General features: G+C 47.9%; 95 protein-coding genes and 1 riboswitch. Of the genes, 35 read left to right on the top strand and 60 right to left on the bottom strand.

From position 1 onward, the window contains the following. Positions 1–481: 481 nt before the first annotated feature. The 5 genes from CRN95_RS12650 (at position 482) to CRN95_RS12630 (ending at position 5287) form a co-directional block, all read left to right on the top strand. Positions 482–1228, top strand: a complete 747-nt coding sequence (locus CRN95_RS12650; RefSeq protein WP_235003037.1) for a hypothetical protein — start codon at positions 482–484, stop codon at positions 1226–1228. Between the two features lie 199 nt (positions 1229–1427). Further along, the gene (gene dinD / locus CRN95_RS12645; RefSeq protein WP_097021129.1) at positions 1428–2264 is read left to right on the top strand and encodes a DNA damage-inducible protein D; all 837 of its coding nucleotides are present in this window, start codon (positions 1428–1430) and stop codon (positions 2262–2264) included. A gap of 263 nt (positions 2265–2527) precedes the next feature. Then, the gene (locus CRN95_RS12640; protein WP_235003036.1) at positions 2528–3301 is read left to right on the top strand and encodes a hypothetical protein; all 774 of its coding nucleotides are present in this window, start codon (positions 2528–2530) and stop codon (positions 3299–3301) included. Between the two features lie 10 nt (positions 3302–3311). After that, entirely contained in the window at positions 3312–4085 is a 774-nt protein-coding gene (locus tag CRN95_RS12635; RefSeq protein WP_097021127.1) for a hypothetical protein, read from the top strand. A 218-nt stretch (positions 4086–4303) separates the two neighbouring features. Continuing rightward, positions 4304–5287 (top strand): MoxR family ATPase, encoded by a 984-nt coding sequence (locus tag CRN95_RS12630; protein WP_097021126.1) that lies wholly within the window; start codon positions 4304–4306, stop codon positions 5285–5287. A 195-nt stretch (positions 5288–5482) separates the two neighbouring features. Here the strand turns inward: CRN95_RS12630 and CRN95_RS12625 are convergent, their stop codons facing one another. Beyond that, positions 5483–7912: a histidine phosphatase family protein gene (locus CRN95_RS12625; protein WP_097021125.1), complete on the bottom strand. Its 2430-nt coding sequence runs from the start codon at positions 7910–7912 to the stop codon at positions 5483–5485. A gap of 125 nt (positions 7913–8037) precedes the next feature. Between CRN95_RS12625 and CRN95_RS12620 the strand changes: the two genes are divergently transcribed. Then, a complete protein-coding gene (locus CRN95_RS12620; RefSeq protein ID WP_097021124.1) occupies positions 8038–8307 on the top strand; it encodes a hypothetical protein in 270 nt (89 codons plus the stop codon). A 174-nt stretch (positions 8308–8481) separates the two neighbouring features. Then, positions 8482–10356, top strand: a complete 1875-nt coding sequence (locus CRN95_RS12615) for a GGDEF domain-containing phosphodiesterase (protein ID WP_235003035.1) — start codon at positions 8482–8484, stop codon at positions 10354–10356. Positions 10357–10625: 269 nt separating this feature from the next. Here the strand turns inward: CRN95_RS12615 and CRN95_RS12605 are convergent, their stop codons facing one another. From CRN95_RS12605 to pgi, 3 genes are all read right to left on the bottom strand, one after another. Further along, a complete protein-coding gene (locus CRN95_RS12605; RefSeq protein ID WP_097021121.1) occupies positions 10626–11651 on the bottom strand; it encodes a hypothetical protein in 1026 nt (341 codons plus the stop codon). A gap of 27 nt (positions 11652–11678) precedes the next feature. Continuing rightward, positions 11679–13310, bottom strand: coding sequence for a hypothetical protein (locus CRN95_RS12600; RefSeq protein ID WP_200816210.1), 1632 nt, complete (start codon positions 13308–13310; stop codon positions 11679–11681). A gap of 147 nt (positions 13311–13457) precedes the next feature. Further along, a complete protein-coding gene (pgi, locus tag CRN95_RS12595; RefSeq protein ID WP_088630139.1) occupies positions 13458–15122 on the bottom strand; it encodes a glucose-6-phosphate isomerase in 1665 nt (554 codons plus the stop codon). A 128-nt stretch (positions 15123–15250) separates the two neighbouring features. On the opposite strand from pgi, the gene CRN95_RS12590 reads away from it, so the two are divergent. The 5 genes from CRN95_RS12590 to CRN95_RS12570 are packed head-to-tail and all read left to right on the top strand — an operon-like array spanning position 15251 to position 20076. Further along, positions 15251–15949, top strand: a complete 699-nt coding sequence (locus tag CRN95_RS12590; protein ID WP_097021120.1) for an SIMPL domain-containing protein — start codon at positions 15251–15253, stop codon at positions 15947–15949. Positions 15950–15951: 2 nt separating this feature from the next. Beyond that, positions 15952–16521, top strand: a complete 570-nt coding sequence (locus CRN95_RS12585; RefSeq protein WP_097021119.1) for an HD domain-containing protein — start codon at positions 15952–15954, stop codon at positions 16519–16521. After that, positions 16521–17630, top strand: coding sequence for a GTP pyrophosphokinase family protein (locus CRN95_RS12580; protein ID WP_097021118.1), 1110 nt, complete (start codon positions 16521–16523; stop codon positions 17628–17630). Before CRN95_RS12585 ends, CRN95_RS12580 begins: the two co-directional genes overlap by 1 nt. Positions 17631–17648: 18 nt before the next feature. Then, positions 17649–19649 (top strand): GTP-binding protein, encoded by a 2001-nt coding sequence (locus CRN95_RS12575; RefSeq protein ID WP_097021117.1) that lies wholly within the window; start codon positions 17649–17651, stop codon positions 19647–19649. Between the two features lie 16 nt (positions 19650–19665). Then, positions 19666–20076, top strand: coding sequence for a hypothetical protein (locus CRN95_RS12570; RefSeq protein WP_097021116.1), 411 nt, complete (start codon positions 19666–19668; stop codon positions 20074–20076). A 67-nt stretch (positions 20077–20143) separates the two neighbouring features. Here the strand turns inward: CRN95_RS12570 and CRN95_RS12565 are convergent, their stop codons facing one another. The 8 genes from CRN95_RS12565 to CRN95_RS12530 all read right to left on the bottom strand — a co-directional run bounded on the left by CRN95_RS12565 (position 20144) and on the right by CRN95_RS12530 (position 27680). Next, positions 20144–21049: a DUF58 domain-containing protein gene (locus tag CRN95_RS12565; protein ID WP_097021115.1), complete on the bottom strand. Its 906-nt coding sequence runs from the start codon at positions 21047–21049 to the stop codon at positions 20144–20146. A gap of 75 nt (positions 21050–21124) precedes the next feature. Then, a complete protein-coding gene (locus CRN95_RS12560; protein ID WP_097021167.1) occupies positions 21125–23101 on the bottom strand; it encodes a TonB-dependent receptor in 1977 nt (658 codons plus the stop codon). Then, entirely contained in the window at positions 23091–23591 is a 501-nt protein-coding gene (locus tag CRN95_RS12555) for a hypothetical protein (protein ID WP_235003034.1), read from the bottom strand. Before CRN95_RS12555 ends, CRN95_RS12560 begins: the two co-directional genes overlap by 11 nt. 25 nt (positions 23592–23616) lie before the next feature. Beyond that, positions 23617–24036, bottom strand: a complete 420-nt coding sequence (locus CRN95_RS12550; RefSeq protein WP_097021113.1) for a hypothetical protein — start codon at positions 24034–24036, stop codon at positions 23617–23619. A 72-nt stretch (positions 24037–24108) separates the two neighbouring features. Then, positions 24109–24963 (bottom strand): metal ABC transporter permease, encoded by an 855-nt coding sequence (locus tag CRN95_RS12545; protein WP_097021112.1) that lies wholly within the window; start codon positions 24961–24963, stop codon positions 24109–24111. A 64-nt stretch (positions 24964–25027) separates the two neighbouring features. Then, positions 25028–25666: a metal ABC transporter ATP-binding protein gene (locus CRN95_RS12540; RefSeq protein WP_097021111.1), complete on the bottom strand. Its 639-nt coding sequence runs from the start codon at positions 25664–25666 to the stop codon at positions 25028–25030. Position 25667: 1 nt separating this feature from the next. Beyond that, the gene (locus tag CRN95_RS12535) at positions 25668–26729 is read right to left on the bottom strand and encodes a metal ABC transporter substrate-binding protein (RefSeq protein WP_097021110.1); all 1062 of its coding nucleotides are present in this window, start codon (positions 26727–26729) and stop codon (positions 25668–25670) included. 573 nt (positions 26730–27302) lie between these two features. Next, on the bottom strand, positions 27303–27680 hold the full coding sequence (locus tag CRN95_RS12530) for an Hsp20/alpha crystallin family protein (RefSeq protein WP_088630153.1): 378 nt from the start codon (positions 27678–27680) through the stop codon (positions 27303–27305). Positions 27681–27808: 128 nt separating this feature from the next. Here CRN95_RS12530 and CRN95_RS12525 point away from each other — a divergent pair, with 128 nt between their 5' ends. Continuing rightward, the gene (locus CRN95_RS12525; protein ID WP_145993995.1) at positions 27809–28144 is read left to right on the top strand and encodes a hypothetical protein; all 336 of its coding nucleotides are present in this window, start codon (positions 27809–27811) and stop codon (positions 28142–28144) included. Positions 28145–28187: 43 nt separating this feature from the next. Here CRN95_RS12525 and CRN95_RS12520 read toward each other — a convergent pair whose 3' ends face one another. The 4 genes from CRN95_RS12520 to CRN95_RS12505 all read right to left on the bottom strand — a co-directional run bounded on the left by CRN95_RS12520 (position 28188) and on the right by CRN95_RS12505 (position 38560). Continuing rightward, positions 28188–28889, bottom strand: coding sequence for a hypothetical protein (locus CRN95_RS12520; RefSeq protein WP_097021108.1), 702 nt, complete (start codon positions 28887–28889; stop codon positions 28188–28190). Between the two features lie 71 nt (positions 28890–28960). After that, positions 28961–31081, bottom strand: a complete 2121-nt coding sequence (locus tag CRN95_RS12515) for an ATP-dependent RecD-like DNA helicase (protein WP_097021107.1) — start codon at positions 31079–31081, stop codon at positions 28961–28963. A 1-nt stretch (position 31082) separates the two neighbouring features. Continuing rightward, positions 31083–34877 (bottom strand): UvrD-helicase domain-containing protein, encoded by a 3795-nt coding sequence (locus CRN95_RS12510; RefSeq protein WP_097021106.1) that lies wholly within the window; start codon positions 34875–34877, stop codon positions 31083–31085. A gap of 2 nt (positions 34878–34879) precedes the next feature. Continuing rightward, positions 34880–38560: an exodeoxyribonuclease V subunit gamma gene (locus CRN95_RS12505; RefSeq protein ID WP_097021105.1), complete on the bottom strand. Its 3681-nt coding sequence runs from the start codon at positions 38558–38560 to the stop codon at positions 34880–34882. A gap of 98 nt (positions 38561–38658) precedes the next feature. Between CRN95_RS12505 and CRN95_RS12500 the strand changes: the two genes are divergently transcribed. Then, positions 38659–43170, top strand: a complete 4512-nt coding sequence (locus tag CRN95_RS12500; RefSeq protein ID WP_097021104.1) for a response regulator — start codon at positions 38659–38661, stop codon at positions 43168–43170. Here the strand turns inward: CRN95_RS12500 and CRN95_RS12495 are convergent. Further along, a complete protein-coding gene (locus CRN95_RS12495; protein WP_097021103.1) occupies positions 43163–43558 on the bottom strand; it encodes a hypothetical protein in 396 nt (131 codons plus the stop codon). The genes CRN95_RS12500 and CRN95_RS12495 overlap by 8 nt on opposite strands. Before the next feature lie 71 nt (positions 43559–43629). On the opposite strand from CRN95_RS12495, the gene CRN95_RS12490 reads away from it, so the two are divergent. Then, positions 43630–45276, top strand: coding sequence for a hypothetical protein (locus tag CRN95_RS12490; RefSeq protein WP_097021102.1), 1647 nt, complete (start codon positions 43630–43632; stop codon positions 45274–45276). A gap of 45 nt (positions 45277–45321) precedes the next feature. Here CRN95_RS12490 and CRN95_RS12485 read toward each other — a convergent pair whose 3' ends face one another. The 13 genes from CRN95_RS12485 to hisE all read right to left on the bottom strand — a co-directional run bounded on the left by CRN95_RS12485 (position 45322) and on the right by hisE (position 57971). Further along, on the bottom strand, positions 45322–46368 hold the full coding sequence (locus CRN95_RS12485; RefSeq protein WP_200816209.1) for a nucleotidyl transferase AbiEii/AbiGii toxin family protein: 1047 nt from the start codon (positions 46366–46368) through the stop codon (positions 45322–45324). A gap of 8 nt (positions 46369–46376) precedes the next feature. After that, complete coding sequence (locus CRN95_RS12480) at positions 46377–47120, bottom strand: DUF6577 family protein (RefSeq protein ID WP_097021101.1); 744 nt, start codon at positions 47118–47120, stop codon at positions 46377–46379. 285 nt (positions 47121–47405) lie between these two features. Further along, on the bottom strand, positions 47406–47879 hold the full coding sequence (locus CRN95_RS12475; RefSeq protein ID WP_097021100.1) for a hypothetical protein: 474 nt from the start codon (positions 47877–47879) through the stop codon (positions 47406–47408). 129 nt (positions 47880–48008) lie between these two features. Continuing rightward, positions 48009–50921: a DNA methyltransferase gene (locus tag CRN95_RS12470; protein ID WP_097021099.1), complete on the bottom strand. Its 2913-nt coding sequence runs from the start codon at positions 50919–50921 to the stop codon at positions 48009–48011. Between the two features lie 366 nt (positions 50922–51287). After that, positions 51288–51896 (bottom strand): OmpA family protein, encoded by a 609-nt coding sequence (locus tag CRN95_RS12465; protein WP_088630166.1) that lies wholly within the window; start codon positions 51894–51896, stop codon positions 51288–51290. Between the two features lie 168 nt (positions 51897–52064). Continuing rightward, a complete protein-coding gene (pyrC, locus tag CRN95_RS12460; protein WP_097021098.1) occupies positions 52065–53066 on the bottom strand; it encodes a dihydroorotase in 1002 nt (333 codons plus the stop codon). A gap of 8 nt (positions 53067–53074) precedes the next feature. Then, positions 53075–53908 carry an ABC transporter ATP-binding protein gene (locus CRN95_RS12455; protein WP_088630168.1) on the bottom strand — a complete coding sequence of 278 codons (834 nt, stop codon included), beginning with the start codon at positions 53906–53908 and terminating at the stop codon, positions 53075–53077. Between the two features lies 1 nt (position 53909). Continuing rightward, a complete protein-coding gene (locus tag CRN95_RS12450) occupies positions 53910–54788 on the bottom strand; it encodes an ABC transporter permease (RefSeq protein WP_088630169.1) in 879 nt (292 codons plus the stop codon). Continuing rightward, entirely contained in the window at positions 54769–55422 is a 654-nt protein-coding gene (gene yihA / locus CRN95_RS12445) for a ribosome biogenesis GTP-binding protein YihA/YsxC (RefSeq protein WP_073424799.1), read from the bottom strand. The genes CRN95_RS12450 and yihA overlap by 20 nt, the downstream gene beginning before the upstream one ends. Beyond that, on the bottom strand, positions 55419–56057 hold the full coding sequence (gene recR / locus CRN95_RS12440; RefSeq protein ID WP_235003033.1) for a recombination mediator RecR: 639 nt from the start codon (positions 56055–56057) through the stop codon (positions 55419–55421). Before recR ends, yihA begins: the two co-directional genes overlap by 4 nt. Next, complete coding sequence (locus CRN95_RS12435; protein WP_235003032.1) at positions 56012–56857, bottom strand: EAL and HDOD domain-containing protein; 846 nt, start codon at positions 56855–56857, stop codon at positions 56012–56014. Before CRN95_RS12435 ends, recR begins: the two co-directional genes overlap by 46 nt. A 17-nt stretch (positions 56858–56874) precedes the next feature. Beyond that, complete coding sequence (hisG, locus tag CRN95_RS12430) at positions 56875–57714, bottom strand: ATP phosphoribosyltransferase (protein ID WP_088630171.1); 840 nt, start codon at positions 57712–57714, stop codon at positions 56875–56877. Continuing rightward, a complete protein-coding gene (gene hisE, locus CRN95_RS12425; protein WP_014545870.1) occupies positions 57711–57971 on the bottom strand; it encodes a phosphoribosyl-ATP diphosphatase in 261 nt (86 codons plus the stop codon). The genes hisG and hisE overlap by 4 nt, the downstream gene beginning before the upstream one ends. Positions 57972–58223: 252 nt before the next feature. On the opposite strand from hisE, the gene CRN95_RS12420 reads away from it, so the two are divergent. Together CRN95_RS12420 and CRN95_RS12415 are read left to right on the top strand one after the other, a co-directional pair. Beyond that, positions 58224–59912 (top strand): hypothetical protein, encoded by a 1689-nt coding sequence (locus tag CRN95_RS12420; RefSeq protein ID WP_097021096.1) that lies wholly within the window; start codon positions 58224–58226, stop codon positions 59910–59912. Positions 59913–59973: 61 nt separating this feature from the next. Then, entirely contained in the window at positions 59974–61188 is a 1215-nt protein-coding gene (locus CRN95_RS12415) for a hypothetical protein (RefSeq protein ID WP_097021095.1), read from the top strand. 71 nt (positions 61189–61259) lie between these two features. Here CRN95_RS12415 and CRN95_RS12410 read toward each other — a convergent pair whose 3' ends face one another. From CRN95_RS12410 to CRN95_RS12390, 5 genes are all read right to left on the bottom strand, one after another. Then, positions 61260–62090 carry a hypothetical protein gene (locus CRN95_RS12410; protein ID WP_159462317.1) on the bottom strand — a complete coding sequence of 277 codons (831 nt, stop codon included), beginning with the start codon at positions 62088–62090 and terminating at the stop codon, positions 61260–61262. A gap of 89 nt (positions 62091–62179) precedes the next feature. After that, entirely contained in the window at positions 62180–63499 is a 1320-nt protein-coding gene (locus CRN95_RS12405) for a carboxypeptidase-like regulatory domain-containing protein (protein WP_097021093.1), read from the bottom strand. Further along, complete coding sequence (locus CRN95_RS12400) at positions 63496–64362, bottom strand: TIGR02147 family protein (protein ID WP_097021092.1); 867 nt, start codon at positions 64360–64362, stop codon at positions 63496–63498. The genes CRN95_RS12405 and CRN95_RS12400 overlap by 4 nt, the downstream gene beginning before the upstream one ends. 162 nt (positions 64363–64524) lie before the next feature. Continuing rightward, complete coding sequence (locus CRN95_RS12395; RefSeq protein WP_097021091.1) at positions 64525–65391, bottom strand: patatin family protein; 867 nt, start codon at positions 65389–65391, stop codon at positions 64525–64527. 88 nt (positions 65392–65479) lie between these two features. Then, positions 65480–66028, bottom strand: coding sequence for an NUDIX domain-containing protein (locus CRN95_RS12390; protein WP_097021090.1), 549 nt, complete (start codon positions 66026–66028; stop codon positions 65480–65482). Between the two features lie 196 nt (positions 66029–66224). Between CRN95_RS12390 and CRN95_RS14695 the strand changes: the two genes are divergently transcribed. The 3 genes from CRN95_RS14695 to CRN95_RS12380 all read left to right on the top strand — a co-directional run bounded on the left by CRN95_RS14695 (position 66225) and on the right by CRN95_RS12380 (position 69339). Then, complete coding sequence (locus CRN95_RS14695; protein ID WP_235003031.1) at positions 66225–66371, top strand: MerR family transcriptional regulator; 147 nt, start codon at positions 66225–66227, stop codon at positions 66369–66371. A 32-nt stretch (positions 66372–66403) separates the two neighbouring features. Further along, complete coding sequence (locus tag CRN95_RS12385; protein WP_097021166.1) at positions 66404–67468, top strand: MBL fold metallo-hydrolase; 1065 nt, start codon at positions 66404–66406, stop codon at positions 67466–67468. A gap of 206 nt (positions 67469–67674) precedes the next feature. Then, a complete protein-coding gene (locus tag CRN95_RS12380; protein WP_097021089.1) occupies positions 67675–69339 on the top strand; it encodes a putative transporter in 1665 nt (554 codons plus the stop codon). A 125-nt stretch (positions 69340–69464) separates the two neighbouring features. Here the strand turns inward: CRN95_RS12380 and CRN95_RS12375 are convergent, their stop codons facing one another. Together CRN95_RS12375 and CRN95_RS12370 are read right to left on the bottom strand one after the other, a co-directional pair. Next, positions 69465–70463 carry a bile acid:sodium symporter family protein gene (locus tag CRN95_RS12375; protein ID WP_097021088.1) on the bottom strand — a complete coding sequence of 333 codons (999 nt, stop codon included), beginning with the start codon at positions 70461–70463 and terminating at the stop codon, positions 69465–69467. Between the two features lie 187 nt (positions 70464–70650). Continuing rightward, positions 70651–71928: an O-acetylhomoserine aminocarboxypropyltransferase/cysteine synthase family protein gene (locus CRN95_RS12370; protein WP_014545857.1), complete on the bottom strand. Its 1278-nt coding sequence runs from the start codon at positions 71926–71928 to the stop codon at positions 70651–70653. A gap of 249 nt (positions 71929–72177) precedes the next feature. Here CRN95_RS12370 and CRN95_RS12365 point away from each other — a divergent pair, with 249 nt between their 5' ends. From CRN95_RS12365 to CRN95_RS12345, 5 genes are all read left to right on the top strand, one after another. Continuing rightward, positions 72178–73290, top strand: a complete 1113-nt coding sequence (locus CRN95_RS12365) for a radical SAM protein (protein ID WP_088630181.1) — start codon at positions 72178–72180, stop codon at positions 73288–73290. Between the two features lie 28 nt (positions 73291–73318). Beyond that, entirely contained in the window at positions 73319–73627 is a 309-nt protein-coding gene (locus CRN95_RS12360; protein WP_097021086.1) for a hypothetical protein, read from the top strand. A gap of 69 nt (positions 73628–73696) precedes the next feature. Next, positions 73697–74626, top strand: coding sequence for a DMT family transporter (locus tag CRN95_RS12355; protein ID WP_097021085.1), 930 nt, complete (start codon positions 73697–73699; stop codon positions 74624–74626). A 76-nt stretch (positions 74627–74702) separates the two neighbouring features. Next, positions 74703–74913, top strand: a riboswitch (cobalamin riboswitch). Between the two features lie 65 nt (positions 74914–74978). Next, positions 74979–77018 (top strand): TonB-dependent receptor, encoded by a 2040-nt coding sequence (locus tag CRN95_RS12350; RefSeq protein ID WP_159462316.1) that lies wholly within the window; start codon positions 74979–74981, stop codon positions 77016–77018. Positions 77019–77089: 71 nt separating this feature from the next. Continuing rightward, positions 77090–78337 carry a hypothetical protein gene (locus CRN95_RS12345; RefSeq protein ID WP_176421776.1) on the top strand — a complete coding sequence of 416 codons (1248 nt, stop codon included), beginning with the start codon at positions 77090–77092 and terminating at the stop codon, positions 78335–78337. A gap of 42 nt (positions 78338–78379) precedes the next feature. On the opposite strand, the gene CRN95_RS12340 is transcribed toward CRN95_RS12345, so the two are convergent. Beyond that, positions 78380–79519, bottom strand: coding sequence for a sigma-54-dependent Fis family transcriptional regulator (locus tag CRN95_RS12340; protein ID WP_088630185.1), 1140 nt, complete (start codon positions 79517–79519; stop codon positions 78380–78382). A 358-nt stretch (positions 79520–79877) separates the two neighbouring features. On the opposite strand from CRN95_RS12340, the gene CRN95_RS12335 reads away from it, so the two are divergent. Then, complete coding sequence (locus CRN95_RS12335; RefSeq protein WP_176421778.1) at positions 79878–81935, top strand: glutamine synthetase III; 2058 nt, start codon at positions 79878–79880, stop codon at positions 81933–81935. Between the two features lie 247 nt (positions 81936–82182). Here CRN95_RS12335 and CRN95_RS12330 read toward each other — a convergent pair whose 3' ends face one another. The 15 genes from CRN95_RS12330 to CRN95_RS12260 all read right to left on the bottom strand — a co-directional run bounded on the left by CRN95_RS12330 (position 82183) and on the right by CRN95_RS12260 (position 96715). After that, on the bottom strand, positions 82183–83577 hold the full coding sequence (locus tag CRN95_RS12330; RefSeq protein WP_097021083.1) for a sodium:solute symporter: 1395 nt from the start codon (positions 83575–83577) through the stop codon (positions 82183–82185). Between the two features lie 70 nt (positions 83578–83647). Next, on the bottom strand, positions 83648–84331 hold the full coding sequence (locus tag CRN95_RS12325) for an ABC transporter ATP-binding protein (RefSeq protein WP_097021082.1): 684 nt from the start codon (positions 84329–84331) through the stop codon (positions 83648–83650). Continuing rightward, positions 84331–85521: an ABC transporter permease gene (locus CRN95_RS12320; RefSeq protein ID WP_097021081.1), complete on the bottom strand. Its 1191-nt coding sequence runs from the start codon at positions 85519–85521 to the stop codon at positions 84331–84333. The genes CRN95_RS12325 and CRN95_RS12320 overlap by 1 nt, the downstream gene beginning before the upstream one ends. After that, positions 85502–85930, bottom strand: coding sequence for a DUF4418 family protein (locus tag CRN95_RS12315; protein WP_073423787.1), 429 nt, complete (start codon positions 85928–85930; stop codon positions 85502–85504). The genes CRN95_RS12320 and CRN95_RS12315 overlap by 20 nt, the downstream gene beginning before the upstream one ends. 249 nt (positions 85931–86179) lie before the next feature. Continuing rightward, positions 86180–87124, bottom strand: coding sequence for a LysR family transcriptional regulator (locus tag CRN95_RS12310; RefSeq protein WP_014545834.1), 945 nt, complete (start codon positions 87122–87124; stop codon positions 86180–86182). Positions 87125–87267: 143 nt separating this feature from the next. Beyond that, positions 87268–88479, bottom strand: coding sequence for a MalY/PatB family protein (locus tag CRN95_RS12305; protein ID WP_097021080.1), 1212 nt, complete (start codon positions 88477–88479; stop codon positions 87268–87270). 122 nt (positions 88480–88601) lie between these two features. After that, positions 88602–89405 (bottom strand): ABC transporter ATP-binding protein, encoded by an 804-nt coding sequence (locus CRN95_RS12300; protein WP_014545832.1) that lies wholly within the window; start codon positions 89403–89405, stop codon positions 88602–88604. Continuing rightward, entirely contained in the window at positions 89399–90361 is a 963-nt protein-coding gene (locus CRN95_RS12295; protein WP_014545831.1) for an ABC transporter permease, read from the bottom strand. The genes CRN95_RS12300 and CRN95_RS12295 overlap by 7 nt, the downstream gene beginning before the upstream one ends. Positions 90362–90430: 69 nt before the next feature. Next, on the bottom strand, positions 90431–91417 hold the full coding sequence (locus tag CRN95_RS12290; RefSeq protein ID WP_085491313.1) for a PLP-dependent cysteine synthase family protein: 987 nt from the start codon (positions 91415–91417) through the stop codon (positions 90431–90433). Positions 91418–91432: 15 nt separating this feature from the next. Then, positions 91433–92521, bottom strand: coding sequence for an ABC transporter substrate-binding protein (locus tag CRN95_RS12285; RefSeq protein ID WP_014545829.1), 1089 nt, complete (start codon positions 92519–92521; stop codon positions 91433–91435). 168 nt (positions 92522–92689) lie between these two features. Next, on the bottom strand, positions 92690–93787 hold the full coding sequence (locus CRN95_RS12280) for an ABC transporter substrate-binding protein (protein ID WP_097021079.1): 1098 nt from the start codon (positions 93785–93787) through the stop codon (positions 92690–92692). A 16-nt stretch (positions 93788–93803) separates the two neighbouring features. Next, a complete protein-coding gene (locus CRN95_RS12275; protein WP_097021078.1) occupies positions 93804–94556 on the bottom strand; it encodes a hypothetical protein in 753 nt (250 codons plus the stop codon). A gap of 244 nt (positions 94557–94800) precedes the next feature. Next, complete coding sequence (locus tag CRN95_RS12270; protein ID WP_097021077.1) at positions 94801–95787, bottom strand: PLP-dependent cysteine synthase family protein; 987 nt, start codon at positions 95785–95787, stop codon at positions 94801–94803. A gap of 15 nt (positions 95788–95802) precedes the next feature. Beyond that, complete coding sequence (locus CRN95_RS12265; RefSeq protein WP_097021076.1) at positions 95803–96303, bottom strand: GNAT family N-acetyltransferase; 501 nt, start codon at positions 96301–96303, stop codon at positions 95803–95805. A gap of 1 nt (position 96304) precedes the next feature. After that, positions 96305–96715 (bottom strand): NifB/NifX family molybdenum-iron cluster-binding protein, encoded by a 411-nt coding sequence (locus CRN95_RS12260; RefSeq protein ID WP_014545824.1) that lies wholly within the window; start codon positions 96713–96715, stop codon positions 96305–96307. A 402-nt stretch (positions 96716–97117) separates the two neighbouring features. On the opposite strand from CRN95_RS12260, the gene nifH (CRN95_RS12255) reads away from it, so the two are divergent. The 7 genes from nifH (CRN95_RS12255) (at position 97118) to CRN95_RS12225 (ending at position 105250) form a co-directional block, all read left to right on the top strand. Beyond that, positions 97118–97963 carry a nitrogenase iron protein gene (nifH, locus tag CRN95_RS12255; RefSeq protein ID WP_014545823.1) on the top strand — a complete coding sequence of 282 codons (846 nt, stop codon included), beginning with the start codon at positions 97118–97120 and terminating at the stop codon, positions 97961–97963. Positions 97964–97989: 26 nt separating this feature from the next. Further along, complete coding sequence (locus tag CRN95_RS12250; protein ID WP_097021075.1) at positions 97990–99594, top strand: nitrogenase component 1; 1605 nt, start codon at positions 97990–97992, stop codon at positions 99592–99594. A gap of 17 nt (positions 99595–99611) precedes the next feature. Then, on the top strand, positions 99612–100964 hold the full coding sequence (locus CRN95_RS12245; RefSeq protein ID WP_085491306.1) for a nitrogenase component 1: 1353 nt from the start codon (positions 99612–99614) through the stop codon (positions 100962–100964). A gap of 442 nt (positions 100965–101406) precedes the next feature. Then, positions 101407–102618, top strand: a complete 1212-nt coding sequence (locus CRN95_RS12240; RefSeq protein WP_088631109.1) for a hypothetical protein — start codon at positions 101407–101409, stop codon at positions 102616–102618. A gap of 17 nt (positions 102619–102635) precedes the next feature. Next, positions 102636–103664: an ABC transporter substrate-binding protein gene (locus CRN95_RS12235; protein WP_088631110.1), complete on the top strand. Its 1029-nt coding sequence runs from the start codon at positions 102636–102638 to the stop codon at positions 103662–103664. A 9-nt stretch (positions 103665–103673) separates the two neighbouring features. Next, positions 103674–104489, top strand: a complete 816-nt coding sequence (locus CRN95_RS12230; RefSeq protein WP_088631111.1) for an ABC transporter ATP-binding protein — start codon at positions 103674–103676, stop codon at positions 104487–104489. After that, positions 104486–105250: an ABC transporter permease gene (locus CRN95_RS12225; protein ID WP_073423776.1), complete on the top strand. Its 765-nt coding sequence runs from the start codon at positions 104486–104488 to the stop codon at positions 105248–105250. Before CRN95_RS12230 ends, CRN95_RS12225 begins: the two co-directional genes overlap by 4 nt. An 11-nt stretch (positions 105251–105261) precedes the next feature. Here the strand turns inward: CRN95_RS12225 and CRN95_RS12220 are convergent, their stop codons facing one another. The 7 genes from CRN95_RS12220 to CRN95_RS12190 all read right to left on the bottom strand — a co-directional run bounded on the left by CRN95_RS12220 (position 105262) and on the right by CRN95_RS12190 (position 113460). Then, complete coding sequence (locus CRN95_RS12220; protein ID WP_073423775.1) at positions 105262–106266, bottom strand: DsrE/DsrF/DrsH-like family protein; 1005 nt, start codon at positions 106264–106266, stop codon at positions 105262–105264. A 137-nt stretch (positions 106267–106403) separates the two neighbouring features. After that, complete coding sequence (locus CRN95_RS12215) at positions 106404–107273, bottom strand: class I SAM-dependent methyltransferase (RefSeq protein ID WP_097021074.1); 870 nt, start codon at positions 107271–107273, stop codon at positions 106404–106406. 36 nt (positions 107274–107309) lie between these two features. Next, positions 107310–108221: a PLP-dependent cysteine synthase family protein gene (locus CRN95_RS12210; RefSeq protein ID WP_097021073.1), complete on the bottom strand. Its 912-nt coding sequence runs from the start codon at positions 108219–108221 to the stop codon at positions 107310–107312. Between the two features lie 14 nt (positions 108222–108235). Then, positions 108236–109396 carry a PLP-dependent aspartate aminotransferase family protein gene (locus CRN95_RS12205; protein WP_097021072.1) on the bottom strand — a complete coding sequence of 387 codons (1161 nt, stop codon included), beginning with the start codon at positions 109394–109396 and terminating at the stop codon, positions 108236–108238. 408 nt (positions 109397–109804) lie between these two features. Beyond that, on the bottom strand, positions 109805–111274 hold the full coding sequence (locus CRN95_RS12200) for a nitrogenase component 1 (RefSeq protein ID WP_014545813.1): 1470 nt from the start codon (positions 111272–111274) through the stop codon (positions 109805–109807). A gap of 10 nt (positions 111275–111284) precedes the next feature. Beyond that, complete coding sequence (locus CRN95_RS12195; protein WP_097021071.1) at positions 111285–112595, bottom strand: nitrogenase component 1; 1311 nt, start codon at positions 112593–112595, stop codon at positions 111285–111287. After that, positions 112588–113460 carry a radical SAM protein gene (locus tag CRN95_RS12190; RefSeq protein ID WP_014545811.1) on the bottom strand — a complete coding sequence of 291 codons (873 nt, stop codon included), beginning with the start codon at positions 113458–113460 and terminating at the stop codon, positions 112588–112590. Before CRN95_RS12190 ends, CRN95_RS12195 begins: the two co-directional genes overlap by 8 nt. 411 nt (positions 113461–113871) lie before the next feature. Here CRN95_RS12190 and nifH (CRN95_RS12185) point away from each other — a divergent pair, with 411 nt between their 5' ends. Both nifH (CRN95_RS12185) and CRN95_RS12180 read left to right on the top strand, forming a co-directional pair. After that, entirely contained in the window at positions 113872–114717 is an 846-nt protein-coding gene (nifH, locus tag CRN95_RS12185; protein WP_014545810.1) for a nitrogenase iron protein, read from the top strand. A gap of 312 nt (positions 114718–115029) precedes the next feature. Further along, on the top strand, positions 115030–115343 hold a 314-nt coding region (locus tag CRN95_RS12180), incomplete at its 3' end, for an Rpn family recombination-promoting nuclease/putative transposase (protein ID WP_200816208.1).

Genomic DNA, 115343 nt, shown 5'->3' with positions numbered 1-115343 from the left:
ATGCATGTAGTGCGCAGAACACCGGTTCACAAACCTGTTAATGACAGATTGATGATCCCACAAAATATGGGGGTGCTCTACGTTGATAGCCATGGGGCCGGTTCCCCACAGGGCAACTGTCTTTATTCGCGATGTTGTCGATTTCGCGAAGGAAGACGACCTCAAGCAGATAGTTGAACTTCCCGCCCTGAATAGTGCTGAGTCGAGAGTCATAGTTTCAAGCATGCTTGAAACTATGACCGAGACTATGATACGGACGCCAACGGCGTCAATTTCTCGGTGTCAGCGGGATTAATTGCTGCTACTATGTAAGAATATACAAAAAAATATGACCATTCTCAAATGTCGTTCCGGCTGGAGCCTGTGCTGAGCGTAGTCGAAGTATGCGGAATCGCCTTCTTGTATGAATCGTCTGATGGGTGGTTGAAATTTGCTGATAGATTACGTTGAAACTTTTTGAATTAAAGCTATTTTATACGTGATGAATCGGTTGGCTCATTTACTTGTTTTGCTTGTGGCGGTGATGCTTGCGGGGTGTAATACAATGCTTGTTCATCCACCTTCTGCTTCGGCGTTTATGGAAAATGATAGAGATGGCTTTGTGCGCGATGCTTCAATTTCTGCTACAGTAGGGGGTGTGGCTTATGATTTTATTCCTAAAAAGTATGTGAAAAAAGAAGTAAATGAAGAATACAGCTATAGAGAAGAGGAATCTCCTGTAGAAGTTGCTGTTTCGTTTCAGCGACGCTATGGATATTTTAAATACGGTTTTGGATTTGATTTATTATCACCTTATATACAGGTGGGGTTTGTTTCGGATTATTTTGGCGTGATGGGTTGGAGCAATCTTTGCTTGTGGCAATTTGAAAAAGTAGAACACAAGTATTTTCAGTGGGCGGGCGGTGTGTCTGTTATTGAACAGTTGCCGATAGGGAATGGCGTTCGCATTGGTTTGACGCAACATTTATCAAGAAATGGTCGTGAAAATATAGCTCATGGTATATATGACTTGAGCTTCAGCATTCCTACACCCACGCCTATATTCTACGATGAAATTGGTGGAGGTGCATATGTTTCATTTGGTGTTGGAACAGGAACAAATGTTGGTATTGAATTTCGGCTCGGAAGAGATCTAACGTATTATCGTTTTGATGAAAAAGAAATTGACGGTAACATTATAAGCGATTTCAACCGGTATACGTTTATGATTGATTTTCAAGGGTGGTAGTTTTTTGTTGGGCTATGTAAAATTTTTATGAACCCCTTGCCAACTTTTTAATATATAGATACATTAATGACTGCGCATCTCGCTATACAAAGGCGAGGTGCGTTTTTGCTTTAGTCATAATTTGATTTTGCAGGAACGCCTCTAATCATAAACTTGCCGCAAAAACGGCGTCGTATAATACGATTACATGGAGGCTATAATGAAGTCCGAAGAAATCAAGACTCTGTTCGAAAAGTTCCAAGCTATTGCTTGCGAATACCAAGGGGTGGAATGTTGGAGTGCTCGTGACTTGAGTATGTTACTTGGATATACTAAATGGGAGCGTTTTAGTAATGCTATTGAAAAGGCGAAGGAAGCCTGTAAAAATGCAGGCGAAATTGTAGATGATCATTTTCCCGGCGCCGGGAAAATGATCCATCTTGCAAAGGGGGCAGTACGTGAAGTTGATGACTATATGCTTACTCGCTACGCTTGTTATTTGATTGCTCAAAATGGTGATTCTCGCAAGCCGGAAATTTCTTTTGCGCAGAATTACTTTGCTGTGCAGACTCGTGTGGCAGAAATTGTTGAAGACCGTATTCATGAATTGGAACGTGTGCAGGCGAGGGAGAAACTTGCGCATACCGAAAAGGTCCTATCGGGAGTATTGTTTGAACGAGGCATAGATAGCAAGGGTTTTGCCGTTATCCGTTCCAAGGGCGATCAGGCGTTGTTCAACATTGATACGAATCTTTTAAAGCGTAAGTATAATGTTCCTGCGAGTCGCCCGCTGGCAGATTTTTTGCCTACGGTAAGTTTCAAGGCTAAGGATCTTGCTGCGGAAATGACTTCTGTCAAAACACAAACAAAAAATCTTTTTGGACAAAAGAAAATTGAGAAGGAACATGTGGATAACAATCGCGCTGTCCGCAAAATGCTTCTTGATTGTGGTATTGTTCCCGAAAATTTGCCTGCAAGTGAAGATGTTAAGAAGGTGGCGCGTCGTTTGAAAAGGACTGATGGGTCTCTTTTGAAATTTCAAAAAAAGAAAAAGTAATATCATTTTCCCGGCGCTGGGAAAATGATATTTTTCAGATTGGGCAATCACTGCTTGCCCAATTTGGCAATCACCGCTTGCCAAATTCGTTTCTCCAGAGGGCGTTTTGTCATGCCCTTCTCAAATGTCGTTCCGGCTGGAACCTGTGCTGAGCGTAGTCGAAGTATGCGGAATCGCCTTCTTGTTTAATTCGCCTGATGGGAGGTTGAAATTTGACGATGGATTACGTTGAAACTTTTTGAATTAAAGCTATTTTATACGTGATGAATCGGTTGGCTTGTTTACTTGTTTTGATTGTGGTGGCGGTGCTTACGGGGTGCAGCGTTGCCATTATTCATCCGCCATCTGCTGCGGCGTTTATGGAAAAGAGCGAAGATGCTTTTCTTACGAATGTTTCGTTTTCTGCATATTGGGGAGAAAATTTAAATAAGAAGAATGGGCTATATGTTGCTGAAGGAGTGAAAGAAGTCGAGCGTTCGGAAAGGTGGAAAGAAGATTGGTATTACGTAGATATGGAGTGGTTGGTCCAATTTCAAGGTTCCCTTCAAAGAAATATTGGATATTTCAAGTATGGTTTTGGAATTGATTTTGCGACTCCTTATGTTCAAGCAGGTTTTGTTTCGGATTATTTGGGCGTGATGGGATGGAGTAATTTGTGTTTATGGCAATTGGAAAAAGTGGAGCACGCATATTTTCAGTGGGGTGGAGGAATTTCGCTGATAGAACTGTTGCCGATTGGGGATAATTTTCGAATCGGCTTGACTCAACATTTATCGCGAAATGCCCGAGAAGGTATCATTACTCAATATAGTGGTGCATGGCCACGTGATTTTGATAGGGCTGCACCAGTTTTTTATGACGAAATCGGAGGTGGGGCGTATGTATCTTTTATTCCTTTTGGAAAGACTAGGGTGGGAATAGAATTTCGATACGGAAGAGATTTGACGTATAAATATGTAGAATCGAAGTCTGGCGATGGAGATGTTGTACGCGATATTAATAGGTATTCTTTAATAGTCAGTTTTATTAGCAGGTGATTTTTTTAGTATGAATAGGTTGGCTCATTTACTTGTTTTGCTTGTGGCGGTGATGCTTGCGGGGTGTAGCGTTGCTATTATTCATCCGCCATCAGCAGCGACGTTTATGGAAAAGAGTGAAGATTCTTTTGTGAAAGATTTTTCGGTTTCTGCAATTTGGGGAGATTTGGCTCTTGTTGGTGAGCACGTTGCAGATAATATTAAAAAGTTAGAACATTCTAAAGAATGGTATGATAAATATCATTACTATACTGGTGAAGAATGGCCGGTTGATTTTCAATTTTCGCTACAAAAGAATATAGGGCATTTTAAGTATGGATTTGGACTTGATTATGTGACTCCCTATGTGCAAGCAGGTTTTGTATCAGATTATTTCGGTGTAATGGGTTGGAGTAATTTGTGGTTGTGGCAATTGGAAAAGGTGGAACACAAGTATTTTCAGTGGGGTGGAGGTGTGTCCATTATTGAACAGTTGCCTATGGGAGACAATTTCCGATTTGGCTTGACGCAACATTTATCCAGAAATGGCCGTGAAGCGATGGTTGTGGAAGAATCCTCATCGATGCTTAATGTAGGTCTGTCGGCTCCTATTTTTTATGATGAAATTGGATGTGGTGCGTATATCTCTTTTATTCCATATTATGTCACAAGGGTGAGTCTTGAATTCCGCTATGGGAGAGATTTGACATATAAGCGCAAAGATTATAGAGGCAATCCTCAAAAGCATGAAAAAATTTCCGATGTAGATCGATATTCTTTGTCCTTAAGTTTCTTTGGATGGTAGATGATGGGGGTGTTAGGGGGCAGTGCCCCTTAGGCGAAGGGGTGATGGAAAACTTGCCCTAGAAGGAGGTGCCCGCTCGGTGGCGGGCATGACAATAGGGCAAGGCTGCAATCAGGGGGAGGCTTCCCCCTTCTTACTCCCTACGGTTTACTAGAATCATTTGTTTTTTTTGAAAGATTTTAGTATCTTAATGCGTGGAAAACTTAGAGGTAAAATAAATGGATATTCAGGAACTTTCGGAAAAGGTGAAGCAGCAGAGTTCTTTTTGCATGAACTTGCTGCGTGAAGTTGAAGATACGGTGATTGGTCAGAAGGCAATGGTTGAAAGCATTCTGACGGGTATTTTGGCAGATGGCCACGTGCTTTTGGAAGGCCTCCCGGGCCTTGCCAAGACGACTGCGGTGAAGGCTTTTGCCGATGCTGTTTCGCTCGACTTCAAGCGCATCCAGTTTACTCCTGATTTGCTGCCGGCAGACTTGCTCGGTACGACGATTTATAACGCCCGAGAAGCAAAGTTCGAAACGCGCAAGGGTCCGCTCTTCACGAACCTTGTGCTTGCTGATGAAATTAACCGTGCTCCGTCAAAGGTGCAGAGCGCTTTGCTCGAAGCCATGCAGGAACGCCACATCACGATTGGCGACGAAACGTTCAAGCTTGACGAACCATTCTTGGTGCTTGCCACGCAGAACCCGATTGAACAGGAAGGTACGTATCCGCTGCCGGAAGCTCAGGTAGACCGTTTCCTCTTGAAGGTGAAGGTGAGCTACCCGAACAAGGCTGACGAAATGAAGATTCTCGATGCTGTCTCGGGTGCAGGGCTGCGTCAGCCGAATGCGGTCGCGACGAAGGAAGATATCTTGAAGGCTCGCGAGCTTGTGAAGCAGGTTTATGTGGACGAACGCGTGCGCGAATACATCGTGAACCTGGTCTTGGCAACGCGTGATCCGGGTAGCATCAAGCGTAGCGACTTGGTGGGCTTTGTGGAAGTGGGCGCTTCTCCGCGTGCTTCTATCGGTCTTGCCCAAGCTTCGAAGGCTCATGCGTTTATCCAGGGCCGCGCTTATGTGACGCCGGAAGATGTGAAGGCTGTCGCGATGGAAGTGCTGCGTCACCGCGTGATCCTGAGCTACGAAGCTGAAGCGGAAGAAGTCACTGCCGAAACTGTCGTGCAGAAGATTTTGGATTCTGTGGAAGTGCCGTAAAGGCGAGCGTCGCGGGCGTCGAGCTTGCTCGAAAGCCCATGACCGAGCCGCCGGGCAGTGCGCTTGAAAAGCGCAACTGCCGTAAAGGCGAAAATCTCCTTTTTTGACATTGAAAAACAACGCCTTGTGGGGCGTTGTTTTTTGTTTTTGTACTTACGAAAAAAGCCCCCGGGCGGGGGCTTTGAAACTTATGTGTTATGGATTTTCGTATTTGCGCAGGAATCCGTCGTCTAGTGCTTTGACGGGGAGCTTTATAACGCTGTTGTCGGCGTCTATGATGAGTACTACGCCGGTGAGGTAGTTAATCCAGTAGTTAAAATCTGGATTCCAGTTAATGTCGCGATCGTGCTTGTGGAAGCGGAGATCGTATTTGGAATTTTTAACGTCGTCGTGGATTTTTTTGTTGCTGATTGTAACGACGAATGGCACGAGGTATTGGTCGTGCGAAATGGCTAAAGTGTACTTGTGCATTTGTTCGTATGTAAAGTAGTTTTCGATGAATGCTTCAATTCTTGTGTCGATGGGGTAGAATGCGTTTTCGCAGTTTTGACGGTTGTTGTCGTCGTCGTATTCTTGATAGGCGATTTTGGAGTAAGAACTCCAGCCCCAGCTCGCGCCACCTTTGCAGTTGCCTGCGCTCTGGCCCGGCTTGACATACCAAGATTCCTTCAGGTTCTGGTTGATTTCGGTAAGGTTTGCGATGCTATGCTTGTGCCAGTCGTTGATGTCTGTCGAAACGTTTTCGCCTTTGTTAATGGCGATGATTTGTGCGGTTTCTGCGGTGCGCTTGACGTTCGTGTACATATAATAGAAATCGTCGAGGTTGAGATCCTTTAGTTTCTCGCCGACTTGTTTTGCTTGCTGTCTGCCGACTTCGATGAGGCCGTCGTCATCGCCGTATTTGTGAATGTCGCGTTGGGCGTGGCGCAGGATGATGGCGACTTTTTCGTCGGAGCGGGTGCAGCCGAGAACGTCGTAGAGTGAGTTGAATACATCTGTTGTGGCGCGGAGAGTTTTACACTTTTCACTGAGTTGTTCGACGCTGGAGCTGGACGGGGTTTCGCTACTAGAGGAAATTTCACTGCTGCTAGAAATGGCTTCGCTGCTGGAGGATGCTACGCTACTGCTAGAAGGTGTTGCGCTGCTAGAGGAAACCTTGCTGCTGCTAGAAGGTGCTGCACTGCTTGAAGAAGCGATGCTGCTGGAGGAAGGAAGGACTGCGTCCTTACCGTTGCGGAGTTCACCGACCTTCTTGCCCGCACAGATGACATCGTAACCATCGATGTCATCGTTTACTTCGACCGTGCAAGAAGTTCCATCCTTACCGTCCTTGCCATCAGCGCCATCCTTTCCGTTCATGAGGTATCCTATGAATTCGGTACCGCAGTAAACTTCGTATCCATTGACCTTTTCGTTCTTTACGACAGAGCAGGATGTACCGTCGTTACCGTCTTTACCATCTTTGCCGTCTTTGCCGTCTTTACCGTTGTGGAGTTCGCCGACCTTTTCGTCGCCGCAGAATACTTCGTAACCGTCGATATCCTTGTTCTCTTTGACCGTGCAAGATGTTCCGTCCTTACCGTCCTTACCATTGGTGCCGTTCGTACCGTCAGCGCCCTTTTCACCATCCTTGCCGTTGCGGAGTTCACCGACCTTCTTGCCCGCGCAGATGACATCGTAACCATGGATGTCATCGTTTACTTCGACCGTGCAAGAAGTTCCATCCTTGCCGTTGGTGCCGTTCGTACCGTCAGCGCCCTTTTCTCCGTCCTTACCGTTTCGGAGTTCGCCGACCTTCTTGCCTGCGCAAACGACGTCGAAACCGTTGATGTCATCGTTTACTTCGACGGTGCAGGAAGAACCATCGTTACCGTCCTTACCGTCGATACCGTTCGTACCGTCTGCACCTTTTTCTCCGTCCTTACCGTTGCGGAGTTCGCCAACCTTCTTGCCTGCGCAAACGACGTCGTAGCCGTTGATGTCATCGTTTACTTCGACCGTGCAGGAAGTTCCATCCTTACCGTCCTTGCCGTTGGTGCCATTCGTTCCGTCAGCGCCCTTTTCACCATCTTTGCCGTTGCGGAGTTCGCCGACCTTCTTGCCTGCGCAAACGACGTCGTAGCCGTTGATGTCATCGTTTACTTCGACCGTGCAGGAAGTTCCATCCTTACCATCCTTGCCGTCCTTACCATCGTCACCCTTGTCGCCATCCTTACCGTTGGCGCCGTTTTCACCATTTTTACCGTCGGCACCATCCTTGCCGTTCACGATTGAACCGATTTTTTCATCGCCGCAGAACACGTCGTAGCCGTTGATTTCTGAGTTTTCGGTGACGTAGCAGGATAATCCGTCTTTGCCGTTTGTTCCGTCTTTACCGTTTTTACCATCGGCGCCGGATTTTCCGTCTTCGCCATCTTTCCCGTCCTTACCGTCTTTGCCGTTCAAAACGACACCTACGGAATCACCGCCGCAGATAACCTTGAGACCGCTGTCATCGTCTAGCGGTTCTGTTTTGCAGGCGAGTTCGGACAAGTCCGGGGCGCTTGCTTCGCTTACCTCGTCAAGGCAGCCGTAGAGCATGGAAAGTGTGAAGATTGATGTTGCTAAGAGTAATTTGGATTTCATACATTGCTCCCAAATAAAATATTTTCGCGCCAAATTTAAAAATTTTGTCCTTACTGCCTAGCTTGTTATGCTCGATTTTCGTTGACTAATTGTCTATTTGCGGCTTCTTTTATATATTAAAGGTTATGAAATTTGTTTTAATTGCCTTTTCTTTATTTGTTTTAGGTTGTGCGTGCGATAATCCGAGGGGTTGCCCTGCTGTAATCGGCGTTGGTAACAATCCGGATGAAATGCAGCTGAGAAAGAATGGCCGTGATGATCAGACTGTTCAAATGACGACAATGCCTGCTCCGCCGACGGACCTTGGAACGCCCGCGCCGGTTGATGTCAATGTCCAAAATACAAATGAACCGATTCCGGTTGATGACAGGCTTGACTTTAGTAAAGTGAAGTAAATCCTAGTATTTATTCCAATGTATAGCGCCTAAAATGTGCGTTTTTTCACCATCTGCTTGCACGGGATGGGGTTATACATTATATTTATGATACTCTAGGGTATAGCAATGATAAATTTTCTGGATTACGCAAATCATGTGTTTTTTTTTCCGTCGCTGTTGGCGAGCGGTTTTTTGCTTTTTACGCTGGCTGCGCTTGTTGAAAAACAGAACTTGAAGAATGTACTTTTTTGGGGTGCCGTTTTTTCGCTGACCCCCTACATGATTTATTCGGACTGGATTTATCACGGGATGATGCATTTGCTTACGTGCATGATGGGCGAGGTTCCGTTATTGCTCGACGTGATAGTGGACTACATGAGCCGCGTCATTTTGATTCCTGTGGCCATTTTTGTTTTTGGGAGGGTGCTTTCGATTCACTGGTCTGCGTCGTTGTTCATGCTTTCGGCCTCCGTCGGCGTGGGCTACCTCGGCATGGTGGTGGGCAAGACGCAGGTTGGCGCAGCCCTGGTAAACTTGGTTGCAATTTTCATTTGGTGGAAACTCCTTTGGAATGAACTTTTATTTGTCCGTAACACGCAAATCTTTGCGCGCTTTGGGTTCTTGGGTTTTGTCACGTTATTTAGTATGCTAGTGAACCTCGCCATGTATGTGTGCGTGCGCATGATCGAGGTAACTCCTGAATTTTTGAATTACCTTGTCTTTGTATCGTGGTTCTTCTGGCTTACGCTTACGATTGCGGTGAAGCTTATTTTTAGGACGGTGCGCTTGACGCAACAGGCGGAAATTGCGCGTAACCATGACAAGTTGACGGGGCTCCCGAATGCGCTTCTGTTCTCGAACTACGTGCAGGACTTGCTCTTTAGGAACCCGAGGAAACGCTATGCGTTTGTCGCCTTTGATTTGGAGAATTTCAAGGCCTTTAACGAGAGGTTTGGCTTTGAAGAAGGTGACGGTGCGCTGAAGTTCATGGCGGATACGTTTAAGACGCTGTTCGGGGAGCGCTATGTGACGCATGTGTCGTGCGATACGTTCCGCGTTGTAGGTGATGCCGCCGGGATGAAGGCAAAAATCAAGGAAGCGCATGACAAGATTCGTAGCTTCTCGACTCAAGGTGTGCTAGAGCTCAAGGCGGGCGTGTATGTGCAGCGTGTTGAAAATGAAAACGTAGAACGTTGCTTTATGCGGGCTCGCCTTGCCGAAGCGACGACCAAGGGCGTCTACGATGAATATGTCGCCGTTTATGCCGATGAAATGGGCGCCCGTGAACGCTTGAAAATGTACTTGATTGCACACATTGACGAGGCTGTAGAAAAGGAATACATCAAGGTCTTTTATCAGCCCGTCGTGGATATCAATACGAACAAGCTTTGTGGCTTTGAAGCGCTTGCCCGTTGGGATGACCCGGAGCACGGCTTTTTGCCGCCGCTTGATTTTGTCGGCGTTTTAGAAGACGCTCACTTGATCCAGAAGCTGGACTTGTTCGTGCTCAAGAAAATTTGCGAAAAATACCGTGTGGAAACGAATTTGGGGAACAAGTGTGTCCCAATTTCGTTTAACCTCTCGCGCCTGGACTTTAAGCTGAGCGACATTTATAAGGAACTTTCGAGGCTGACCAAAGAATACAATGTGCCGCATGAGATGATCCATATCGAGATTACGGAATCGGTGCTGGATGGAGACGAGGACGGCTATATCCGTGAGCAGGTGACGCGTTTCCAGAAAGACGGTTTTGAAGTCTGGATGGATGACTTTGGCTCGGGCTTCTCGTCGTTGAACGTGTTGAAAGATTATGACTTTGACTTTTTGAAAATCGACATGATGTTCTTGCGGAATTTCACGGAAAAGTCCAAGGTAATTATCCGCGCCATTGTGGAAATGGCTAAACTATTGCATATTGGAACGCTTTCGGAAGGCGTGGAAATAAAGGAACATCTGGATTTCTTGAAGGAAATTGGATGCGACCGCGTGCAGGGCTATTATTATTCGAAACCGCTCCCGTATGATGAGGTGATGGCTGTGCTCAAAGAAAAGGGCATTTCGATATAGAAAAAGCTGGTTTAAAACCAGCTTTTAATTTTTTCACATTGCTTTTCGTTTAGCTTGTAGTATTCTTCTTTTGTGTAAATTGAAGAATAGTACTTTTCGTACATTAAGTCTACGTTGCAGATTTCGGGACGATGTTCGTATATGGAACAAAGATTGTCGTCTCTTAAGTGAATGCAAACGCCGTCCCCCCTGTCAAAGTTCGCCAGGGCGGGAACCTTTTTCAGGGAACGGCAGCATAGACCACAACAGTCACATTTGAAAGTCATTCTTTAGAGCGAATTTATTAATTCGTTAGCCTTGGTTTTCTTTTCCCAGACTTCAGAATTATTAACCGTGCCAATATCATCGTTGGAATTGCCTGGAATGACGAGTTTGACTTTGCACATTTCATACAGGAGACCGACAAGCAAAATAGTGTTTTTTAACAAGAGTTTTTCATCGCTTGTGTAAAGTTTGTAATCGCATTTTTGATTGTCGATGACAAGCAATTTTAGACGTCTCAGGTGCTCTTCGTAATTTGCGTCTACGTGAAGTAGTGTTTGTCGGTATTCTATGGCGGTACCCTTTAGGTCCTGCAAGAAATAGATGATTTTATTTATTTGCTTTTCGGCTTCATCAACTTGCTTGATGACGTTATTTGCTTTTTCTTCAAGCTTAGAACCGGTTACGCTAAATGCAATCCCCGCTGCAAGAAGGCCGATGCCCGCAGTTGCTCCTGTTAAGAGCGCTGTTCCTAAGGCCATGCCGCCGCCTCCAGCAGCTAAACTGCCTCCGCCAATCCAAGCTAAGGTTGCGTTTGTTGCTGCGGCTCCAGATAGCCCTGCAATTGCAGTTCCGCCTGCTGTTGTGCCTCCTGCAGCTGCGATGAGTGCGAATATTCCGGTTGAGGTGGCAGCTCCGCTAGCAATGCCGGCACCAATTCCGCTTGCACTTCCGATAAATGCTTCCGCAGCAACTGAAGTGTCTTTTAACTTGGACAGGTCACATTCTGGAAATTTGAAATTTTCCTTTTTAATTTCATTGAATTCGGGCGGGTTCTTGATTTTTTCAAAAACGTTTACGAATTCGCCGAAACTTCTTTCAATTTCTTTTTCTGAACGTCCTAGACTTTCCAACGATTGTTGTGTTGCTTCCTGACGTTGCTTTAGCAGATCGATATTCCTTTGGTTTCTAGCTTCGGCAGCCTTTATTGAATCGCTGGCTTCTTTCATTTTCATTCCGCCTTTGACTCCGGCTCCAATTCCTGCTGCTGCTGCTACTGCGGCTCCGATTCCAAAAATAAGAGGTATAGGCATGATAATCTCCTTCTTGTATAGAGGTGTTTAATTGAAAATTAATTTAGCGTCCATGTCGTCCATGAAATCGTCAAGAGAGTTGAAACCCGCTTTTTCCCATGGCTTTTGGAATCCCATCTTTTTATAGGCGTTTTCCAAAATGTTATTTAGCGCGAGTTCGTTTGGGGCAGAACTGATCTCTTCTGAAATGGAAGAGAAAGCCTTGACTTCTTTTTTGAAAGAGTCCAGGTCAATTTCCATCAATTTTGCCGCGTATTCTTCAAGAAGTGCAACTTCTTCTCTTAAACGCTCCATGTAAATGTCGTATGTCGATTTAAACGAATTCAACATGGTGACAAGTTTTTTTACGAGTGGGTTTGTGTCCAAAATATAGAGTAAAGTACAACTCATTATACCGGTTACAAATGCGCCACAGAATACGGAAACAACTTCGCCGACAACGGGAATCTGGCCCAATGCTGTTGAGGCTACCGCTTCGTTGATCAGAACGCCAATGACAACGCTTGCTCCTGTTGCAATGACTTTGGTAAAGGCGAGCATGCGATCGCCAAAGGGAAGCTGATCTGGATTAATAAAGAGTATTTTAAGTGCTTCGACAATAGAGGTCCAAGCCTGTCGAATGATGCGAACGATGTTCTTGCCTGTCGTGAAGAATATGTTGCACAATGTGGTTGTTAAACTTGATAATATGCCGGCTAAAGCTCCGTCCTTGAATGATTCAAGAAGCTGCTTGTATTTTTTCTTGCAGTTCTCAATGCCTCTTTTGACGGCGTTGCCCAATGAATTGAAAAATTCGCTGGCATCCATACTTAAGACAGAGTTTACTTTTTCGAATTCCTCTTTGATGGCAAACCATATTTCGACAAAGACAAATCCGAGAGCTTGTCTTAAACCCATTTTCAAACCGACTTTGCCGGCTGCAATAGCTGAATCTTGCCAAAATGCGGGGCTTGTATAATAAGCTTTGTTAATCTTTGCTTCTATGGAAGATCTTGCCTTTTTGTCGGTTTCTCTCATCCGGGCTTTTTCTTTATCGGTGTATTCGTCACCATGCTTTTCAAGGTAATCTTCCATTGTGTCCGCTTTCTTTTGGCGGTTTGTATGCGGATTTGTTGGCTTGAGATTTTCGGGACTGTTGGCTAGTTCTACTCCGGAGAGGCCTGATAACACGCGGCCTGGATCGTCATGGATTTCCTTGGCGGAAACAACGTGGTCCAAGTCCATTTTTTCATTGGGGGCAATCTTTTTGTTTGTGTAGGAGTCGTAGAGATTGCTGTTTTTCTTTTGATTGCTATAATATCTGTTAGTTTCTATGTATTGAGAATTTCCGTGGTATTCGTTGGAATTGTATGCCCCGCGGTTCTCATAGTTTTGCTTGTTGCGTTCGCTTTTGTAATCGTTGGGATTGTTGCGGATATTGTGTATGGTATCGACGTCTCCGCCGTTCCTGTCGGAAATCAAAAAATCTAGACCAAAAGAAGTGATAATGCTTTTTACGATGACTCTTTCGTATTGTTTAAATAAACCTTCTTTCATGTCCTCGTTTGGAGAAAGCATGAAATTTGCACCGTCTAGTTGACCCACAAACGTGTTTGACATCCCTACAACCTTTTTTTGAAGTTTAATGTGTTCTTGAAAAATAATATAAGAAAAGGACAAATGTGTAAAAAAAGTTACGTTAATTCATTTTTTTTAGAATTGATGGAGGTTTTGGGGATATACAAAAAAGCCGCAGCGGAGTGCTGCGACTTTTTTAATTGCGTTTGGCAATGGCGATCCCGGAACGGAGTCCGGGATGACAAGCGATTAAGCCTGGTGGGCCTTATACCACTTGATCAGTCCGTTAGTGGAGCTGTCGTGGTGAAGTTCGGCATCGGCCTTTGCAAGTTCCGGGAGGATCTTCTTGGCGAGCTGCTTGCCGAGTTCAACACCCCACTGGTCGTAGCTGTTGATGTTCCAGATAACGCCCTGCGTGAAGATCTTGTGTTCGTACATGGCGATGAGAGCGCCAAGGCGTTCCGGGCTCACGTAGTCCATCATGATGGAGTTCGTCGGCTTGTTGCCTTCGAATACCTTGTGCGGAGCGAGGAATGCGATTTCTTCTTCGGACTTGCCGGCGGCGCGGAGTTCTTCCTGGGCCTGGGCGAGAGTCTTGCCGTTCATCAAAGCTTCCGGCTGAGCGAAGAAGTTGGAGAGCAACTTCTGGTGGTGATCGCCAATCTTGTTGTGGCTGTTTGCCGGGGCGATGAAGTCGCACGGAATCATCTTGGTGCCCTGGTGGATGAGCTGGTAGAAGGCGTGCTGGCCGTTCGTACCTGGTTCGCCCCAGAGGATCGGACCCGTCTGGTAGTTCACGCGCTTGGAATCGCGGTCAACGGTCTTGCCGTTGGATTCCATGTCGGCCTGCTGGAAGTAGGCAGCGAGGCGGTGGAGGTACTGGTCGTATGGGAGCATGGCGTAGCTGGATGCGCCAAAGAAGTTGTTGTACCAAACGCCGATGAGGGCGAGGATGACCGGGAGGTTCTTGTCGGCCGGAGCGGTCTTGAAATGCTGATCCATTTCGTATGCGCCCTGGTGGAGCTTCATGTAGTTTTCGAAGCCGATGCGGAGAGCGATGGAGAGACCGATTGCAGACCACAGAGAATAGCGGCCGCCAACCCAGTTCCAGAATTCGAACATGTTTGCAGTGTCGATGCCGAATTCAGAAACAGCTTCGGTGTTGGTGGAGAGTGCGACGAAGTGCTTTGCGATAGCGGACTTGTCGCCGTTGAATGCCTTGAGGACGGCAGCCTTTGCGGTTTCGGCGTTCGTCATGGTTTCAAGAGTCGTGAACGTCTTGGAAGCAACGATGAAGAGCGTTTCTTCGATGTTCACCTTCTTGAGGGTTTCGGCCATGTGGGTGCCGTCGATGTTAGAAACAAAGTAGACTTCCGGAGAAGTTTCGCCTGCGATCGGCTTTTCTGCATACGGCTTGAGAGCTTCGGTGACCATCACCGGACCGAGGTCGGAACCGCCGATACCGATGTTCACAACGTACTTGATGGACTTGCCGCTCTGGCCTTTCCACTTGCCGCTACGGACGAGGTGAGTGAAGTCTTCCATGTGCTTGAGCACGGCGCGAACTTCAGGCATGACATCCTTGCCATCGACGCAAATCGGATCGTTGCCCTTGTAGCGGAGTGCGGTGTGGAGCACGGCGCGCTTTTCGGTGGTGTTAATCTTTTCGCCAGCAAAGTACTTGGCGCGCATGTCTTCGAAATTGGCAGACTTCAGGAGGTCCTGGAGCTTTGCCATGGTTTCGTCGGTGATGATGTTCTTGGAGTAGTCGAGGAAGAGTCCGCAGGCTTCGGCGCTGAACTTGTCGGCGCGAGTCGGGTCCTTCGCGAAGAGTTCCTTCATCTGCCAAGTCTTGGCGACTTCGGCATGGGCCTCGAGGGCCTTCCATTCCTTAGAATCAGTCAGTTTAGACATAGATTATCCTTTCCGCACACGCGGGTTTTTGTTACGGGGGAAAATATAGAAAAAGCGGGAAGTCACGGCGCTTAAAGATTGTATATTAAACTTATAGCCGTGGGTGTTTTGCGGCGAAGGAGAAATATATGTCTAGAGTTAAAGAAGCTTTGTTGTTGGCTATTGCTATTCTCGGACTTGGCGCGTTCCTCTATTGCGCTATGATTCATACGAAAGATCGCGACCGTGTTGTGTCAGTCCGTGGGCTCTCGGAACGCGAGGTCAAGGCGGATTTTGTGATTTGGCCGATTGTGTACAAAGAAGTCGGTAATGACCTTTCGTTGATTCACGATGCTGTGCAGACGAAGAATGCGACGCTTGCGAAGTTCTTGCGCGAAAACGGTGTGGACGCTGCAGAAATCAGCTGGTCTGCTCCGGAAATCGAAGATGCTCAGGGTGAACGCTATGGCGATAACCGCCGTCCGTTCCGTTACATTGCAACCGTGGTAACGACCGTTGCATCGAAGAATGTGGACCGCGTCCGTGAAATCATGGGCAAGCAAGGCGACCTTTTAAAACAAGGTATTGCTTTTGCTGGTGATGATTACCGCTACCGTAAAATTTACAGTTTCAATGGCTTGAACGAGATCAAGCCCACGATGATTGACGAAGCGAACAAGAATGCCCGTGCCGCTGCTGAAAAGTTTGCGACGGATTCCGAAAGCAAGCTCGGTAAAATCAAGACGGCTACGCAGGGCCAGTTCTCCATTAGCGACCGTGATGAGAATACGCCGTTTATCAAGAACGTGCGCGTAGTGACCAATGTCCAGTATTTCTTGGAGGACTAAAAATGGATACTTCTGTTCTCGACAAGGCGATTGTTTTTGCGGTCAAGGCGCATGCCGGTACGGGGCGCCGCGGGAAAGGTTTCCCGTACATTGTCCACCCGATGGAGGCTGTGGAAATTGTAGCGACCATGACTGATGACCAGGATTTGATGGCGGCTGCCGCATTGCACGATACCGTTGAAGATACGTCTGTTACGTTGGATGATATCAGTCGCGAGTTTGGGTCGCGCGTGGCGAAACTTGTGGAAGAAGAATCGGATGTGTTCATGGAAGGCGTGAGCGAATCGGATTCTTGGCATTCTCGTAAGCAGGCGGCGATTGATCGCTTGGCAGGGGCCAGTCGCGATGCAAAGATTGTGGCGATGGGTGATAAGCTCAGCAATGCAAGAATCATTTATCGTGATTTTGTCCAAAAAGGCGATGAACTCTGGAAGATTTTCCACGTGACCGATATTAAGGAACACGAATGGCATTATCGCGGTTTGGCTGCATCGTTGAAAGAACTTGAAGGAACTTTCGCGTATGCAGAATTTACGGATTTGATTGAAAAGATATTTGGCGGTAGAAAATAATGAGCGAAGACTCTGTTGAAAAATATGGGTTGAATCCTGCTGAAACGATGATCCTTGAGGATTATCGCGAAAAGATGCCGATTTATGAACGGTTGAGAGATTTTGTTTGCGACTTGCTCAAGAAAAAAGTGGCAGAGAATAACATTTATGTGACTGCTGTTGAAGCGCGAATCAAGGCCGAAGCAAGCCTTGCCGAAAAACTTGAACGTAAAAATGGCAAGTACAAATCTCTGACTGATTTGACCGATATTTTGGGTGCCCGCGTGATTGCGTTCTACAATGATGATGTGGATAAAATTGCGGCACTCGTAGAGAGTTTATTTGAAATTGACTGGAAGAACAGCGTTGACAAGCGTAAAATGCACGAGCTCGATAGCTTTGGCTATAACTCGTTGCATTTTATATGCACTATCCCGAAAACGCTATTTGAAGATCCGGAATGCCCTGAGCTCAATGAAATTCGTTTTGAAATCCAGATGCGCACAGCATTACAGCATGTGTGGGCTACGCTGGATCACGATACGGGTTACAAGTCGGGCTTTGAAATTCCGCATGAATACTTGCGCAATTTGAATCGCCTTGCGGGCATGCTTGAACTTGTCGATGAACAGTTCTGCAAAATTCGAACGGAAATTAACAATTACAGATATCATGTGCAGTCGCTTGTGCATTCGGGACGCTTTGATGAAGTGGCGTTGAATGGCGACTCATTTACGAATTATCTGAAATTGCGACCGTTTGATAAGCTGAACCAGCGCATTGCGGCAATCAACCAAGCTGAAATTCACGAGTCTTCGATGATGCCTTTCTTGAAGGCGCTAAAATTCTTGCGCTTCAATACGCTTGCGGATGTGGATAAACTCATCAAGGAAAATTCCGATGATGCGTACCACTTGGCCGCATTCCAGCTTGCGAATACGGATTTGGATATTATCAACTCGTCGCTTGGCGTGATTAGCCTGCTTGTGGTGTACATCTTGAAAAAAGGTGGCGGCGTGGCTGGGATCCGGACGATTCTGGATGACCTTTATGGTGAATCTGCAAGTCACGAAGCTTGGGCAAATCGACTCTACAAGAATGCGCTGAAACTCTCGTTCATGAACCGGTAAAAATGTATCTTTGGGCTTATGAAACAGCCGATTCGAAATATTGCCATTCTCGCCCACGTTGATGCGGGCAAGACGACACTTTCTGAGAGAATCCTTTTTGCGGCGGGCGAAATTCACCGCCCGGGGCGCGTGGAAGATGGCTTAGCCACGATGGACTACATGCCCGAAGAAAAGGAACGCGGCATCACGATTGAAAGTGGCGTGGCGCATTTCGAATGGAAAAATACATGGTTCAATTTTATCGATACGCCGGGGCATGTCGACTTTGGTGCCGAAGTCGATATGGCGCTTACGGCTGTGGAAGGCGCTGTGCTTGTGGTGAGTGCCGCAAGTGGCGTTGAGACGCAGACGCTTGCATCGTTTCGCAAGTTGCGCGAATCTCGCGTGCGTACGATTTTGTTCGTAAATAAGCTCGATAATCCCGATTACTCGCTGGATGAAACGCTCATCAACATTGAAGAAACGCTTGGCGTGCGCCCGGTGCTCATGTCTGTGCCGCAATTTAAAAATGGCAAGATGTGCGCGATGCTCGATGTGCTGAGCCAGAGCCGTTTGGTGCATTCGGAATCGGGTGCGGAAGTTCTCGATGACGGTTGGGAATCAGATGCGGGTGCGGCAGAAGAACGTGCGCTTTTGAAAAAGTATTACGATGAGGCGGTGGAATTTGCAAGCAACTTTGACGATGAAATTTTGTCGCTTGCGCTTGAAAATAAGCCGGTGCCGCCGAAGATGCTTTTGCGCGGGCTCAAGGCTCTTGCGGCTAGCGATGAGTACGTGATTTGTTATGCGGGTTCTGCGCTGGAAGGGTTTGGCATTCGCAGCCTTGTGACTGCGCTTTCGTTCTTTTTGCCGGAAGTCCCGACGTTTGATGAAAATGAGCTTGGGCAAGTTGTGCGCCTGAGGCATTTCCGTGGCGTGGGCGAGATTTCGCTGTTCCGCAGTCACGTGGATTTGTTGCGCCGTGATTGGCCTACGGGTTTTGAATTTTCGAGGCTCAAGGCGAATATGCTTTTGCCGGTGGATGAAATCCGTTCGGGCGATATTTATGCGATGGTCTCGCCGTTTGAAACGGAACTCGGGCAGGTGATTTGGTTAGATGGTTGTGGAATGTGCAGCGAGAGTGCGGAGCGAGATGCGGCGGGGAATGTTGTTGAAAATGCCGCGCTGAATGGGAATGCCGCGCCGTCGATCAGCGAAAATTATTTGCCACTTTTGCAGACTCGTGTGGAATGCGTACGCACGGAAGATTACGCCCACGTGGAACGCAGCCTTTCGGTGCTTGCGCGAATGGACCCGAGTTTCCGCGTGCAAAAGGACGATGGCGGATTCTGGTATTTGCATACCGTGGGCGAAGTGCAGCTTGATGTTTTGCTTGCTCGCCTCAAACGTGAATTTGGTTGCGAAGTGCGTGCAGGGAGTCCTGAAGTACGCTGGCAAGAACGCTTGTGCCGTGCTGTAGGACCTGCTGAAAATACGTTCCAGATTGGGCCGCATAAAATGTCCATCAGCATTTCGGCTTCTCCGCTAGAGGGTGATGCTCATGACATTCGCTTGTCTGCGGAGTTCATGGAAAAGGCTCCGCTTGAAATTTTGGCAGGCGTGCGCTCGGCGCTTTTGGAATCGACTGAAGTCGGTGTGCTCGGCAAGGGCCCGCTTGTAGGCGTACGTTTTGAAGTCCATCGCTTTGAATGGACAGAAGGGGCGCTCCCGCCGATGATCAAGAAGTGCTGTGCCGATGCGGTGGCAAAACTCGTGAAGCCTGCGGATGTGCAGTTGTACGAACCTGTGATGGAACTTTCGCTCGAATGCCCGGTGAATTTTGCGGGGCTTGTGACGGGCGATATTCAGGCGCGTGAAGGCAAGGTGAAAGAAATCGAAGGCGATGGCAAAACGCACTTCTTGAAAGCCGATGTTCCTCTTCGCAAAATTTTCGGTTATGCTACGGGCGTTCGTAGCATCAGCAAAGGCACTGCGCTTTATAGCATGAAGTTGCTCGGGTATAGGCCGGCAACAGTTTGATACGACAAAGGAAAAAATGTTGATTGAAAAAATGAGAGTGCTGGCGCTCGTCTTTATTCTAGTGTGCTCCATGGTGTTTGCAGGAAATTCCAAGAACGATCAAGATGTCAAGAATGATATCAAGAAGTTTTTTGGTGTGCGTGAATACGCCGAGTTGGTGGACGAAGAAAATGACGATGTGTATTTTCTTGGCGGAACCGATCTTTTTGTCTATCCCACATTAAGTTCCGGCCGGAGTTATGGGCATTACGTATTTGAAAAGGAGTATTCGTCGCTGGACGATATCCGCTTGGATGGCGAAATGGATTACCGTTCCTTTGTCGGTTCGCCGTACACGATTCTTAAAGCGGGAAAATCCTTGGTGCTGAGAAAAGCCGAAGGGAAGTATTTCTTGTACAGCTTCAAAGAGAACTTGTCTGCTAAATAATGTAAAAACGCCCTCGAATGGAGGGCGCTTTGCATGGTTATAAACCGACAAATGTTTAGAGCTGGATTTAGAGTCGTGCGGCTTTCGCGCGGCGGCGGAAGTGTTCGATGAGCGGGGCGACGGTTTCCTTGAAGTCGTCGTGAGTCTCGATGCGAACAAAGTCAATCGACATGCGCTGGAAGAGTTCCTTGGTTGCCTTGCCTTGACGTTTGGCTTCGCGGGCGAATGCTTCGCGGAAGGCGGCATCGCCGGTATCAATCAAAAGTGTCTCGCCGGTTTCGGGGTCTTCGAGTTCTACGAGGCCTGCGGGCGGGAGTTCCATTTCACGCGGGTCCACGACGGACACGGCGAGAACGTCATGGCGCTTGCGCAAAATCTTGAACGCGTTTTCGAAACCTTCATCCAAAAAGTCGCTCATCACGACGACCACGGCGCGGCGGTTCAGAATCTTGCCGGCGTATTCGAGGGCGACCTGCGTGTTGGTGCCGTGGTGCTGCGGCTTGAAGTAGAGAATTTCGCGGATGAGGCGCAACACGTGCTTGCGGCCTTTCTCGGGCGGGATGAAAAGTTCGACTTGGTCGGTGTAAATGAGGAGGCCGACCTTGTCGTTGTTCTTGATGGCGGCGAATGCGAGGAGAGCCGTGAGCGTTGCCATGACTTCACCTTTCATTTGCTTGCCAGAACCGAATTCGGAGCTGCTTGAAGCATCGACCATGAGGAGCATGGTCATTTCGCGTTCTTCGATGAACTTTTTGACGTAAGGCGTGCCGGTTCGGGCGGTCACGTTCCAGTCAATCGTGCGCACGTCATCGCCGGGCATGTATTCGCGAACTTCGCTGAATTCCATACCGTTCCCTTTGAAGGAACTGTGGTAAGCTCCGGTCATCACGGTGTCGAGCGTGCCGCGCACAGAAAGTTCAATGCGGCTAACGGTCTTTAAAACTTCTTTATCAAGCAATTCTTTATCGGCCATCGTAATTCTTCTTTTTTACGCTAAAGAATATACAAATATCGCGCGAGAAAGACCATAATCGCCACCGCTTTGCCACTAAATCTCGACTTTGGCGAGGATGTTTATATTACGTCCTTTTTCGGGCATGACGGATTTGAGGCGCGAAAGATGGTTGCGGACATCGGCATTGAACAAGTTATCGCCACGGAGGATGATGCTGTAATTGGTATGCGTAAGCGCCCAATGGAATTCCAGTAGCGCACCGAACGTGACGTAGCCGGGTGTGCGTTGTTCGTAGCGGTCTAGGCGGTTTTGCGCGAGTGCAAATTCCGTGTTGATGCCTGCGCGGACGTGTTGCCAAATGTAAGCCATTTCGGCGTGAAAATGGAACGGCGGAATTTGTGGCATATCGCTCCAGTTTTCGTTCTGGTAAAATCCGCAAACGTAACTCGCACCCGCTTGGGCGTAAAATCCCTGCTTTGCAGAAGTCTCGATGGATGCGCTTGCGCCCATGAGGAGGGCGTCATCTCCACTGACCTGGTAGATTGGCAAAAGTTGGGACCAGTTGGTGTCTCCAGTGGCGCGTGGTGCCAAGTGATTCAGGAACCAGGTGATGTGTGTTGAGGCTCGCCAGTTGAAGTGCTCGCCGTAATCTCGAAATTCGAGTTCTGCTCCGTAACCGCTTTCGGCATCGAGCTTGTGATAGCCGCGTTCGTAAGTGTAGGCGGCGAGATGTGGACCTTGGTTGTAGAGTTCTTCGATGGTCGGGGCGCGTGTGGTGCGGAAAACATCAAGTGTCAGGAATTTCCCGGGGGCGACGATTTGTGAAAATTCGGCAGCGAAAGCCCATAGTGCAAAATTGCGGTCTTCAATAGCGTCTTTGTCTGCAACGATGCTTTCGCGTGGCCTAAAAAATGCTCCGCCTAGTCGTGCTGACAAGGTAATTTCTAAACCATTCCACCATCCGTTTAAACTTACGATGGAAAATAGCGATGCAGCGTAAGAATTGGTGGGAGGCGTAAAGACGTAACCGCCCATTTCGACAGAGCGGCTGTTGAGTTCTGTGCCGAGGCGAATGCCGAAAAATGGACCGCTATTGGCGATGAATTTTTCAATGCGCAAGTTTGCTTGATTGACCGCGAATTCTGCGCCAACGTATTTCTTTGTCTCAAATTCCCTGTGGTGGTATTGATTGTAGCGGAAGATAACGTTGAGTGTGTCGGGGCGTGCTGTGGGAATGTACAGTCCTTGCAAAGTAAAATCGCGTTTGGATAGTTCAATGTCTACGCCGTTGGGGTGTCCGCCGATGAATCCGCCGGGGATGCCGTAATCGGAATTGAACGAGCGGAATGAGGCTCCAAACTTGAAACGGTCAAGGCTGTAGGCGGCACCGATGGCGATGCTCCTGTTTTCGATATCCGTATTTTTGAGCGTGCCTTTGGGCGTTTGCATGTCGCCCATGTTACGTGCAGAAACTTCGCCTTTGAGCGATAGTCTGTGGATGTTGCTGTTCACGCCTACGACGGTGGCGAATCCCGGTTGCCCTGTTTCGGCGTAGTCTGCGATGTAGCCGTGGAAAAGCGAATCATCGTAGGGAATGTCTTGGTGATTTACTTGAATGACGCCGCCTGCGGTGGCGAAAGATTGTGCGAGAATTTGCGGTCCGCGCGTGATGCGCAATTTGTGTGCTGTCAGGACTTCGGATGCGACGGCGTGATCGGGCGATGTTGCACTCATGTCTCCACAAAAGGAACCGTCTTCGGTAAGCGTGACGTGGCTGCCGGAAAGTCCCTTGATGACGGGGCGTGCGGCGGCGGGGCCCATGGAGCGGATGGCGATATCAGGCTCGTTTTTTATAGTCTCTGCAATAGTTGTAGAAATTTTGCGATCGAGCTTTTCGTCTTTTAAAACTTCGTCTTCGCGGAGTCCGTTTAAAATTGTTTCGCTAGATTGTTCAGCGACAACTGTTGAATTGCCTAAATCTTGGATAAATTCTTGGGCAAAAGAAAAATGAAGGAAGCCTCCGCAAAGGAGGCTCCCCATGACAGCCCTAATAAGGGTGTTATTCATCATCGTCATCGTCCTGGAATGGGCAATCTTCTGCCTTCAAGGCTTTGTCGACAATGATGCGAATTTCCGGCGTACGTGCGTCGGCATGATCGTGGTGCTTGACCTTGAGCGTCAACGTTGTTTCGCCTTCCTTGACGCCCTTTAAGTGGAAACCCCAGCTGCCACAAGCTTCGATGTCGAGGATAGATTCGTCGCCAATACTCCAGCCGAGAGTGTGCTCGTCGTCCTTGGGTGCGGAAACTTCTTTCTTTTCGTCATCGAGGAACTTGACGGTCAAATGTTCGCTAAGGCAATTTGCATTGACACGGAGCGTTTCGAGGCTCTTGTCTTCTTTGCCCTGGTAGACGCTGTAGGCGAGTTTCCAGTCGGGCCAGTAGAGGTTCCAACCTTCGGCTTCGAAGTGCTCGTGCTGATCGGTGGATGTGGAATTGCTGTCGCTGCATGCGGCAAAGAGCGCGCAGAGCGCGACAAGAGAGAGATGTTTGATTTTCATTTTTATCCTTTGTATGGGTGAAATCTTATCTGAACATTTTGGCATCTTTGATTATTGGGAAACCGATGCCGTCTTCTTCTTTTTCAAATTCAAATGTGCCGATGATGGTGATGGATGTACCTTCGGATGGGTATTCGCTTGGAAACTTGCGTGGCTTGGCTAGCTCAAATGCAAGACCTTGAGAACAACAGGCGAGGGCGTCCTTGATAACACAACCGAAAAAACGTTGGTTTGCTTCTTCATCGAAATAGCTCGAAAAGGCTCCCTTCATTTTGATGCGCTTGCCGACGTATTTTTGAGGGGCGGTGACCATTTGGTAGACCATCGAGTAGACCATGGTGCTACTCATTCGCGTGAGGTCGATGTCGACATTGCTGGAATTTTCTTTGGCAAATGTTGAGGTTGTGAAGAGGAGTAGAAGAAAAATTGTAAATAACTTATGCAAAATTTGATCTCCAAAAAATATGGATCCTTCGCGGAGTTTATCCCGGACTCCGTTCCGGGACTCTGGATGACGTTAAGCTCTCCTACAGCGGATGGAACTTGTTATGTAACAGATGAGGAATGCGACAATATCGGCAGCGACAATCGTTGAACCGACAGGGGTTCCAGCGAGGATGGCAACGATGATACCGGTGAGGGAACAAACGACGGAAATTACGGCTGCGGCAACGGTCACTGTGAAAAAGCTTTTGAAAACTCGCATGGCTGAAAGCGCGGGGAAAACAACGAGCGCCGAAACGAGTAACGCACCAACGAGATTCATGGCTAGGACTATAATCGCTGCGATGATGATGGCGATAAGGAGGTTGAATGCGTTGACATTTACGCCTGTTGCACGTGCAAAATTTTCATCAAATGTGATGGCGAAAATCTTGTGGTAAAAGAGGACGAATGTTACGAGGACGATTGCAGAAAGGATTACGCAAAGGTAAACGTCTGTCGGCTTGAGCGTAAGAATGGACATGGAGCCAAATAGCGTTGTGCAGACATCTCCTGCGACATTTGCCGATGACGAAAAAATGTTCATCAGCAAATAGCCGATGGCAAGGGCCCCTGCCGAAACCATGGCTATGGCAGCATCGCCCTTGATTTGTATGCCCGAACGCGAGTCTCTGCTGCCGCAAAGGAGTAAAATTGCAACGGCTATGGTCACGGGCAAAATGATGAGCATGTTGTTCGTGACTTTGAGAACTGCTGCAATCGCGAGCGCTCCGAATGCGACGTGCGAAAGTCCATCGCCTATGTAGGAGTACCGCTTGAGAACGAGCGTGACGCCCAAAAGCGAGGAACATAGCGAGATGAGCGTTCCGACAATAATCGCGTAGCGTACAAAAGGAAAGTCTAGGTAGAAAAATAGTTTGTCAAGCATTTGCTAAAATGTCATGCCCGCCGGAGCCTGTGCTGAGCGCAGTCGAAGTAAGCGGGCGTCTCCGTTATTGCATTAATTCGTTGAAATTGAGTATTCTAGTAGAGTTGTTGCGTGCGGCCTCAATGTCGTGCGTTACCATCACGATAGTCATGTTTTTATATTCGTGAAGGTCCTTGATGATGTTGTACATGTTCTGCGATGATTCGGGATCTAGTCCTGTGACGGGCTCGTCCAAAAGCAGAAGCCTTTCGGCAGCGCACAATGCCCTCGCCAAAAGAACGCGCTGCTTTTGACCGCCAGAGAGTTCTCGGAAACTTTCTTTCCGCAGATTCTCTGTCCGCGTGAGTTCTAAACACTCGCTTGCGCGTTTGCGGAGGGCTTTCCCGTAAAATGGCAACAACAAGCTTTTTCCTTGAAATGCCGAAAGGACGATTTCTTCGACAGATGCCGGGAAATCTTTTTGCGCTATCGTGATTTGCGACAAGTAGCCGATTTGGTTTCGCTTGAGATTGTCGCAAAGTTCGATCTTCCCAGATTTTGGGCGTAAAACTCCGGCGAGGCCGCGCAAGAACGTCGTCTTTCCGCAGCCGTTTCTGCCTATGATGCAGAGGTATTCGCCGGAATGAATCCCGTAATCAAAACTGTGGAGAATGTCTTTGTTGTTGTATCCCAGTGTTAATTTGTTGCACTTGAGCAGAAACATGTCAGTTTAAAGCCTTTTTTAAGTTTTCCAAGTTGGCTTTCATTAGCGATAAGTAATTGATGCCGTTGTTAATTTGCTCTTCTGTGATAGACTGCATTGAATTGATGGTGAGAATTTGTGCGTTTTGGGATTTTTTACTTGCGGCAAGTACTGCCTTTGCGATTTTTTCATTGCCGTTTTCGATAATGAAAATTGACGGGAGGGATTCGCTGTCCATTTTTCCTGCGAGGAATGCGATAGTTTCAAAGCTAGCCTCGCTTTCGGCGGAACAGCCAACAAACGCGGCATAATACTTAATGCCATAATCGTCCACCAGATAGCGAAAAGGAAATCGATCGCCGAAAAGAACTGTCTTGCGGGCGGCGCTTTCTACTGCGGTGCGGTATTCTGCGTCAAGGGACTGGATTTGGGCAATGTAGACTTCGGCATTTTGTTTGTAGGCGGATGCGTGGGTGACATCGATTTTGGAAAGTTCTTCGGCGATTTTTTTGACGAGAATTTCGGCATTTTTCAGCGAGAGCCAAACGTGTTCATCGTTTTCAACTTCTTCATCGTGATGGTGGTGTTCATGAGCTTCGGCATGCTCGTCATGATGCTCGTGTTTTTCGTGAGCTTCTGCGTGTTCGTGATGGTGTTCTTCTTCGGCCTGCATGCCTTCGACGATTTCCTCCGCTTTTACGCGGTCGCCAAGAGCTTCCATCAAATTGATTTCAACGCGGTCCTTTTTCGGAGAGGCTGTGAGCGCGTCTTTGATCCATTCGTCAGATTCGCCACCGACGTAAATCACCATATCGGCGCTAGCGATTTTTGCGACATCGTGAGCTGTGGGCTTGTAACTGTGCAAATCGATGCCGTTCTTGATGAGCAACGTGAGATTGACGGAATCGGTGCGTGCTCCGAGGATTTCTTTTGTCCACGCGTATTCAGGATAAATGGTGGTGATGATGGATAGTTCGTGTGATTCCTGCTTTTTGTTTTCGGAAACACTGTTGCAGGCTACGAGAGAAAAGAGCGCTGCGACAAAAATGGCGTACGCCAAAGAACAAAATGAAAACTTTTTCATTTTTTATCCTTTTATGAAAGATGAAATTTTATTTGGAAAATTTTTTCAATAGAAAGGGAGATGCCCGTCCCGGAACAGGGTCTGGGATAACAGATCGGGCATGACAAGCCTCTACGAAAATGCAATGTTTTTATGTTGCTAAATGTTTGAAATTAATTTAGCAGTAAAATCTTTTGTGAAACTAGCGTTGTCGGGCGCAGTACAAGGACTGCAAATTTCACTAACTTAAAAAGAAAACAGCGGCAAATGATTTCAATCGGCGCTTCAACGAGCTCAAAGCAAAATTCCGAAATCAAGTCCAGACAGTGATGGAGGTGATGGCAGACGTGGCAATGCTCGCCGTGACAATGATGTTCAACGTGGTGCTCCGTGTAAAAGAGCGCCAATGCGACCATCAACCTGTCAAGTACGTGTAAATTCAATTTGAGAATCATTCGCAAATTCAAATATAGTACAAAAAAGAAATTTTGGCAATAAAAAATTCCCGACATCGCTGCCGGGAATTTTTTGTTCTAAGGAGGAGTTGTATGAAAAAGGAGCTTATGAAATTTTAGGCGTTAGCCCGATCGCTTTTTAGGCGATGGTAATTTTGCGGGCTGCAGCCTGAGCTTTCTTGGTAAGGTCGAATTTCAGGATACCGTTTTCCAAGGAGACTTTAATGTTTTCGGTATCGATATCGTCTGCCAAGCGGAAGCTACGTTCGTAAGTGAACTTTTCGTCCTTGCGTGCGCGGGTCGCCTTGACGGTCAAGATATTCTTTTCGACCTGGATGTCCATGTCTTCTTTCTTGACACCCGGAAGCTCGACTTCGAGAGCAAAGCCGCCTTCGGTTTCGTAGTAGTCTGCCTTCGGCGTGTAAGTGCATTCGCCCTGTGCCTTTGCGGCGTTCAAGCTGTCAATGAAGTTCTGGATACCATAGAAAGCGTTCGGAAGGATCTGTGTGTTCATCATAATTTTAACCTCTTTTTGTTGCGGGCTCGGCGTTTACCGTTGGCCCTTTTGTTTTACACCCTACCTTAAGCTAAAGCCGTGCCAACTTTTTCGTTTTTGAGGCTTGTGCAGAAAAATTTTTTTGTGAGGTGATGGCGAAAATTGCGAAAATGGCGAAATTTGATGAAAAATCGCGATTTTTGATGGGTGAAACGGCGAAAAAAGTACAAAAATGTGTGCGGAAAAGGCTAAAAAATGCGGTTGGAAGGTCGCAGACGAGGCGGGTATTTCAGAAAGTAACGGCCGGTGTTTCGCCAGTGAAACAATCGGTGCGTCAAAATGAAATGGGGAATTTTGGGGCGAAAGTAACCATTTTGTTGACGCCAACAAAATGTTCTCAAATATCTGTTGTGCGCTATACCATCTTTTTACTTGCGACGATAACAAAAAGATCGCCCGCATGTGTGCGGGCGATGTGCTTCTAGAAATAACTGGGTCCTTCCGCTTCGCGTCAGGATGACGCTTTAATTACTTCTTCTTTGCGGTACTCTTTTTCGGGGCGGTGAAGTAGTTTTTCATGAACTGTTCGAATTCTTCGTCTTCGATTTTGTGCATCACTGAGAGTTTGTCGAAAATCCAGCAGAGTTGTTCGTCTGTTTGGATGGCGACGTAGCCGTCTTTGCGGAAGACTTTGAGTTTCAAGAGGCCGCTGTCCCAACGGTTTGAAAGTTTGAAATCTTCGAGCAGGCGAGACTGTTCCTTGCAGATTGCAAGTTTGTCTGCAAAAGAATAAATCGGGGCGTAGATGTTCGGGTTGCAGAGGTGCAAAAGTCCGTTACGGGCGTTTGCGGGGTTCTTGGCGAACTTCTTGGAGGCAAAGTCTTCGAGCTGTTCCTTGATTTCGGAGACGGTCTTGCCGCGCGTGGCTGCCGGGAGGGTGGAGAACTGATTCAGGATGCCCTGCAAAAAGCTCAAGTCCCAGTTTTTGGAGGACGTGCCGGTGCCAGCTTTCCAGAGGCCGGCGTTGCCTTTGCCCGTGTTCGCGATGGCATAGAGGGCGACTGCCTGCGGGGCGAATTCGCCGTTGGCCGGTGCCGCGGGGATGGCTTCGACGGTTTCGCCGAGGAAGTTCTCAGCGAGGAACTGGTCGAATGCGTCGTAGATTTCTTCTTTGCCCGGGACTTTGAAACGCGGGGCGCCATTTGCTTTGAGTTCTTTTATTGTTGCCATTTTTCTTCCTTTATTTTTTTCTTACTTAAATATACACAGAAATGGGGGCGCGGGTACAAAGAATTGTAAAACTATAGCGAAATTCCCGTGTCGCGCTCGCTGACGGTGGTGACTGCGGCTTTGAATGTGTCGTCGCTTGCGATGATGGTGACGCTTTCCTTGGCGCGGGTGATGCCTGTGTATATGATTTGGTTGGTGAGGAGGGGGTGACCGATTTTTGTCGGCAGGAACATGGTGACGTGTTTGTACTCGGAGCCTTGCGACTTGTGGATGGTGATGGCAAATGCGGTGGTGATGGAATCTTCAGGAAGGACCGAGAGCGGGTAGAAGACGAAGTCGTCGCGGGTTCTTTCGCTGCCTTGGGGTGGCGCTTTTTTGAGCATGAGGCAGGGAGTGTTGCCGTCGAAGACGACGATTCCCGTGTCGCCGTTGTAAAGCTTAAACATTTCCTGGTTGCGCGTGATGATGAGGAGTTGGCCCGGGAAGTAGCCGGAATCATCCCATTGGACGGTTTCGCCTTGCGATTTCTTTTTGGCGCGCCAGAGGCTCTTGATTTTGGAACAAACTTTTTTGTTTATGTTTTCGATGCCACGGAGGCCTCGGCGTTCGGCACAGAGGATTCGCTTTGTCAGCGAAAGTTGCCAGATTTGATTGCGTCGGGCGGTTTCGCTGTGGTCGGGATCGTCTGCTTCGGTGCCGGTGCGTTGCGGATTAATCTGTTCGGCGAGCTCGGGGAGCTTGGCAAAATCGCGGGACCATTCGGCAATGAACGATTCGATGCGTTTGTCTTCTTCTTTTTTGGTGAGCGGGGTGTTGTCGGTTTCTAGTTTTCTGTAGAAAACTTTATCCTTGAAGGTCGCGGCATTTCCCGTTTCATCGAGATTGCGCGCATTCCCAATTTCGTCGGAATCGTGTGCGAATTTGTGCGGAACGAACTTATTGTTGTCCTTGCTCTCGGCGACTTCCTTGATTTCTGCGGCGAGTTTGCCGATGTTTGAACGATCGTCAAATCGGTTGGATTCGTTGAGCTTGACGGAAAAATCCTTGCCGGATTGCACTTTCAGGATTTCGCCGAGGACGGCGCCGGAATCAACAGACGGAAGCTGGAACGGGTCGCCGAGAATGAATATGCGTGCGCCTTCGGGGATGGCTTCGAGAAGTGCGGCGAACATTTCGATGTCGATCATGCTCGCTTCGTCAATGACGAAGATGGAATTCTTGGGGAATTGCTCTTCGCTATTGTACATGAAGCCGCCGTTGCTTTTGGAGAATCGGAGCAGACGGTGGATGGTGCTGCTTTCGAGTTCGTTCAGCTTGCGGAAAATGCGCTCGTTGTCGGTCTTTTGTTCGTCGCGGATTCTGGCGAGGCCGTCAATAAGGCTTTCGCGCATGCGGTCGGCCGCCTTGCCGCTCGGAGCGGCGAGATAGATGTTCCAGTCGAGCATTTCGCTATGGTTTGCGAGCAGGTTCCACAGAATGTAGAGAACGACGGTGGTCTTGCCGGTGCCTGGGCCGCCTGTGACAACGAGGTTTTCGGTTTGCCCGCGGATAATGGCTTCGGCTTGGCGCTTCTTGATGGTGAAGGGCTTGTCGCCGAATGGCTTACAGATGCTTGCGACTTTTTCGGTGCACTGCGCGATTTCTTCATCGGTCGGTTTGCTGCCGTCCTTGAACAGAATTTTTGCCGCTTTTTCAATCACGCATTTGGCATCGAAATGCTTGGTGAAATAGAGGTGCGTACCGCTTTCGCGCTTGGCGAGAATGAACGGCTTGCTCAAAGAGTCTTCGATGGATGCTGTGTCGGTTTCGCGGCTTTCCATGATGGTGGAAAAGTCGCTTGTGAGGATATCTTGAATGCCGTTTGCGATAATGCTTGCGAAATCGTCAGCGGTTGCAAATGCTTTTTCGTCGATGTCTTCTTCGGCGGTGCTGATGCGGAGCATCACGAGGCCGTTCCATTTGCGGGTCCACATTGCGGAGAAATGCTGGGAGTCCAGCGGAACACGCGTGTTGCCGTCGTCGAGGAGCGACATGCATAGCGTCAGGAATTTTTGCGTATGGAGCGAAATGTCGTTCTTGATTTCAAAAAGCAGATGGAGCAAGTGCTTGTTAAGCGGAACGAGTCCGCGCATTTCAATAAGCGCGTCGATGAATTCGTCAATCGATTCTGTAGCGAGTATTTTCTTGTCCATTTTAGTTTTCCTCCTTAATGATGGAGGGCTTGCTCATGAGATCTTTTACTTTTTGATAGGCGCTTGCGAGGTCGTTAAAACTGTTCCAAGTTTGTGCGTAAATGCCCTTGGGTGTGCCGCCTTCGGTGCCGCGAATGAATGCGTAATAAATGCCGCCAAAGTGCTTTTCGAAAATTTCAGATTCGCTCAAGTTCTCGGCTGTGCCTTTGCCGTAGAACTGCTTGAGCCATTGGATCAGACAATAGCTGTAGAGTACGCGCTGGATGGAGTAATCGTTATCGACTTTTTCCTTGAGCGCTTCGGGCGTGTAGTTGTTGTTCTCGAGCATGTCCGATTTCCAGTCGAGAATGGAATAGTACTTTTGGCCGTTTATAGTGCGGACGAAAAGGAGGTCGATGAAACCCTTGCAGAAACGCTTGAGAATGTTGCCACTTTCGGCGCATTTTTCGTCATTTGCGCTTTCGTTGTTTGCGCAATTCTCGCCGCGTTCATCGGTGGCGTTCTGGTTGAACTGTACCTCGGGCTTGTGGTCGCTTAGCGGAATGTCAACCAGCGCAAATGTCTGCGGCGCATCTTGTTTTGCGATTTCCGCGGGATCTTGCTCTGTGTATTGCACGGAATTGCCCGCGATTTCTGGCAGCCTTGCGTTCAGCGTATTCCACGTGTAGCGTGTGGCTATGTCAATCCAGGTGTCTCGATGATTCCAGATGGGGAGCGATTCGCGCTTGAATTCTTCTTCGATGATGTTTCTCGTTTGCGGATTCGCGAACGCGTCTTCGAGCGTCTTGTTTTCCAGACCGAACTTTTGGAATTGGGTGCATTCGAAAATGCGGTGGAGTGCGTTACCGGCGTGTGAACCGCGCGGGAACCTGTGTGCGCTCTCGTTCAAATGCGTCTGATAATCGAGCAAAGCGTCGGCTGCGATGGTGCAGTTGACTGCTGCGGTATCGATATCGCGAATCTGGACCGTTGACGTGCGCGATGTTGCGATTTCTTCGCCTTCGCGGTTCGTGCGGTTCCCATCATCTGCGTCTACAGGCGAATCCGCTTTGCCCGAAAGCGAACTGTACGAATACTGCATGATGCTTGCGTCGGCGAGCTTGGTTTGCAAATTTGCCATGGCGCATTTTTGTTGGATGATGTTATCTCGAATTTCGTCAGCGCTTAATGCTTTCCCGATTTCGGAATTTTCATTGAGCGGTTTTAAAATGCGCTCCTTGACGGTTTCGCTTAGCTTTTGCGGATTCCAGTTTTCCGTTTTCGGTAAAATCGTTGTCAGTTCCGATGCGTTCTCTATGAGACCATTGATGGAACTTTCAAGGAATGCGTATTCCGGCTTGACGCCTTTGGTATTTTTCCATTTCTCGTAACGTGGCAACATGAGAATCGAAGATGCACGTGTGAAATCAACATAGAAGAGTCTCTTCCATTCTTCAAGTTCTTCGAGTTCGCGCGTGGTCTTGGCGTGTTCACTGAATCCGAGGCGAATTTCATCGTTGTCATGGTAAAGGAACGGGCCTGTTGCGGGACGCTTGCCCTTGAAACCTGCGACAGAAATCACGACAGGGAATTCAAGGCCTTTCGAGGCGTGAATCGTCATGACTTGCACGGCGTCGTAATCGCTACTTTTTTCAACGAGGTTGCCATCTTCATCATCGGCGTTTTCGCTGTAGCTTGCGAGCGCTTCCAAGTGGCGCACAAGATCTTCAATGGAGCAGTTGTGATTGTAAAGGTATTCGATGGCGTAATTGCCGATTTGACGGAGCCTTGCCAAATTTTGCAATCTCGAAATTTCTGTCAAACGTTCTTCAACTTGCGTATCGCTGTAGATGCGTTCGAGCATTTCGGCATAACGGCGCTTTTGTGCCAGTTCTGTCCATGCGTTTAATTTTTGTCGCACGGGATTGTTTGGATCATCGAACGCTTTGCTTTCGGCGTAGTGGATGTCTTGGCGGGCGATTCTGAAAAAGTCCGTGATGAGTGCTTCGCTTAAAAGGCGTCTGTTCCATGCCGAGAAATCGGGCGCGTTAATCGCCTTGAAAATGGCAATCCATTCAGCGCATTCACGACAACTGAAAAGATTGCTGTCTTTGTAACGGCTGAACGGAACTCCAGCGGAGCGCATCGCATCTTCGATGGCGTCCATTTCACCACGGCTGCGGGCGAGTACGGCAAAATCCTTGAATGTCACGTTCCGGTATTGTGTGCAGTCTTCTTTTTTGAAAACTTGCAATACGGTTTTGCCATCGACAAAAGTACACCAGTCAATGATTTTTTGAACGGCGGCGCGCGCAAAATCCACTTCGTTGATGTCTTGCTCGCTAATCCAAATGGGGGCTGCTTCATTGTTGTTAATCTTAGGCGGAGCCTTGACTTGCTTTTCATTTTGCGGCGGGAGCGAAGGCTCAAAATCGATGAGCTTTGTTGCTCCTTCGTTCGGTGTGAAAAAGTCGCCTTTGAATAGTTCGTTACAGCCGTTGATAATTCCTGTGGTGGATCTGAAATTTGTCTGTAGCGACATGCCGTTGTTGATTTCGTGAATGGCTTTTTGATAGACGTTCACGTCGGCGCTTTGGAAACTGTATATAGATTGCTTGGGATCGCCCACGACAAAAATCTTGTCGAAAACAGCACTGAAAATATCCCATTGCAATTGGTTTGTGTCCTGAAATTCGTCAATGATGGCGTATGTGTATTGTGCGCGGAGCCTGCTCTTAAGCAAGGAATCGCCCTTGCTTGTGTCAAGTGCTGCGCGGTGCACCGAGAGTATCATGTCGTTGAACGACTGGCATTTCTTTTCGGTCTTGTACTTTTGCCATTCGTCGAAAACGGTTGCGGCTTGCGAAATCAAGAAGTTATTGAGCAAAACGCTATTGATGGAGGGGAGCAATTCTTTCAATGCTTTGAAAGATAAGAATGCTTCGTATGCGTCGGTCGGCCATGTTGTGCGAACGAAATCGCTATCCTTGAACGAGACTCCTGAAAAGAGTGTCTTGTCTTTTTCCCAGAGCTTGAGCGCACTTAAAAAATCGCTAATGCAATTCTTAGATGTCTTGCCAAATTTTTCGGCCGGATGCTTTTCGAGTGTTGAAAATGCGTCGCCCAAAACAGGGATGCCGAGAATGTTGTCAAACGTTTTTGCAATGGCGATGGTGCGAATGTCATCATCGCTTAAAGCTGTATCGCCGAACGTGATTTGTTCAGGCTTGTCGAGAGGAATGATTTCGCGGTCGCCTTCACTACCGCGATAGACGTTGACGATATTTTCGAGACCCGTTGCAACTTTGTTCGCGATGGACTGTGCCGAATCGGTCTTGAGCAAAAACTGGAAATCGCTATTGTCGCTCCACTTGTCGCGAATGAACTGTTCAACGAGATCGTGAACTTCGCTATCGTCAATCATCGACATGTCAAACGGTCTGCCCGCATCGTAGGCGTATTCCTTGAGCGCCTTTTGGCAGAACGAATGAATTGTGAAGATGGCGGCGTTGTCTACATCTTGGTAAGCCTTGGAAAACAGCGCAAGTGCAGCGTCGTCGAGTTCTTTTTCGGCTCCGTTAGTCTTATCGAGTTTGCGGCTCACGAGGACTTCGTCAATTTTTTTGCGGATGCGGTCCTTGAGCTCGCCGGCGGCCTTCTCGGTGTACGTGACGATGAGGATTTTCTTGAGCGGTGTGCCAAGGCTGATAAGCTTTGCGACCATCAACTGGATAGTGTACGTTTTGCCCGTACCTGCCGAGGCTTCAATGAAAAGGCTTTTGGAAGGGTCGAATTTTTGGAGACTGAAATTTTCCATGATTATGCCTTCCTTTTCTTTGCGTTTTCGGTGACTGTAATTTGCATGAGGCTGCGCATTTTCCTTATCGCCTCACTCCACTGGTTTGTAAAGTTATTGGCTTCAAAACCGACATCGGTGATGGGGTCGAAAAGCGATTTCTTGTCGAAATATTTCCAGCAGTCTAAAAGCTTGTCCTTGAACGCGCGGATATTTGTAATGCCCTGTGTGTCGAGCAAGCTGGCGGGAACGGCCTTGGAATAAGGGCGCTCTGTTTCGTTACCGAATGCAGCGGTGTAGATTTCTTGCAATGTTTCGGTCGCCTTTTGCGGTGTCATGGAGACCGTCGCGGTCGAGGGTTCTGCGGTAGCTTCGGTATTGTAGATGGAAATCTTTACAGTCTGTTCTGCGTTTGCGTCGAGAGTGCTTGCCCTTTGTGCAATGACGGCTAGCGCCTTGACGTAAGGCGATAAGAACTTGTCCAAAGTCGTCTTGCTGTAAGACGATGAAACGGTAATCATCTCGGAAATGTTGTCGAGATTTTCGCTATCGCACCAGTCGAGCGTTCCCGAAAGTGTCCACTTGCTATCGGTACCGCGGTCAATTTGAATGTCCTGAATTTTTGCCTGATAGCTCCAGGATTCTTTGATTTGTGAAACGAGATTTTTTCCCATTTTTGCAAGAATCAAGTTCTTTTGCGATTCCATTTCGGCAAGAAGTTTTTCGCCAAAGATTCCGTCGGGCATGTTGCCTTTAAGCGCGGATTCCTTCTTGAATTTTTCAAGCTCTTCGGACTTGTGGGAAAGTTCTGCGGCAACCATCATTTTGAGGAGGGCGCTCTTTTGTAGCGGTTCAAAATGTATCGGCTCGAACAGTTCCTTTTCTGGGTCATCAGATTCGGAGGCGACAAGCATTTGGCTGATGCGGAATTCGAACGGGTCTTTCAAAAAGTCGCTGAGCATATACAGCGGAACGCGTTCGGGCAATTTGACGGCGACGTCTTCGTCTGCAGATTGCATGGCGCCAGTTGCAGGGTTCACGTGCGCAAATCCGTCCTGCATCATGTTCAAGAATGCGCGTTTGTTGCGGAGGCTCTTTTGCGTGAATAGTTCCGTAAAGTCTCGGGTCTCGTCCAGCGAAATCTTGTTCTCGGGCCACGCTTCAGAAAGCCCGATTTTCTTTGCGGGCGCGATGTTCTGATCGCAATTAATGGCATTGACCAAAAACTTTCGGATGTCGTTCACGACGGAGGTCGGGTAAAGTTCGGCGTCCTTGCGGATGTCCTGATTCACGTAGCTCACGTGGAAACTTTCGCTTGTGCTCATGAGCTGGCAAAGGAACGCGTAACGGCGCTTGGCAATAGGCGAATCGTCGCCCGGCCACGGGCGGCAAGACTTGCGGAGGTCTAGCGTGTTGTGCTGTTTTGCGCCCGGAAAGTTCATGGAATCGCCGCCGATAAAGAACAAGTGCTTTACGGGAATAATGCGGTTCGGGATGAAGTTCATGAACGTGATGCCGTTGACGAAAAGCGTTCCGCAACTGTAAGCGGATGACTGTGCGGCGGTGAGAAGCGTCTGCTTGACGACCTTCCACGAGATGCTTTCGAGTTCGGCATCCATCTGGTTGCGGAGACCTTCGATGGCTTGCATCACGTTGTTGACGATAATCGTTTCGCTGGCGAAACCGTCGGGAGCGCCTGACATCGTGATCCATTCGCTGATGAAATCACTGAGCTTGTTGAGGTCCGCGACCTTCTTTTCGCTCGAAACTTCGCGATTCTCGACTTTGTTTCCGTCGCAACCTGCGAATTTCATCCACTTCTTGAGTGATTCGATGCATTCCACAAACTTGCAAAGCGAGCGACTGTCGCTTGTCGCCATGTCGGCATACGGCATGAGCGTTTCGCTAGAATCCCCGTGTGAATATTCGACGGGATTCTTCGTCATTTTCGCAAGGAGCAAACGGCGAACGCCGCCGAGCCAGTCCTCTTTTTTGTGCTCGCGGTCGCGGTAGACGTTCGTCTCTTCAATCCAGCTTTCCCAATTGTTTACATCGTCTTCGCTGATGTGGCGCGTCTGCTGAACAACCGGATTGCGCAACAGCGCAAAGAATGTCGGGCGTGTAATGGTGCCCTGTTCCAAAATCGAGAACAAGTTGTCCAATACGTTTTCGGTCTGCGAACTTCTGGCAGGTGAATCGACAATCGCAAACGGGATGTGCAAAAATCCGTCCTTGTCGTTTTCGCTGGCGTATTTTTTCTTTTCGGGCGTCTGGTCGAAAATCGTCTTGATGGCGGTGCGGTAATCGTCCAGTGCGGGCGATACGACGAGAATGTCGCTCACGCGAGCGCCTTCTTGCATGAGCTTGCAGATGCTCGTGTGGAGCGCTTCGACTTCGCGAATTTTGGTTGGCGCTGCGGTCACATCAAGGCTAAAATCTTTTGATTTGCAGTCGCTTGCGGTAAAGTCGGGCAATGTGTTGATGCGGTTTGCAATTGCGTACTGCACCTTGTGCAAAAGCGTATCGTGTGGGAGCTCGCTTGCATCGCTCGTGCTGAAGTCGAAATCGTAATTGGCGGCTTGGCACCAGAGCTTGATGTTGTCGCGGCCGGAACGTCCCCAGTTGCAGAGCAGTGTATTTTCGGCTTCCGCTTCTGCGCTTGTGTATTCGGGGATGTCGTCGACGTCGTTGCTTTCGCCCGCATCCGAGATGCCGACAGACATCTTTGCGCGGACGCTGTCGATGTTCCCGCTCTTGTCGCTCCACTGTCCACTGCGAGAAATCCAGTTTCGGTGAATCGTTGCGTCATGCTTGTGAACGGTTGAAGTGTCTTCCCAGAATTCCATACAGGGGTTCTGGATGTAGGCGTAAACGTCGTGCGTTTCGGCGTACTTCTGCAAAATCACGCGGTAGAACTGGCCCATGCCGCCAAGGCCAAAAATGAATAGCGGCGTGTTGCCCATGTGTTCCGTGTGGAATTGGACATTGCCATTTTTGTCGTGGCATGCAATGTAGAGGTACGGAATCGTCATGTATTCCGTGCGTTCAATACCCTTGCGCTTCGCTTCGTTTTCGAATACTTCAGAAAGCAGAGATTGTTTTCCGTCGTGGGCGTGGAAAATGGCGGAGTACAGCTTGCGTTGCCAGGCTTCACGCTTTGCAATATCGTGGTTTGCTATTCCAAAAAAATCATCCAATTGCCCTTGCTTCCACTTATCGAGAATGCCCGGCGCAGACTTCCCGTCAACACCGCGAATGAAATCGCTCGGCCTGCTTGTTTCGTATTCCAAGAACAGCGATGCTATCTTGCTTGCAAAATCAAAAAGGTGCGTCTCGTCGAGCGTTCCGTCGATGACCAGATAGCGCTTGACTTCGTCGTCCATCTGCATGTAGTTCGGCGTGCCGTTCGTCTCTTTGACGAGGTACGCGAGAATCACATTTCGGAGCATATCGGAATTCAGCTTTTGCTTGTGCGGATTATCGCCGATGAGGATTTCCATGAGGAATCGGTCGATCATCATCGAGTTGAATCCGACGAGGGACTTTTTTTTCTGTACCCATTTTAGCCTGAACCATTGTTCCAGTTTTGGGTCCGGAAATAGGACGGCAGGGGCCTCAAATGGGTTTGTCCATGCATTGTATACCGCCTCGATCAGTTCATCGGCGAGGTTTTCAAGGTTCAGCGCGAATTTCAGGTATAGCATGGCTACAATATATTAATCTGTGACACGAATCGCATGTTTTTAATGAATGCATTTGCATTTTGGGGATTTTTCATATATTTAATAGGGACGGAGCATGAATGATAAATAAAGACGTAAATCAACAATCCTGGATTGAAAAAAGTAATGCAATCATCGATTCCATCGCTGATGAATTTGACTGTGTTTGCTATGTCGATTTGGCAAAAAATCTAGATGAAGATGATGTCGATATTTTCCATGCGAGCCAGTTCTTGGTTGCCCATGTACCCGCTCTCCGTGGAGAGCGCAATCTCCGTAAGCGGTTTAAGCTCATTTGCGATAATTTCGTTTGCTCCGAAGATCGTGATGATTTTCGTGAACGAACCCGTCGCGAAGTGATTGCGCAAAATCTTGAAAAAGCCACTCAATATATAGTCCCGTTTAGATGTGAACTGGATGGTGCCGAAGTCTATTTCCAGATGAACTTCTTTGCCGACCGCGACAAGTCCGGCATGCTTAAGGGCTTTGTGCTCCGCTTGCGCAATGTGGACCGCGACATCCGTTCCAAGCAGCGCTACGAACTTGAACGCCACCTCAACGAAAATATCGTCATGAAGTTTGGCGAAAAGGTGGAGTCCGTTTTTGTCTTCAATCCGACAAAAAAGACATTCAGGACTTTGTATTGCAAGGACGAACTCAAAGGTCTTTTTCCGGCCGAGGGCAAGCTCAATGGAATAGGTGGGCTTGTTGTTATGGACGTCATTCATCCCGCTGATCGTGAGATGATGATGAAAGGCCTTGACATAAACAATGTCCTTGACCGCCTTTCTCGTGAGCGTAGTTTCCGCTACCTGTTCCGTGATATTGCTCATGGTTATGCCCGCTGGTACGAAGCGCGCGTGATGCGCTTTGATATCGGTGACGATAATGAATTTTTGGTGGGCTTTGTCAACAAGAACGATGAAGTCATCAATAAAAAAATCAACGAAAAAGTCAGTGAAGAATTTGCAAACATTGACCTTATCAACTTGGAAGAGAATATCATACAGGTTGTTCGCAGGTCAAAGTATTACAATGGCGTAAAAGAAAAGGATATTATTCCTTTTGAAGTCGGCTTCAAGAACGCGTCTGCATTTGTTCATGAGGAATTCAGGGAACAGTGGAATGAGTTTGGAAGTATTGAAAACTTGAAACGTATTTTTGCGACTACAGATAGCCGGGAAATTGTTTTCAAGCATTTGACGGGTGACGGCTCGTATTTTTGGTGTCGCAACGTATTCCGTGTCCTGGATAGGATTGACGGTGTCCCGGTAACGCTTGTCATGACGGCCACGGTTGTGGATAGGGACCAGTCCGAAAGGCTCAGCCTAAACGAAAAGCTCGTGCAGCAGAAAAAGGAACTGGAAATCAACCTTTCGATTATCGACGTGCTTGCGTCGGAATATTCTTCGGTGATGTATGTGAACCTCATGACCAAAGAGGTGATTCCATATTCCATGAACGAGTTGTCGCAGCGTTATTATGAGACGATGATAAAAAAGGGTGCGCTCTACAATGAAGTGTACCTGAGCTTTGTAAAAGAATTTGTTTATGACGCCGATAAGCCAAAAATGTTTGAGGCTGGTGAACTCAACAACATCAAGGCCTACCTTAAGAACAATAAGACCTATGTGACGTTGTTCCGTTCGAATGTTGCGGGGCAAATCCGCTACAGCGAAATGAAGTTCGTGAAGGTCGATGATGAAAATGAAGAGCCGACGGCAATGGTGGTCGCCTTTGCAAACCGTGATGACGAGGTTAGCGCACGCTTTGTTCACGAAAAGATTATGGCGGAGTACGAGGCGATTCTCCTTTGCGACTTGTCGAACGATACGGCCCGTGAAATTTTGCCCTCGAAAAATGTTGATTTTGGCAACGAGCAAGAGCGCAATACATGTTCTTATCGCGCTAGCCGAATGGTGCAGATTGTCGATAGCGAATACAAGGAAGAATGGATGCGCCTTGCAAGCCCGCAGTATATCCAGCGTCTCCTTGCTTACGATGACCGTCGCGAATTGCTCTTTAAGGCTTCGATTTTCAAGAACCCGTGGATAAGCTTTGTGATGCAGGTCGTGGAACGCCGCAATGGCGTTGCGACTCTTGTGATTATGACGTTTGCCGCAGTGGACAAGAAACGTGCCGAAAGGATTCAGCTGAACAAAAAAATTGCGGAACAGAAAAAGGAACTGGAACGCAATATTTCCATTATCGAAGCGCTATCGTCTGAATACACGTCGGTGTACTACATCAATCTCGAAACCGAAGAAATTACGCCTTATTCCATGAATAAGGCAACGGCGAACTCGTTTGGCGAAACGTTCAAACGAAATGTCAAGTATTCGGCAGCGTACTCTGTCTATGTCGACAAGTTTGTGAGCGGCATCTATAAGAATCGCATGCTCCAGGCGGGTTCTCTCAAGAATATCCGCGAGCAGCTTGCCACCCAGAAAAGCTTTAATACGATGTACGTGAACTTCCTCAATCGCTATTGCGAGATGAAGTTCGTGAAGGTGGGCGATTCGGACCATCCGAAATTTGCGGCGCTTGGTTTTGCCGACAAGGATGACGTGCTCCGCAAGGAAATCCAGCAACAGGCGGTGATTCAAGGCCTTGCCGAAGACTTTGACTTGGTGTGCTATATTGATACTGTTTCCATGCATGAAAACGTGTACCGCTGTACGGATGTCTTTACGCGAATTGTCCCGAATTGGTCGGATATTCATGGTTTTGGTGAACGTCTCAATGTCATTAAGGACAAGTTTGTTTGTGAAGAAGAACGTGAAACGTTCTTTGCCATGACTCGTCGAGAGGTTATTCTTGAAAACCTCAAAAACAAGAACGCCTATTACGTGAACTTCAAGGCGAATGTCTTTGGACACGTTGAATATTGGCAAATCAAGTTTGTGCTGACTGCAACGAACCCGGTGCAGATTGTGGCGGGTTTCCATAGCGTTGACGAAGAAACTCGCAAGCAGAAGAAAGACCAGGAAGCTTTGGAACGGGCGCTACAGATGGCAAATTCTGCAAGCCGTGCAAAGACGACATTCCTCAACAACATGAGCCACGATATCCGTACGCCGATGAACGCTATTATCGGGTTTACGGGCCTTGCGGCAGAGCATATCGACAACAAGGAACAGGTCGCTGATTACCTCTCGAAAATCGGGCAGTCTTCGGAACACTTGCTTGCTCTTATTAACGATGTGCTCGATATGAGCCGCATCGAATCGGGCAAGATGAACATTACCGCCCGTCCGGAACGCCTTTCGGATATTATCCACACGCTTAAGGGAATTGTGCTTTCGGATGTCCGCAATCGCAAACAGCAGTTCTTTGTGGAACTTGAAAACGTTCACAATGAAATGATTTTCTGTGACAAGTTGCGCTTGAATCAGGTTCTGTTAAACGTTGTTTCCAATGCCATCAAGTACACGCCGAAAAATGGACTCATTACGATGAATGTCAAGGAATTGTCGGCTGAATCGGGCTATGGCGTTTATGAGTTCCTGGTGAAAGATAACGGCATCGGCATGAGCGAAGCATTCCTGAAGCAGATTTTCGATCCGTTTACCCGCGTGAATTCTTCGACGGTGAGCGGCATTCAGGGCACAGGTCTTGGCATGTCCATCACGAAGAATATCATTGACATGATGGGCGGTACGATTAAGGTTTCGAGTGAAGAAAATTTTGGCACCGAAGTCTTGATGACGTTCAAGTTTAAACTTTGCGAAGATTCTGAATCGACTCTTGAAACCAGAAAGTTCAAGGGCTTGCATTGCCTCGTCGTTAATGACCGACCGAATATTTGCAGAACCGTTGACGCGTCTTTGAAAGGCGAAGGCTTGCGCTATGATTTCTGCACATCGGATGCAGGCGCTCTCGAATGTGTCGAAAAATCCCGCACTGCAAAGGATGATTACCAGCTGATTTTGATTGACTGGAACGTGCAGGAGATGAGGGGCATTCAGATTACGCGTAAGCTCCGCAAGGTGATTGGGCCGAAAACGCCGATTGTGGTGCTCACCTCTTATGACTGGCTCGACATTGAAAAAGAAGCGCTTGAAGCGGGCGTGACCTCGTTCTTTGCAAAGCCCTTGTTCCCCTCGGATTTAAGGCGAATGCTCGAAAAGTTCTGTGGGAATTCTTCGGAAATTTCGCTGGAATCTGATTCTGCGTTGAAGACGCTTTCGAATCAGCCCCAAACGTATGACTTTACGGGTCGCAAGGTCATGCTTGTTGAAGATAACGAACTCAACTGTGAAATTGCAACGGAAATTCTGGAAGACCGCGGCATAGAAGTGACGGCAATGGAACGCGGCGACTTGGCTGTAGAAAAACTCAAGTATTCGTCTGTCAAGTACGATGCGATTTTGATGGATATCCAGATGCCGGGTATCGATGGTTATGAGGCGGCTCGCCGGATTCGTAACCTAGAAAACAGGGGAGTCGCGAATGTGCCGATTATTGCGATGACTGCAAACGCATTTGAAGAAGACAAGCGCGCTGCCTTAGAATCGGGTATGAACGACCATGTGGCAAAACCCGTGGATGTAAACGTCCTCTGCGCTACCCTCGCCAGGTTCTTTAAATAGTTTTTTGCACGCCCTTGTCGAACTGGACTTTAAACCATTTCTCTTCGATAATTTCGTAATCGGAACCGCCGTTAAAGACGTTTGCGTTGCCGTAGACTTCGTAGCCCTTGCGCATAGAAACGGTACAGGCGAACTTTTCGGAAAGCTGTTTGCAGACTTCGGTGACGATGGATTCCGGGATGTTCTTGCAGATTTCCTGAATGCTGATGGATTCGCTTTTTGAATCACTGTCGGTGAAGCCGCGCAGGCTGACGCTTATCTGTTCGCTGAATTTGCGGAGCAAAAACTTGTAGCTCTGATACGTGTATTCGACGGGAGCATCAGAAAACGATGCAATCGCCTCTGCGTTACAATAAATAGAACCAATAACACTATATTCGTAATCCATCGAAATAAAGATAATAAAAACGGCTAAAAAATTAGCTATAATAATATTGTCAGATTTATCGGGAGCGTTTCATGAATTATAACGGACTTATTAAAGGCGCCTGGTCGAATGGAATTGCCAAGAAACTCTTGATTTTGCTTGGCCTATCCCTGATTATTTTTGTTGCAGGCGTAATGCTTGGCTCTTGGGTGCTTGGCGAAAAGACTCTTGGCTGGAAAGGTTTTTTGTCGGGCTATGTCGTCTTTGCGGTGCTGTTCATCAGCGTCATGATCAACGTTTTCAAGAATACGTCTGAATCGATGCGCGAAGGTAAAAAGCACGTCGATGTCCGTGGTCATGTGCTTGTGCTAGGTGCTGGCCATCAGCTCAAAAGTATCTTGCGCGCGCTCAAGGGCGACAAACGCCCGATTGTTGTTGTGAGCCGTCGCGATATTGATGGGCACTTTATCCATTACAAAAAAGATTACGAGAACGAAGAAGATTTGCTTTTTGCTGGTGCGCTTTTGGCAGACCAAATTCTCGTGATTGGCGAAGACGGCCCTGAACGCGATTCTCGCAACTTGCATTGCATTGAAGTCTTGCGTAACGTCTGCGAAAAGGCCCCGCGCGATATCCACTGCCATTTGCTGCTGAGTGAACCTTCGTCTTCTGAAATTTTGTGGTATTTGAAAGCCCCCGAACAGAATAAGGGACATTTGCTTGTCAATGTGTTTAATGAATACGAGTTCATGTCGGAGCAGCTGCTTGTGGGAACGGATTTCTTGCCGACAATTCGCGAAGCCGAAAATGAACGCTTGCATGTCGTCTTGATTGGCACGGGCCCGATTGCCCAGGCGGTGGCGTTTGCGGTTGCGAACATTTGCCATTATCCGAATTACAGTCGCACGGGTTTAAAGACTTGCATTACATTTGTCGATGAAGATTGTGAAAAGTGGGTGGATCGTTTGGTGGTCTCACGCATGGGGCTTTTTAGACTTTCGAAGTACACTTACGTTGATGCCAATGGTAACAAGGTGACGCACGATCCTGAAACCGCACGTGGCGATTACCTCGACGTGGAATGGAATTTTGTCGATGCTTACTGCGAAGCGGATTTGGCACGTAACTTTATTGCCGCCGTGGCTGCAAGCCCCAAGGAACGCTTGGTCGTGTGCATTTGTAAGGAAGATGCCTCCAAGGCGATTTCGACACTTGTGCATTTGCCGCGAGCTGTTTATGATAACGCTGATATAGCCGTTTACTGGCGTGAAGCAAATGACGATATCATCAAGAATATCAACGAAAGCGGCATGTATGGCTATGTGCGCATCATGGGTGACATCGATGAAATGAAGGAATTTGTACAGTCCAAGCGCGTAGAACGCGGCCAGCGTGCAAATTACGTTCGCGAACGTCACTTGAATCCTGATACCCGCGATACCGAAGAAAAGATGTGGTACCGTTTGAGCGAGGCCGACAAGACATCCGCTATTTACTGCGCCAATGCGCTCCCGCTTCGCAAGCGCTGTTTTGAAATTTCGGACGATGACTATCTCCTCCGCGAGGCGGAACATCGCCGCTGGATGATGTCCATGCTCTTGATGGGCTACCGCTCAGGACCTACCGACGAACGCACGTTTACGCGTCACGACATCATCCCGTTCGAGCGCCTTCCAGAAGACCAAAAGTCCAAAGATTCGTACATTCTCGAGAATGCAGAATATATAATGAACGGGTAGAACGAAATAGTTCGGCATTCCGAAAAGAAATTATTGTAGTCTTATCTAAATTTCTCCGAGGTTTCGCAGAGCTTCAACAAGATGCGCGAATGCATTGATGTTTTGGCTTCGCATATATGAAAGCTTCTTGTACCTGCTCTTGCTGATATTTTCAGCAAGATAACGTTCTGGAGATTGAATGGGGCTGTAGGTTCGCTTTGTCAGAAGACATGAAGCGAGATGTATTACGCGACAAGCCTGTTCTGTAGCAATTGACAAGTTGTAATTTATCGACAGAATGTGCCCGCCAATGGATCGGATGCCTTTAAGAAATAGTGAAAATTCCTCTTTGTCGTATACGCCTTTGCCTGCGATACAGGCGCAGGACTGAATTGTGTCTAAAAGGGCTTCTTCTCGGCTGATGGCTATATTGCGATATCCGATTTCATTTAGAACTATTCTGTCATAAGTCTTTACCACGGATTCCCAATTAGAAATTTTTTCGGTAAGTGCGGCTACATCGAACAGTTGCTTGATTATTTCTAGTTCCTTGTCTATGCCGAAAGGGACGCCTGTTGTGTGTGGGGCGAATGCTGTCAATTTATCGCCCAAGATGCATTCTGCCGATGGCATTGATACCGTTACGGCCGAACCATCGGAAAGTAACAGTTCTCCGTTGATTTCTCGGGTTTCAATCAAGTGGTATGGATTTTCTGTATAGACAATGTCTAGAATGATGTAAAATTCTTCATTCCTCAAGGGGGAGTTGTAATAAAATCTGAAGTGCCTTTTTTCGATGTTGTTAGGCCCGATTCTATGTTTTTCTTCAAAAGACTTGAAAGGAAAAATTTTTGCTGCTTCGTGGATGTAGTGGTCAACATTTTCTCCTGGATTTACCAAGATGTCAATGTCAGTTGAAAGTCTTAATGGTCGTTCGAAAATCAGCATCAATGATGTTCCGCCCTTGAATAAGAATGGCAAGCCTACGCGGGCAAGAGCTTCTAGTAATCCGAACGCGAATAGAACGCGCTCCAATAAGGATGGATCTTTTTGATATTTCGCACGCAAGGCGTTCACGTGTTCTGTAGTGTAGGTGCTTTTTGAAATCATCATGCACCTCGTTACTGAATCGTTTTTAGCTGGATATTGGTTTGCTCAAAAATAAAGGAGCGGAGAGCGTTGTAAAGGTTCCGCCGTCTGGCATAACGGAACATGCGAGTTTCGTCGATATGGAATTTATTGAATATGCCTTCGTAAATTGCTGGATATTCACTGCGTTCAATTAATTGGCCTGTCAGTTTTTTGGATAGAATGTCTACAACGATTTTCTCCAAAGTGCAGGAATGATTTATGAGTGGAGCCGGAGCTTCGGATGGTAATTTTTGCACAACGATATCGGTGTCGGGACCTCGCAACTTGTAAAAGAGGGCGGTATCGGGCTCGATCATTGCGTATGGGTGTCTTGTATGCAAGTCCTCGTAAACCGAGTTGACCATCATGTTTTCTGTTTCTATAAAGATGACATTTTTTGCAATTTGGTGGTTTACGAAATCGTTCATCTGGATTAATTCCCACATCTGGAACTTTAAAAGAGGGAATCGATCTGTGATTTGAGTCTCTAGGTCAAAAAATTCCGGGGAATGCGGGTAGATGTACATCTTTTTCGTCGCTTCGTGAGCGGATGTGACATAGTATTTCCCGGCACCGACGGATGACAGTATTCCCTTTTCTCGGAACGAATGCAGTAGCCAATTTATCATGGCTTCTGAACAATCGGGATAGAGAGAATGAACGGACTGCCGAAAGGATGGCTTGTCGAAGACCTCGCCACCTTGGAATTTTTCCAGTATTGCGTCCTTGTCCATCGGTTCTCCTAAACTACTATAATTTGGCAAAAAGTGTGAAAATTGCCGAATTATAGTATTAAAATAGCAGAAACTGGCGCCGATGTCAAGAAAAATGTTCTGAAAATTTGGATTTAGCCCCGAAATGGGCCTACAAGCCGATGTCATATTTACCCCTTTGCGCTACATGCTGAAAAGCGCAATATAATTAAACTGCTGCTTAAATGTATACTATATTTGAGATCCGGTCAAGTCCTTCCGCATTTTTTTTTCAAAAAATTAGGTTCCCTTAAGGGAACCTAACTCTTATGCTTCTAAGTTTTTGGACCAGTTGCTCAAAGTGTTTATGGCTGCTTGAGCGATGGTGTTGAATTGATGGGCTGTCTTTTTCTTGAAGTTGTCAATCATCGATTGCATTTGTGCTTGTGCTTCTTTGTCCCAGTTGTCTTTGTGTTTCTGAAGAACATCGGCGGCGTCATCCAGAACATCCATGCTTTCGAGATAGTTCGACAGCATTTCCGTGAAATCAGCCATGGCGCTCTTGAGGAACATGTTCGAAGAATGCTTTGAGCTCGTCGTATCGAGCCCGGCACTCATGCGTATTTGTGAATCACACAAAACAATCTTATAAAGGTGCTGCTTGGAAAGAGTGATGAGCTCGCGGTTCTTTAACTTCTGCTCATTTTCCTTTTCTTCTAAGTTGCTGTCTGCAGCAATTGTGTCAATAAGTTTCTTGTAGTACTGTTCGAAATCTTCGTTCTTGGCGCTGTTTTCGCTCATGGGAGTCTCCTTCGTTAATCTTATTTGTCTAATATACCTTATTCGTGTGACACTTGAAAACGCTAAAAAAAGAAAGAGCGGATTTAGCGAAGCCTCTGAATCAAACCTCGCTAAACTCTTGACTTGCTCTTATTCTTCCATTTTAACACAATCTTCTGTAATGTATTTTTGCGGATCTTTCACAAATTTAGGTAGACCCGGTGGTGTTATTTCTTTGCCTGATTCCTCGCGGTCATGACATTTTTTATTCAATTTAAGAATAAATTCCAAAACATCATCATCCGCAGACATTCCGTAGGCTTCACGTACCGCGTTGTCAAGTTTCGCTTGAATTTTGCTTACTGGATTATCTGGAGTTGTTTCCATAGTTCTGTAAACATCACGCAAGCTAAGTATATTCTGTTCCATTTCCTCTCTGCGTTTATAGCGAAGTTCAACCGCATACTTTGCAATTTCAGCAATCTGTTTTTCAGTAGGTTTTTGAGGCCAAGGGAACGAATCGAATACAGTATCCGAAGTATAACGCGGATCCCCTTTCAATGTAGAACATCTTGCATTAAACCATTCCCAATGAACTTTTGAGGACAAAATTCCAAACGAGTAATCATCTTCTAACGGAAACACTTGCAAAGCATCGTTAGGATGTATTTCAGTTGAAATAAATTCAAATATGGGGCGTGTTGTCACTCGGGAACACGCAATATAACGTGACTTAACCTCTAGTATATTTAAAAGAACATCTCTGGATCTAAACATTTGCCACCAAGTCTTCAAGGCCATTTCATGATCATGATTTACTTTAGCCTTTGGATTTTTCTTGAGAGTATTTTCATTCTTTATTTTTTCTTCATCTGCTTTTTCTTTTTTATCAGCATAAACACTTTTTTCGATGATTTTATACAACTCTTTATATTTCTGTGCACCAAAAACATCAAACTTTCGAAAATCTATAACATATCGATCAGGTTGTGATTTGTATGTTCCAACCAATCTATCTCCAATAAGAAACGGGAAAAGAACTTGTTTATTCTGTTCGTCATTCAACAACTTTTTTGCGGCATTCAAATCTTTTATCAAGAACCCCTTATGGCCATGAGTCTGCCCCTGATGGCAAAATCCTTTTGCCATATTTGCTTTTAAGGCAAAAGCTCCTTTTACATCGCAAGCAGACTTTAATGCCGAAGTAATGTTACTTGGGTGTTCATAAACAAATGGTGATTTTACAGTATTTCCTTCTTGAAAACACAAAGTTTTTTCACCAGAATACTTTCCTTTAACCCAATTTACAATCGAAACATATACAGCAGCTTCACCCGACCAAACCTGCGTACTGACGGCATCTATAATTACACCACCATTTGCAACAATATAATCCAGCCCACCCTCTCTAGAGTAATTCTGCCTAATGGTATTTGTCCCCACAAGGCCCGCTCTTTGTCCGTCCTTCATCAGTCCATGTGCTTTTCTAAACCAATAGACGCAATAATCGGCTCTACCGGGAACATCGGGGAACTGTTCACGAACGTCTGCAATATAGGCCCCATCCATTTCAACCTTTGTGTTGTTCTTCCCTTGATATGGAGGATTGCCGATAACAACACTAAATTCGGGCCACGGATTCAACAAAGCGTCTTGACAAAGAATGTTATTGTCCATATTATCGAGTGGCAAACTCTCAATTCTAAATAAGGGGTCTGCTTCCCAATGGTCGTTCCATTTTTTAGCACCGATTTCTTTTGCCAACATCATCGTTACTTTGGTAAGTTCCACAGCCATCGGCAAAATGTCTATTCCAAAGAACTGTTGCGTACTTAAAACGCTGAACCGATGACGTTCCATTATATTTTTATTTGTATTTGATTGTAATGAAAGATCCTGTAATTTGTCCAATATTTTAAGTTCGATATCGACCAAGGCCAAATAAGAAACAAACAAGAAATTTCCACATCCACAAGCCGGGTCAAGTACTTTGTAATTAGATAATTCTTTTAGGAGCTTTTCCAATTTAGGTGCTGTATCCGCCTTTTCTATTTTTTCATTCCATGGTCTGATAATGCAAGGATTCACAATTTTCAGAATGTCGATTTCATTAGTAAAATGAGCGCCAAATCCATGTCTTTCTTTTGAATCCATCGTTCCTTCGAACATTGCTCCGAAAATAGACGGATTGACATGATTCCAATCGACCTGGCTAGCTTCTTGCAATAACTCGCAACAGTATTTGTCGAGAGACAGCGGTTCTACCTTACTGTACAGGCCTCCGTTAAAATAAGGAACGCCTTTGTATTTTCCGCCATCAGCCATTTTTGGGTTTGCCATTTGATTGAACAAACCACCGAGTTCATCGTAGGAATCACCTTTTTGAATACAACAATTACGGATTAAATTCGTGAATAAGTTATCCGGTAACAGCCCAAAATCTTCACTGAACATTGCCAAGATGCACTGCATCAAAAAACGTTGAACTTTTTCGGGCGACTCCTTTTTTTCAACGACTTCGTACTTGAAAACTTCACCAATCTTATTCGCAACGCCCTTTGAAATTTCCTTTACATTACAGTTGAAAACGGGTGCTTTTTCATCAGGATACATGAAATTGAACGCAGATTTTCTCTGTGCAAAATCCTTCATCTTGACTCTATCAACCAAAGACAGTTCATCGTAAATGATGAATTCGTCAAAATTGCAAAGAATGGCGTATCTCGGTTTTTGTGCTCCAGGCCCAATAACCTCTTGCGGTTTCATATCAAGCCAATAGTTTTTCACCTGCTCAAAATGCTTGTCGAGGTTCTTTTCTTTACGGCCTTTCATTTCGATGAGTACGCCTGAATGCCCCTGCGGTGCAAAAAGGCAGTCTGCATAATTCGTCGATTTTTTGGATGAATTTGAAGACTTTATTCTCGCTTCGAAAACACCTCCGGCAGCAGCCACATCTTCATAACCGAAGACCTGAAAGAAATGGTTCAAAAAAGTTTGGGCTTCTTGTTTTTCATCACCCTTTAGTTTCTGCGCAAACGCGATAAAATCTTTTGCTTCGGTCATGGCTGCTCCTTGCCTTAAGTGAAGAGATTTCGCCTTCATTCATGAAGTTGCGATTTTCTAGGTACGAAATTAAGAGACGAATCTCAAAAATTTTGGTTTCTCCGAACCATTCGGTACGGGGCTATGTCGTTGGGAAATATATATAAATATGCCGGTTGGAGATTGCTTCACGATGTTCGCCATTAGAAAAAGATTCCATGTATAAAATCGCAAATCGCAATATTAAACAATTGTGACTTCCCATTCCGGTAAAAAGGGGTTGATATCAAAAATTTTGATATCAAACAGAGATTGACCACAAAAAAATCCCCCGCTTGGGCGGAGGATTTTTCAAACACTTGTGCGTTTAAGTTCGCGTGTTCCAGATTACTGGATGCGGATGTTCACGCGGCGATGTTCTTCTCTGGTGCTGTACTTGATCTTCTTGAACAAGCGCTTGCCATACCACTTAGCAGTGATCTTGGAAGACGGGATGTACTTGGAGAGCTCAGCCTTGGCCGTTTCTGCACGGCGCTGAGAAAGTTCGTCGTTGTAAGCGACAGAGCCGAGGTCGCAGGTGTAGCCTTCGACGAGCACAGATGCGTCCATGTTGGTCTGAGCGAGCTTAGAGCCGAACGTTGCGATAACGGCACGGCCTTCGCTGCTGAGTTCTGCGCTAGCGAGTTCAAAGAGACCGCTGACATTCGGGAATTCGATTGAAGTGGCCTGGCCATTTTCAACCTTGGCGAAAGCATCGTTCAAGAATGCGGCAACGGCGGCATTTTCGGTCAGGAATTCCTGAGAGGAGCCCTTGACGGCAGAAATCTTGGAGAAGTCGAATGGTGCCGGTTCTTCAGGAGCCGGAGCTTCAACCTTGACCGGTTCGGGCTGCTTTACTGGAGCAGGCTTTTCTGTTTTCTTATCGCCGCAAGCAACGAGGACAGAGAGCGAGAGGGCTACCGGAAGAATACGACCAATTGTTTTTACCAGATTCATTATAAAACCTCCGATTGAAAAGTGGTATAATCCTTGGATCGCTTTTTAATATAAGTAAAAAAAGCTAAAGAGGTAATTTTTTTTTATTTGTACAAAAAAAATTCGCCTTTTACAGCGAATTTTTGTATGAAATTTGGGCGTTTTATTGTAAAATGAAGGCCCAAAACGTTATTTAAGTTTCCATTCGAGCGTCTGCCCGGCGGCGAGCGGTACAACGCCATTTACAACGGCTGGGACAGTCCACGATTCCTTGACAACTTCGATTTGCTTTGTCGTGCGCGGGAGGTGGTAAAAGTCTGCACCGAATCCTGCGATAAAGTTTGGGAGCTTGTCGAGGGCGCCTGCGCGGTCAAATTCCTGTACCAAAAGCGGGATGGCGACCGGTGCGCTGTAAACGCCAGCGGCGCCGCACGGGCATTCCTTTTTGCCCTGCTGGTGCGGGGCGGAATCGGTACCGAGGAAGAACTTCGGGTTTCCGCTGAAGGCGGCTTCGCGGATGGCCTTGCGGTCTTCGGGGCGCTTTGGTAAAGGCTTGCAGAAGTGGTGCGGGCGCAGTGCATCGCCGACGATATCGTCGAGAGTCATCATCAGGTGGTGTACCGTAAATGTGGCGGCGACGTTTGCGGGGAGTCGCTTCACGGCTTCCACAGACTTTGCGCTGCTCAGGTGCTCGAACACGATGCGGAGCTTCGGGAACTTTTCGGCGAGCGTTTCGACGCGCTTGATAAAGGCGGGTTCGCGGTCCAGGCAGAATTCACCTGGCTCTTCGCCGTGTACACAAAGTACAAGGCCGAGCTTTTCCATCATCGCGACAACCGGGAAAACGGCTTCGAAATCGCTGATGCCGTCTGCACTGTTGGTCGTCACGCCTGCGGGGTAGTACTTGCCTGCGACAACGCCTACGGCCATCATGTCGTTCAAGTCCTGTTCCGTGTAGTTCGGGTTCAGCTTGAATGTCATGAGTGGTTCAAAGTCCGGGCGCACCGGGGCGGCGGCTTCGAGAATCTGTTTTTTGTAGTCTGCAATCGCTTTTGCGCTTGTCATCGCGGGTACGGTATTCGGCATGATGATGGCGCGGCCAAACTGGGCTACGAGATCGCGGACATAACCGGGCATGAGTTCGCCCTGGCGCAAGTGCGCATGAAAATCGTCTGGTAATGGAAGGAACATAACTGTAATTAAGTATTGGGTGAAACGGATTGAAGGTCGCGGAACTGGTCCTTCGAAATTTCGCTATCCGAATGGAGCCAGTAGTCAAAGGAGTGCGGCTCGGTGAGCTTTTTCTGGTGCAAGAATACGAGGTTGCAGTCCAGTTCCTTGGCAATCATGAGGTCGTGCGTGACGATGATGATGGACGTCTTGAACATCGTTCGCATGTTGTCAATCAACGGCAAGAGGTTTCGACGGTTGTAGTTGTCAAGCCCTGCGGTCGGTTCGTCCATGAGCAAAAGCTTCGGGTCCATGGCCCAGGAACGAGCGATGGCGACACGCTTTTGCATGCCCACGCTGAGCTCGTGCGGGAACATCTTCGCGAAGTTGCGTACGCGCATCAAGTCCATGGCCATGTTGACTTTCTTGGTGATTTCTTCATCGGTGCCCATCTTGTGGTAGCGAAGCGGGAGCGCAATGTTGTCGATAACTCTCAAGTTAGATATCAGGGCGGCGTTCTGTAGCACAAAACCGACTTGGCGCTTGGCCACTTCGAGTGCGGTGAGGCGTTCTGCCGGGATGTATTCGCCAAAGTAGTAGATATGCCCCTTGAGCGGGCGTGCAAGCCCTGCAATCATGCGGAGGATAGCGCTTTTGCCTTTGCCAGAGGGCCCGCCGATGCAAATTGTCTCGCCGAGTTTTAGCGTGAGGTTTGCCCCTGCGATGAGCTGGTAATCGTCACTGCTATTGCTTGCCTTTATATTCTCAAAATAGCCGACAGCCCTCGGAATCGAAAACATCGTTCCCGAGAGTTCGTTTGTCGAAAGGTAAATATCTTCAAGTCTGAGGGCTTCGTCTAGCATATTAGATAATTGCTGAAAGGTTCTGCATGTAGTCTTTAACGAAGTACATCAAGAATAAGGCGTCGGCAAAAACGATGTAGAGGAAGGACATGATGACAGAGCGGGATGTTGCCTTGGGAACTTGGCGAATATCTCGCTTGATGTTCAGTGCTTGGTAGCATGCGTTGATTGTAATGATGATGCCAAAGATAAGGGGCTTCACAATCGCAAAGACAAAGTCCGGTTTGGTGAGCGCCTTGATAATTTCTGTAGAGAGGTAGCTCCAGGTAATTTGCACGTTGGGGGCGTTTCCGGTAATGAAAATGATTCCCTTCGTAAGGAGGAATCCTGCTCCGATAGCGCTTGTACTAAAGATGATATTCATGATGATCATTGCGATAGTACCACCAATTACGCTAGGCATGACAAGGTAACGGATGGGGTTGATGCCCATGGTCGCAAGAGCGTCTACTTCGGAATTGATAACCATGCTGCCGATGTACGTGGTCAGCGAGGAGCCTGTACGGCCTGCGATGAGGAACGCTGTGAAGATGGGACTCAGTTCGCGGATGATGATCACCACGATGAGGGTGCCGATGTTATTTGAAAAGCCCATCTTGTCCATGAGGGAGAATAGGTAGATAATGACGACGGTTCCGAACAACGTAGCGACGGCAAAGAGCGGCGGAAAAATTTCGACACCGGTGAAGAACGTCTGCAAGATGATGTTGCGGGAGTCGCTCTTGAAGTTGTGGCTTTTGTCGAAAAGGGACGCTACTGTGCGGAGAAACAGGGCTATGAGCTGCCCCATTCTTGTTTTCAAGATGAATATCCCGAGCGTGTGGAATAAACGCCCGACGGGAGTCATCTTTTGCCAGTTTTTAAGTCGCGTCTTTTCCATTATCGCTATGTATTGCCTCTAGGATTTCGGTCCAGAGTTCATCGAGCCCGGTTTTTTTGAGTGAACTGACGCAAAGTGGCTTTTGGTCGAGGTCCAGGCGCTGCTGGATGTCGCGGAGCCCCTTGGCGAGTTCGGATTGGTTCACCTTGTCTCGCTTGCTAGCGACAACCAACACGGGGCAGCCCGTGGCGCGGATGCTTTCGACTGTCTCGATGTCGATGGGCGTTCCTCCGTGGCGGATATCTACGAGGTAGATAAGTCCCTTGAGGTCCTTGCACTTCTCGACGTATTCTCGGATAAAGTCGGACATCTGGTCGCGCTTTGCATTGTTGACTTTAGCGAACCCTACACCTGGTAAATCTACAAGAAAAAATTCGTCATTGACTTTGAAAAAATTCAATTCGCGCGTTTTTCCGGGGGTCGAACTGATTTTCACGAGCTTTTTCTGGCCCATGAGGGTGTTCATGAGCGAGGACTTGCCCACATTGGAGCGTCCGAGGAAGGCAATTTGCGGGAGATGTTCTTCGGGGAGACCCTTGAGGTTCACGGCGGCCTTGACAAACTTTGCCGAACGGACAGTGTAACCGCCAACTTCGACGGGGGCCTGGTGGACGACTTTTTCTTTTGTACTCATAAGGAAACTCTCCCTTCGAATGCGCGAAGCATGGTAACTTCGTCGATGAATTCCAGGTCGCTGCCCATCGGGATGCCGCGGGCAAGGCGGGTGCGTTTGACGTTGACGCCGGCGAGCATGCGGTCGATCATGAGTGCTGTGCTGTCGGCTTCGGGGCTAGAACCGAGTGCAAGGACCAGCTCTTCGATGTTTTCTGCTTTGATGCGTTCCACGAGTTGCGGCAGGTGGAGCGCTTCGGGGCCGATGCCGTCGAGCGGGGAAATCACACCGCCGAGGACAAAGTAAAGGCCTTTATGGACAGACGAACGTTCGAACGGCAGAATGTCCGAATTCTTTTCGACAACGCAAATGGACTTGGCGCCTTCGCGGGCCCTGCATGTGGGGCAGATGTCTTCGTCGGTGAAGGCGTGGCAGCGCGGGCACGGGTGGACCTTTTCGGCGGCCTGCATTAAGCTATCGGCAAAGCGTTCGACATCGCCTTTCTTGCGCGAAAGCATGTGGTAGGCGAGGCGGCGTGCCGTCTTCAGGCCAATTCCCGGGAGGGAGGCGAATTCAGAAATCAGGTTTTCTAGGCTTTGCGGTTCTACGTTCATGAGCGGGAGTCCAAATGCGCGTACAGCATGATCGTGAGCCATTCCTGGATGTGCTTCATGCCCACCCAGACGATGGCGCCTTTGACGCTTTCGATGACGGGCTTGTTGCGCACGTCAGAATTCACGAACTGCAAAAGGTTCGCCGAAATGTCCGGGTGCTTGTCGAATTCATCGCAGAGGACTTCGAGCGTCGGGCGTGTGCGCAAGAGCTTGATGATTTCTAGGATGGCGGCAGATGTTGCGTCGATCTTTTGGCCTGTTACGATTTCGGGTTTTGCAAAATAGAATCCCTGGAAGTAATCGTAGCCGATGTCTTTGCAACGTTTGTATGTCGGTTCGTCTTCGACTTTTTCGGCGAGCAGCTTGATATTTCTTGCCTTGAAGAACTGCGATGCTTTCTCGATGTCCTCAGGCGAGTTGTCGACCAGGTCCATCTTCACGTAAGAGACATGTTCGAACAATGGCTCAAAACGGCGGATGTATTCGTCGCTCATGATAAAGTCATCGAGAGCAAGTTCAAAGCCGAGAGACTTGTGGCGCTGAATGGCGCGGATGAGGTTCTCGTCTACAGCGACGTCTTCGAGAATTTCGAGGACGAAGCGGTCGGGGTTTAAAAGCCCGAATAAGTTGTCGAGGAGAATCTCGCGACTGCAGTTGATGAACGCCTTACTTTCACCGACGAGGCGTGTAAGCCCGATGCTGTTCAAGATGTTCTCGAGCACCTGGGCGGTCGCCTGCAAGTCGCTTGCGATTATTGCGGTATCGCTACTTGGCGAGTCTCGGAATAGCAATTCATACGCGAAGATGTTTCCATCTCGGTCAAGAATTGGTTGACGTGCCAAGTAAGCGAGAGATTGCATTAGATACGTGCGCTTTCGATGCCGAACAGGAGGATGCTACGGGCGCCTGCGTCCCAGAGCTTGTCCATGATGGCGTTGGCTTCTTCGCGCGGCACCATGGCCTTCACGGAGTACCATTCACGACCGTGGAGCTTCGTCACTGTCGGGGCGTCGAGACCCGGAGTCATTTCGCAAGCCTTAGAGAGAAGTTCGGAGGGGCAGTCGTACTCGATCATCATGTACGTCTGGGCGACGAGCTTGCCCTGGATGCGGCGGATGAGCGTGTTGACTTCTTCGAGTTCTGTCTTCTGCGGGTTGCAGAAAATGGCCGCATTAGAGCGGAAGAGCGGTTCGCCGATAATACGGAGACCGGCCTGCTTGAGCGTTGTACCCGTTTCGACAACGTCCACGATGGCGTTTGCGACACCGAGGCTCACGGAAATTTCGACGGCGCCTTCGAGCACCACGAAGTCCATCTTCTTCTTGTAGTAGCCTTCCACGATGTTCGGGAAACTTGTCGCGATGGTGGCGTCCTTCAGTTCGGCAAGGCTCTGGATCGGGCTTTCGTTCGGGACTGCAGCGCAGAGCTTGGATGCGCCAAAGGGCAAGTCCAAAACCTTCACTGCCGGGCTCTTGGCTTCGGCGTTGAAGTCGATACCCGTGATGCCTGCGTCGATGATACCGCGACCCACGTACATCGGGATGTCGCTTGGACGCAGGAAGAAGAATTCGATGCCGTTCTTGGAATCGATCTGGGTCAAAGTCTTGTAGGGCTTGGATGCCTTGTAACCGCAGGCCTTGAGGAGTTCCTGGGTCGGTTCAAAAAGCATGCCCTTGTTCGGGAGAGCTACCTTAATCATAGTTTTGCGTACACTTCTTCGAGGGTGAGACCTTTTTCTGCCATCATGACGGCAACATAGTAGAGCACTTGAGAAAGTTCGAGGCACTGGGCGTCGCGCGATTCAAAGCGAGCGGCCATCCAGCTTTCGGCGGCTTCTTCGACGAGCTTCTTGCCGATGCCATGCGGACCCTTCTTGAAGAGTTCCGTGGTGCCCTTGCCTTCCGGCATGTCTTTCTTGCGCTGGCAGGCCAGTGCGTACATTTCTTCAAACGTCATAATTAGACCTCTTTAGTTTTACACGCCCAAAGATAAAAATTTTAATTAGCTTCGCTTGTGAAGCTCTGCTTTTTGAACGCAAAAATGTACGTCATGCGGCCGTGGCCCGTGGCCGACGCTTTTAGTGAAAATGCTTGGAAAAAACGTTGATTTGTCATGCCCGCCGCCGAGCGGGCTTCTCCTTGTGCAAAATGTCATGCCCCACTTGATGGGGCATCTCCTTTTTGACGAATTTATATTTATATTCTCACTATGAGTTGGTTTGATCGTTCGGTATTTGGGGTGAGCCTGTTTGGGGCTTGTGTGTTCTCTGCGTCTTTGGCGTGGGCTAACCCTTCGGAAAATATGAAGGTGAAAAAAATCATCTACACCGAAGAAATGCTCCAGTCTTCGGTTCCTGAGGGATTGTCTAGAATCCGCTCCAGTATCAGTACTGTATCGTTTTCTTCGGGTGAACGCTATTTTCCTGTGCTGCTTGTATCGACTGCTGATTACAAGTCTATTGACTCCGCATTTGTATTTCGGATGTTCAATGAAGAGGGCTTTCGTGAAAACGGCTATTATGGCAGCGTAAGAGATTACTTTATTTCAAGTTCTGCTGGACAGTTTAAGCCGACGTTTGATATTTACCCCATAACACTTTCAAATAATTTTAGTAGCTATCAAAGTGATGCTTCTTTCATTTTGCCAGCGCTAGATTTGCTCGTGGAACGCAATGATTTCAAATCCCGCGCAGATAAATACGAAAGTACAATCCCTTTTATGATATTGCATCCGTTATTCAAGGATGATGCTGAAAAAAGCTGTGACGGTTTCTTTAATCATGCATTTTCACTACGTTATAGTGCTAATAAAATTTATTCAAAGAATGGCTACCGTTTTAATGATTATGCGTTTGTCGCACAGAAAGCTAAGGGAAAGTCCAGTTCAACAAATTCAAAAGATGTCGATATGTTGGGCTCCTATGTCCACGAGTTTAGCCACGTGATAGGTCTTTATGATTTGTATAGTGCTGATGAAAATGGTTATGCGACACTAGGCCCCTTGCCTTATGATGTGATGTCACTTGGCTGCTATAACGGGGATGGAAATTATCCGCCGGTATTTTCTGCGTTTGAACGCGAATCGATGGGCTGGCTTAAGCCTATTGAAATTGAGAATAGCGACAGCATCTATGAACTGAAAAATATTTCGGGAATGCAGGCTTATGCGGTGTCGAATCCAAATCACCCGAATGAGTTTTACCTTATCGAGTATCGCCCGGCTGTGGGCTTTGATTCGAAAATAGAGAAGTCGTATTACAGTGGTCAACAAGGTAAAAATGGAGTTTTTATCTGGTATTTCGATTATGATGAAAACGCTTTTGCGTCTAACAATCCGAACAAGAATGCGGCCCATCAACGAGCCGAAGTACGTGCGGTTCTTAATAAAAACCAAGAATATTTTTCCAATTTCAGCTTTGTGAATAAAAGCGGCAAGGCCGGGATAGAAGGTGTCTTCAACTTTGTCTTTGACGGGAATGACCGCGTCTGCTTTACGGTGAATCGTTCTAAAATTTTGGATAAGTGCCCTGATATCGCTTCGTCCAGTTCCGAGGCTTTATCGAGCTCTTCTGAAACATTGCCAAGCTCGTCATCGATTTCGAGTTCCTCAGTCGTATTCTCGAGTTCGTCTTCATTAGGAAGTGTCGGGGTGCTCGGTCATCGCTTGGTGCCTGGAATGCAAATGCATGTTGCGCATGGAATGCTGAATGTCGAAGTCCCCATGCCGGGCAAAAAGACGCTCCGTTTTTACGATGCCATCGGGAACATGCTCGGGATGCATTCGTTTGTTGAATCGTCTGCATCTGTCGATATTTCTGGGGTGAATCGCCCCGCCTATGTGCGACTTGACTTGAATGGACAGCTACTGTTTGCAAAACGAGTCAAGAGTTTGCCATAATAAATCGGCAAAAAATTGGAGTTAACTATATTTTGAATAGTTAACTAGGATGAGGAATCGGATGAAGAACATTTGTCTATTGGGGAGCGCATTTGCTCTTGCTTTGCTTGGTTGCGCATTTACGAGAGGCGACAACGTCTCCAAGGCTGAAAATTTTCAGGGTAAGACGGGTATTATTGGCGTGTTCCGCCAGCCTGCCTATTATTGTGGCGAAGGTATTCCGCATACAATGGTTCTTGGCGGCAAGTCCATTATTGTAAAGCCCGCCTTTAGCAGCGAACAGGAAAATGTGTTCTTCAGCGAAATGAAGCCTGGTGTGGCTACACTTACGGAATACAATTACACTTGTGGCGAAAACGAAAACAAGATGCAGCTCGATACGACAGGGGCAGGGAATGAACGCTTCCCGACGTCAGTTGTGATTCCGGAAAAGGGATTCTGCAAGGTCGTTGTCTCGTTTATGGAAGGCGATACGCTGTTTACTTACAATGGCGACATCTTGAGTGAACAGTTCGCGAAGGCTGAGGTGGCAGTGAATACCGACAGCATTCCGTATTGCGAAATCCGTGATAACAAGGGCCAAAAAATCTCGATGGTCAATCGCGATTCCGTTCTGGATGTGAAATATGCAAATGCCGTCAAGGATGCTTCTGAGGCTCTTGAAGAAGAAAAATTCACGGTCGTGACGCTTGATGATTACAGCGACAAGGTCACATGGAATGCCGATAAGTCTAAACTCCTCGTGGTAACGCTCACATCGGATCCCGAGACTTATAAGGATGGCGAATTTGTCAAGTCGGATAGCGTTGTGTGGGTCGTAAACGAGAAGGAACTGTTGTTGTGGTTCCAGGACCGCAAGGATAGCGTTCGCAACTGGGATTTGCGATTCAAACAGCTGTTTGGCGAACCGAGAACTTCCAAGGCGACGCATATGGCGTTCTTGTGGGTGAAACCGGATGACTTGATGCGCCCTGCATATGTGCCCGACGTGAAGGCTTACGATATGCGCACGGCGTTTGAAGGCGAACTCAGCAATGATGCCGAAATTTCGGAACGCATGATGTGGTTCAAGAACTGGTTTGACGCTCGAGCATCCAAGATTTACACGGGACCGGATGCACGCCCGTGGACGCGCTTAGGTTATACGTACGACTGGGGCAGCAAGGGCGACAAGTACGGCCTTACGGAATTTATTGTAGTGCCCGGTGCTGGAATGGATGTACGCTTTACGCGCAATCTGAAGTTCATCGCCAACTGGATGAAGGACCGTAAGTAGTAGGAAGTAGGAAGCCGGAAGCTGTCGCGCTGTCATGCCGGACTCCGTTCCGGCATCGCCTTTCTCGCAATTTAGAAGTGCGATACCGTTACCCGCCATAGTTTTTGGCGGGCTTCTTTGTATTTACGCTCGAATGCTGTTTCCGGTTTCTCGGGATCAAAACTTTCGCACTTAATTGTCATTCCCGCTGCATCTGTTATTCCGGCCTCCTTGTCACCCCGGACTTGTTCCGGGGCGGAATCTCCTTTAGCGGCTTCGTCGTAGACAATTCTCGCAGCTTCGGCAAATTCCCGGGCGTAGATTTCCCAGTTCGTGCGAAGTTCAATCGTCTCACCGAGCGCAAGGAGCGTCGGGAAAATCGGGTGCATGTGGAAACGTCTCGTGGCCTCGCTCTGCTTTGGCCACGGGTTCGGGTAATACACAGCATGGTACGGAATGGTCCACTTGCCCGATTTCACGTGTTCTAATGCGAGTCGCCAAAAGTCCAGAAGCTCGGCGCGAATCCAGAATGCATTTGCGGGAACGTCTTCGCCCGCCGTTTGCGATGGGTTGCCGGCTTTGTTTAGGCGGGCGCAGGACTTGTCTATCCCGATGACGGGAATGCCCGGAAAGCGGCGAGCGATGTGGATTGTACTTTCGCCTGTTCCGCAACCGGAATCTAGAATTACGGCGACCGGCGCAGTCTCCGCATTTGCACCGGGGGCGCCATCGCGTATTGCATTTGTCACCCCGGACACCATGTCATCCCGGCCTTGTGCCGGGACGGGGTCACCTTTCTTCTTTTCATTTGTCATCCCGGACTCCGTTCCGGGATCACCTTTTTCAGCAGTTTCGTAGAACTTCCGTACGAATTCTTCGACTTGTGCAAATGCTTTTCGCGTGTGGTCTGCGATAGGACGCAAAAAAGTTGTCCGCGCGTATTTGCGGACAACTTTTTCAAGATCTTTGTGCAGAGTCTCTTGATTCGATGTAACTGAATTTGCGCCCGGCATTATTCCTGCTTCCAGATGTCCAGCAGGTCTTGCCCGATGAGCTCAAAGTTATCTAAGTGGAGTTCTCCGTCGTCGTGGAACACGATTGAGAACGATGAGACCTTTTTGCGGTCTTCTTCGTTTGGCAAAAGGTCTGCCCAAGCGTACTGGAGCTTAGCCTTGCTTTTTGGAAGCGTGATCGGGTATGCCGTTAATGTCACGCCGTTGGCTTCGTCCAAAATCTGGATTTCAGCATTTCCTGAACCCCAAGCGTCAAACGCGACAGAATCAACCATGCTCAAATCGGTAGTCGTGTACATGCCTTTGAAATACAGCTTTATGAATGCAAAAGGCGCGGTTTCTCCGATGGATGTTTCTGGGAAATCGAATTTGACGTTGACTTCTTTGCCGCCTTCATTGTCGTCTTGGATGACTGCAATGAATGGATGTTTTCCCTTGAGATCCTGGGGAATTTCTGGATATACGTTAATGGTGTCAACAGCGATAAATGGAATTGTGTTGGCAAGTGTCGTCGTGAGCAACAGCCAGTAATAGCCGGAGTAACCCATTATGTTTTCCGGTACATAAATATGGAAGTTGTCACCATCTTCAAAGTCGTCGATGAGGAGTCTTTCGTTTTTCGAAACCGGAGTCGGAGGAATGGAATCCTGCGGCTTGAGTGTCGTGACGGAATCGCCTGCATCAGTTTCAACAGAGACCTTCACCGTGTCGGCGGTTTCTGTCGGGATAATCACCATGTTTAGATGACCTGCTGGGAGACCGAAGATTTCAAACTTGCCATTTGTGATGGCTGCTGAATGGTCGAGACCGCGGAACTTGACAAAGCCGTTCATGTTCTTTATGCTTTCGTCCGTGTTGCCAATAAAGTCGGCAATTGAACCGCCGATAAAGACTGACTTCTGCAAGTTCTGCTGGCCGAGTGCAACGTCGCTTACGGTATCCTTGACATCCACAGGGAGCTGGAGCGCAAGTGCGGATTCATCAAGGGAGGCTTCCATCGTGTAGTTGCCAATGGCGACGTTTTCGATAGAAACAAAGCCGTTTGAGTCTGCGGTAGCCGTATAGCCTTGACCGTCGAGGCTGTTGTGCTCGACGAGCTTGACGCGTGCGTTTGCCGCAGGTGCATTTGCGATAAGAATCTGTGCAGTGATGGCGTTACCGGCTTCTGTACCGCTCGGGCCGCCGCCTGCAACTTCAGAACCACCGCAGGCGCAAAGCGAGAACCCGATTGCAAGCGGTGCAATCAGCGAAATCAAGCGTCTGTTGTTGTTCTGCTTCAAGTCCATACCCTTAATATATAATTTCTTTTTGAAAATCATTTTGCACCTCCTTTGTTTTCGGGCGAGGTAGGGCCTGTTGCCGGGTCGGCTACCTTGTCGGAGAGGGGGTACATGGCAATGTTCAGTGCGTAAACGCGGTCGGCGCGTTCGCTCTTGCGGGCAAATTGCAAAAGCCCACGACGGAATTCTTCAATCTTGTGCTTGATTTCGGGCAGGTCGGATTCATCAGCGGTGAATACCACGCTCGAAATGTCGCGTTCTTCGGGCTTGTGACGGTCGAGCGATTCCTGCGCAAGTTCCATTGTGTGTCTGTGGAAACTGCGGACTGCAGAACTCTTGACTTCGCCGCCAGTACTGATAATCTGGTCGGTGATGTTCCAGCCGCCGGTACCGTCCGGGACGACGAGCCCAAGCTGCTTCAAGATGCCGAGCGCGTTGCGGGCGTCATCCTGCGAAATGGGCGGGTTCAAATGCTTGCCGAGGCTAGCAATATCGCTGGTGTCCTTCGTGATGCCGATGAGGGCGCGGAGAGCTGCACATGCCCAGCTGCCAAAGTAGGCGAGTTCCGGTTCCGAAAGCACGCGCGTTTCAAGGGAACGGAGTTCCAGGAGCTTGTAGTAAAGCTCGGAGAGCGTCTGCTTTGCTTTGGTCTTGTTGAACCTGTAAAGGGTCTTGAAATATTCTGCCCTTCGATCGTCTAGGCCGCAAATCCTGATGAACACGGGCAGGGTGCTCTCGTTCAGATGGCCTTCTTTTTGGAAAACTCGAACAAGCCAGGCCGGGTCCACGCCGGTTTTCTGGCCGAGATAGCGGTACGAGGTGAACGGGTTGTCTTTTTTGGTCTCGACAAACCAGTCCTTGAGGTACTCGCGGTATTCCAGGTAGTCTAATACTTCAGGCATACCCTATAATCTATATTATTATAGGGCCGTGTTGCGAAAACGTGTTGAGAAAATGGGCTTCGCGTTGTAAAATTTTCAACGAGCGTTGTAAATTGCCGTTTTTTCGCGAAAAAACGGGCTTTTCAGAAGTGTCATCCCGAGCGAAGTCGAGGGATCCAGTGACTATCCCTCTAAAAATTTCAGCAATTCCGGCATTTTGTTGTGCGCGTCTTCCTTGCCGAGCTCGTAAAGTTCCGCAATTTTCTTCTTGTTGCTCTCGATGTCCGAAATTTTGATGAGACGGCTTGGGCGGTAGATGAAGACTTTGCCCTCAGATTCGAGTTTTGCGAGCTTGTCGAGCGCCTGGTTGTAGCGGATATGGCGTGTGGCGACCGCTTCGACGAATTTCGGGTAATGACGGAAGGCCAGTTTCACCAGCGGGAGAGCCTTGTTGATCTTTTTGCGGTAACCGAGCGGACGTGTGAGGATTACGACCGCGCGTTCAAAACCGCTTTTGAACATAGGCTCGAACGGGATGCTGTCGGCAACGCCGCCATCCAGGAACTTTTTCCCGTGGATCTTGACGATTTTGCTTAAAATCGGGAGGCTGGCCGAAGCGCGGATGCGGTTCATGTCGTCTTCGTTACGGTAGTCCAAAATGCGCGGATATTCGGCAAGGCCGGTTTCAACGTCTGTCATGCAGACGCGGAATTCGGTCTCTTGGCACTGGGCTGCAAACTTGTCAAATTCAAACGGGTCGATTTTGTACGGAATTTGCTTGTAGCAATAGTCAAAAGCAAAGTAGTCGCCTGTAAAAAGCAGGTTCCTGAAGCTCATGTAGCGCGGGCTCTTGGAGTGCACGGTATCGACGCGGAAGTTGCGCCCGATTTGTCCTGAGAGAAAACTGCACAGGTGCGTGGCGCCTGCCGATGTGCCACAGGCCCCGCCAAACTTGATTTCTTTGTCGGCGAGCACGTCAAGAACTCCGCCGGCATACGACCCGCGTAAACCGCCGCCCTCGACAACAATGGCTGTGTTTTTGTACTTCATGGCGTCATCCCTCGTAGACGAATTTGTTAATGCAATCCCAATTTTATAAAGCTATAAAAATTGTGGACTGGTTTTCCCTACTTAATGCTTATTTTTGTTTATCCAGCAGGGAACGGATCCAATCGTAATCCTTGGGATGGCTTACGAATTTTTCGGGCAGCTTCGCTAGTTCTTCCAAAAATTCGGCTGGGGTCATCCAGATGAATTCGTCGACCTCTCCCGGCTGCGGGACGAGATGCGCGGCTTCGTCGTCGGATAGCGTTATTTTGTACGTGTCATAGTATTCGTTATCGAAATACGTTTTGTTGTTCAAAACGTTCTCGTGAGTCGCTTCGAAAAGGTATTCCAGGTCTTCGGGGCGCTTGTGGACGCCCATTTCTTCGCTGAGCTCGCGGATGGCTGCGTTTCGGCTGTTGTCGCCTGCGGTGATGTGCCCTGCGCAACTGGTGTCGAGCAAGTTCGGGTTGTTCTCCTTGAGGTGGCTCCTCTGCTGGAAAACGATTCGACCGTTCTTATCGAATGCCCAAATGTGTACGGTGCGGTGCCAAAGGCCTTTCGCATGGACCTCTGTCCTTCCGCGGGAATACCCCGCTGGAGTGCCGTCGCTGTTCAAAATGTCAATCATCTCTTCTGGCATGTCTACCCGCCCGAAAAAAACTTGTTGCAGTATAATATAGTAATGAACGAAAATGTGTGGACGGCAAGAGAAAATTTTTCTAAGCGCAAATTTTTTCAAAAAATACCTTGACCTAGAGCTAACTCTAGATGTTATATTTTTAGAGAACATCTAAACCAAGGATGAATGGCTATGGGCAATACCGCGCAGAACGATTGTGCAAAAGAATAAATCCGGAATGCGAGCCTATTCCGATATGGATTTGCAATGGTTGACGATGATTGAATGCCTCAAGGATTCGGGGCTTCAAATCAAGAAAAAACTGTTCGAATCACCGGACGATTTTGACAAGGTAACAGGCTAGACGTGAAAAAATTAACGAAGAAAAAGAAAATTATGATTATCGCACTTTCGACCCTTTTTATTCTGGGAACCGTTGGCGTGCTGTTCCTGAACCAGGCAAAATTTGGGCGTATTCCGCAAGGTAAACGCCTTGAACGCATTAAGCGGTCGCTGCATTACGATGGCCAGAAGTTCGTGAATGACGAAAATACAGTCACGATGACGGGCGATAAGAACTTGTTTGAAACGACGTTTGAGTTTTTATTCGGCAAAAGGTCGCAAACCGTTCCCGATACAGCGCTGACGGTTGTCAAGACGGACTTAAAATCGCTACCGCAGGACCGTGATTGGATTGTCTGGTTCGGACATTCTTCGTATCTGATGAACTTGTCCGGGAAAAAGATCCTTGTGGATCCCGTGTTTTATCAGGGCTCGCCAGTAAGCTTTGTGAACAAGATGTTCAAGGGAACAGACGTTTACAAGCCTGTCGACATGCCGGATATCGATTACCTGGTGATTTCGCACGACCACTGGGATCATCTGGATTATCAGGCCGTGAAGGAACTCGAACCGCGCGTAAAGCGTGTGGTGACGGGACTTGGCGTGGGTGAACATTTTGAATACTGGGGTTACCCTGTCGAAAAACTCGTGGAACTTGATTGGTGGGAAACTGTTGACTTGGAAGCGGCTGAGGATGCAAAGTTTGTGGTGACATTGACACCTGCTAGACATTTTTCGGGGCGTGGGATAAGGCCGAATAAGTCGCTGTGGTCCTCGTTTGTGTTCAATACTCCGAAACGCACTGTTTGGATTGGTGGTGATAGCGGTTACGGCAAGCATTTCAAGAAGATTGGTGAAAAATTTGCAGATATCGACCTCGCCATTCTCGAAAACGGTCAGTACAATGAAGATTGGAACCAAATTCATGCCTTGCCTGAACAGCTCAGTAAAGAAATGCAGGACTTGAATGCCAATCGATACATGACGGTTCATCATTCCAAGTTCTGCTTGGCTTATCATTCTTATTTCGAACCGCTCGAAAACGCAAAACGCGCCGCTCAGGAATCAGGAAAGCTTGTGCTTATGCCGCAAATGGGCGAAGTAGTGTATCTGGAGTAGTTTTTGCCGAGAATCTGTAAGGGGTAGACCTTTTTGTTTGCCTTTTGTAGCGCGATAAAATTATATTAATACTAGCAACTGGAGGGGCGCAAATTGCGCAAATGCGTTATCTATCATTTTTCGTTATTAATCTAATATGAATAATCTATTAGTCATTATTAATCTCCTATGCTACATTTGGGTGCGAAAAAAAGAAGGTGTATAAAATGGACTGGCTAATTGACCTGTTTGCAAAGCCCTCTGTAGGGCAACAAGTACTCGCGCTATCCTTGACGGCTGCCATCGGCATCATGCTGGGCAAGGTCAAGGTGAAAGGCGTGAGCCTTGGGGGAGCTGGCGCTCTTTTCGTAGGAATCCTTCTCGGTCATATCGGAATGCGAATCGAGCCCAGCGTTCTTCATTTTATGCAGGAATTTGGCCTCATTCTCTTTGTCTATACAATCGGTATGCAAGTAGGCCCGGGCTTTATTGACTCCATAAAGCGACACGGTCTGGTGCTCAACATTCTTGCGGTGAGCATTGTCCTCCTGGGTGTACTTGCTACCGTTCTTATTTACTTCACGACGAACATGCACGATAACGTGCCGGTGCTGATTGGTATGCTTTGCGGTGCCGTGACGAACACCCCGTCGCTCGGTGCTGCGAATTCTGCTCTGACGGCGGCTGGCGTGGATGCTTCACTCACGGGCGTTGGCTATGCGGTGGCTTACCCGTTCGGCGTGATTGGCATTATTCTTGTGATGATTCTTGTGCGCTTGTTCTTTAGGCAAAAGCCGGAAGTCGCTGCCGCAGAATACCAGAAAGAAATTGCAGAACAGTCCAAGGAAATTGTCTCTTGCACGCTCCGTGTAGATAACGTAAATCTTGTGGGCTGCAAGATCAAGGACATTCCGGGGCTCATCTCTTCGGGTGCTGTGGTGACGCGCCATGCTCGCGATCAGGTGATTAACATGCCGAAGGGCGATATGACGCTTGAGCTCCATGACTTGGTGCATGTCGTCGGTATGCCGGACGCGATTGAGAGTTTGCAGAAGATTATTGGCGAAAAGCAAGAAAACCCGATTACGCTCCAGAAGTCAAATTTGGCGGTCAAGACGATTCTCGTGACGAACAAGAAAATTCTTGGCAAGAGCATTCAGCAGCTTGCGCTCAACGACCGCTTTGGTGTGACCGTGAGCCGCGTGACGCGTGGCGGATTCAAGTTCACCGGTCGCCTCGATATCCGCGTGAAATTTGCAGATAAGTTGCTCGTCGTCGGTACGCCGGAAAGCATTGCCGCTGCAGCAAAGGAACTGGGTGACTCGCTCACGGCGCTTGACCATCCGGAAATTCTCCCCGCATTCCTCGGCATTTTCCTTGGCGTGATTGTCGGAAGCATCCCGCTTGCGATTCCTGGCATGCCGACCCCACTCAAGCTCGGCCTTGCTGGCGGTCCGCTGATTGTCGCGATTATCCTAAGCCGTAAACGTAAGATTGGCCCGCTCAACTTCTTCATGGCGAACAGCGCAAACCTCATGCTGCGTGAACTCGGCATTACGATATTCCTCAGCTGCGTGGGCCTCAATGCCGGTATCAAGTTCTTCGATGTGCTTTTGAACGGCGACGGATTCTACTACATGGCGCTCTCGGCAATTATCACGTTCTTCCCGCTGATGATTGTAGCGATTGTTGGCAAGGCGGTGTTCAAGGTCAATTACCTCTCGCTTTGCGGTGTGCTTGCAGGTGCAACGACAGACCCTCCGGCTCTTGCGTTCGCAAACGGACTCAGCAATTCCGAAGCAACGAACGTTGGTTACGCATCTGTTTACCCGCTTACGATGTTACTGAGAATCTTGAGTGGGCAAGTGCTCGCGATACTGCTAATCTCTTAAAGCGTTGGCGAGATGCGCGATTGAATGTAAGTCAAGATGCGCGCGGCGCGATAACAGTTATTTTGGTTTTCCTGGTCATAACAAAGGGCGGCTCGAAAGGGCCGCCCTTTTCAAATGATTATTTATTAAGTTTGGGCTTTCTTCTTGTCCATGTGGGCGTAGATGCCGGCGAGGATTGTGCCACTGATGGAATGGTAGGCGCAGCTGATAGCGCATGGCACAACGCAGAGGGCGGCTTCCGGGTGGAGGGCGAGATTCTCCGGGTTGGCGAAGAATGCGCCGGCGAGGACTGTTGCCATGCCTGCGTTCTGCACGCCGACTTCAATGGAGATGGTGCGCTTCTTGGCAGTGTTGAATTTGAACAAACGACCGACACTGTAGCCGAGCACGTAACCGAGACCGTTATGCAAGAATACCACCGCGAGAATGAGCGCGATGAGTCCCATGCCGTTTGCGAAAAGCTGCGGACGCACGGTCACGATGACGCCACCGACGATTAATGCGAGGCCAATGACGCTTACAGCGGGCATGTTCGATTGAAATTCCTTGAAGCCTGCGCGCTTGCCGAAGAAGTAGTTACAGGTGAAGCCGATGAGAATCGGGAAAATCGTTACGTAAAGGATATTGAGGAACATGCCGACAGCGTTTACCTCGATGCTCGTGTCAGCAAGCCAAAGGACCAAAAGCGGAGTCATGAGCGGAGCGAGAAGCGTGCTTGCCATGGTCATGCTTACGGAGTATGTCACGTCGCCTTTAGCCAAAAAGCTCATGACATTGCTTGAAACGCCGCCTGGGCAGCAACCGACGAGAATGATGCCGATGGCCAAATACGGGTCAAGTCCAAAGAGCTTCGTGAGCGTGAATGCAACGAGCGGCATGATGGTGTATTGCGCGACGGCGCCGAGGAAAATGTCGGCCGGGCGTTTCATCAAGTTGCGAACATCGTCCATGGTAATGGTGAGGCCCATGCTGAGCATGATGATGCCGAGAATAATCGAGCTTGTGTTGCCGTGAACCCAGCCAAAAAGCGTGGGGATGAAAAATGCGATGACTGCACATGCGATGACGAAAAGCGATGTGTATGTCGATAAAAAGCGGCTAACAGCCTTTATTAAATTAAGCATTGTTATATCCTTCTTTTTGAGGTGCTCCAAATATAGGCATATACGCGGGGTGTGGCTATATAAAAATGGTGACCCCGGAATAAATCCGGGGTGACAAAAACACTTGGAATGTCATAAAAAACACGGCACCGTTTTTGCGGTGCCGTGCAGAATTTACTTGTGAAATCGCAGATTTCTCAGTTGCAGATTACACTTTTTCAAGTGCCTGCGTGAGGTCGGCGATAATGTCTTCGACATTTTCGATACCGACGCTGAAGCGGATGAGGTCCGGTGCAACGCCTGCTTCGATGAGCTGTTCGTCGGTGAGCTGACGGTGCGTGTGGCTTGCCGGGTGCAGCACGCAGCTGCGGGCGTCGGCCACGTGGGTCACGATGCAGATCATCTTGAGGCTGTCCATGAACTGGATGGACTTTTCACGACCGCCCTTGATGCCGAACGTGAGAACGCCGCACGGGAGGCCGCCCTTGAACTGCTTCTGGGCGAGTTCATAGTACTTGTCGCCTTCGAGACCAGCGTAGTTGACCCAAGCGACCTTCGGGTGGTTCTTGAGGAACTTGGCGCAGGCGAGAGCGTTTTCACAGTGACGCGGCATGCGGAGGTGCAACGTTTCGAGACCGACGTTCAGAAGGAATGCGTTCTGCGGAGACTGGATAGAACCGAAGTCGCGCATGAGCTGTGCGGTTGCCTTCGTGATGTAAGCGCCCTTGCCGAAAGCCTTCGTATAGGCGAGGCCGTGGTAGCTCGGATCCGGTTCGGTGAGGCCCTTGAAACGGTCGTGGTTTGCTTCCCAGTCGAAGTTGCCGCTGTCCACAATGCAGCCACCCACAGCCATGGCGTGACCGTCCATGTACTTGGTCGTGGAGTGGGTCACGATGTCAACGCCGAATTCAATCGGACGGCAGAGAATCGGGGTCGGGAAGGTGTTGTCGACAATCATCGGAACGCCGTGCTTGTGGGCGAGATCAGCAAAGCGCTTGAGGTCCAAGACCTTGCCTGCCGGGTTTGCGACGGTTTCGCCGAAGACGCACTTGGTGTTCGGGCGGAAAGCCTTTTCGATTTCTTCGTCAGAGGCGTCCTGGTCCACGAACGTGCATTCGATGCCGAGCTTCTTCATCGTGACGGAGAAGAGGTTGCTCGTACCACCGTAAATAGCGGAAGTGCTGATGAAGTGGTCGCCGGATTCGCAGATGTTGAAAACGGCGTAGAAGTTTGCGGCCTGACCGGAACTCGTGAGCATGGCTGCGACACCGCCTTCGAGAGCGGCAATCTTGTTAGCGACGGCGTCGTTCGTCGGGTTCTGCAGACGGGTGTAGAAGTAGCCGGAAGCCTTCAGGTCGAACAAGTCGGCCATGTCGTTGGTCGTTTCGTACTTGAACGTGGTGCTCTGGTAGATGGGGAGGACGCGCGGTTCGCCGTTTTTCGGCTGCCAACCGCCCTGAATGCAAAGAGTTTCGATTTTAGACATTTTTAGAATCCTTTATAAATTTTTTATAGCTTGTAATATAGTTAGTTTCTATAGCTCGGCCTAGTGAAAAGATTCGGATTCGTACGCGAAAATACGAAAATATGGTCGAAATTAGGGAAAAATTATAATTAGTAATAGTTTTAAACTATATCTTTGTTGTTTTTGCACTATATGTAATAAATTAATTTTACATTTTTGTGAATTTAATTGTATTATATTGTTGATATAATTTTATTATAAATTTTTGGTATGAATTTATTGTTGAGCTTAACAGAACGGTGCAACCTTCGCTGTAGTTATTGCTATTATAAGGATAGTCAGATCGATCGCAAGATAGATATGAGTGACGAAATTCTAGAAGCGTCACTGCGTTTGGCGCTTGAAAGAACGATTGATCAAAAGCAGAGCTTTTTTAATATAACCTTTTTTGGGGGCGAACCCCTTTTGCGCATGGATGCAATCCGCTGGTCGGTGCGCTTTGTTAAAAAGTTTGTAAAAGAGAATCGTAGCAGATTCCCCGAAGATTTCCAGTATGGCTTCCATGTCAATACAAATGGAACGCTGTTGACCGATGAAATTTGCAAGTTCCTGAAAAAGGAAAATTTCAAGATATTCCTTTCTTTGGATGGCCCTGAAAGGAAACACAATATTTCAAGGCGCACCGTGGATGGCAAGGGCTGTTTCAAGCTGATTTCGCCGAATATTCCATTCCTTACGCAGATGCGTACTTCTGTGATTTCGGTGGTGACGCGCAAACATGTGCGTGGTCTTAGCCGTGCTGTGGAGTGGCTTTTTGACCAGGGCTTTAAAAGCGTGACGACTGCTGTTGATTTCGATGGCAAGTGGACGGGCGAGGATTTTGACGCCCTTGCGTATGAATACCAGAAAATGGCGCTTTTGTGGCTCAAGTACAGAAAGCAAGAAAAAGATTTTTATTTGGGCACGATTCAGGATAAAATCTCCTTTAGATTGCTGGACGTGAGGCAAAAGGAATATTCCTGCTTTATTTTTAAAGGCGGCCTTGGAATTTCGGCAAATGGGCAAGTGTTCCCGTGCAGCCGCTTTATCACTAGCGCCGAAGATGCAAAATATAAACTAGGTTCTGTTTTTGATAGTAAAAACAAGCTGTTTAACGGGGCTGTTGCAAAGGATCTGCGCAATTATCTGAAACACGATAAGCCAGAATGCGATGGGTGCGCCATTCGATACAGGTGCTCTGCGCATGAGTGTGGTTGCAATGCTTTTTATACGACGGGCTCTGTTTACAAGGTTTCGCCTGAGGTGTGTACGCACGAACGCATTTTGGCTGCGATTTGCGACGAGGCCTTGGCTAAAAGACAAGAACTCGGAGAACTTTTTTAACACATAACAAATAACCAAGGAGAAAAAAATGGCTACTGCAAAGAAAGCTGTCGCTACAAAGAAAACCGTTGTTGCCAAGAAGACCGTCAAGGCCGCTGAAGTGAAGAAGGCTGTTGTGGCTACGAAGCCTGCCAAGGTTCGTAGATGGGGCGGCGAAGCCGGTGACCTCGTTGTCGATGATATGATCAAGCAATTGACCGAGCTCAAAACTTCTATGAAGAAGTTCCCGCGTGGCTGGAATGGTGGTGAAAGATTCGAAAAGGGCGCCGCTGAACTTAAAAAGATTGTCGCTACGAATCTTAGAGCTGGTGAAAGACTCGCTAAGAAGGCTAAGTAAGTTTTTCTTCCTTAATGAACAAAATCAGTCCATATTTTTGTGGGCTGATTTTTTTTATCTTTGGCGGTGATGAAACCGACCCGTAACAGTCTCGCTTTTTGGCACGCCCTTGCGATTGGGACGATTGCGTTTTGGGGCACGAGTTTTGTGAGCACGAAGGTGCTCTTGAATCACGGCTTCTCGGCGGTGCAGATTTTCACGTTGCGCTTTACGGTGACGTACTTGCTGCTGCTCGCGATGACGCATAAACAATTCCGTTGTGAAAACTGGAAGCACGAACTGATTTTGTGCTTGTGCGGGCTCACGGGTTGCACGCTTTACTTTTGGGCGGAGAATACAGCGCTCTCGATTTCTCCATCGAGCAATGTCTCGTTGATTGTCTGTACGAATCCGCTTTTGACGATGATTTTTGGCGGGCTCATTTACAAAAGCGAACGCCTTTGTAAGCGACAGATTCTCGGGTGTGTGATTACGTTTATCGGCATGGTGCTTGTGGTGCTGAATGGAAAGTTTATTCTAAAACTTTCGCCGGTGGGCGATTTGCTCGCGTTCAGTTCGGCATGCATGTGGACGATTTATTCCTTGATTGTGCGTCCGCTCAATGAAAAATACTCTACGCTTTTTATAACGCGAAAGATGTTTTTCTATGGCGCGCTCTCGTCAATAATCATTATGCTTGGCGAAACCGCGATTGCTCCAAACGAGGCCGGCGCTGGGCATTTCCTTGGAGTCCCGTGGCAGAACTTTGCAGAACCGGTCGTGTCGCTCAACTTCCTTTGCCTTACGGTGTTCTCGTCGTTGTTTGGGTACCTGATATGGAATATGGTACTGAAGCAAATTGGAACGGTGCTCGCAAGCAATTACATATACGCAATTCCGCTCGTGACGATTATTACAGCGGTGATTGCTCTTGGGGAGCGTATCACGTCGGTCGCGATCGCGGGTGCTGTCGCCATTGTTGCGGGCATGGTTCTTGCGGAGTGGAAACCGCGAATGTAAGATTTCATGAAAGGGAGATGCCCGTTCGGTGACGGGCATGACGGGGGATGACAATGCCCCGAATTGTTTACTATATTTTTCATAGGTAATGCCTTATGCGGTAAAACGCTGTATCGTGTCACCGCTGATTCGATATAAGAGAATCCCGTGAAAGCCGGGAACGGTCTCGCCGCTGTAAGGGAGGACGAAACCAGCATAAACCAATGCTTGCCGCAAGGTGGGTGTGAAGGGGCTGGAAGTAGAGTGATCCCCGAGTCAGAAGAACTGTAAGGCACAACGGGCGCTTTGCGCCACGGGTTGTTAAACGGTGCGAAAGACATCGCTTTGCATAGCCACGCGTTTGCGTGGGTGTTTGACTGCGTGCAGTCGCAGTCTCTTGGGCGTTCGCGTGTGCGCGGCCGTACTGCTTGCGAGCGTTTCTAGTTTTTCCGAAGAGTTTATTCAAGATTTAGGCGAGTCCTCTGTTTACGAGACGACGAGTGTTGAAAAGCCTTTGCAGGCGTCTTCGAGTTATGCCGAGGTTTTGCCCGAAGCGTGGGAAGGCCGTTCGCTTTCGGCAGCGGAAGTCTTGGCGGCACTCCCGGGCGTGCAGTACACGCGCCAGGGCGGTGTCGGGAGTTTCCAGACCGTGAGCATTCGCGGTGTCTCGGCAAAAAACATTGTCGTTTGCATGGACGGCATTCCGCTGAACGATGCCTCGGGCGGTGCGGTTGATTTTGGTTCGATTGACTTGAATCAGATTGAAAAGATTGAAGTCTACAAGGACCGTGTGCCGGCGAAGTTTGGTGGTCGCGGCATTGGCGGTGCCATCAACTTTATCACGAAAGGTTCGAAGCCTGCCGAAGCTGTGCTCAAGCCTGAAGAAAAGAAGTCGGGTCGTGTGCTTTTAAGTTACGGCAGCCACAACACGTGGGAGGCTTCGATGCAGTTGCTTTCTCGCTTGACGGATAGCGCCTCGGTAAGTGCGTCTTTGTCGGTACGCCATAGCGACAACGATTACGAATTTGAGAGCAATAATGGAACTCCGTATAATCATGATGACGATTTTACGGATACGCGCCGGAATGCCGAGTTCACAGAATACTCGGGGCTTTTCAAGGCTCGCGTTTTGCATGCAAATGGCGTTTTTTCGACTTTGAATCTTAACTTTAGCCGTTCGGATGGTGGAAATCCAGGGCACGACGATTATCAGACGAGTGTCGCGGGTTACAAGGGTGATTTTGTACAGATGGCTTATCGTGCGGAATTGCCTCAGTTGCTGGGCTGGCTATGGCTTGAATTTTCATTGACGGGAAAGTTTGAAAAGGCTACGTCGCATTCATATTACCCGCTGGATCATATCGGGTATCCGTCTTCTGGATTGCAGGAATATGGCGCGGCAGGGTATAGCCTTGTTCCTGAGGTTGTTGCGAACTATTCGGGCGACCGCTTGGAAGCGAATTTGAGATTGTCGATGGATGCCTCCTATTATGAGAAACGCGGAACGATGCCCAAATGGAACCTTTCTCGTGTTTCTACTAATGCTTCTGCTGATGTGTTTTATGAATTAATCAAGAATCTTTCTGTTGGTGGCGAAACATCGGCTTTGATTGTCAAGGATGATCTTTATGGTGGAAAATTCGTACAGCCGACGACATCGTTGACGTTGAATACGGCGAAAGATCGTGATATTTCGTGGTCTGGGCGTGGCTTTGTGCGTTATGATGCCCCTAGTTCTCTGTATGGCTTTAGCTTGAGCTTTGGACGTTTTGTACGTACGCCGCAGTTGATGGAACTATATGGCGTTTATCCTGGAATGCTTTCGAATCCAGATCTTCTTGATGAATCTGCGCTGCGTTTTGAAGTGGGGGGCTATTACATGGTTCCCAAAAGCAATACTGCTATTCGTGCAACGTATTTTGAAACGCGAGTGGATAATGGAATATTTTGGTTAATGAATGCTGGCTTTGTAAAACCGAAAAATATTGGAAAATCCCATATTCGAGGGCTTGAGGCCGAATTGGAAAGTAAACCCAAAAATTGGCTTTCTGTGATTTTGCGTGCAACGTTCCAGAATGCGGAAGATCGAAGCAATGAAAACTATTATAATGGGAAGAAAATTCCGAATGAACCGGCGCGTTCATATTATGCCGAAGCACGATTCGATTTACCGTATCATCTTGATTTGACCTGGGTTTCGGAATATCGTACCAAAATTTTTGAAGACCGTGCGAATCGTGTTGTGGAACCTGCTGTGGATTTGCATCATGTTTCGCTTGGGTGGTCTCCATTTGTTAAAACTAGACTTATTTTCGCTCTTCGAAATTTAACGGATGAAAAGTATAGAAACCCCTATATTCCATTCCCAACTCCTGGGCGAGAATACAAATTAACATTAACACAGGGGTTTTAAACCCCGCGCAGAATGGGGCTTGCAAAACATGTAATCCACATCGTCTGCGAAAAACATAAAAAGGAACAACCATGAAAAAAATCCTCTCTCTTCTTATGGCATCGTCCTTTGCATTCTATATGCAGGCTTGCTCGGATAACGCCACTTCCGCTGAAGATGACGAAATCGATCTCGTTAGCTCGTCAAGCGTGGATAAAGCGAAATCTTCTTCCAGCAAGGCTAAATCCTCCTCTAGCAAGGGCAAGTCCTCTTCTAGCTCTGTAAAATCTTCTTCAAGCTCTGCGAAGTCTTCTTCCAGTAAGGAAACGTCTTCTTCTTCAAGTGCAGATGAAGGCTCTGTCTATGTGTACTTCAGTGATTGGACAAGCCCGGCTGGTGAACTCCGTTGGGTTAAGGATGGTAAGATCTCTGACGACACTCTTCAGTTCTCTCAGGATACCAAGATTGTTGGCGTTGATGGTAACATCTTTGTTGTAGAAAGTGGCAAGGGCGCCCTTGCGTTGGTGGATCCTGCGAAAAATAAGCCTAAGTGGCAGGTCAAGTTGGGCGATGGCACGAATCCGAGCGATGTCGTCAAGGCAAATGATAAGGAAGTCTGGGTTGCTTTGAAGGACGCTGCCAAGTTTGTGAAAGTTGCTATAAAGGATGGTAAGGTCACAAAGACTGTTAAGACTGAAAATCTTGTGCACACGGAGGGCCATGCTCCGCATTTGGCTGATTTTGAAGTCAGAAACGATACCTTGTTTGCTATGTTCCAGCGCTATGTTTCTGAAGGCTGGGTTACTTCTTACGATGTGCCGGGCCTCATCGCAATGTACAATCTTGATGATGGTGAATTCCTCGATACGATCAGACTTGCAAAGAAGAATCCGGCTGCTATGGGCTTTGCCAATGGTATGCTTTATGTTGGGTCTACTGGTGATTATAGTGGTGAATCCGACGTCTTCGGTATTGAAGTCGTTGACGTGGCTAAGAAAAAGTCGTCCGTTCTTATTGATGGCGAAAAATTCGGCACTCTTAGTTCGGGTCTTGTTTCCTTTGTTGTAGATGCTGAGGGCTATGCTTATGGTACTGCTTATAAAGACTATAATGGAAATGTGCCGCTTTTTAAGATTGACCTTTCTAAAAAGTCGGTCAAGACGGTTTCTGGTATAAGCGATGTTGAAGGCTCGCTCTTCTTTGACAATGCTACGGGAACGCTTTACATTGGTGAACGTGGCGAGAATGCTGGCGTTTACGTGTACAAAAACGATAAGGTGAGCAAGCTCAAGTCGCCGAAGGATGTTCTTCCGGTGAATAGCATCACTGTTGTGAGATAGTGTGTTACTGCCCCCGGCGCAATGGTCGGGGTGACAATTTGCTTAATTCGAGGCGGCTATTCCTAGCCGCCTTATTTTGTATAGCATCATGCGCGGGCTTACGGAAAGGTCGCGCCCGGCGGCGCTCATGTTGCCGTCATGACGGCGGAGCGCTTCGCTCAGAATTTCGCGCTCGTAGCTGTCCATCAGCGTGGCAAGAGGGCTGTTGCCTTCGGGGAGTACGGACGTTCCTGATGTGACGTCGGTTTGCAGCGTGGGCGGCAAATCGTAGGCGTTGATACAGACGTCTGTTGTCGCAAGGCATGCGTGTTCGATGCAGTTTTCGAGTTCGCGTACGTTACCGGGCCAATGGTAGCTCATGAGCATGTCGATGGCGGGTGAGCTTAAGCGCAAAATTTTCTTGCCATATTTGTAATTCATCTTTTCGATGAAATGGTCCGCTAAAAGTAAAATGTCCGTCTTGCGCTGGATGAGTTCGGGGAGCGAAATCTGGAAAATGTTCAGGCGGTAATAAAGGTCTTCGCGGAACGTGCCGTGTTGCATCATGGCTTCGAGATTCTTGCCGGTGCTCGCGATGAGACGCACGTTACAGCGCTGCTCGATGTTGCTGCCGAGACGCTTGAAACTTTGTTCCTGAATAAATTGCAGAAGCTTGATTTGCGCGGGGAGCGGCAAGTCGGCAACTTCGTCTAGAAAGAGCGTGCCGCCGTTTGCTTGTTCTGCCTTGCCGATGTGGCGGTTGGTGGCGCCTGTGAATGCTCCGCGTTCAAAACCGAAAAGTTCGCTTTCAAAAGAGTTCGCACCCTCGGTGAGGGCATCGCAGTTGAGCGCTACGAACGGGGAATTTTTGCGTTCCGAAAGCTCGTGAATGCTGCGGGCAACGTATTCTTTGCCGGTGCCTGCCTTGCCGCGGATAAGGACTGTTGCGGCGGTGGGGGCGATTTGGCGGACGAGCTTGCTCACTTCGCGCATTTCGCGCGTGTTCCCGATGAGTTCGCCTGGAATGCCTTCAATGACGTTGCGGATTTTCTGGCATTCGATTTGGTGCTGGATTTCGACGGATTCAAAGTTCTTTTTTAAAATCCCGTGAATGCTCTCTAAAAGCTCGCCACGCTTGCGAACCTTTTGGATTTTCTCGACTATGGCCGCGAAAGTCGTGTTTTCAAGAGCTTCGATATCCATTTTGCTTTTCGGGGAATCTCTGTTGCTGCATCGGGCCGTTTTTAGGCGACCCGACGCAGCTCTAGGAGAGATGAACGTGTTTAATATAGTAATAATTTACGTTCTTGTATTACAAAAATGTAATAAAGTGATATAATTTTACAAAAATGTAATGAAGTAGGGCGAAAATAGGCGATTTTGTACGGTGCAAAGGGGTAAAAGCATTGCTAGTTTTAAGTCTGTTAATTAAAAATCTCTGAAATGGTGATCCCGGAACAAGTCCGGGATGACAAGACGGAGAAGACATTAAGGGTAAAAAATGAACAATAGTCGTAATAAGGCCATCTACGATATCGCAACTGCTCCGGTGAGCGCTGTGATGCCTGCCGCTCCGGCGAATGTCGATTTCTATGGCGAAGACGTTTTCAATGCCGATGCCATGCGCACCTACCTCCCGAAGGATATTTGCGAAAAATTGCTCGCAACGATCGACGAGGGCGTGGCTCTTGATCCGAGCATCGCTGGCGATGTCGCTCACGCGATGAAGCGCTGGGCAATGGATCGCGGCGCAACGCACTTTACGCATTGGTTCCAGCCTTTGACGGGATCGACGGCCGAAAAGCACGACAGCTTTATTGAACCGTCTGGTGGCAAGGCCATTATGGCTTTCAGCGGTAAGAATTTGATTGTGGGCGAACCGGACGCTTCGAGCTTCCCGAGTGGTGGTTTGCGTTCTACGTTCGAGGCTCGCGGCTATACCGCGTGGGACCCGACTTCTCCGGCGTTCATCAAGCGTCACGGCAATGGTGCAACACTCTGCATCCCGACCGCGTTCTGCAGCTACACGGGTGAAGCTCTCGACAAGAAGACTCCACTCCTCCGCAGCTTGCAAGCTCTTTCCAAGTCGACTCGCCGCTTGATGACTTGCTTTAAGGCTGGTCCGAAAAAGACAACAGTTACGCTCGGCGCCGAACAAGAATACTTCCTCATCGACAAGAGATTTTATCTGCAACGCCCGGACCTGTATCAGGCCGGTCGCACGATTTTCGGTGCTACTCCTGCAAAGCACCAACAAATGAATGACCATTACTTTGGCAGCATCCCGAGCCGCATCTTGAACTTTATGAACGATGTGGAAAAGGAACTGTGGAAGCTTGGTATCCCGGCAAAGACCCGCCATAACGAAGTGGCTCCGGCCCAGTTCGAACTTGCTCCGCTCTTTGAAGAAGTGAACCTTGCTTGCGACCACAACATGCTTGTGATGGAAACGCTCCGTAATGTGGCGGACCGCTACGGTCTCGTTTGCCTGTTGCACGAAAAACCGTTTGCAGGTGTGAACGGTTCTGGCAAGCATAACAACTGGAGTCTTTCTTACGGCAAGGGCAACTTGCTCAATCCGGGCAAGGACCCGCACCAGAATGCCGTGTTCCTCACTGCCATTTGCGCCATCATGTACGCTGTCGATACGCATGCTGATTTGCTCCGCATGACTTGCGCAGGTGCAGGTAACGACCACCGTCTTGGCGCTCACGAAGCTCCTCCGGCAATCATCTCCATTTACCTCGGCGATCAGCTCATGGATGTGATTGAACAGCTCGAACAAGGCGTGCCGAAGTCCAGCAAGCAAGCTGGTGCCATGAAACTTGGTTCCGATACGCTCCCGCCGCTCCCGCGTGACGCTACGGACCGCAACAGAACTTCGCCGTTTGCATTTACGGGCAACAAGTTTGAATTCCGTGCACCGGGCTCTAGCCAGAGCTGCTCTGAACCGAACGTTGTCCTCAATACGATTGTCGCCGAAGCATTCGACATGATCTCTGAACAGCTCGAAAAGCTTGATGACAAGAATTTCCACACGGGCTTGCAAAAGATTTTGCAAAAGATCGTGAAGGAACACAAGCGCATTCTTTACAATGGCAACGGCTACACTGAAGAATGGGTGAAGGAAGCTGAAAAGCGTGGTCTCCCAAACATCCGCACTTCTATGGAAGCGCTCAAGGCTTTGACGAAGGATGAAAACATTGCGCTCTTCGAAAAGTATGGCGTGATGAACCGTGCCGAAATGGTTTCCCGTTACGAAGTGAATGTGGAAGATTACCACAAGCGCATCCATATCGAAGGCGAAATCGCCCGCGACATGGCGAAGAATATCATTTTGCCTGCCGTTGTCGAAGCTTACTCTAAGGCGCTCAAGACAAACGAAATGGCTCTCAACCAGGGCTTCCCAGGTCTTGACGGTTACGCCAAGTCGCTCGGCGAAGGCATGAACCGCTTGCTCGCCGCAATTGACGTCATGGAAAAGGCGCTCGGTGGACTCCACGAAGGCATTGTCGATGCGATTGCCGCTCTCCGCAAGGAAGTGGACGGCCTTGAAAAGATTGTGCCGAACGAACTTTGGCCGCTGCCGAAGTATCGCGAGATGCTTTTCATTTACTAATGAAAAGCATGGCTTCCCGTCGAAGGTGGGAAGCCTATATGCACATTTATTTATTAGTCAGTAGTCAATAGTCATTGGTCAATGGTTGTTGGCTAATGGCTTGAATGAAATTGAAAAAAGTCGCGGGTTTTATGCCTCGCGACTTTTTTCTATGTCATGCCCGCCTTGAGCGGGCATCTCCCTATAATTATTTTGATAGAAAATGCCGCGCTTCGTCATCCTGAACGGCGGAGACGTGACGGATCCATTATTTCTTCTTTAAGCTCGCTAGCGCGAACACAAGCGATATCGCAATCCCGACAAGCGGCAAGTAAGCGGGGCTTTGCATTTTTGCTGTGGAGGCGAGAATTGCGGGGATGAGCCCGAAGAGCCCGCCGATAATCACGCCTGCGTACCAGAGCGTTTTCTTGACTTTGAACTCTTTGTGCGCAATAATGGCGACTGCGAGTGGGGCAACGATGCCTGGCGTGTAAACGGAGTAGGCCATTGTCAAAAGCCCGATGATGTCTTTCCCTTGGAGTGCAAGATAGGTGGCGATAATGCCGATGACAACGACTGAAATGCGCACAACAGAAATGCGGCGCGTGTTCAGAATGTCGCTCCCGAAAATGGCGGCGGAATTGATAAGGCATGTATCTGCCGACGAAAGGAGTGCCGACAAAAGCCCAACGGAAAGGAGGGCGGCAAGCGGGAGCGGGAGCACGCCGGAGGCGAGGCGAAACAGCGGATTCGTGGCGGAGCCTGCTGTAGCTGGGGCGTAAGTGGCGGCCCACATGCCGAGTAAAACGATAATCACGCTAAAGGCGAGAATGGCAAAACTGCCGGCGACAACAGCTTTGCGTGCCGATGTGGCGTCTTTGGCGACGAGATTTCTGGAAATCACGTCGGGGCCAAGGAAATAAGCGCCGCCGATAGTGAATAGCATAATGGCTAAATCGCTGGCGCCGAATTTTTCATTCAAGAGATTGAAGCTGCCGAAAGTCGCGAGTCCCGCGCTATTGACGGTCGAACTGCTGGCGGCGAAACTTGCGGAATGCGCGGCGTTTTCGATTCCCGAGAATCCGCCGAACAGATAAACGGCAGCTGCAAAAAATCCGAGCGTCAAAATTCCAAATTGCAAAGCGTCTGTGCGGACAACAGAAAGCTGCCCGCCCAATAGCGTGTAGACAATGACAATCACGGCGGTAATCAATACGGATTGCGTCCCTGCATCGTGACCAAGCACAAGCCCGATAAATCCTGCGACGGCTGCAAATTGTGCAGCGATAATTCCAATCCACGAAACGGCGATGATTAAAGCGACAAGCTTTCGACCTGTTTTGCCGACTGTCTTTTCTGCAATTTCGGGAAGCGTGCGCACGTCAAGATCGTGAACGGGTTTGCTCAAAAATGCGGCTTGAAACCAGAACCCAATCGCTCCAACGGCGAGCCACCAAAAGGCGGCAAAACCGATGCTCTCGGCACGTGCGGCAATGCCCACCGTTGCAGATGCCCCAAGGACGGTTGCCATGAGGCTCATGAATACGAATGGGGCGCTTTGCTTGCGACCTGCAACAACATAATCGTCAAAATTCTTGACTTTGAACAAGTCTCGAATGCAGATGAAACCGAGAACAAAGAAGTATATGAGTAATAGTTTCATATCGACATGAAAAGGCGATGCCCGATTAAATCGGGCATGACAGGTTTACGACGTTGTAAAATTAGAAATTTTAGAGATTGCCGTATTCTCCGATGTCGGGGATGAGCGTGCCCGATTTCATGTGGTACGTGCGATTGCTGTAGCCAAATGCCGATCGGTCGTGCGTGGCAACAATGACTGCTGCGCCTGATTTTGCAAGCCTTCCGAAAAGGCTGAAAACCTTGCGGCTATTATCTTCGTCGAGATTGCTTGTCGGTTCATCGGCGATAATCAAGTCGGGATTGTTGACAAGAGCACGTGCGATGGCGACTCGGCGCAATTCTCCACCCGATAAGTTGGCGGGGTATTCGTTTGCCAAATGAGCGATGCCGAGCTTTTTGAGGAGGCTCTGGATTTGCTCCTTGTCGATGCGTCGCTTGTAAAGGCTTGCGGCAAGTTCGATGTTTTCGGTTACGGTGAATGCGGGCAAGCAGGCTGCATTTTGCGGGATGTAGCCGATGCGCTCGTTGCGTAACTTTGAACGGTCTTCGTCATTCAAAGTGTAAAGCGGTTGTCCGTCAATGGCGATGCAACCAGATGTTGGTGCGCTGATGCCTGCGAGGGCGTTCAAAAGCGTGCTCTTGCCGCTTCCGGATTCTCCGAAGATGACCGTGTAATCGCCTGACCAGGCGAAGAAATCGGCGTTGTTGACGGCTGGGAACTTTTCACCGCGTCGGGTATATTCTTTTGTAATGTTGTTACCATTGAGTATCATTAAGTTTCCTCCTTTAAAGCCGAGTAAACATCTAGACGGCCAACTTGTTTAGCTATTCGATAGGCGGCTCCTGTGCCTGTGATTGTAGGAATGAATATTGCAACGATGATAATCGCAAAAATGGTTAGTGCGCTCGGAAGCAAGAACGGTACGGATAAACTGTCGATAATGAACACGCGGAACGAGAGCGTTGCAAATACGCTGATGAACGCGCCTACGACAGTGCCGATGATGGTTGCGAGCAATGATTCGCCAAGAACGATGTGTTCCAATCTCTTTTGCGTGAAACCGATGACGCGGAGTGTTGCAAATTCGCGCTTGCGCTCGTTTGCAGAAATTGAGAAGGCTATTGAAACGGCGGCGATGGAGACAATCAAGAAAAATACGGCGATAACCCATACGATAATCTTGAAAGAACCTGCCGTAGCGATGACGTTATCGAATAAATCCTTGCGCGGAATCACGTGGATGTTGTCGAATCTCTCGTGAAGCGTCTGCGATATTTTTTCAAAGTCTGCGCCTTTTTCGAGATTCGCAAGAATCGCGGAAGGTTCGCCTTCGGAAATGAAGTTGATACCTTTTTCTTTCGCTGCTTTCTGCAAGATTTCGATGGTCCCGACATCGGCAAAAATGGCTTGGTCAAGCTTATTACCCATGCGTTCTAGGTGTGCTACGACAGTAAATTCCTGATCGAAGAACTTGATTTTCCCGGATTCATCGACTTGAATGTCGCTACCCGCGATTACAGAACCAATGGGAAAGTCTTTCTTGTATGTTTTGCGAATCCACGGCTTGATGGTAAAATCGGTCTTGGAATCGAAACCGATGATGTTGACTTTTTTATCGCAGCAGCTAGATCCGAGCGTGGAAAAATAAAATTGCGATGTGGCAATTTTGATGCCTGGAGTTTTTCGGGTGAATTCGAGAATTTCTCGGGGGAGCGTGCGATGGCTTAATTCTCCTTGCAAGAGAACTGGTTGGTCTTTTGCTTCGCTGCCGTATGGAACGATGAGCAAGTCTGCGCCCATGCGCGATGAGAGCTGCTCCAGGCCTGCTTCAAGACTTTCAGAAAAAAGAGCGCTTGATAAAAGTGTTGCCGAAGCGACTGCGGTTAAGATGACAAGTCCAATGCTTCGGAACGGATGACGCCAAAAGTTTGTATAAATAATTCTAAGTATGATTTGATTCATTTAAAGTCTCCTGTCGCGTTATACTGCGATTCAATAAGTAAATGCTGTTGGCGATTCCAACGAGCGCAATGACGATTCCTGTGATTTGCAAAACCGGTGAAGAAATGGAATGACAATGCATGTGGGGTGCTGCGCAAACGCCTACAATCACGGCGGGTACAAGGGCTGTAAAAACACCGCCTGCAATCACTGCTGCCGATAATGCTTTTTGTGCTTTCGGGATCGCGATATAGGCAATACCAAAAATCGCGATGACAATGCCGATAATTCCGTCAACACTAGAGGTCTTTTGGCAGCGCATGATCATGTCTCCATGACCCGAGCAAAATGGAAGCAGAACAAATGAAAGTAGCGAAACGAGAACGCCAAATGCAATTGCTGTTGCGCCGAATAAAATACCTTGTTTCATAATGACCTCCTAGATGACTTTTTGTTTTTGTTCGATGCCAAATATAGAAGGCGAATATGAGTTTGTCCAATACTTTATTTCTAGCGTGTTATATAGGTTTTTACTATAACAAGACGTGTATGGTGATGCCCTCCCGGAACGGAGTCCGGGATGACAAGGTGGCGGGCATGACAAAGTGGTTGGCCGGGATGACGTAATGAAAAACGCCCATCGATGATGGGCGTGATGCAGTGAGTTTGTACGCTTTGATTAGGCGTTTGGATTGTGCTCGGCGGTGTATGCCTTGAGATATTCTTCCATCTCGCGGATGTAGATGCGGCAGATGGTGCTGAGCATAAAGTTCTTTTTGGTGATGTAGCCGATTTCCATAGAGCGGTCGTCTTCGCCTTTCGCGTCCTTGAACGGCACGGCGACGTAATCGGAACCGTTGATTTCTTCGCTAATGATGCCGGAACAAAGCGTGTAACCGTTGAGACCCACCATCAAGTTGAGCATTGTGGCGCGGTCGTTTGCCTTAATGGTTTTGTGGTACTCGTTTGTACTCAAGATTTCTTCGGCGAAGTAATAGTTACCGCTTTCGCCCTGTTCAAAAGAAAGGCACGGGTAATCCGAAAGGTCTTCAAGGTTCACGTAAGGCTTGTTGGCGAGTGGATTGTTTTTCCACATGTAGGCGTAAGCCTTGCAATCAATCAGCTTTTGGAAAACGAGATCGTGTTCCTTGAGCAAATACGTGATGTACTTGCGGTTGAAATCGCTCAAGTAGATGATGCCGATTTCACTGCGGAGGCTCGTCACGTCATCGATGACTTCTTTGGTCTTTGTTTCGCGGATGGCGAATTCGTAATCATCGATGTTGAACTTTTTGGCCATGTTCACGAAGGACTTGACGGCGAAGGAATAGTGCTGTGTCGAAACGGCGAAACGCTTCTTCTTCTGTTCTTCCTTGCTGTAGCGTTCGAGAACAGACTCGTAATGGTTGTAGAGCTCGTTCGCGCGGGCGATGAATTCTTCGCCTTCGGGCGTGAGCGTGATGCCTCGGCTTGTGCGGTTGAAAACGGTGATGCCGATTTCATCTTCGAGCTCGCGGATGGCTGTCGTGAGAGACGGTTGGGATATGAACAAGGATTCGGCGGCCTTGTTGAAGGAGCCTGCTTTTGCAATCCCGATGGCGTAACGTAATTGTTGTAGTGTCATGTTCTGTTTATATCCCTTTATAGTTACGTGGTAAATATAAGAAATTTAATAGAAGAATCCTATACGTATTGTAGGAATATTAAAAAAAGAAGAAACCCCCAGGTGGATTCTAGGCTTCCTGGGAGCTTCTCGATGTGCGTAGCCTATGTATTGAACGCAACTTTTAGTCTATCGAGTGCCTCGACCAGGATACTTCGTGGACAAGCAAGGTTAAGCCGCTGGAATCCTTCTCCGTTGTTCCCGAAAAAGATCCCGTTGTTGAGCCACAGTCGCGCCTTGTTGCGGACGCAATCTTGGATTTCGTCTGGCGAAAGTCCTGTCCCGTTGAAGTCTATCCATGCGAGGTAAGTCGCTTCCATTGGCGCAAGCTTGACGCCTTTCAGATTTTCTTTAATAAATTTGTCTGTAAATTCAATGTTGCCTTTGATGTACTTGAGGAGGGCGTCGAGCCAGACTTCACCTTTGCTGTAGGCGGCTTGCGTCGAGACGATTCCCTGGATGCTGACTTGGCTATAACCGGTGGCAAAGATTTGCTTGCGGAACGCGCGACGGATTGATGGATTCTTTATGAAGGCGTGTGCGATTTGGATGCCTGCCAAGTTGAATGTTTTTGTTGGCGCCGTGACGATGATGGATTTGTTGGCCAGTTCTTCGCTTATGGAGGCGAATACGGTGTGCGTACCTTCAAAGACGAAATCGCTGTGGATTTCATCGCTCACGACGATTACATTATGCTTGAGGCAAATCTCTCCGAGGCGTGTAAGTTCTTCGCGAGTCCAGACGCGGCAAACGGGATTGTGCGGGCTGCAAAGCAAAAAGAGCTTGATATTGTTTTCGACGATTTTCTTTTCGAAATCTTCAAAGTCAATGTGATAGCGACCGTCTTCGCCATAAACGAGGTCGTTACTGACAACTTTGCGTTCGTTGTCTTCGATGACGTCGACAAAGTGCATGTAGACTGGCTGCTGGATAAGTACTCCATCGCCAACGTTTGTGAATGCTTTTATTGCCATGCCAAGCGCGAACATCACACCGGGAATCTTGATAATCGATTTGCGGTCTTCTATATCATAGTGGTGTCGGCGGCGGTAGAAATTTTTGACAGCTTCGTAGTAGTCTTCTTTGGGTTCGCTGTAACCGAAGATTCCATATTCGGCAACGCGGGTCAACTCGTCTTGAATAAACGAAGATGTCTTGAAATCCATGTCGGCAACCCAAAGCGGGAGAAGACTGTATGGATCTTCACCTGGCTTTACAACACGGCGTTCAATAGCAAAATCGTATTTGATAGAGTTGGTATGGCGACGCTCAATAACGGTATCAAAGTCTAAATTTCGTTCTTTAATTTCTGACATGGCGAGTCTCCCTTGCAAAATTTTGCAGTTGTAGGCTTTTCACGCCGGCACATAATATAGAAGGAATTGATATTTTTGTCCAATATTATATTTCTAGCACCTTTTATAGATTTTGATTATAGCTACAAGTAGTATTCCGGTTCCTGAATCTTTCCTGCAAAGTTTAGCAGTTCGAGAATCTTTTTGCGGTATTGGATGAACGTGTCCTGTGTTCGTGCGCGCGGGAACGGGAGTTCGATTTTGATGACCTGCTCGATTTTTGACGGGCGTGCCTTCATAACTACAACGTAATTACTGAGGTAAAGGGCTTCGTCGACATCGTGTGTGACCATCACCATCGTGGTCTTGTACTTTTCCCAAAGGCGGTGGATTTCGTCTTGCATCGCCATGCGCGTGAAAGCGTCCAGTGCACCAAGGGGCTCGTCCAAAAGGAGAATATCCGGGTGGCCGACAAGCGCTCTTGCAAGGCTTGCTCGCTGATTCATGCCGCCGGAAAGTTCGTGCGGGTATGATTTTTCGAATCCCTTGAGCCCGACCGTTTCAATGAATTCGTCAACGTCTTGCTTGTGTTCCTTGTACACGTGGCGGGCCCTGAGCCCAAGCGAAATGTTGTCGCGGATGTTGAGCCATGGGAAAAGTGTTGCTTGCTGGAATGCAAAACCGCGATCGGCACCGGGCTTCGTAATTTTTTTGCCATCGACAAATACGCCGCCCGAAGTGGGTTCGGCAAGTCCTGCAATTTGCCTCAAGAGCGTTGTCTTTCCGCAGCCGGATGGACCGATAAGGCTCACGAAACTGCCTGCGGGAATGTCGAGATTGACTCCATTCAAGGCGGCGACGGTTTCGCCTTCGTTACTGATAAATGTCTTTACAAGATTATCAATGTGGATTGCGCCTTTTACGTTTTCGATATTTTCTGCTACCATTTCAAAGTTCCCTTTTGCCAATTCAAGATTTTATCGCGCAATTTAAAGAGCAGGGTGAGTATGAGCATGCAGTAAACTGCAATGACGATGATTCCTGCGTAAACACCGCTATAGACGAGCATGGCCTTTTGCCAGGAGATGTACCAGCCGATACCGTATTTGACGCCGAACATTTCTGCGGTCATGAGCGCCAAGAATGCACTGATGATGCCGTAGAATACGCCAAGGAAAATGGAGGGCATGGCGGCCGGGATGCCGACTCGGAATATCTGGAAAGCGCTGCTTGCGCCGAGCGTGCGTGAAACTTCAAAATAGGCTTTGGGGACAGCCTGTATTGCAGAGCTCGTCATAAGCGCAACCGAGAACCAGACGGAAAGTGCGATGATAAAAACGCTTGCGCCAAAAGTTGTCGGGAAAATTGTCAACGAAATCGGAATCCAGATTGTTGCGGGAATTGGGCCTATCAGCTTGATGTAAGGGTTGATCCAATAATTGAACTTTTTGTTGAATCCAAGGAGAACGCCTGTGATAAAGCCGAATCCGGCACCGTAGAGGAATCCTGTGACTAAAAGTTTTGTCGAGTGCCAAATGCACTTGAGGATGATTTCGTAGCCTTCGAAAAACTGGGCGAGAATGTTGTCGTATTTCGGGAAAAACAAGACGGGGAAGAGGGCGAGCTTTCCGATGACAATGTCAATGATGGCGACGACGATTCCGACGCCTCCCCAAAACGCACCGGAATATTCCAGGCCTTTCTTCAATTTTTTGACAAAGGTGGAGACGATGCCGAGGATGAATGTAGTGGCCAAAAAGAAATACAAAATCCAGGTGTAGTAAGCTTCTTCAGCTTCTGGGTGTTCGTCGCTGTCTTCAATAAGTAAGTGGATGGCAAGTGCGACAATAACACCTAAAAAGGGTAAAAATCTTCTTAATGTGTTTATTAGTTTATTCTTCATTTAAACTCCTTGAATAAAAAAGCTCCTCCCCTTGTGAGGTCACGGGAAGGAGCTTGTACACAATGAGTCTTACTTCTTCAATGCGTACACTTTGGTGGAAAGGTATTTGAAGCCGTTGTCTGCAGTAATGACAACAACGTTCTTACCTTCGTTTTCCGGGCGGGCGGCAACGATGGATGCGGCGTAGATGCCTGCTGCGCCAGAAGTTCCGAGGAAGAGACCTTCATGTTCGGCAAGTTCGTGGGCAACGCCTGTAGCCTGGAGCGTAGAGACTTCAATGTATTCGTCATAGATCGAAGAATCGTTCAGCAGAGGAGGCGGTTCCGGAACGTTTGCGAACGGGGCAACACCATCGATCACGCCATGTTCTTCAGCTTCCGGGGTGAAGAAGCGGGAATCCGGAGTGGCCTGCACACCGACGATTTTCACGTTCGGATTGTGTTCGCGGAAGTACTTGGAAAGACCATTGAGCGTACCGCCCGTGCCTGCCATGGAAACGATAAAGTCTACCTTGCCATCCGTATCGGCAACGATTTCCGGACCGGTGGTGTAGTAATGGGCGAGCGGGTTGTTTTCGTTTTCAATCTGGTTGATGAAGAATGCATTGTGTTCTTCGGCATACTTGCGGACGTCGGAGAGCAAGACGGCAACAGAGAAGGAGCCTTCCTTCAGGAGTTTGCTTACGTTCGGAAGGGCGTCGTAACCGAGGAGCGTTGCTCCATAGGTCTTGATCACTTGTACGCGTTCTTCAGAACCACCCGGTTCAAAGAAAACGGTGAGTTTGTAGCCCTTGGCAGCGGCGATAGCGGCAAGGCCGATGCCCGTGTTACCGCTTGTGATTTCAACGATTTCTCCACCCGGCTTGAGCTTGCCTTCGCGTTCGGCTTCTTCAATCATTCTGAGGGCAGCGCGGTCCTTCACGGAGCCGGACGGGTTGAAGTATTCGAGTTTTGCCAGGATATGGCCCTTGGCATTGTGATTCTTTTCAAAATTGTGGAGCTCCAGCAGCGGAGTGTGACCGACGAGCTCGGTAATGGAATGGTGAATATTGGACATTGTTACCTCTCTTTTTTAAATGTTTTTCACAAGAGATTTCGGCTCTTCGAAATTTTCTGTGAATTTATCGGTGGCCTTATCATAGGAGTAGCCATCCGGAATTTTGATACCCTTTGATTCGAAGTCAGCAAAGTGACTCTTGACGAACTTTTCGATGTTCAATTTTTTCTTCAAGACTCCCGTCTTTTGAAGCTCTGCAGCGACGATATTGAACGTGCGGAGCGCGGCCTTGCGGGACGGAATGTGACCGTAGCTTTCGAGCAACTGGGCGTTGAATTCTTCACTGCCAGAAACGACATCCTTCGAGAGCTGGAGTCTTGCGGCTTCGCGCGGATTGCTGTTCACGAATGCGGATCCGCGAGCGACAGCGCGCGTGTAAGCAGCGGCACCTTCCGGATTTTCCTTCCAGAGCTTGAGTGTCACGAATGCGACGCAGCAGTATTCTACGGCAAATTTCGGATCGATTGCGGTGTCGAGCAACTTGCGCAAGCCATATTCTTTTTCGGCGGTTGCTGCGGTTGGATCATGAAGGGCGATAATGTCAACAGCGCCTTTTTCAAGGGCAATCGGCAAGTCGCTTGCGCCATAGACGATGAATTCGACATCCGCTTCCGGGCCGTCTGCGACGATACCCAAATCGCGGAGTTTGCGTCTGAACGACATCACGGAACTATCGGATAAACCGATAACGCCTACCTTGGTTTTACGTCCCTTCAAATCTTCCAATTTTTGAATCGTCGATTTCTTGGTGACGTAATATTTGGTGCAACCCGTATGAACACCGGTGACAAAGACGATAGGGAGCCCGTTTTGAATGGGCTGAAGTTCGGTAGCGAGCAAGTCGTTCCCTGCATCGACTTTGCCTGCGACGATGAGCTCGTTCACAGAATTCTTTCCGGCATCAACAGGAACCATTTCGAATTTCTGACCAATCTTTTTGAATTCCTCGTCAAAGTAACCTTTGAGCCAAGCGACATGAACCGGGGCACTACACAACACACCAGTATAGTGTGCGATTCGGACTGGTTTGAAATCGGCAAAAGCGCTTGTTCCGAGGAGGAGGGCGCTTATGAGCGTAGTCTTAATGATGCTTCGTAAATTCATTTTTAATTCCCTATTTTTGATTGTGAAAAGGTATAAATCACTTTTTCTAAATCAAAGATGTTTTAAAGGTGGAAAAACAAAATAATTCAAAAATACTTTGTTCTAATTTTGTTCGTATATTGGGCGCTATAGGCTATGGTTATATAAACCTGGTTGCGCTCCTACTTTTTAGTTTTCAACGATATTTTTCGCTAAGGTTTTCGGTTCTTCGGTCGTTTCTGTAAATGTGCCTGTATCCTTATCGTACTTGTAACCGTCAGGAACGTGAATCCCCTTAGACGCAAAATTGGCAAAGTGGCTTGTGATGAACTTTTCGATGTTCAACTTTTTCTTGAGTACGCCCGTTTTTTGGAGTTCCGTGGCGACGGTTCTGAATGTGCGAATCGTTGCTTTGCGGGATGGAATGTGGGTGTAGCTTTCAAGCAGTTTGGTGTTGAAATCTTCGCTTCCGGGGACGATGTCCTTTGCAAGCTGGAGTCTTGCTGCTTCACGCGGGTTAGCGTTGATGAATGCGGAACCGCGAGCGACTGCACGTGTGAATGCGGCTGCACCTTCTGGATTTTCTTTCCAAAGTTTGAGGCTTACGAATGCGATGCAGCAGTATTCTACGGCAAATTTCGGATCGGTGGCGGTGTCCAGAAGCTTACGGAAACCGTATTCTTCTTCGGCTGTTGTAGCGGTCGGATCGTGAAGGGCGATAATGTCCACGGCTCCCTTTTGGAGTGCCAAGGGCAAGTCGCTTGCGCCATAGACAACGAATTCGATATCCGCTTCGGGGCCATCGGCGACAACACCAAGGTCACGGAGTTTTCGCTTGAATGTCATAATTGAACTGTCGGACAATCCAATGACGCCAATTTTGCTTTTGCGCCCTTTCAGGTCCTTGAGTTTTTTGATGGTCGATTGCTTTGTGACGTAGAACTTGGTGCAGCCTGTGTGTACGCCTGTTACAAAGATAATCGGGAGTCCGTTTTGGATAGGCTGAAGTTCTGTGGCGAGAAGTTCATTACCTGCGTCCGCTTTCCCAGCGACAATCAAGTCATTGACGGAACCGGAACCTTCGGCAATCGGTACCATTTCGTATTTTTGCCCGATCTTTTTGAATTCTTCGTCGAAAAATCCTTTGAGCCATGCGGTATGAACCGGAGCACTGCACAACACTCCTGTGTAATGTGCGATTCGAACTGTTTTAATTTCGGCGAAAGCGCTTGCTCCGAAAAGCAGAGCGCTTATAAGTGTTGTTCTAATGAGGTGTTTAAAATTCATTATTGCGGCCTCCTTTTTAGAAGCTGAATGTTGTTTGGAAAATGTAGCCGGATTGATAAGCGCCAAGTGCGGCGTATTCAACATCGGTGTAAAGCGTCAGATTGACGTTCTTGTTAACGTTGTAAGAAATGCCGGCCCAGAAAGAAATGTTGGAAGCTCCTGTTCCGGATTCAGATTTGTCTTCGTTCTTTGAATCTGTCAACTGGCTCGTAAATACAAAGCCTGTAAACGGAGTAACACCGGAGCTGAATGCATAATAGAATTCAAAACCATAATCAGCAACGAGACCGCGTTGGACTCCATCATGCTTGAAAGGAACGGTCAAGCCAAATTCATTACCGATACCGAACTGTTCGGAGATGGGCAAGAACCATTGAACACCGCCCTTGAGGCTAAATTCCTGGCTGGAAATTTCTTTTTTTCCGGCGGGAATGTTGGCGTCTAAGAAAACGGAGAAGTTGGGATTGAATGCGTATTTTGCACCCACGCTAAAGTCCTTGAATCCGTCACCTTCTTTTGTTTTGTCATTCGGATCGGCAAAAAGCTGGTAGCCGAGACCGGTGAGGCTCAATTCTAATCCTTTGACGACTGTATAGCGGGCATTCAAGTCAAAAGATGTGGAATGGAAATCTCCGTTGTACCAATAGTTTGCCTTGATTCGTGCTTGACCCTGATGTTCGTCGAGAACAGTGTAATAATCCCATTCAGCAAATGAACTGACAGTGGTAAGGGCAATAACGGAAATAATTTTTTTTGCATTGATATTCATTGATAAACTCCTTGTTTGTTTTGTTTTTTAATGACAGGTTAAAGGTAAAAAGCGCTTTTTCGCAGTCAAAGAGTTTTGTCAATTGAAAAAACAAAATAATTTAAAATTATTTTATTCTAATTTTGTTTAAGTATTGGGTGCTATCGCTCGCAATTATACGTATTGATTTATGTTATCGGAACTTATAAAAATACTCCTTCCCGCATTAGCGAGAAGGAGTATTAGGAGTTTTATGCGATGAGTCTTACTTATTCAAAGCATAAACTTTTGTGGAAAGATATTTGAACCCGTTATCGGCTGTAATAACGATGATGTTCTTGTCTTTATTTTCAGGACGCGCTGCGACAATTGAGGCTGCGTAAACGCCTGCTGCACTTGATGTGCCCAGGAAAAGCCCTTCGTGTTCGGCAAGTTCGTGCGCTACAGCTTTTGCTTGCAATGTAGAAACTTCGATGTATTCATCGTAAATTGAGGAATCCGTCAAGAACGTAGGAGGTTCTGCGACGTTTGCAAATGGTGCGACACCGTCAATAACGCCATTCTTTTCGGCTTCTGGCGTGAAATAGCGGGAGTCCGGAGTCGCTTGCACACCGATGATTTTAACATTCGGATTCTTTTCGCGGAAATATTTTGAAAGCCCGTTCAGTGTTCCGCCTGTGCCTGCCATCGAAACGACAAAATCTACTTTGCCATCGGTATCTTCCCAGATTTCAGGGCCTGTCGTGTTGTAATGGGCTAGGGGATTGTTTTCGTTTTCGCATTGGTTGATGAAAAATGCGTTGTGTTCTTTGGTGTACTTTGTGATGGCCTCGATAACGATGTTGTCGCAAATTGAGCCGTCTTCAAGAGCTTTTTTCAATTCGGGAATATCTTTGTAATCGAAAAGCTGCGCTCCATAAGTCTTGATGACTTGAACGCGTTCTTTGGAACCGCCGGATTCAAAGAAAATAGTGACTTTGTACCCTTTTGCGGCTGCGATGGCGGCAAGAGCAATGCCAGTGTTACCACTCGTGAGGTCAACGATTTCTCCACCCGGTTTCAGTTTCCCTTCGCGTTCGGCAGCTTCAATCATGCTGAGGGCGGCGCGATCCTTGACAGAACCTGTAGCGTTGAAATATTCGAGCTTTGCCAAGATATGGCCTTGGGCGTTGTGGTTCTTTTCGAAATTGTGAAGTTCAAGAAGCGGTGTATGCCCAATAAGTTCTGTAATAGAATGGTGGATATGTGACATGTTTACCTCTCTTTGTTAAAACGTCAGTCGCATTTGATTCCAGACAACGTTTCCGTGAGTCGAATCTGCCGAAATACCTTCATCGATAAAACCAATTTTGGCGTAATAATGTACGAGCTTTTCTTTGCAAGTGAGAACAACGCCACGTCTGCTTTCTGCTTTTGCGTTTTGGACGAATAATCTCAATAGCTTTTCTGCGCAACCTTGACGGCGGTATTCGGGGATAGTGTTGACTCCGAATATCATTTGCCATGCTCCGTTTGGATTGTGCATACCGGCGTCTTCGTACATTTTGTCGTTCAAATCGGGAATGTCCGTTACAAATCCGTCTACGAATGAAATCAGCTTGTCGCCATCGAACATCAGCAAAAAATAGTCCGCATAGCGTTCCAGACGCTTTTGGAAATCTTCATGTTTTGCAGCTTCTGCTGGCGGAAAGCATGTTGCTTCCACTGCGGCAATCGCATTGCAATCGGATAGCGTTGCTTTTCTTATCGTAAATTTGCTTAGACTCATTTTAGTCGTTGTGATTTGATTTGAATCGTAATGCGCGTTCTGCGATTTTGTTTCTGTAAATGTTGATTTTTGCAATGGCTTCGCTGATGGGGAGCGCGATATCGAATGCGCGTACATTGAAGCGGGCCAATGACTGGATCGCTTGCGGACCAAGCTGTTCGCAAAGCACGTAATCTAAATCGGCTAGATTCTTGGCAGCTGCATACATCGATGAATGCTGAACTTCGCGCTGGCCACAAGTGCCGTCTCCGCAAGAACCATCGCAATGTTCCGGCTTTAAACGGACTTCGACTTTCTCGTATTTTCCGCTTGCTTCGTCAACTTCATAGATGTCAAATGCGGCTGCGTGTCCAAAGTGAACGTTGACATTTACTCCGTCATTCGTGGCAACTGCTACTTTGTATTTAGCCATGTAAAAAGCCTCCTTAACGCAGATGTAAAATGAACCACGAAGATGAATTTTCTACGTGGCTAAACTCCCGGCGTACCGGTTTAGTTTATATAAAAGAATGGTTACCTAGCGTTCTGTATTCTTTTAAATTTTTGCTTCTGTTCCGAAGTCCCGCATAATTTAAAAAGCGTAATAGGTAAATGCAATATAAAACCCTGTTTGAACAATAAATAAAGTTCGATTTTCTTGATTGCGATAGAAACTAAATGAATTGGGTGATAAGATGAAACTATAGCAATGTTGTAAATTGGATTTTTTTGAACGGAATGGGCTAAAAAAGTATTGAAAAGGGTAGACGCAAATTCTAAAATTTCGCAAACCTAGCGTTTCTGTAGGTAAATAAACCTAAGGAGACATTTCATTATGGCAAAACGTTTACGTCAGATCGCAATCTACGGTAAGGGCGGCATCGGTAAATCCACTACGACCCAGAATTTGACCGCAGGTCTTGTAGAACAAGGTAAACATGTTCTCGTTGTCGGTTGCGACCCGAAGGCTGACTCTACTCGACTCTTGCTCGGCGGCCTCCACCAGAAAACCGTGCTTGATACCATTCGCGATAACAAGACCGAAATCCAGCTCTCTGACCTCGAAAAGGTCGGCTTCAAGGGCGTGCGCTGCGTGGAATCCGGTGGCCCGGAACCGGGCGTGGGTTGCGCTGGCCGCGGTATCATCACTTCCATCAGCATGCTCGAACAGCTGGGCGCTTACACCGAAGATCTCGATTACGTGTTCTACGATGTGCTCGGTGACGTTGTGTGCGGTGGCTTCGCCATGCCGATTCGTGAAGGCAAGGCCAAGGAAATCTACATCGTGGCTTCTGGCGAAATGATGGCCCTCTACGCTGCAAACAACATTTGTAAGGGTATCGCAAAGTATGCTGAACGCGGCGAAGTTCGCCTCGGCGGTATCATCTGCAACAGCCGTAACGTCGATAACGAACTTGATTTGCTCCGCGCATTCACCAAGGAACTCAACACGCAGCTCATCCAGTACGTGCCGCGCAACAACATCGTGCAGCAGGCCGAAATCCGCAAGAAGACTGTGATTGATTTCGAACCGAACTGCAACCAGGCCAACGTCTACCGCGAACTTGCAAAGAACATCGACGAAAACGAGCTCTTTACCATCCCGACTCCGATGACGCAGGACCGCTTGGAACAAATTCTCATCGACTACGGCATGATGGAAAAGGACTACTCCATTTAGCGAGAACCGGCAGGAGGTAAAAATCTATGGCATCAACTAACATTAATTTAAATATGACCTCGGTCGAAAACCGCGAATATCGACTGGGTACCATTATCGGTTGGGACGGCAAGGCGAGCGACTTGATCAAGGAATCTGCCTACGACGAACGCAGTGCAAAAAAGCACGGTGGCTGCGCAAGCAAGGGGACCGGCTGTAAGCTTTGCGAATTGCACTCTCCGCTCAACCAAGAAACCATGTGCTCCAACGCTATTGTCCAGTGCCAGGTGGGCAACCTCACGGACTGCGCTTTGATTGACCATTCTCCGATCGGCTGCAGCGGCGAAAACTCCAAATTCAACCTTTCTATGCATGTGGGCCTTAAGCGTCGTGGCAAGCCTTTGCAGAATACTTTGAACATCAGCACCAACCTGAAAGAACAGGACATGGTGTTCGGTGCTTCTGAAAAGCTTCGTCAAACGATTCGTGATGCAAAGGAACGTTTCAATCCCAAGGCTATTTTCATTGGCATGGCTTGCGCTACCGCTATTATCGGTGAAGATATTGACTCCATCGCCGAAGAAATGGAACCTGAAGTTGGCGTGCCTATAATTCCGCTGCACTGCGAAGGCTTCCGTTCCAAGCATTGGTCCACGGGCTTCGACATTGCATTCCATGGCGTTCTCCGTCAAATCGTGAATCGCCATCCGACCAAAAAGCAAAATGACTTGCTCAATATTGTTGCTCTTTGGGGAACGGACTATTTCTCTGAAATGCTTGCTCCGCTTGGGCTCCGCGTCAACTACCTCTTGGATACTGCATCTTTCGATGAAATCCGCCAGGCTTCTGAAGCTGTCGCGACCGCTACCTTCTGCGATACTTTGGGTGGCTACATGGCTACCGCACTTGAAGAATCCTTCGGCGTTCCGCAAATCGATGCTCCGCAACCGTATGGCATTAAGGGCACTGACGAATGGCTCCGCGCTATTGCAAAAGTTGTTGGCAAAGAAAAAGAAGCTGAAGAATATATCGAAAGTGAACATAAGCGTATTGCTCCGAAGCTCGCTGAACTTCGCGAATTTTTCAAGGGCAAGAACGGCATCGTAATGACGGGTTCTGCTTATGCTCACGGCCTTATCAGTGTTCTTTCGGAACTCGGAATAGGCCACGATGCAGCTCTCGTGTTCCATCATGACCCCATTTACGATGGTGCAGGAAAGCATCAAGACACCTTGAAGGAACTTGTGGAAACTTACGGCGACATTCCGCACTATACTGTAAGTAAGACTCGCGCCTTCCAGCTTCCGCAACTTTTGAAGCGTGCCAAGACGGACTTCTTGCTCATTCGCCATCCGGGCCTTGCATCTGTCGCGGGCCACCTCGGATTCCCGACCCTCACCATGGGCGACGAACATATTCCGGTGGGCTACGAAGGTATCCTCCGCATTGGTGAAATGCTCAAGGGCGTTCTTTCACGTACAAAGTTTAACCAAGTTCTCAAGCGTAATGTGAAACTCCCGTATTCTGATTGGTGGCTTGCTCAGGACGATCCGTTCTATTTGACGCATCACCCAGAAGCACTTAACGACCTTCCTGAACCGAGAAATCTCAAGTTCAGCAAAGGCAAAGAATCTAATTCAGAAAACGCATAATAAGGGAGATTTCGAAAATGTCAGAAGCACTTAAAACAAAGAAAAAAAGCAATTCTATTTCGGACCCCCGCTATTCTTGTGCAGTCGGTGCGTCCAATACGGTTGTCGGCATTAAGGGTGCAGTTCCTATAGCCAACTGCTCTCCGGGTTGCCAGCTTAAGCAAACCGCATTCCTCACTTTTGAAAACGGCTTCCAGGGCAGCATTTTCGCTGGTGCTGGTAACATGCCGAGTGCAAACTCTACCGAAAACGACATCGTGTTCGGCGGCATCAAGACTTTGGATCAGTTGATTAAGTCAACGCTCAAGGTTTTCGATGGCGACCTCTATGTTGTTCTCACGGGTTGCGTGGGCGGCCTCATTGGTGATGACGTCCCCAGCTTGGTGAATGAATATCGCGATTTGGGTTACCCGATTGTGGCTGTGGATACCGCAGGCTTCAAGGGCAATAACCTTTTCGGTCACGAAGAAGTGGTAAACGCCATTGTCGATCAGTTTGTGGGCGATTACAAGGGCGAACGCAAGAAGGGTCTTATCAATCTTTGGTTCGAAGTTCCGTATTACAACCAGAACTGGCGCGGTGATTACCAAGAACTTGCCCGTATTCTCCGTGGCGCTGGTTTTGAAGTGAATGTGCTCTTTGGACCTGAAAATAACGGTGTCAAGGATTGGTTGCGCATTCCGGAAGCTCAGTTTAACTTGGTGGTCTCTCCGTGGGTCGGCGTGAGAAATGCTGAACACCTTGAGAAAAAATATGGTCAGCCGTTCCTCCATATTCCTGAAATTCCAATCGGTGCCGAAGCAACTGCTGCATTTATCCGCAAAGTTGTTGATTTTGCCGGAATCGATAAGGAACAGAGCGAAAAGTTCATTGAACAAGAAAATGGTATTTATTACTACTATTTGGAACACTTCTCTGAATTCTTTGCTGAATACTGGTACGGTATGCCGAGTGAATTTGCGATTACCGCTGATTCCGCTTACACGCTTGCCTACACCAAGTTCCTTGCCGACCAAATCGGCCTTATTCCGCGCAAGGCGATTATCACGGACGATCCTCCGCAGAAATTCCGCAAGACCATCGAAGATGCTTTCCATAACATCAGCGAAGGTGTCGATGTTGAAGTGGAATTCGAAGAAGATGGCTACTTGATTGAAAAAGCTATCAAGGAAGTTGATTTCTCTTCTGGAAAGCCGTTGATTCTTGCTTCTTCTTGGGAAATCAATCTTGCCAATGATAAGGGCGCTTTGTTCTTTGAAATTACGCCTCCGTCCAGCGAAACTTTGATTATCAATCGTAGTTTCGTTGGTTATAAGGGTGCGCTTAATTTGCTTGAAAAAATTTATAGCGCATCCGTTGGCGGAAAATAATAAAAAATGCCGTAAAAAGTTGACCCCGGCACTGTGGCCGGGGTGACAGAAGAGAACGTCATGCCCGACTTGATCGGGCATTTCCTTTTTTATAATGCTCGTATGATAAACTCTGACGGGAATTTATTGTATATGTATAGGCTACTGCTATTTGAATTTATTTTGTATAACTATATCTTATATGTAAATAAATTTCTTATATCGTGTGATAAAAATAAAGTATTTTACAAATCATTTTTTCTTTTCTAATTTAAGCGTTGCATTCGAGAACATTGTGTTCCGAAACTTCCACAAATCAACACGAGGATACCTATATGTGTTGTAGCTGTAAATTCTCCAATAACTAAGCCAAAGCCTTTTTAAAGGCTAATCGGCAATTTTAAAAGTGCGCAGAATGTTGCTCTGCGTGGTTACTAAACTCATAAAAAATAGGAGTTTCTCCATGAATTTCAATATTAAAAAATCTATAGCTCAAATTGTTCTTTTGTCTTCAATTACTGCAATTGCTGCTGAACCTATTGCTGTTACCACGAAATCTGGCGTAAGTGCTACACTCTATGGTTTTGCGTCTTTGAACGCCGCCTACGAAGATTCTAAAAGCAATAATGGCAACTTTGCAAACTTTGCTGCTCAATCGGATATTGCCAACAAAAACGATGGTGGCTGGCATTTCACGCCGAACCTCACTCGAATCGGTTTGAATCTTTCGAGCGGTAGCGATACTTCGTTCTTCAAGGCGAACGGTAAAATCGAAGTTGATTTCTACGGCGGCGGTTCCGGTAATGCGCCTGTCCCACGCCTCCGTCATGGTTACGGCGAAATTTCTTTTGGCAAGTCCGGTTTCTCCATTTTGGGCGGTCAGACATGGGATTTGATTTCTCCCCTCGTGACTCCAACGCTCAATGCTGGCGTTCTTAACAACTCTGGTGATCCGGGCCTTCGCAGAGCACAACTCCGACTGACCGAAAAAGTTCCTGTTGGTAATGGCTCTTTAGACTTTGCCGTTGCTCTTGTTCGCACTATCGGCGAAACGCAGCCGTACAACACTTCTTCTGCTTCAGAGACCGGTGTCGATGCTGACGTTCCTACCATTCAGGGACGCATCGGTATTGCCATTCCGCTTTGGGTTGAAAACAAAAAGTTCGGTTTAGGTATTTCTGGTCATTATGGCCAAGAAGAAGTTGACTTGGACGCCACTGGTGATACTAAGGATATTCCCTCATGGTCTTTTAACGTTGATTTGACTCTCCCCATCACAAGCAACTTTACCTTCCTTGGTGAGTATTTTGTCGGTGCCAATCTCGATACATACGCAGCCGGTATTGGACGCGGACTGGTTTCGAATACTGAAGACCCCGAAAGCGTAAGAAGCATTGGTGCTTACGGTGGATGGATTGCCTTGCAAGCCAAATTTATCCAAAAGTTGGCCTTTAATGTGGGTGCCGGGCTTGACAAGCTAAAACGTGAAGATATTAGAAAAGCCGGTGGCCGTGAACAAAACTTCTCGTTCTTTGCCAACACGACCTACAATTTGACAGACGCATTCTCGTTGGGATTCGAATACCTTCACGTTCAAACGGATTACTTGACCGCCAATACGGTAAAAGAAGCGGATCTGAATCGTTATCACCTTTCTGCAACTTACGCCTTCTAACAATGGAGAATTCTACAATGACTCAGAATAAATTACACACTCGAATTGCATCGGCGTTCCTGTTCGTTCTCGCCTGCGTGACTTCCACAATCGCAGCTGACAAGCTTTCCATCGGCTACCTTTCTTCTACGGGCCAGGGGAAATTCTTCATCGCAAAAGATGCGGGCATTTTCAAGAAGAACGGCCTTGACGTAGAATTGGTGGAATTCTCGAATTCTGGCGATGGCATTGCTGCCGTTCGTGCCGGAAAGCTCGATGCAGGTGCTTTTGGCTCACTCGCTCCGCTTATCCATGTTTCGCAGGGTGCTGATATTCGCGTTATTGGCGGCCTCATGGGTGGCGACCAGGCTGTGATTACCCGCAAGGAAAATGCAGGCTCCGTCAAAAAACTGAGCGATCTCAAGGGAAAGAAAATCGCTACAATCCGTTTGGGAACAGCGGATGCCATTGTTCGCGGAGGCCTCAAAAAAGAAGGTATTGACTGGCGTAAGGATGTTACTATTGTAGAACTCAAGAATCCGCCTGCAGTTATCGAAGCGGTAAAGAACGGCAGTGTGTATGCCGGCGTTACATGGGGACCGCACGACCTCCGTGCCGAAGAAGCGGGTCTCTCCGTGGTGCTTCGCAGCAAGGACATCAATCCCGGTCATATTTGCTGCCGCCTCATTGCATCGCTCCGCAAACTTGAAGGCCGTGACGACATTTACAAGCGCTTGGTCAAGTCGCTGATTGAAGCCGAAGAACTTGTCGCAAACGATCACAAGAAGAGCGTTGAAATTATCGCAAAGTGGATTAAGCTTGATACGGCTCTCGTCAACAAGGCTTTCTACAGCGGTTACGTGACGCAGGATACCGACCCGAACGTGAAAGGCGTTGAATTCTTTTGGGATTTCTTGAAGGATGCCGAATTCATCAAGTCCGACAAGAAGGTCTCTCAATACGTTCTCACGAACTACTATCGTGACGCTCTTGCAGAACTTCGCAAGCAAAAGCCCAAATCTGAATTCTACGCGCAGGCCGAAAAGATTTTCCTATCTAGAAATTAAGGAACTAAAATGACTCAAATACAAAGTGGTTTCGAAGCGACTAATCTCGTTTTTTCCTATGATGGCAAACCCATCCTGAAAGACATCAACTTGAAAATCAAACCAGGCGAGTTTGTATGTCTATTAGGCGAAAGCGGAAGTGGCAAGACCACTTTGCTGAATCTTCTCGCCGGCCTTACAAAGCCAAGCGAAGGCCATGTTTATTGGAACGGGAAGGAAATTGAAAAGCCTTCCGCAGAAAGGAGCGTAGTTTTTCAGGACTACACTCTTTTTCCTTGGCTTACGCTTCTACAGAACGTTTCTCTTGCCATTAAAAAGACGAAAAAGGTCAAGGGGAGTTTTGCAAAACATTTGGCAGAAGAATACTTGAATTTGGTAGGGCTTTCGGGGAGCCTTCATAAATATCCCTTTGAACTTTCGGGCGGTATGCGTCAGCGCGGGGCCATTGCAAGAGCGTTGAGCGTTGGCGCAGATGCCCTTCTTTTGGACGAACCTTTTGGTGCGCTTGATCCTGTAAATCGTGCAAGCCTTCAAGATTTGGTTTTGGAGCTTTGCCGAGGCTCTAAAGACCGTGCAATTACGACTTTGTTTGTGACGCACGACATTCGCGAGGCCGTTTATCTCGGAAGTCGAATTATCGTTTTGGGATCGACGCCAGGCCGTATCATCGCAGATATTCCTTTGGATTTTCCAGTGAAAAAGAGCCGTAGCGAATGGTTCCGCAACGAAAAAGTCCAAAAGACAATCGTTGAAATTGAAGAAGCTTACCACAAGGACATCCTTGAAAAACTCGGGCATACCGTACAGGAGGGCGCAAGTATATGAGAATTTTTGTGAAATATCTATCTAAATTTTCAGGATTTTTATTCCTTCTGTTCTTGATTGGAATCTGGACGTTCATCAGTAGTGGCCCGGAATGGAGCAGCCAATACTTGTTCCCATCGCCAAAAGCGGTTTTGACGGCGCTTTTCAATTCTCGCGAGGAGCTTTTGCGCAGTGCGTGGTCGTCGCTTTTGAAACTTGTCCCTGCTTATTTCGCGGCTGCCGTCGTCGGAATCTCTCTCGGAATTGTTTCGGGGTCTGTCCCTTGGGTGGGTACTATGCTAAAGCCCATTTCACGATTCGCGGCTCCGATTCCGCCTAACGTTTACATCCCTTACGCCATTGCGATTTTGCCGACATTTTACTTGTCCTCTACTTTCATTATTTTCATTGCGGCCTTTTGGCCTATCTACTTGAATACCGCCGCGGGTGCTGCGGACATTCCTGAAAAGTACAGGCGAAATGCCGCCATTATTGGAATTGGCAAGTTTGAATACTTGTGGCGAATTGCGTTTGTCGCAAGCCTTCCGTCCATATTTTCCGGGCTTTCCGTAGGCATGGGACTTTCGTTCATCATGCTCACCGTTGCTGAACTCTTCGGCGAAAATACAGGCCTTGGACACTTTGTGCAATTCTACGCTGACTATTCCGATTACCCCAACATGGTTGCCGGAATTTTGTGGACTGGCATTGTGGTCCTTGCGATCATGGAATTTTTTGAATTTGTAAAACGCAAGGTGCTATTCTGGACGAAGGCGAATTAAGTCAACGAGTGTTATATAAAGTATGTTAGGTCGGATTTTTCAGTAGAGCCGAGCATGGTCGCGACGCCACCAAGTTCCACGCCGTCAATCAATTCTTCGGCGGTAATTCCCATGAGTTCCATCGACATTTGGCATGCAACGAACTTTACGCCTTTTTGCTTTGCGCTTTCAATCAGTTCTTCGAGCGAAGAAACTCCGTTTTGTTTCATCACGGCGCGAATCATTTTTGCACCGATACCGCCAAAGTTCATGCGTGAAAGTCCGAGCTTTTTGGAACCTCGCGGCAGCATAAAGCTGAACATTTTTCCGATAAGCGATTTTTTGACGCGTACTTTTTCTGGTCTGCGTAAAAGGCTTACACCCCAAAAGGTAAAGAACATTGTAACTGGGCGGCCCATCGCGGCTGCGCCATTTGCCATAATGAACGAAGCGATTGCTTTGTCTAAATCCCCGCTGAATACGACAAATGTTTTGCCGTGTTCAAATTCTCGCTTTTCGGCGACGGGGGCGTTGCGCTTTACGACGGTCGCATAAATTATATTGTCTCTTTCTGTGAGCGATTTTAGCTCGTTGCCGGTGCGTTGGCACCAAACTTGTATGTCCGAATAAAAAGCCTTTTCGGTTGCTTCTATTTGCACTTCTTCGCCAGGCGAAACGCTTTTGATGGCCTCGTCTACTTGAACGATGGGGCCGGGGCATTTTGCCCCTTTGGCATCAACGAAGTGAACTTTAGAAAAGGCTTCTAGCCCGCCTTCGAGATTGTAGACTTCGTAATCTCTGTCGGCAAGAATTTCTGCAACTTGTTCGGAGCGGTCACCTGTCGAACAGAACACATAAACGGGTTTGTCTTTGGGAATGGAATCTACTTTTTTTGAAAGTTCAAAGAATGGAACTTGAACTGCGCCATTTATAGGTCGAACAATAACTTCGCTTGGTTCGCGAACATCAAGCAAAGTTGAATTTTGTAAATCAATCTTGTAAAAATCTCTAGCAGCAAGTATTTTGACTTCAGACATGACTTTACCTTTCCCGATTTTATTTTGACCAGGTAAAAATAGAATCATGTGAAGTCTATTTCTAATACTTTTTTTTAATAGCGAAATATCGGCTTTCTCGATAACAAAACAGTCAGTTATCTTGTTAACGATTTGCTTTACAAACCGCAATACATCAGATGAACGCCCTCGAATGCGGACAATCCAGTTGATGTGCTGAAAAAGGCATCGTTGATATCTTTGGGAGAAAGGTCGTGACAATATTGGATACCCGATTTCCTGGCCAAATTGTCAACTTGAACGGGATCGTATCCGTCAACCATACACTCGCCGCACGATGCTGTTATTTGTTTTAAGCGGCTGATTTTGGTTGTGCTGTCCGCACTGTCCCGCTCTTTTTCGTAGTAATCGAATACTATTGCACTATTGGGTGCTGCTATCTTAGAAATTTCCGCAATCGTCTTGAAAAAGATTTCAATAGGAATGTAGTAGGACACGCCGAGAATCGAAAAGACGGAGCGTTTTTTCGGATTAAAACCGGCGTTTGCCAATCTGCTAATGATGCTATCCTTGTTGAAATCGATTTCTACAAAGTGAACTTTGGGACGCCTCTTTGTGAAAAGTTCTCGCGTCCGCTCGATTTTGAAAACTTGTGTTTCGTACAGATCCAGTTCAAAGACATCGACGTTTTGACTTTTGTTCCTAAGCGCAAAGGAATCTAGGCCCGCACCCAAGAGAACGTATTGCACGTCTCCTGTTTTTTGCTTGGCATCGACAATGTCTTCTGCAAATCGATTTCGTGGAAGAATGATTGGGAGAAGGTATTGGTCAATAAAATCCTTAGCTGGGTAATCTTTGGGCTTCGACTTTTTTGCAGGAAGGAACTGCCTTGCAAGATTGCGTGCGTGGCGATATTCCTTCAAACCCACAAAATCCTGTGCAAATTCGTCTTCAAAAATTTTTTCATTTTTATCATGGGTATGTACGGCACGAGCAAGAGCGCATAAAAGCGCAGTTTTGCTAATCATAAACTTGTGCACTCTAATTAAAGATGAATTTTTATGTTATTTGTATAAACCTTTGCTGAAGTAACGATCGCCACGGTCTGGGGCTACAAAGACAATGTTCCCGCGAGCGCCCGATGCAATCAGTTTCTTGGCTGCTGCGAAAGCGCCGCCCGAAGAAGATCCCGCAAAAATTCCCTCTTTTTGCGCGAGTTCACGGGAACCACCGAAAGCGTCGTCATCGTTAATTTTGATGACGCGGTCCACAAGCGACATGTCCATAGTGTCTGCAATAAAATCGTTTCCGATTCCTTCGATATTGTAGTCGCCATGTTCGCCACCGCCCATTGTAGAGCCTACAGGGTCAGCGAGCACACCTTGGATTTTGGGGTTGCGTTCCTTGAGTGCCTTGAGAATGCCGCTAAATGTACCGCCGCTTCCTGCGCCTGCAACAACATAATCGACGTTGCCATCGAGATCATCGTAAATTTCAGGTCCTGTCGTTTCATAATGGGCCCGCGGATTTGCCATGTTGTGGAATTGCCGGAGTGAAATGGAATCCGGAATTTGCTTCAGCAGTTCTTCTGCTTTCTTTTCGGCGCCGAGCATGCCTTCTTCACGCGGGGTGTTGATGAGTTCTGCGCCAAGCGCACGCAAAAGCGTCTGCTTTTCTTGCGAAAATTTTGTTGGCACCACAAAAATCACTCGCACACCGCGGTTCAATGCTGCAAATGCAATTCCAAGTCCGGTATTGCCTGCGGTTGCTTCGATAATCGTTCCGCCAGGTTTGAGCGTCCCTTTGGCGAACGCGTCTTCGACCATATAAAGGCCGGCGCGGTCTTTTACGCTGCCCGAAGGGTTCCACAATTCAAGTTTTACAAATAAGTTTACGCCTTCAGGGACTCCAACATGCGAAAGCTTTACGAGCGGTGTTTTTCCAATCAGGGATTTCATGGATTCGTAGTAATGCATATAAATTTCTCCATTTAGATTGCTTGTGCCGCGTTGATGGCTTGGTTTACATCCGATATAATGTCATCAACTTTTTCAATGCCCACGGATAAGCGAATGAGCCCGTCAGTGATGCCGACTTTTTCGCGAATTTCCTTTGGGATAGATGCATGCGTCATTGTGGCTGGATGGCATACGAGGCTTTCGACGCCGCCCAAGCTTTCAGCAAGAGAAACGAGTTTTAGAGCTTTGAAGAATTTTTTGATATCGTAATTTTCACGAAGTTCGAACGAAATCATAGCGCCACCGTTCTTGGCCTGTTTCTTGTTGATTTCGTAGCCTTGTGCTGTCGGGAGTCCCGGATAATAAACGTGCTTTACGGCTTCGTGCTTTTCGAGATACTTTGCGATGGTTTCGGCATTCTCAGTATGGCGATCCAAGCGGACGCCAAGCGTCTTGATGCCGCGAATTAAGAGGAATGAATCAAAAGGTCCGAGTACAGCACCGGTTGCGTTCTGCGTAAATGCCAGCCTTTCAGCGAGTTCCTTGGAATTGACAACAGCAAGCCCTGCCACCAAGTCGCTGTGACCGCCTAAATACTTTGTCGCAGAATGTACGACGATGTCGGCGCCCAATTCAATCGGACGCTGCAAATAAGGCGTCATAAATGTGTTATCGACAATGGTCAAAATGTTGTGCTTCTTGGCAATTGCGGCAACGCCTGCCAAGTCCGTCACCGTCAAGAGCGGGTTTGCAGGGCTTTCGACAAAGAACGCTTTCACATCGGGTGTTATTTTGGATTCAAGCGATTTTAAATCGGTCGTGTCTTCGATGGAATAACTGATGCCGAGATTCTTGAAAACTTTGTCCAAAACGCGGAAAGTGCCGCCATAGACATTGCTCGAAATGATGATGCGGTCTCCTTGCTTAAAAAGCGAAAGGACGGTTGTTGTTGCAGCCATGCCGCTTGCAAATGCAAAGCCTGCGACTCCTCCTTCAAGTTCTGCAATCAGCGCTTCCAATGCCGCGCGCGTCGGGTTCCCTGTGCGGGAATATTCCCAACCCGTGTTTTCACCAAGGCCTGCCTGCTTGTAGGTGGAAGTCTGGTAGATAGGGACGTTTACAGCTCCTGTAGTTTTGTCGCCATCAATGCCGCCGTGAATGAGTTTTGTTTCGATATTGTTGAAGTTTGACATAGGTAATAATCTCCTATGACGCTATTATATGCTAGCGCCTTTTTGGTTTAAAATTTGTTTTGAATAAAAAAATCCCGCTACGGAACATCAAACCGAGCGGGAATCTGTTTAAAAGAATAGCCTAAAAACTAGATGCCCGTCCGACATCGACAACAACAAGCGAAATTTAAGCTATTGAACGGAAAATTCATTTTTTTTATATCCTATTTCTTTTGTGGGTTAATTTAGATAAAGCCTTTCGTTTTGGCAAGAGATTTCTTTATACTATTTTTCTTGAACCGGCAATAATGATTTTCTATAGCCGTTTTGTTGTTGCGTTTTTTGAATTTGAAACTCAGCTGAAATTGGTTGCATAAAAAATCTCCTGCGGAAAAAATTCCCGCAGGAGAAACCATGTCAAAAAAATGTTTACCTTGCGCCTTCCGGCTTCAAGAACTTGTCTGTATCTTGTTCGTACCACCACTTGGTATAGGGTAACTTGATTCGAGCGGCAAGACTCTTTTCAAAGCTACGATTCTTGATGGTATCGAGGATGCTCTTGGCAAAGTTGAGTGTTCCTTCGTAACCGAAAATCATGTATTCATCGGCGACGAAGAGCGCTGCGTAACCCTGCTTGATGGCCCATACGGTTGAACCTGGATGACGGCTAAAGTAAATGTCCGGCTTGTGATAGTTCAATACGCTCATCACTTCGTAGTTTTGTTGGTCAGCCACAGTGAGCTTGAGCCCCTTTGGCGATGTCTTCAGCAAATGTTCGAGTGCTGGCGGAATCTGGCCGTTATCGTACTTGTAGTCATAATGCCAAGCAAGACCGTGAACCACTTCCATGCCGAGTTCCTGCAATACGCGCGAAACTTCGTAGGTGTAGCCCGGGCCCATACCGATCACGGCGCGAAGACCCTTGAGTTCCCTCTTGACTTCTTCGATTTGCGGCAAGTAAATGGCGCGCTGGCGCTCGATGTAACGTTCTACTTCGGCTTCCTTGCCAATCGTTTTGCCGATGGCGCGGAACCAAGTTTCAAAACCGGTAATGCCGTTCGGGTTAATCGTACGCACATACGGTACACCGTAAGTTTCTTCGAGGGCGTTGCCGAGGTAGGTGCCGAGCGTACCGCAAATGCAAACCATTGCTTGGGCTTCGCTCAAGTGCGAAAGTTCTTCGACAGTGGAGTTACAATAAACGAATTGCGGTTCTGCGCCGATTTCCTTGAAAAGTTCCGTAATTTGCGGACGTGCGCTTTCAAAGAAGTTCTTGAAGATAATCTTGTTGTTCTTCTTCTCAGGCGGTTTCACGATTCCCTGTAAAACGGCGTGGTCTGCAATATCGAAACCGCTAGCCCAAATGCGGCTCTTGAAACCTTCGCAATGGATTGGAATAATTGGAATATCGTATTCATCTGCGAGTTCGTCGGCGAGACCGTCAACGTCTTCGCCAATCACGCCCGATACGCAAGAAGACGAGAGGAAAATCGCTTCTGGGTGGAACTTTTCGTACGTGTACTGCGTTGCCTTGCGGAGTGCTTCGATAGCGCCAAAGACTGTATCGTTTTCGTTCAAGTCCGTGCAGACGTAAACGGAATTTGTCTTTTCGTTAATGCGTTCGGCGAGTTGGCGGAATTTGACATCTTCACCTTGTGCAAGTGCAACGCAACCGGCTGGAGCGTGATAGACGACAGCCACATTGCGGATACTGATGAGCTGGTCCAAAGCGCAACCCGAAAGGCAAGAACTGGATTGGCTAAAGCAGCGTTCGCGATTCTTGACAGAACCGCACTGTGAGCGGTGTGCGAGCGTTTCCAAGTCGCCCGAAAATCCAGTAATGGATCCAAGACGGTTTTCGCGAACACCGACGTTTGCATTTTTAAAATTAAATGGCATTAGATCCTCCTTAAATTTTCAGCATGGAAAGTGCTGCAGAGTAGATGTCTTCCAACAAGTAAAGGCCGCCGGAATAACCTGCCACATGCGAGTTGATGACGATTTTTTCGATCATCGGATAGCTGATGTTCACGAAATGGCCCTTGAGTTCGTGGGCGAGTTTCTTTTCCCAGTTCGAACCGATGATGAGCGGGGAGCCGCCAAAGTCCATTTTGCGGATTTGATTCTGGAGGTCGAAACCGTCCGTGGTGAACTCGACTTTTGTTTTGATGTCGTAATTCAGCGTGTTTGTTTCTTGCGAGACTTCTTCGCGGAATGCTTCCGGCGTGTCGTCCGTAACGAACAGCTTTTGCGGGAAAAGACCCATGTCGTTCACGAGAAACTTGGTCACGGCAATTACGTACTGGGCTTCGCTCACGACGGTAAAGCGCTTGCTCACGATACGGCTTTCGAGAATCGTATCGGCGTAACGTTCCAGGTAGTAGAAGAACTGCGCTTCGTTCTGCTGGATAACGGACTCCGTGAGTTCTTTGTCAGCGCCCGTGAATTCAGCGACCGTGCGGAGGAACTTTGTCGTTTCAGCAGCGCCAATTGGCAAAATCGGGTAGTGCAACAGCGGAATTTTGAATTCCTTTTCGAGATACTGGGCGCTTTCGAGGCCTGCCCACGGCGAAACTAGAATCGTGTATTCTGCCGTCGGAATCTTTTGCAAGTTTTCAAGCCCGCGGTCAAAACCGAAAATCGTATTCGTCTTGAGACCGATGGACTGCAAAAGACGTTCGAGTTCACGCAAGTTGCCAAGCCAATACGGATCCTGCTGTGGCACGCCTGCGAATAAGTTGACGAGTCCCTTTTCCTTCGGGGCTTCGCCCTTGAACTTTCTCACATACTGTTCAAAGATGCTCTTTAAAATCCAGTCGTGACCGATGTAGTTGTTGCCCTTGAATCCCGGCGTCTTTGCCCAGATGACAGGCTTTTCGGCATCTTCGAATTCTTCTGCGACTTCTTGAATGTCGTCACCAATGATTTCACCTGTGCAACCGGAAAGAACCACGAACAGGTCGGCATCGATGATTTTGAGAGCGTTGCTGATGGTTGAACGCAACTTGTCTGCACCGCCAAACACGACTTCTTTTTCGCTGATACTTGTGCAAGGGTAAATGTTGGGGCTGAATCTGCCGCTCGTGCCGTTGTTATCGTTTAGCTTGGATGCGCATCCCGGACCGGAATGCAAAACGGGAATTGCTCCAGGAATGGATTGCACGGTCTGCATTGCTGCCAAAGCGCATTTGTAGCGCGCCTGATCCAATATTTTAGCCATGAGAGAAAGTCTCCTTTACACGGATGCGATCCATGTAGATTTGTGAACCAACGTCATAGACGCCGGGAACGCCAACAGCATCTGCTCTGCAGTGAGCGCAGTGCTTGAAAACATTGATAAATACGCCGGCCTGTTCCTGTGCAATTGCGAGTCCCTTCGGAGTCGGGGCTGGAAGATCCTTGAATCCGTTTTGTGGAATCAGCGGAATGATGTTGTATATAATCGCTCCCGCTTCGCGGACTGTAGCGGCCACATCTTCGATATGGTTGTCGTTGATGCCTGGGCAAAGAACCGTATTCACTTTCACGAGTGTCCCGCTTTTTGCAACCTTGCGAATGCCTTCCAGCTGGTTGTGGATCAAGATTTCAGCGGCTTCGACGCCCGTGTAGGTCTTGCCGTGGTAGAAAATTCTCGCATTGATCATTGCTTCGATTTCTGGGTCAACAGCGTTCACCGTGACCGTAAGCGTATCGATGCCCACGTCAATGACTTCGTCTGCCTTGTCGTTCAGCAAAAGTCCGTTTGTGCTCATGCAACGAATCAGGTTTGGAAATTCCTTTTTGACGAGGCGGAAAGTGTCCAGTGCAAAAGGTGTCGCGAGCGTGTCGCCAGGGCCAGCAATACCCACCGTAGTAAGATCCGGTACGAATTCAAGAGCCTTGCGAATATAGCCACATGCTTCTTCCGGTTTGATAACTTTACTTGTATTTCCTGGAACTTGTGCGTCTTCGTTGATGCGACGGTCGCAAAAACGGCATTCGATGTTACAACCCGGAGCGACGGGCAAATGGATACGCCCTTTACGATTCTTGCATGCGCCAAAGCAGGGGTGCTCTCTAAAAACTGTTTCTTGATCGATTGCCATAAAACCTCACAAAGGCAAAAGATTCGTGGTAAACACAAGGCATAAAAGCCTTGCGCTAAACTAGCGGTAAATACCGATTTAGTTTATGTGAAAGATGATGAACGGTTTGCCTAGCGTTCTGTAGTGTGATTAATTCTTTTACTTCCCTGTCGAAGAAGTACGGGCAAAAATTTAAAAAGCGGTATAGCGAAAGACAATATGAAACAAGGGGTGAAAATTAAAAAAAATGTTTTTTCTGGGCGTGCAATAGATTCCCGCTGAATGGGGTTATAAAAAGTTTTTATAGCGACGCGCGAAAAAGAATAATTGTGACGAAATGGGCTAAAAAAGTATTGAAAAGGGTAGACGCAAATTCTAAACTTGTTCTTGCCTAGCGCTTCTATAGGAAAATCCTAAGGAGACACTTATAATATGTCAAAGAAATTACGTCAAATCGCTATCTATGGTAAGGGCGGCATCGGCAAGTCCACTACAACTCAGAACTTGACCGCAGGCCTTGTGGAACAGGGCAAGCACGTGCTCGTTGTCGGTTGCGACCCGAAGGCAGACTCTACTCGACTCTTGCTCGGTGGTCTCCATCAGAAGACTGTGCTCGATACCATTCGCGATAACAAGACCGAAATCCAGCTCTCTGACCTTGAAAAGGTTGGCTTCAAGGGCGTTCGCTGCGTGGAATCCGGTGGCCCGGAACCGGGCGTGGGTTGCGCAGGCCGCGGCATCATCACTTCCATCAGCATGCTTGAACAGCTCGGCGCTTACACCGAAGATCTCGACTACGTTTTCTACGACGTGCTCGGTGACGTTGTGTGCGGTGGTTTCGCCATGCCGATTCGTGAAGGCAAGGCGAAGGAAATCTACATCGTTGCTTCCGGCGAAATGATGGCCCTCTACGCTGCAAACAACATCTGTAAGGGTATTGCCAAGTACGCTGAACGCGGTGAAGTGCGACTCGGCGGTATCATCTGCAACAGCCGTAACGTCGATAACGAACTTGACTTGCTCCGTGCATTCACCAAGGAACTCAATACGCAGCTCATCCAGTACGTGCCGCGCAACAACATCGTGCAGCAGGCAGAAATCCGCAAGAAGACCGTGATTGATTTCGAACCGAACTGCAACCAGGCCAACGTCTACCGCGAACTTGCAAAGAACATCGACGAAAACGAACTCTTTACCATCCCGACGCCGATGACGCAGGACCGCTTGGAACAAATTCTCATCGACTACGGCATGATGGAAAAGGACTACTCCATTTAAAACTTTTTATTGCCAACTATCTCAAAGTGAAAAATCTTACCCAATCGGGTAGGATTTTTGCGTTATTCGAATTGTTTTTCTGTCAAATGTTGCCTTTAATTTGTAAAAATCGCAAATGCAACCAATTGTTTGCAAAATGAGCGAAAAACAAAATATCTCTTGTTTTCTCGAAAAGAGTTTGTTAAATTAAGCACATCCGTTCTTGATAACGCAAATTGATTTCAAGAACTTTTTTGCTAGATCGTTTTCTATATCCTTTGCTATATGAGATTGCGTACCAGCTCGCTTTAAACAACTGGTTCCACTGAATAAATGGAAAACGAAAACAAGGTTACTAAACGAAAACACGACGCATACTTCCGCTGGCTATTTGCCGATACAACGCACACGCGCTTCTTGCTTGAACTTGCGGGAAAAATAAATCACGAGATTGACACTTTCCTGAATCAGGTCAATCTTGATACGCTCATGCGTATTCCAGATTCCTATTCAGAAGTTGATGACACTGGCGAAGCGGACCTCGCGTTTCGCGTGAACGTCTCGACGGGCGCCCCGATTCTCGTCGGAATTCTGCTAGAACACAAGTCCGGACGTGATCCTGTGATTTTTGACCAAATCTCTAAATA

The organism is Fibrobacter sp. UWB16, assembly GCF_900215325.1.
GTDB lineage: Bacteria > Fibrobacterota > Fibrobacteria > Fibrobacterales > Fibrobacteraceae > Fibrobacter.
Note: the sequence above shows the minus strand (reverse complement) of the source record. Positions and strands in the feature narration are given on the sequence as shown.

What these genes read in the sequence shown, in the direction of transcription:
- CRN95_RS12515 (WP_097021107.1), bottom strand. Translation starts at nt 31,081, where the DNA reads ATGGACAAGAAAATACTCGCTACAGAATCGATTGACGAATTCATCGAC.
- CRN95_RS12560 (WP_097021167.1), bottom strand. Translation starts at nt 23,101, where the DNA reads ATGATGAATAACACCCTTATTAGGGCTGTCATGGGGAGCCTCCTTTGC.
- CRN95_RS12285 (WP_014545829.1), bottom strand. Translation starts at nt 92,521, where the DNA reads ATGAATTTACGAAGCATCATTAAGACTACGCTCATAAGCGCCCTCCTC.
- CRN95_RS12625 (WP_097021125.1), bottom strand. Translation starts at nt 7,912, where the DNA reads ATGAAATCCAAATTACTCTTAGCAACATCAATCTTCACACTTTCCATG.
- CRN95_RS12230 (WP_088631111.1), top strand. Translation starts at nt 103,674, where the DNA reads ATGACTCAAATACAAAGTGGTTTCGAAGCGACTAATCTCGTTTTTTCC.
- CRN95_RS12375 (WP_097021088.1), bottom strand. Translation starts at nt 70,463, where the DNA reads ATGCTTAATTTAATAAAGGCTGTTAGCCGCTTTTTATCGACATACACA.
- CRN95_RS12310 (WP_014545834.1), bottom strand. Translation starts at nt 87,124, where the DNA reads ATGACACTACAACAATTACGTTACGCCATCGGGATTGCAAAAGCAGGC.
- CRN95_RS12390 (WP_097021090.1), bottom strand. Translation starts at nt 66,028, where the DNA reads ATGCCAGAAGAGATGATTGACATTTTGAACAGCGACGGCACTCCAGCG.
- CRN95_RS12335 (WP_176421778.1), top strand. Translation starts at nt 79,878, where the DNA reads ATGCCTGCCGCTCCGGCGAATGTCGATTTCTATGGCGAAGACGTTTTC.
- CRN95_RS12590 (WP_097021120.1), top strand. Translation starts at nt 15,251, where the DNA reads ATGTCTAGAGTTAAAGAAGCTTTGTTGTTGGCTATTGCTATTCTCGGA.
- CRN95_RS12635 (WP_097021127.1), top strand. Translation starts at nt 3,312, where the DNA reads ATGAATAGGTTGGCTCATTTACTTGTTTTGCTTGTGGCGGTGATGCTT.
- CRN95_RS12450 (WP_088630169.1), bottom strand. Translation starts at nt 54,788, where the DNA reads ATGGAAAAGACGCGACTTAAAAACTGGCAAAAGATGACTCCCGTCGGG.
- CRN95_RS12225 (WP_073423776.1), top strand. Translation starts at nt 104,486, where the DNA reads ATGAGAATTTTTGTGAAATATCTATCTAAATTTTCAGGATTTTTATTC.
- CRN95_RS12400 (WP_097021092.1), bottom strand. Translation starts at nt 64,362, where the DNA reads ATGCCTGAAGTATTAGACTACCTGGAATACCGCGAGTACCTCAAGGAC.
- CRN95_RS12200 (WP_014545813.1), bottom strand. Translation starts at nt 111,274, where the DNA reads ATGCCATTTAATTTTAAAAATGCAAACGTCGGTGTTCGCGAAAACCGT.
- CRN95_RS12270 (WP_097021077.1), bottom strand. Translation starts at nt 95,787, where the DNA reads ATGTCACATATCCACCATTCTATTACAGAACTTATTGGGCATACACCG.
- hisE (WP_014545870.1), bottom strand. Translation starts at nt 57,971, where the DNA reads ATGACGTTTGAAGAAATGTACGCACTGGCCTGCCAGCGCAAGAAAGAC.
- CRN95_RS12380 (WP_097021089.1), top strand. Translation starts at nt 67,675, where the DNA reads ATGGACTGGCTAATTGACCTGTTTGCAAAGCCCTCTGTAGGGCAACAA.
- nifH (WP_014545823.1), top strand. Translation starts at nt 97,118, where the DNA reads ATGGCAAAACGTTTACGTCAGATCGCAATCTACGGTAAGGGCGGCATC.
- CRN95_RS12245 (WP_085491306.1), top strand. Translation starts at nt 99,612, where the DNA reads ATGTCAGAAGCACTTAAAACAAAGAAAAAAAGCAATTCTATTTCGGAC.
- CRN95_RS12190 (WP_014545811.1), bottom strand. Translation starts at nt 113,460, where the DNA reads ATGGCAATCGATCAAGAAACAGTTTTTAGAGAGCACCCCTGCTTTGGC.
- CRN95_RS12490 (WP_097021102.1), top strand. Translation starts at nt 43,630, where the DNA reads ATGAATTATAACGGACTTATTAAAGGCGCCTGGTCGAATGGAATTGCC.
- CRN95_RS12620 (WP_097021124.1), top strand. Translation starts at nt 8,038, where the DNA reads ATGAAATTTGTTTTAATTGCCTTTTCTTTATTTGTTTTAGGTTGTGCG.
- CRN95_RS12630 (WP_097021126.1), top strand. Translation starts at nt 4,304, where the DNA reads ATGGATATTCAGGAACTTTCGGAAAAGGTGAAGCAGCAGAGTTCTTTT.
- CRN95_RS12210 (WP_097021073.1), bottom strand. Translation starts at nt 108,221, where the DNA reads ATGCATTACTACGAATCCATGAAATCCCTGATTGGAAAAACACCGCTC.
- CRN95_RS12250 (WP_097021075.1), top strand. Translation starts at nt 97,990, where the DNA reads ATGGCATCAACTAACATTAATTTAAATATGACCTCGGTCGAAAACCGC.
- CRN95_RS12570 (WP_097021116.1), top strand. Translation starts at nt 19,666, where the DNA reads ATGTTGATTGAAAAAATGAGAGTGCTGGCGCTCGTCTTTATTCTAGTG.
- CRN95_RS12555 (WP_235003034.1), bottom strand. Translation starts at nt 23,591, where the DNA reads ATGAAAATCAAACATCTCTCTCTTGTCGCGCTCTGCGCGCTCTTTGCC.
- CRN95_RS12575 (WP_097021117.1), top strand. Translation starts at nt 17,649, where the DNA reads ATGAAACAGCCGATTCGAAATATTGCCATTCTCGCCCACGTTGATGCG.
- CRN95_RS12545 (WP_097021112.1), bottom strand. Translation starts at nt 24,963, where the DNA reads ATGCTTGACAAACTATTTTTCTACCTAGACTTTCCTTTTGTACGCTAC.
- CRN95_RS12345 (WP_176421776.1), top strand. Translation starts at nt 77,090, where the DNA reads ATGAAAAAAATCCTCTCTCTTCTTATGGCATCGTCCTTTGCATTCTAT.
- CRN95_RS12360 (WP_097021086.1), top strand. Translation starts at nt 73,319, where the DNA reads ATGGCTACTGCAAAGAAAGCTGTCGCTACAAAGAAAACCGTTGTTGCC.
- nifH (WP_014545810.1), top strand. Translation starts at nt 113,872, where the DNA reads ATGTCAAAGAAATTACGTCAAATCGCTATCTATGGTAAGGGCGGCATC.
- CRN95_RS12320 (WP_097021081.1), bottom strand. Translation starts at nt 85,521, where the DNA reads ATGAATCAAATCATACTTAGAATTATTTATACAAACTTTTGGCGTCAT.
- CRN95_RS12455 (WP_088630168.1), bottom strand. Translation starts at nt 53,908, where the DNA reads ATGCTAGACGAAGCCCTCAGACTTGAAGATATTTACCTTTCGACAAAC.
- CRN95_RS12365 (WP_088630181.1), top strand. Translation starts at nt 72,178, where the DNA reads ATGAATTTATTGTTGAGCTTAACAGAACGGTGCAACCTTCGCTGTAGT.
- yihA (WP_073424799.1), bottom strand. Translation starts at nt 55,422, where the DNA reads ATGAGTACAAAAGAAAAAGTCGTCCACCAGGCCCCCGTCGAAGTTGGC.
- CRN95_RS12240 (WP_088631109.1), top strand. Translation starts at nt 101,407, where the DNA reads ATGAATTTCAATATTAAAAAATCTATAGCTCAAATTGTTCTTTTGTCT.
- CRN95_RS12330 (WP_097021083.1), bottom strand. Translation starts at nt 83,577, where the DNA reads ATGAAACTATTACTCATATACTTCTTTGTTCTCGGTTTCATCTGCATT.
- CRN95_RS12235 (WP_088631110.1), top strand. Translation starts at nt 102,636, where the DNA reads ATGACTCAGAATAAATTACACACTCGAATTGCATCGGCGTTCCTGTTC.
- CRN95_RS12505 (WP_097021105.1), bottom strand. Translation starts at nt 38,560, where the DNA reads ATGCTATACCTGAAATTCGCGCTGAACCTTGAAAACCTCGCCGATGAA.
- CRN95_RS12220 (WP_073423775.1), bottom strand. Translation starts at nt 106,266, where the DNA reads ATGTCTGAAGTCAAAATACTTGCTGCTAGAGATTTTTACAAGATTGAT.
- CRN95_RS12650 (WP_235003037.1), top strand. Translation starts at nt 482, where the DNA reads ATGAATCGGTTGGCTCATTTACTTGTTTTGCTTGTGGCGGTGATGCTT.
- CRN95_RS12280 (WP_097021079.1), bottom strand. Translation starts at nt 93,787, where the DNA reads ATGAATTTTAAACACCTCATTAGAACAACACTTATAAGCGCTCTGCTT.
- CRN95_RS12265 (WP_097021076.1), bottom strand. Translation starts at nt 96,303, where the DNA reads ATGAGTCTAAGCAAATTTACGATAAGAAAAGCAACGCTATCCGATTGC.
- recR (WP_235003033.1), bottom strand. Translation starts at nt 56,057, where the DNA reads ATGGCTCACGATCATGCTGTACGCGCATTTGGACTCCCGCTCATGAAC.
- CRN95_RS12385 (WP_097021166.1), top strand. Translation starts at nt 66,404, where the DNA reads ATGATTATCGCACTTTCGACCCTTTTTATTCTGGGAACCGTTGGCGTG.
- CRN95_RS12315 (WP_073423787.1), bottom strand. Translation starts at nt 85,930, where the DNA reads ATGAAACAAGGTATTTTATTCGGCGCAACAGCAATTGCATTTGGCGTT.
- dinD (WP_097021129.1), top strand. Translation starts at nt 1,428, where the DNA reads ATGAAGTCCGAAGAAATCAAGACTCTGTTCGAAAAGTTCCAAGCTATT.
- CRN95_RS12420 (WP_097021096.1), top strand. Translation starts at nt 58,224, where the DNA reads ATGAGTTGGTTTGATCGTTCGGTATTTGGGGTGAGCCTGTTTGGGGCT.
- CRN95_RS12480 (WP_097021101.1), bottom strand. Translation starts at nt 47,120, where the DNA reads ATGGACAAGGACGCAATACTGGAAAAATTCCAAGGTGGCGAGGTCTTC.
- CRN95_RS12290 (WP_085491313.1), bottom strand. Translation starts at nt 91,417, where the DNA reads ATGTCCAATATTCACCATTCCATTACCGAGCTCGTCGGTCACACTCCG.
- CRN95_RS12605 (WP_097021121.1), bottom strand. Translation starts at nt 11,651, where the DNA reads ATGCCTATACCTCTTATTTTTGGAATCGGAGCCGCAGTAGCAGCAGCA.
- CRN95_RS12300 (WP_014545832.1), bottom strand. Translation starts at nt 89,405, where the DNA reads ATGGTAGCAGAAAATATCGAAAACGTAAAAGGCGCAATCCACATTGAT.
- CRN95_RS12510 (WP_097021106.1), bottom strand. Translation starts at nt 34,877, where the DNA reads ATGGAAAATTTCAGTCTCCAAAAATTCGACCCTTCCAAAAGCCTTTTC.
- CRN95_RS12475 (WP_097021100.1), bottom strand. Translation starts at nt 47,879, where the DNA reads ATGAGCGAAAACAGCGCCAAGAACGAAGATTTCGAACAGTACTACAAG.
- CRN95_RS12205 (WP_097021072.1), bottom strand. Translation starts at nt 109,396, where the DNA reads ATGTCAAACTTCAACAATATCGAAACAAAACTCATTCACGGCGGCATT.
- hisG (WP_088630171.1), bottom strand. Translation starts at nt 57,714, where the DNA reads ATGATTAAGGTAGCTCTCCCGAACAAGGGCATGCTTTTTGAACCGACC.
- CRN95_RS12485 (WP_200816209.1), bottom strand. Translation starts at nt 46,368, where the DNA reads ATGATGATTTCAAAAAGCACCTACACTACAGAACACGTGAACGCCTTG.
- CRN95_RS12500 (WP_097021104.1), top strand. Translation starts at nt 38,659, where the DNA reads ATGATAAATAAAGACGTAAATCAACAATCCTGGATTGAAAAAAGTAAT.
- CRN95_RS12260 (WP_014545824.1), bottom strand. Translation starts at nt 96,715, where the DNA reads ATGGCTAAATACAAAGTAGCAGTTGCCACGAATGACGGAGTAAATGTC.
- pgi (WP_088630139.1), bottom strand. Translation starts at nt 15,122, where the DNA reads ATGTCTAAACTGACTGATTCTAAGGAATGGAAGGCCCTCGAGGCCCAT.
- CRN95_RS12540 (WP_097021111.1), bottom strand. Translation starts at nt 25,666, where the DNA reads ATGTTTCTGCTCAAGTGCAACAAATTAACACTGGGATACAACAACAAA.
- CRN95_RS12405 (WP_097021093.1), bottom strand. Translation starts at nt 63,499, where the DNA reads ATGATTTTCAAAAAGAAATTATATATTAAGGGTATGGACTTGAAGCAG.
- CRN95_RS12415 (WP_097021095.1), top strand. Translation starts at nt 59,974, where the DNA reads ATGAAGAACATTTGTCTATTGGGGAGCGCATTTGCTCTTGCTTTGCTT.
- CRN95_RS12395 (WP_097021091.1), bottom strand. Translation starts at nt 65,391, where the DNA reads ATGAAGTACAAAAACACAGCCATTGTTGTCGAGGGCGGCGGTTTACGC.
- CRN95_RS12215 (WP_097021074.1), bottom strand. Translation starts at nt 107,273, where the DNA reads ATGATTAGCAAAACTGCGCTTTTATGCGCTCTTGCTCGTGCCGTACAT.
- CRN95_RS12295 (WP_014545831.1), bottom strand. Translation starts at nt 90,361, where the DNA reads ATGAAGAATAAACTAATAAACACATTAAGAAGATTTTTACCCTTTTTA.
- CRN95_RS12535 (WP_097021110.1), bottom strand. Translation starts at nt 26,729, where the DNA reads ATGAAAAAGTTTTCATTTTGTTCTTTGGCGTACGCCATTTTTGTCGCA.
- CRN95_RS12580 (WP_097021118.1), top strand. Translation starts at nt 16,521, where the DNA reads ATGAGCGAAGACTCTGTTGAAAAATATGGGTTGAATCCTGCTGAAACG.
- CRN95_RS12305 (WP_097021080.1), bottom strand. Translation starts at nt 88,479, where the DNA reads ATGTCAGAAATTAAAGAACGAAATTTAGACTTTGATACCGTTATTGAG.
- CRN95_RS12530 (WP_088630153.1), bottom strand. Translation starts at nt 27,680, where the DNA reads ATGATGAACACACAGATCCTTCCGAACGCTTTCTATGGTATCCAGAAC.
- CRN95_RS12370 (WP_014545857.1), bottom strand. Translation starts at nt 71,928, where the DNA reads ATGTCTAAAATCGAAACTCTTTGCATTCAGGGCGGTTGGCAGCCGAAA.
- CRN95_RS12355 (WP_097021085.1), top strand. Translation starts at nt 73,697, where the DNA reads ATGAAACCGACCCGTAACAGTCTCGCTTTTTGGCACGCCCTTGCGATT.
- CRN95_RS12520 (WP_097021108.1), bottom strand. Translation starts at nt 28,889, where the DNA reads ATGGCAACAATAAAAGAACTCAAAGCAAATGGCGCCCCGCGTTTCAAA.
- CRN95_RS12585 (WP_097021119.1), top strand. Translation starts at nt 15,952, where the DNA reads ATGGATACTTCTGTTCTCGACAAGGCGATTGTTTTTGCGGTCAAGGCG.
- CRN95_RS12325 (WP_097021082.1), bottom strand. Translation starts at nt 84,331, where the DNA reads ATGATACTCAATGGTAACAACATTACAAAAGAATATACCCGACGCGGT.
- CRN95_RS12470 (WP_097021099.1), bottom strand. Translation starts at nt 50,921, where the DNA reads ATGACCGAAGCAAAAGATTTTATCGCGTTTGCGCAGAAACTAAAGGGT.
- CRN95_RS12195 (WP_097021071.1), bottom strand. Translation starts at nt 112,595, where the DNA reads ATGGCTAAAATATTGGATCAGGCGCGCTACAAATGCGCTTTGGCAGCA.
- CRN95_RS12640 (WP_235003036.1), top strand. Translation starts at nt 2,528, where the DNA reads ATGAATCGGTTGGCTTGTTTACTTGTTTTGATTGTGGTGGCGGTGCTT.
- CRN95_RS12565 (WP_097021115.1), bottom strand. Translation starts at nt 21,049, where the DNA reads ATGGCCGATAAAGAATTGCTTGATAAAGAAGTTTTAAAGACCGTTAGC.
- CRN95_RS12495 (WP_097021103.1), bottom strand. Translation starts at nt 43,558, where the DNA reads ATGGATTACGAATATAGTGTTATTGGTTCTATTTATTGTAACGCAGAG.
- CRN95_RS12465 (WP_088630166.1), bottom strand. Translation starts at nt 51,896, where the DNA reads ATGAATCTGGTAAAAACAATTGGTCGTATTCTTCCGGTAGCCCTCTCG.
- CRN95_RS12275 (WP_097021078.1), bottom strand. Translation starts at nt 94,556, where the DNA reads ATGAATATCAATGCAAAAAAAATTATTTCCGTTATTGCCCTTACCACT.
- CRN95_RS12340 (WP_088630185.1), bottom strand. Translation starts at nt 79,519, where the DNA reads ATGGATATCGAAGCTCTTGAAAACACGACTTTCGCGGCCATAGTCGAG.
- pyrC (WP_097021098.1), bottom strand. Translation starts at nt 53,066, where the DNA reads ATGTTCCTTCCATTACCAGACGATTTTCATGCGCACTTGCGCCAGGGC.